111 protein-coding genes, 1 tRNA gene and 1 pseudogene (1 of these 113 cut by a window edge) are annotated in these 112,687 nt (G+C 66.6%); 61 read left to right on the top strand and 52 right to left on the bottom strand.

Annotated features, from left to right (window positions below; all coding sequences use genetic code 11):
* The 11 genes from FHU31_RS24115 to FHU31_RS24065 all read left to right on the top strand — a co-directional run.
* Positions 1-958: the 3' portion of a polysaccharide deacetylase family protein gene (locus FHU31_RS24115; protein WP_234901634.1), read on the top strand. Its footprint begins 104 nt before the window's first position; 958 of the gene's 1,062 nt are visible here — the last part of the coding sequence; the start codon falls outside the window, past its left edge; the stop codon is at positions 956-958.
* Complete coding sequence (locus tag FHU31_RS24110; protein WP_234901633.1) at positions 945-1,853, top strand: hypothetical protein; 909 nt, start codon at positions 945-947, stop codon at positions 1,851-1,853. The genes FHU31_RS24115 and FHU31_RS24110 overlap by 14 nt, the downstream gene beginning before the upstream one ends.
* A 3-nt stretch (positions 1,854-1,856) precedes the next feature.
* Entirely contained in the window at positions 1,857-3,425 is a 1,569-nt protein-coding gene (locus tag FHU31_RS24105; RefSeq protein WP_167163271.1) for an acyl-CoA ligase (AMP-forming), exosortase A system-associated, read from the top strand.
* Positions 3,422-4,648: a pyridoxal-dependent decarboxylase, exosortase A system-associated gene (locus FHU31_RS24100; RefSeq protein WP_167163270.1), complete on the top strand. Its 1,227-nt coding sequence runs from the start codon at positions 3,422-3,424 to the stop codon at positions 4,646-4,648. The genes FHU31_RS24105 and FHU31_RS24100 overlap by 4 nt, the downstream gene beginning before the upstream one ends.
* A 30-nt stretch (positions 4,649-4,678) precedes the next feature.
* Positions 4,679-4,972 carry an acyl carrier protein gene (locus FHU31_RS24095; RefSeq protein WP_167163269.1) on the top strand — a complete coding sequence of 98 codons (294 nt, stop codon included), beginning with the start codon at positions 4,679-4,681 and terminating at the stop codon, positions 4,970-4,972.
* A 6-nt stretch (positions 4,973-4,978) separates the two neighbouring features.
* On the top strand, positions 4,979-6,214 hold the full coding sequence (locus FHU31_RS24090; RefSeq protein ID WP_167163268.1) for a glycosyltransferase: 1,236 nt from the start codon (positions 4,979-4,981) through the stop codon (positions 6,212-6,214).
* Complete coding sequence (locus tag FHU31_RS24085) at positions 6,207-7,742, top strand: lipopolysaccharide biosynthesis protein (RefSeq protein ID WP_167163267.1); 1,536 nt, start codon at positions 6,207-6,209, stop codon at positions 7,740-7,742. Before FHU31_RS24090 ends, FHU31_RS24085 begins: the two co-directional genes overlap by 8 nt.
* Before the next feature lie 247 nt (positions 7,743-7,989).
* Positions 7,990-9,207 carry a hypothetical protein gene (locus FHU31_RS24080; protein ID WP_167163266.1) on the top strand — a complete coding sequence of 406 codons (1,218 nt, stop codon included), beginning with the start codon at positions 7,990-7,992 and terminating at the stop codon, positions 9,205-9,207.
* Between the two features lie 26 nt (positions 9,208-9,233).
* Entirely contained in the window at positions 9,234-10,028 is a 795-nt protein-coding gene (locus FHU31_RS24075; RefSeq protein WP_167163265.1) for a polysaccharide lyase family 20 protein, read from the top strand.
* Between the two features lie 61 nt (positions 10,029-10,089).
* On the top strand, positions 10,090-10,617 hold the full coding sequence (locus tag FHU31_RS24070) for a YdcF family protein (protein WP_167163264.1): 528 nt from the start codon (positions 10,090-10,092) through the stop codon (positions 10,615-10,617).
* A 9-nt stretch (positions 10,618-10,626) separates the two neighbouring features.
* Entirely contained in the window at positions 10,627-11,805 is a 1,179-nt protein-coding gene (locus tag FHU31_RS24065; protein WP_167163263.1) for a glycosyltransferase family 2 protein, read from the top strand.
* Between the two features lie 7 nt (positions 11,806-11,812).
* Here FHU31_RS24065 and asnB read toward each other — a convergent pair whose 3' ends face one another.
* The 4 genes from asnB to FHU31_RS24045 are packed head-to-tail and all read right to left on the bottom strand — an operon-like array spanning position 11,813 to position 18,063.
* Positions 11,813-13,672, bottom strand: a complete 1,860-nt coding sequence (gene asnB, locus FHU31_RS24060) for an asparagine synthase (glutamine-hydrolyzing) (protein WP_167163262.1) — start codon at positions 13,670-13,672, stop codon at positions 11,813-11,815.
* A gap of 18 nt (positions 13,673-13,690) precedes the next feature.
* Positions 13,691-15,211, bottom strand: a complete 1,521-nt coding sequence (locus FHU31_RS24055; RefSeq protein WP_167163261.1) for a hypothetical protein — start codon at positions 15,209-15,211, stop codon at positions 13,691-13,693.
* The gene (locus FHU31_RS24050; protein ID WP_167163260.1) at positions 15,186-16,586 is read right to left on the bottom strand and encodes an O-antigen ligase family protein; all 1,401 of its coding nucleotides are present in this window, start codon (positions 16,584-16,586) and stop codon (positions 15,186-15,188) included. The genes FHU31_RS24055 and FHU31_RS24050 overlap by 26 nt, the downstream gene beginning before the upstream one ends.
* A 13-nt stretch (positions 16,587-16,599) precedes the next feature.
* Positions 16,600-18,063, bottom strand: a complete 1,464-nt coding sequence (locus FHU31_RS24045) for a P-loop NTPase family protein (RefSeq protein ID WP_167163259.1) — start codon at positions 18,061-18,063, stop codon at positions 16,600-16,602.
* A gap of 625 nt (positions 18,064-18,688) precedes the next feature.
* Between FHU31_RS24045 and FHU31_RS24040 the strand changes: the two genes are divergently transcribed.
* Together FHU31_RS24040 and FHU31_RS24035 are read left to right on the top strand one after the other, a co-directional pair.
* The gene (locus FHU31_RS24040; RefSeq protein WP_167163258.1) at positions 18,689-19,786 is read left to right on the top strand and encodes a hypothetical protein; all 1,098 of its coding nucleotides are present in this window, start codon (positions 18,689-18,691) and stop codon (positions 19,784-19,786) included.
* A gap of 6 nt (positions 19,787-19,792) precedes the next feature.
* The gene (locus FHU31_RS24035; RefSeq protein ID WP_167163257.1) at positions 19,793-20,539 is read left to right on the top strand and encodes a hypothetical protein; all 747 of its coding nucleotides are present in this window, start codon (positions 19,793-19,795) and stop codon (positions 20,537-20,539) included.
* On the opposite strand, the gene FHU31_RS24030 is transcribed toward FHU31_RS24035, so the two are convergent.
* Complete coding sequence (locus tag FHU31_RS24030; protein WP_167163256.1) at positions 20,540-21,400, bottom strand: enoyl-CoA hydratase ChsH3; 861 nt, start codon at positions 21,398-21,400, stop codon at positions 20,540-20,542. It abuts the gene before it with no gap.
* Entirely contained in the window at positions 21,400-23,115 is a 1,716-nt protein-coding gene (kstD, locus tag FHU31_RS24025) for a 3-oxosteroid 1-dehydrogenase (protein WP_167163255.1), read from the bottom strand. The genes FHU31_RS24030 and kstD overlap by 1 nt, the downstream gene beginning before the upstream one ends.
* A gap of 95 nt (positions 23,116-23,210) precedes the next feature.
* On the opposite strand from kstD, the gene FHU31_RS24020 reads away from it, so the two are divergent.
* From FHU31_RS24020 to FHU31_RS24000, 6 genes are all read left to right on the top strand, one after another.
* A complete protein-coding gene (locus tag FHU31_RS24020; RefSeq protein ID WP_167163254.1) occupies positions 23,211-23,996 on the top strand; it encodes a 2-keto-4-pentenoate hydratase in 786 nt (261 codons plus the stop codon).
* Positions 23,997-24,010: 14 nt separating this feature from the next.
* Positions 24,011-24,928, top strand: coding sequence for an acetaldehyde dehydrogenase (acetylating) (locus tag FHU31_RS24015; protein WP_167163253.1), 918 nt, complete (start codon positions 24,011-24,013; stop codon positions 24,926-24,928).
* Positions 24,925-25,977 carry a 4-hydroxy-2-oxovalerate aldolase gene (gene dmpG, locus FHU31_RS24010; protein WP_167163252.1) on the top strand — a complete coding sequence of 351 codons (1,053 nt, stop codon included), beginning with the start codon at positions 24,925-24,927 and terminating at the stop codon, positions 25,975-25,977. Before FHU31_RS24015 ends, dmpG begins: the two co-directional genes overlap by 4 nt.
* Before the next feature lie 103 nt (positions 25,978-26,080).
* Positions 26,081-27,067, top strand: coding sequence for a permease (locus tag FHU31_RS24005; protein WP_167163251.1), 987 nt, complete (start codon positions 26,081-26,083; stop codon positions 27,065-27,067).
* A complete protein-coding gene (locus tag FHU31_RS31665) occupies positions 27,064-27,729 on the top strand; it encodes a TIGR03943 family putative permease subunit (protein ID WP_234901632.1) in 666 nt (221 codons plus the stop codon). Before FHU31_RS24005 ends, FHU31_RS31665 begins: the two co-directional genes overlap by 4 nt.
* Positions 27,686-29,788 carry a RecQ family ATP-dependent DNA helicase gene (locus FHU31_RS24000; protein WP_263987963.1) on the top strand — a complete coding sequence of 701 codons (2,103 nt, stop codon included), beginning with the start codon at positions 27,686-27,688 and terminating at the stop codon, positions 29,786-29,788. The genes FHU31_RS31665 and FHU31_RS24000 overlap by 44 nt, the downstream gene beginning before the upstream one ends.
* Here FHU31_RS24000 and FHU31_RS23995 read toward each other — a convergent pair.
* On the bottom strand, positions 29,750-30,427 hold the full coding sequence (locus tag FHU31_RS23995; protein WP_167163249.1) for a GNAT family N-acetyltransferase: 678 nt from the start codon (positions 30,425-30,427) through the stop codon (positions 29,750-29,752). The two genes, FHU31_RS24000 and FHU31_RS23995, sit on opposite strands and share 39 nt — an antisense overlap.
* 135 nt (positions 30,428-30,562) lie before the next feature.
* On the opposite strand from FHU31_RS23995, the gene FHU31_RS23990 reads away from it, so the two are divergent.
* Entirely contained in the window at positions 30,563-30,997 is a 435-nt protein-coding gene (locus tag FHU31_RS23990; RefSeq protein WP_167163248.1) for a hemophore-related protein, read from the top strand.
* Here the strand turns inward: FHU31_RS23990 and FHU31_RS23985 are convergent.
* Positions 30,994-31,905, bottom strand: coding sequence for an IclR family transcriptional regulator (locus tag FHU31_RS23985; protein WP_167163247.1), 912 nt, complete (start codon positions 31,903-31,905; stop codon positions 30,994-30,996). The two genes, FHU31_RS23990 and FHU31_RS23985, sit on opposite strands and share 4 nt — an antisense overlap.
* A 104-nt stretch (positions 31,906-32,009) precedes the next feature.
* Between FHU31_RS23985 and FHU31_RS23980 the strand changes: the two genes are divergently transcribed.
* Genes FHU31_RS23980 through FHU31_RS23970 form a run of 3 tightly spaced genes read left to right on the top strand, consistent with a single transcriptional unit; the run spans position 32,010 to position 35,076 of the window.
* Complete coding sequence (locus tag FHU31_RS23980) at positions 32,010-33,137, top strand: hypothetical protein (protein ID WP_167163619.1); 1,128 nt, start codon at positions 32,010-32,012, stop codon at positions 33,135-33,137.
* Between the two features lie 2 nt (positions 33,138-33,139).
* Positions 33,140-33,934 carry an SDR family oxidoreductase gene (locus FHU31_RS23975; protein ID WP_167163246.1) on the top strand — a complete coding sequence of 265 codons (795 nt, stop codon included), beginning with the start codon at positions 33,140-33,142 and terminating at the stop codon, positions 33,932-33,934.
* On the top strand, positions 33,934-35,076 hold the full coding sequence (locus tag FHU31_RS23970) for a sulfotransferase family protein (protein WP_208411351.1): 1,143 nt from the start codon (positions 33,934-33,936) through the stop codon (positions 35,074-35,076). Before FHU31_RS23975 ends, FHU31_RS23970 begins: the two co-directional genes overlap by 1 nt.
* Before the next feature lie 2 nt (positions 35,077-35,078).
* Here FHU31_RS23970 and FHU31_RS23965 read toward each other — a convergent pair whose 3' ends face one another.
* Positions 35,079-35,489, bottom strand: a complete 411-nt coding sequence (locus FHU31_RS23965) for a RidA family protein (protein WP_167163617.1) — start codon at positions 35,487-35,489, stop codon at positions 35,079-35,081.
* Between the two features lie 82 nt (positions 35,490-35,571).
* Between FHU31_RS23965 and FHU31_RS23960 the strand changes: the two genes are divergently transcribed.
* On the top strand, positions 35,572-35,940 hold the full coding sequence (locus FHU31_RS23960; protein ID WP_167163245.1) for a winged helix-turn-helix transcriptional regulator: 369 nt from the start codon (positions 35,572-35,574) through the stop codon (positions 35,938-35,940).
* Between the two features lie 2 nt (positions 35,941-35,942).
* Here the strand turns inward: FHU31_RS23960 and FHU31_RS23955 are convergent, their stop codons facing one another.
* The 3 genes from FHU31_RS23955 to FHU31_RS23945 are packed head-to-tail and all read right to left on the bottom strand — an operon-like array spanning position 35,943 to position 38,222.
* Complete coding sequence (locus tag FHU31_RS23955) at positions 35,943-36,539, bottom strand: sensor domain-containing protein (RefSeq protein WP_234901631.1); 597 nt, start codon at positions 36,537-36,539, stop codon at positions 35,943-35,945.
* A gap of 43 nt (positions 36,540-36,582) precedes the next feature.
* Complete coding sequence (locus FHU31_RS23950) at positions 36,583-37,053, bottom strand: hypothetical protein (protein ID WP_167163243.1); 471 nt, start codon at positions 37,051-37,053, stop codon at positions 36,583-36,585.
* Positions 37,053-38,222 (bottom strand): 3-ketosteroid-9-alpha-monooxygenase, oxygenase component, encoded by a 1,170-nt coding sequence (locus FHU31_RS23945; RefSeq protein WP_167163242.1) that lies wholly within the window; start codon positions 38,220-38,222, stop codon positions 37,053-37,055. The genes FHU31_RS23950 and FHU31_RS23945 overlap by 1 nt, the downstream gene beginning before the upstream one ends.
* Before the next feature lie 97 nt (positions 38,223-38,319).
* Here FHU31_RS23945 and FHU31_RS23940 point away from each other — a divergent pair, with 97 nt between their 5' ends.
* Positions 38,320-38,844 (top strand): gamma carbonic anhydrase family protein, encoded by a 525-nt coding sequence (locus FHU31_RS23940; protein ID WP_167163241.1) that lies wholly within the window; start codon positions 38,320-38,322, stop codon positions 38,842-38,844.
* On the opposite strand, the gene FHU31_RS23935 is transcribed toward FHU31_RS23940, so the two are convergent.
* Genes FHU31_RS23935 through FHU31_RS23915 form a run of 5 tightly spaced genes read right to left on the bottom strand, consistent with a single transcriptional unit; the run spans position 38,831 to position 43,202 of the window.
* The gene (locus FHU31_RS23935; RefSeq protein WP_208411350.1) at positions 38,831-39,466 is read right to left on the bottom strand and encodes a hypothetical protein; all 636 of its coding nucleotides are present in this window, start codon (positions 39,464-39,466) and stop codon (positions 38,831-38,833) included. The two genes, FHU31_RS23940 and FHU31_RS23935, sit on opposite strands and share 14 nt — an antisense overlap.
* A 59-nt stretch (positions 39,467-39,525) precedes the next feature.
* Positions 39,526-39,927, bottom strand: a complete 402-nt coding sequence (locus tag FHU31_RS23930; protein WP_167163240.1) for a nuclear transport factor 2 family protein — start codon at positions 39,925-39,927, stop codon at positions 39,526-39,528.
* Positions 39,927-41,120, bottom strand: a complete 1,194-nt coding sequence (locus tag FHU31_RS23925) for a thiolase family protein (RefSeq protein ID WP_167163239.1) — start codon at positions 41,118-41,120, stop codon at positions 39,927-39,929. The genes FHU31_RS23930 and FHU31_RS23925 overlap by 1 nt, the downstream gene beginning before the upstream one ends.
* On the bottom strand, positions 41,120-42,178 hold the full coding sequence (locus tag FHU31_RS23920) for a thiolase family protein (RefSeq protein ID WP_167163238.1): 1,059 nt from the start codon (positions 42,176-42,178) through the stop codon (positions 41,120-41,122). The genes FHU31_RS23925 and FHU31_RS23920 overlap by 1 nt, the downstream gene beginning before the upstream one ends.
* Positions 42,179-42,191: 13 nt before the next feature.
* On the bottom strand, positions 42,192-43,202 hold the full coding sequence (locus FHU31_RS23915) for a Zn-ribbon domain-containing OB-fold protein (RefSeq protein ID WP_167163237.1): 1,011 nt from the start codon (positions 43,200-43,202) through the stop codon (positions 42,192-42,194).
* Between the two features lie 59 nt (positions 43,203-43,261).
* Here FHU31_RS23915 and FHU31_RS23910 point away from each other — a divergent pair, with 59 nt between their 5' ends.
* From FHU31_RS23910 to FHU31_RS23895, 4 genes are all read left to right on the top strand, one after another.
* Positions 43,262-44,293, top strand: a complete 1,032-nt coding sequence (locus FHU31_RS23910) for an LLM class F420-dependent oxidoreductase (RefSeq protein ID WP_167163236.1) — start codon at positions 43,262-43,264, stop codon at positions 44,291-44,293.
* A 43-nt stretch (positions 44,294-44,336) separates the two neighbouring features.
* A complete protein-coding gene (locus tag FHU31_RS23905) occupies positions 44,337-45,053 on the top strand; it encodes an acetoacetate decarboxylase family protein (RefSeq protein WP_167163235.1) in 717 nt (238 codons plus the stop codon).
* Entirely contained in the window at positions 45,050-46,258 is a 1,209-nt protein-coding gene (locus FHU31_RS23900; protein WP_167163234.1) for a cytochrome P450, read from the top strand. Before FHU31_RS23905 ends, FHU31_RS23900 begins: the two co-directional genes overlap by 4 nt.
* A gap of 73 nt (positions 46,259-46,331) precedes the next feature.
* A complete protein-coding gene (locus tag FHU31_RS23895; RefSeq protein WP_167163233.1) occupies positions 46,332-47,678 on the top strand; it encodes an MFS transporter in 1,347 nt (448 codons plus the stop codon).
* Here the strand turns inward: FHU31_RS23895 and FHU31_RS23890 are convergent.
* Positions 47,665-48,465, bottom strand: coding sequence for a crotonase/enoyl-CoA hydratase family protein (locus FHU31_RS23890; RefSeq protein WP_090354341.1), 801 nt, complete (start codon positions 48,463-48,465; stop codon positions 47,665-47,667). The two genes, FHU31_RS23895 and FHU31_RS23890, sit on opposite strands and share 14 nt — an antisense overlap.
* A gap of 69 nt (positions 48,466-48,534) precedes the next feature.
* Between FHU31_RS23890 and FHU31_RS23885 the strand changes: the two genes are divergently transcribed.
* Entirely contained in the window at positions 48,535-50,193 is a 1,659-nt protein-coding gene (locus FHU31_RS23885) for a medium/long-chain-fatty-acid--CoA/3-oxocholest-4-en-26-oate--CoA ligase (protein ID WP_167163232.1), read from the top strand.
* The gene (locus FHU31_RS23880; RefSeq protein ID WP_167163231.1) at positions 50,190-51,311 is read left to right on the top strand and encodes an NAD(P)H-dependent flavin oxidoreductase; all 1,122 of its coding nucleotides are present in this window, start codon (positions 50,190-50,192) and stop codon (positions 51,309-51,311) included. Before FHU31_RS23885 ends, FHU31_RS23880 begins: the two co-directional genes overlap by 4 nt.
* A gap of 73 nt (positions 51,312-51,384) precedes the next feature.
* Here FHU31_RS23880 and FHU31_RS23875 read toward each other — a convergent pair whose 3' ends face one another.
* The 6 genes from FHU31_RS23875 to FHU31_RS23850 form a co-directional block, all read right to left on the bottom strand.
* Positions 51,385-52,938 (bottom strand): succinic semialdehyde dehydrogenase, encoded by a 1,554-nt coding sequence (locus FHU31_RS23875; protein WP_167163230.1) that lies wholly within the window; start codon positions 52,936-52,938, stop codon positions 51,385-51,387.
* 183 nt (positions 52,939-53,121) lie between these two features.
* Positions 53,122-53,847, bottom strand: coding sequence for an envelope biogenesis lipoprotein LpqN (gene lpqN / locus FHU31_RS23870; RefSeq protein WP_167163229.1), 726 nt, complete (start codon positions 53,845-53,847; stop codon positions 53,122-53,124).
* Positions 53,848-54,027: 180 nt separating this feature from the next.
* Positions 54,028-54,834: an SDR family NAD(P)-dependent oxidoreductase gene (locus FHU31_RS23865; protein WP_167163228.1), complete on the bottom strand. Its 807-nt coding sequence runs from the start codon at positions 54,832-54,834 to the stop codon at positions 54,028-54,030.
* 9 nt (positions 54,835-54,843) lie between these two features.
* Positions 54,844-56,355 carry a long-chain-fatty-acid--CoA ligase FadD17 gene (gene fadD17 / locus FHU31_RS23860; protein WP_167163227.1) on the bottom strand — a complete coding sequence of 504 codons (1,512 nt, stop codon included), beginning with the start codon at positions 56,353-56,355 and terminating at the stop codon, positions 54,844-54,846.
* Complete coding sequence (locus FHU31_RS23855) at positions 56,356-57,453, bottom strand: acyl-CoA dehydrogenase family protein (protein ID WP_167163226.1); 1,098 nt, start codon at positions 57,451-57,453, stop codon at positions 56,356-56,358.
* Positions 57,454-57,461: 8 nt separating this feature from the next.
* Positions 57,462-58,643, bottom strand: coding sequence for an acyl-CoA dehydrogenase family protein (locus FHU31_RS23850; protein WP_167163225.1), 1,182 nt, complete (start codon positions 58,641-58,643; stop codon positions 57,462-57,464).
* Between the two features lie 179 nt (positions 58,644-58,822).
* Between FHU31_RS23850 and FHU31_RS23845 the strand changes: the two genes are divergently transcribed.
* The 12 genes and pseudogenes from FHU31_RS23845 (at position 58,823) to FHU31_RS23790 (ending at position 70,636) form a co-directional block, all read left to right on the top strand.
* Entirely contained in the window at positions 58,823-59,014 is a 192-nt protein-coding gene (locus tag FHU31_RS23845) for a ferredoxin (protein WP_167163223.1), read from the top strand.
* Positions 59,015-59,027: 13 nt separating this feature from the next.
* Positions 59,028-59,966: a 3-oxoacyl-ACP reductase gene (locus FHU31_RS23840; protein WP_208411347.1), complete on the top strand. Its 939-nt coding sequence runs from the start codon at positions 59,028-59,030 to the stop codon at positions 59,964-59,966.
* A gap of 275 nt (positions 59,967-60,241) precedes the next feature.
* The gene (locus FHU31_RS23835; RefSeq protein ID WP_167163221.1) at positions 60,242-61,006 is read left to right on the top strand and encodes an MlaE family ABC transporter permease; all 765 of its coding nucleotides are present in this window, start codon (positions 60,242-60,244) and stop codon (positions 61,004-61,006) included.
* A 12-nt stretch (positions 61,007-61,018) separates the two neighbouring features.
* Positions 61,019-61,869 (top strand): annotated as a pseudogene (locus FHU31_RS23830) (MlaE family ABC transporter permease).
* A gap of 7 nt (positions 61,870-61,876) precedes the next feature.
* Positions 61,877-63,079 carry an MCE family protein gene (locus FHU31_RS23825; RefSeq protein WP_167163219.1) on the top strand — a complete coding sequence of 401 codons (1,203 nt, stop codon included), beginning with the start codon at positions 61,877-61,879 and terminating at the stop codon, positions 63,077-63,079.
* The gene (locus FHU31_RS23820; protein ID WP_167163217.1) at positions 63,079-64,116 is read left to right on the top strand and encodes an MCE family protein; all 1,038 of its coding nucleotides are present in this window, start codon (positions 63,079-63,081) and stop codon (positions 64,114-64,116) included. The genes FHU31_RS23825 and FHU31_RS23820 overlap by 1 nt, the downstream gene beginning before the upstream one ends.
* Positions 64,109-65,167, top strand: a complete 1,059-nt coding sequence (locus tag FHU31_RS23815) for an MCE family protein (protein WP_167163215.1) — start codon at positions 64,109-64,111, stop codon at positions 65,165-65,167. Before FHU31_RS23820 ends, FHU31_RS23815 begins: the two co-directional genes overlap by 8 nt.
* Positions 65,164-66,588: an MCE family protein gene (locus FHU31_RS23810; protein ID WP_167163213.1), complete on the top strand. Its 1,425-nt coding sequence runs from the start codon at positions 65,164-65,166 to the stop codon at positions 66,586-66,588. Before FHU31_RS23815 ends, FHU31_RS23810 begins: the two co-directional genes overlap by 4 nt.
* Positions 66,585-67,748 (top strand): MCE family protein, encoded by a 1,164-nt coding sequence (locus tag FHU31_RS23805; RefSeq protein WP_208411346.1) that lies wholly within the window; start codon positions 66,585-66,587, stop codon positions 67,746-67,748. The genes FHU31_RS23810 and FHU31_RS23805 overlap by 4 nt, the downstream gene beginning before the upstream one ends.
* Positions 67,748-69,460 carry an MCE family protein gene (locus tag FHU31_RS23800; RefSeq protein WP_167163211.1) on the top strand — a complete coding sequence of 571 codons (1,713 nt, stop codon included), beginning with the start codon at positions 67,748-67,750 and terminating at the stop codon, positions 69,458-69,460. Before FHU31_RS23805 ends, FHU31_RS23800 begins: the two co-directional genes overlap by 1 nt.
* A gap of 13 nt (positions 69,461-69,473) precedes the next feature.
* Complete coding sequence (locus FHU31_RS23795) at positions 69,474-70,151, top strand: Rv1363c family protein (protein WP_167163209.1); 678 nt, start codon at positions 69,474-69,476, stop codon at positions 70,149-70,151.
* Complete coding sequence (locus FHU31_RS23790; RefSeq protein ID WP_167163207.1) at positions 70,151-70,636, top strand: nuclear transport factor 2 family protein; 486 nt, start codon at positions 70,151-70,153, stop codon at positions 70,634-70,636. The genes FHU31_RS23795 and FHU31_RS23790 overlap by 1 nt, the downstream gene beginning before the upstream one ends.
* A gap of 6 nt (positions 70,637-70,642) precedes the next feature.
* Here the strand turns inward: FHU31_RS23790 and FHU31_RS23785 are convergent, their stop codons facing one another.
* From FHU31_RS23785 to FHU31_RS23770, 4 genes are all read right to left on the bottom strand, one after another.
* Positions 70,643-72,085, bottom strand: coding sequence for an alpha,alpha-trehalose-phosphate synthase (UDP-forming) (locus tag FHU31_RS23785; protein WP_208411345.1), 1,443 nt, complete (start codon positions 72,083-72,085; stop codon positions 70,643-70,645).
* Between the two features lie 21 nt (positions 72,086-72,106).
* On the bottom strand, positions 72,107-72,271 hold the full coding sequence (locus FHU31_RS23780; protein WP_090354369.1) for a hypothetical protein: 165 nt from the start codon (positions 72,269-72,271) through the stop codon (positions 72,107-72,109).
* A 57-nt stretch (positions 72,272-72,328) separates the two neighbouring features.
* Entirely contained in the window at positions 72,329-72,676 is a 348-nt protein-coding gene (locus tag FHU31_RS23775) for an intersectin-EH binding protein Ibp1 (RefSeq protein ID WP_090354371.1), read from the bottom strand.
* Between the two features lie 189 nt (positions 72,677-72,865).
* Complete coding sequence (locus FHU31_RS23770) at positions 72,866-73,213, bottom strand: intersectin-EH binding protein Ibp1 (protein ID WP_167163203.1); 348 nt, start codon at positions 73,211-73,213, stop codon at positions 72,866-72,868.
* 261 nt (positions 73,214-73,474) lie between these two features.
* Between FHU31_RS23770 and FHU31_RS23765 the strand changes: the two genes are divergently transcribed.
* Positions 73,475-74,308, top strand: coding sequence for an SDR family oxidoreductase (locus FHU31_RS23765; protein ID WP_167163201.1), 834 nt, complete (start codon positions 73,475-73,477; stop codon positions 74,306-74,308).
* On the opposite strand, the gene FHU31_RS23760 is transcribed toward FHU31_RS23765, so the two are convergent.
* The 4 genes from FHU31_RS23760 to FHU31_RS23745 all read right to left on the bottom strand — a co-directional run bounded on the left by FHU31_RS23760 (position 74,309) and on the right by FHU31_RS23745 (position 78,517).
* Positions 74,309-75,490 carry an XdhC family protein gene (locus FHU31_RS23760; protein WP_167163198.1) on the bottom strand — a complete coding sequence of 394 codons (1,182 nt, stop codon included), beginning with the start codon at positions 75,488-75,490 and terminating at the stop codon, positions 74,309-74,311.
* Positions 75,491-75,551: 61 nt separating this feature from the next.
* Positions 75,552-76,025, bottom strand: a complete 474-nt coding sequence (locus tag FHU31_RS23755) for a hypothetical protein (protein ID WP_167163196.1) — start codon at positions 76,023-76,025, stop codon at positions 75,552-75,554.
* A 2-nt stretch (positions 76,026-76,027) separates the two neighbouring features.
* On the bottom strand, positions 76,028-78,061 hold the full coding sequence (locus FHU31_RS23750; RefSeq protein WP_167163194.1) for a glycoside hydrolase family 183 protein: 2,034 nt from the start codon (positions 78,059-78,061) through the stop codon (positions 76,028-76,030).
* Between the two features lie 90 nt (positions 78,062-78,151).
* Positions 78,152-78,517 (bottom strand): hypothetical protein, encoded by a 366-nt coding sequence (locus FHU31_RS23745; protein ID WP_167163192.1) that lies wholly within the window; start codon positions 78,515-78,517, stop codon positions 78,152-78,154.
* Between the two features lie 84 nt (positions 78,518-78,601).
* Between FHU31_RS23745 and FHU31_RS23740 the strand changes: the two genes are divergently transcribed.
* Positions 78,602-78,901 carry a type VII secretion target gene (locus FHU31_RS23740; protein ID WP_167163191.1) on the top strand — a complete coding sequence of 100 codons (300 nt, stop codon included), beginning with the start codon at positions 78,602-78,604 and terminating at the stop codon, positions 78,899-78,901.
* 100 nt (positions 78,902-79,001) lie between these two features.
* Entirely contained in the window at positions 79,002-80,063 is a 1,062-nt protein-coding gene (gene adhP, locus FHU31_RS23735) for an alcohol dehydrogenase AdhP (RefSeq protein WP_167163189.1), read from the top strand.
* On the opposite strand, the gene FHU31_RS23730 is transcribed toward adhP, so the two are convergent.
* From FHU31_RS23730 to FHU31_RS23720, 3 genes are all read right to left on the bottom strand, one after another.
* A complete protein-coding gene (locus tag FHU31_RS23730; protein ID WP_167163187.1) occupies positions 80,060-80,464 on the bottom strand; it encodes an HNH endonuclease in 405 nt (134 codons plus the stop codon). The genes adhP and FHU31_RS23730 overlap by 4 nt on opposite strands.
* Positions 80,465-80,506: 42 nt before the next feature.
* A tRNA-Thr gene (locus FHU31_RS23725) sits at positions 80,507-80,581 on the bottom strand.
* A gap of 25 nt (positions 80,582-80,606) precedes the next feature.
* On the bottom strand, positions 80,607-81,632 hold the full coding sequence (locus FHU31_RS23720) for a hypothetical protein (RefSeq protein ID WP_167163185.1): 1,026 nt from the start codon (positions 81,630-81,632) through the stop codon (positions 80,607-80,609).
* Between the two features lie 135 nt (positions 81,633-81,767).
* On the opposite strand from FHU31_RS23720, the gene FHU31_RS23715 reads away from it, so the two are divergent.
* Both FHU31_RS23715 and FHU31_RS23710 read left to right on the top strand, forming a co-directional pair.
* Positions 81,768-82,487, top strand: coding sequence for a response regulator transcription factor (locus FHU31_RS23715; protein ID WP_024453738.1), 720 nt, complete (start codon positions 81,768-81,770; stop codon positions 82,485-82,487).
* A gap of 47 nt (positions 82,488-82,534) precedes the next feature.
* The gene (locus FHU31_RS23710) at positions 82,535-84,019 is read left to right on the top strand and encodes a sensor histidine kinase (protein WP_167163183.1); all 1,485 of its coding nucleotides are present in this window, start codon (positions 82,535-82,537) and stop codon (positions 84,017-84,019) included.
* Here the strand turns inward: FHU31_RS23710 and FHU31_RS23705 are convergent.
* Positions 84,007-84,411, bottom strand: a complete 405-nt coding sequence (locus tag FHU31_RS23705; RefSeq protein WP_167163181.1) for an HIT family protein — start codon at positions 84,409-84,411, stop codon at positions 84,007-84,009. The two genes, FHU31_RS23710 and FHU31_RS23705, sit on opposite strands and share 13 nt — an antisense overlap.
* 82 nt (positions 84,412-84,493) lie before the next feature.
* On the opposite strand from FHU31_RS23705, the gene FHU31_RS23700 reads away from it, so the two are divergent.
* Complete coding sequence (locus FHU31_RS23700; RefSeq protein WP_167163179.1) at positions 84,494-85,717, top strand: bifunctional glycosyltransferase family 2/GtrA family protein; 1,224 nt, start codon at positions 84,494-84,496, stop codon at positions 85,715-85,717.
* Positions 85,718-85,722: 5 nt separating this feature from the next.
* Here the strand turns inward: FHU31_RS23700 and FHU31_RS23695 are convergent, their stop codons facing one another.
* Complete coding sequence (locus FHU31_RS23695; protein ID WP_167163177.1) at positions 85,723-86,568, bottom strand: LLM class flavin-dependent oxidoreductase; 846 nt, start codon at positions 86,566-86,568, stop codon at positions 85,723-85,725.
* A 157-nt stretch (positions 86,569-86,725) separates the two neighbouring features.
* On the opposite strand from FHU31_RS23695, the gene FHU31_RS23690 reads away from it, so the two are divergent.
* The gene (locus FHU31_RS23690; RefSeq protein ID WP_167163175.1) at positions 86,726-87,706 is read left to right on the top strand and encodes an Lrp/AsnC family transcriptional regulator; all 981 of its coding nucleotides are present in this window, start codon (positions 86,726-86,728) and stop codon (positions 87,704-87,706) included.
* Here FHU31_RS23690 and FHU31_RS23685 read toward each other — a convergent pair.
* The 9 genes from FHU31_RS23685 to FHU31_RS23645 all read right to left on the bottom strand — a co-directional run bounded on the left by FHU31_RS23685 (position 87,703) and on the right by FHU31_RS23645 (position 95,056).
* Entirely contained in the window at positions 87,703-88,590 is an 888-nt protein-coding gene (locus tag FHU31_RS23685) for an SDR family NAD(P)-dependent oxidoreductase (RefSeq protein ID WP_167163173.1), read from the bottom strand. The two genes, FHU31_RS23690 and FHU31_RS23685, sit on opposite strands and share 4 nt — an antisense overlap.
* A complete protein-coding gene (locus tag FHU31_RS23680) occupies positions 88,553-88,972 on the bottom strand; it encodes a nuclear transport factor 2 family protein (protein ID WP_167163171.1) in 420 nt (139 codons plus the stop codon). Before FHU31_RS23680 ends, FHU31_RS23685 begins: the two co-directional genes overlap by 38 nt.
* Before the next feature lie 67 nt (positions 88,973-89,039).
* A complete protein-coding gene (locus FHU31_RS23675) occupies positions 89,040-90,173 on the bottom strand; it encodes an NDMA-dependent alcohol dehydrogenase (RefSeq protein WP_167163169.1) in 1,134 nt (377 codons plus the stop codon).
* Positions 90,174-90,264: 91 nt separating this feature from the next.
* Positions 90,265-90,804 carry a nuclear transport factor 2 family protein gene (locus FHU31_RS23670; RefSeq protein ID WP_167163167.1) on the bottom strand — a complete coding sequence of 180 codons (540 nt, stop codon included), beginning with the start codon at positions 90,802-90,804 and terminating at the stop codon, positions 90,265-90,267.
* A 12-nt stretch (positions 90,805-90,816) separates the two neighbouring features.
* Positions 90,817-91,023 carry a ferredoxin gene (locus FHU31_RS23665; protein WP_167163165.1) on the bottom strand — a complete coding sequence of 69 codons (207 nt, stop codon included), beginning with the start codon at positions 91,021-91,023 and terminating at the stop codon, positions 90,817-90,819.
* A 6-nt stretch (positions 91,024-91,029) separates the two neighbouring features.
* A complete protein-coding gene (locus FHU31_RS23660) occupies positions 91,030-92,388 on the bottom strand; it encodes a lanosterol 14-alpha demethylase (protein ID WP_167163163.1) in 1,359 nt (452 codons plus the stop codon).
* A complete protein-coding gene (locus tag FHU31_RS23655; RefSeq protein WP_167163161.1) occupies positions 92,385-93,248 on the bottom strand; it encodes an SDR family oxidoreductase in 864 nt (287 codons plus the stop codon). The genes FHU31_RS23660 and FHU31_RS23655 overlap by 4 nt, the downstream gene beginning before the upstream one ends.
* Positions 93,249-93,260: 12 nt before the next feature.
* The gene (locus tag FHU31_RS23650; RefSeq protein ID WP_167163159.1) at positions 93,261-94,463 is read right to left on the bottom strand and encodes a cytochrome P450; all 1,203 of its coding nucleotides are present in this window, start codon (positions 94,461-94,463) and stop codon (positions 93,261-93,263) included.
* Positions 94,460-95,056, bottom strand: coding sequence for a TetR family transcriptional regulator (locus FHU31_RS23645; protein WP_167163157.1), 597 nt, complete (start codon positions 95,054-95,056; stop codon positions 94,460-94,462). Before FHU31_RS23645 ends, FHU31_RS23650 begins: the two co-directional genes overlap by 4 nt.
* A gap of 202 nt (positions 95,057-95,258) precedes the next feature.
* Between FHU31_RS23645 and FHU31_RS23640 the strand changes: the two genes are divergently transcribed.
* Genes FHU31_RS23640 through FHU31_RS23620 form a run of 5 tightly spaced genes read left to right on the top strand, consistent with a single transcriptional unit; the run spans position 95,259 to position 100,047 of the window.
* A complete protein-coding gene (locus FHU31_RS23640) occupies positions 95,259-96,728 on the top strand; it encodes an aldehyde dehydrogenase (RefSeq protein WP_167163155.1) in 1,470 nt (489 codons plus the stop codon).
* A gap of 51 nt (positions 96,729-96,779) precedes the next feature.
* A complete protein-coding gene (locus FHU31_RS23635) occupies positions 96,780-97,532 on the top strand; it encodes an SDR family oxidoreductase (RefSeq protein WP_167163153.1) in 753 nt (250 codons plus the stop codon).
* The gene (locus tag FHU31_RS23630; RefSeq protein ID WP_167163151.1) at positions 97,529-98,377 is read left to right on the top strand and encodes an NAD(P)-dependent oxidoreductase; all 849 of its coding nucleotides are present in this window, start codon (positions 97,529-97,531) and stop codon (positions 98,375-98,377) included. The genes FHU31_RS23635 and FHU31_RS23630 overlap by 4 nt, the downstream gene beginning before the upstream one ends.
* Before the next feature lie 43 nt (positions 98,378-98,420).
* Positions 98,421-98,831, top strand: coding sequence for a carboxymuconolactone decarboxylase family protein (locus FHU31_RS23625; RefSeq protein WP_090354410.1), 411 nt, complete (start codon positions 98,421-98,423; stop codon positions 98,829-98,831).
* Positions 98,821-100,047: a PDZ domain-containing protein gene (locus FHU31_RS23620; RefSeq protein WP_167163149.1), complete on the top strand. Its 1,227-nt coding sequence runs from the start codon at positions 98,821-98,823 to the stop codon at positions 100,045-100,047. The genes FHU31_RS23625 and FHU31_RS23620 overlap by 11 nt, the downstream gene beginning before the upstream one ends.
* A 91-nt stretch (positions 100,048-100,138) precedes the next feature.
* Here FHU31_RS23620 and FHU31_RS23615 read toward each other — a convergent pair whose 3' ends face one another.
* Together FHU31_RS23615 and FHU31_RS23610 are read right to left on the bottom strand one after the other, a co-directional pair.
* Positions 100,139-100,735, bottom strand: coding sequence for a TetR/AcrR family transcriptional regulator (locus FHU31_RS23615; protein WP_167163147.1), 597 nt, complete (start codon positions 100,733-100,735; stop codon positions 100,139-100,141).
* A gap of 17 nt (positions 100,736-100,752) precedes the next feature.
* Positions 100,753-101,997, bottom strand: coding sequence for a cytochrome P450 (locus FHU31_RS23610; protein ID WP_167163145.1), 1,245 nt, complete (start codon positions 101,995-101,997; stop codon positions 100,753-100,755).
* A 116-nt stretch (positions 101,998-102,113) separates the two neighbouring features.
* Here FHU31_RS23610 and purD point away from each other — a divergent pair, with 116 nt between their 5' ends.
* Positions 102,114-103,388: a phosphoribosylamine--glycine ligase gene (purD, locus tag FHU31_RS23605; protein WP_167163143.1), complete on the top strand. Its 1,275-nt coding sequence runs from the start codon at positions 102,114-102,116 to the stop codon at positions 103,386-103,388.
* A gap of 14 nt (positions 103,389-103,402) precedes the next feature.
* On the opposite strand, the gene FHU31_RS23600 is transcribed toward purD, so the two are convergent.
* Positions 103,403-104,296: an alpha/beta hydrolase gene (locus FHU31_RS23600; protein WP_167163141.1), complete on the bottom strand. Its 894-nt coding sequence runs from the start codon at positions 104,294-104,296 to the stop codon at positions 103,403-103,405.
* Between the two features lie 81 nt (positions 104,297-104,377).
* On the opposite strand from FHU31_RS23600, the gene FHU31_RS23595 reads away from it, so the two are divergent.
* From FHU31_RS23595 to FHU31_RS23585, 3 genes are read left to right on the top strand one after another with little or no spacing between them, the layout of a single operon-like run.
* Entirely contained in the window at positions 104,378-104,986 is a 609-nt protein-coding gene (locus FHU31_RS23595) for a TetR/AcrR family transcriptional regulator (RefSeq protein WP_167163139.1), read from the top strand.
* A gap of 18 nt (positions 104,987-105,004) precedes the next feature.
* Entirely contained in the window at positions 105,005-106,423 is a 1,419-nt protein-coding gene (gene purB / locus FHU31_RS23590) for an adenylosuccinate lyase (RefSeq protein ID WP_167163137.1), read from the top strand.
* On the top strand, positions 106,420-107,634 hold the full coding sequence (locus FHU31_RS23585) for a cytochrome P450 (protein ID WP_167163135.1): 1,215 nt from the start codon (positions 106,420-106,422) through the stop codon (positions 107,632-107,634). The genes purB and FHU31_RS23585 overlap by 4 nt, the downstream gene beginning before the upstream one ends.
* 30 nt (positions 107,635-107,664) lie before the next feature.
* Here FHU31_RS23585 and FHU31_RS23580 read toward each other — a convergent pair whose 3' ends face one another.
* Positions 107,665-108,534 (bottom strand): type IV toxin-antitoxin system AbiEi family antitoxin domain-containing protein, encoded by an 870-nt coding sequence (locus tag FHU31_RS23580; RefSeq protein ID WP_167163133.1) that lies wholly within the window; start codon positions 108,532-108,534, stop codon positions 107,665-107,667.
* Positions 108,535-108,642: 108 nt separating this feature from the next.
* Complete coding sequence (locus FHU31_RS23575; RefSeq protein ID WP_167163131.1) at positions 108,643-109,260, bottom strand: hypothetical protein; 618 nt, start codon at positions 109,258-109,260, stop codon at positions 108,643-108,645.
* Positions 109,261-109,290: 30 nt separating this feature from the next.
* Between FHU31_RS23575 and FHU31_RS23570 the strand changes: the two genes are divergently transcribed.
* Complete coding sequence (locus FHU31_RS23570) at positions 109,291-110,178, top strand: phosphoribosylaminoimidazolesuccinocarboxamide synthase (protein WP_167163129.1); 888 nt, start codon at positions 109,291-109,293, stop codon at positions 110,176-110,178.
* Entirely contained in the window at positions 110,175-112,316 is a 2,142-nt protein-coding gene (locus FHU31_RS23565) for a S9 family peptidase (RefSeq protein ID WP_167163127.1), read from the top strand. Before FHU31_RS23570 ends, FHU31_RS23565 begins: the two co-directional genes overlap by 4 nt.
* Here FHU31_RS23565 and FHU31_RS23560 read toward each other — a convergent pair.
* Positions 112,242-112,673, bottom strand: coding sequence for a DoxX family protein (locus tag FHU31_RS23560; RefSeq protein WP_167163125.1), 432 nt, complete (start codon positions 112,671-112,673; stop codon positions 112,242-112,244). The genes FHU31_RS23565 and FHU31_RS23560 overlap by 75 nt on opposite strands.
* Positions 112,674-112,687: the final 14 nt, after the last annotated feature.

Raw genomic sequence — 112,687 nt, 5'->3', positions numbered from 1 at the left:
CGGGGTGCAGGACGAGCCGCTGTGGCCGCCCTGCGACTGGGTGATCGACACTGCGGCGCTGCGCCGTCACCTGGGTTACGTTCGCCGGCACTTCACTGTTCTCCCGCTGGAGGAGGCGTTGGAGCGACTGCGGGACGGGACGCTGCCCCACCGGGCGGCGGCGGTGACCTTCGACGACGGCACACGTAACCTGCTGACCAACGCCGCGCCGGTGTTGCGTGATCTCGAGTTGCCCGCGGCGGTGTTTCTGGCGACCGGTCCGATGGGGACGGCCGAACTGCTGTGGCCGGACCGGCTGTGGCACGCCTTTGCGCAGACGGCCAGGACGGAGATCGACCTGACGGCGCAGGGGCTGGGCATTCGATCGCTGCGCACCGACGGCGACCGCACCCGGACTCGTGAGGAGATCACCCAGCGTGTGAAAGAGGTGTCCGATGCCCGACGCCTGGTGGAGGTGGAGTCTCTGGTCGCCGCCCTGGGAGAGGAACCCGATGGCTACGGCGGGCCGTTCGAGCTGCTCTCCTGGAACGAGGCGCGTGCGTTGACAAGTGACGCGCCGGTCACTCTGTACCCGCACTCCGTAACCCACCCGATCCTGTCACGCTGCGATGACGCCAAGGTGGATCAGGAGATCTCGGAATCGTGCCGGGCGGTCGAGATCAACTCCGGCCGGGCGCCGAGGATCTTCGCCTACCCCAACGGCCGGACGCAGGACTTCGACGACCGCGCGAAAGCGGCGCTGCGCCGCAACGGTATCCAATGGGCGTTGGCGACCACCGACGGATTCGCCGATGCCGATTCGGACCCGTTGGCGCTGCCCCGCATGGGGTTTGCGGCACATCAGTCGTTCGCGGTGTTCAAGCTGAAGGTGTCCGGCTTCGCGCCGCGACCGCGCCGGCGCAGTTCTGTCGGTGCGCGACCGCCGCAGGACAAGGTGAGTACCGATGTCGGCGTCTGACGGTCACGGGTCGGCACTGCGCATGGGCGCAGAGGTCGAGCCCACCGTGGAACTGGGGCCGATCACCGTCGCGGATCTGCCGGAGGTGGCCCAGTTCCTGCATGATCAGCTCGACCCGCGGGTACCCGTGGAGTGCTGGTCCGCGCAGATCATTCCGACGTGGGCGGTGGACCAGCCCAACCACGGTTTCCTGCTTCGGTGCGGCGCCGAGGTGGTCGGCGCCCATCTGGCCTTCTACTCCGACCGGCGGATCGACGGCAGAACAGAGCGTTTCTGCAATCTGGCGGCATGGTGTGTGGCGCAGCCGTACCGATCGCACGGTGTGCGTCTGCTGCGCGCACTGCTGCGCCAGCAGGGGTATCACTTCACCGACCTGTCCCCGTCAATCGATGTGCAGGCGCTGAACACCCGGCTCGGTTTCGTTGCGCTGGACACGTCCACGGTGATGGTGCCCAACGTGCCGTGGCCCGTCCGCTCGGACGGTGTCCGGGTGTTGTCGCACTTCCAAGACATCAAGAAGAGCCTTCGCGCAGAGGATCTCTCGGTGTATCTCGACCATGCCGGCGCGGCCGCCGTGGAGCATGCCGTCATCGTGCGCGGAGCGCAGACCTGTCACGTGATGTTCCGGCGTGTCCGGCGGAAGAACCTGCCGTTGTTCGCGGCACTCGTTCATGTCGGCAACCAGAGGTTGTTCCGGGAAACCGGCCGCCACCTGTTCGGCCATCTCCTCCTGCACCATGGCCTACCGGCAACGCTCATCGAATCGCATGTCGTCGATGCGCGCTTCACCGGGTCGGTGCAGGTGTCGCCCAGGGCGAAGATGTACCGCAGCGACACCCTGCGGGCGGACCAAATCGATTATCTCTACAGCGAACTCACGAGTATGCGGTGGTGACTGATGCGAACCAATGTGCACCATCTGATCGAACACCGTGCCCGATCACATCCCGCGGCGCCGGCGCTGACGGTCAAGAATCAGACCATCGGCTACGGCGAGTTGTGGACCTCGATCCGAGGTGCGGCCGCCGGATTGTCATCCCTCGGTGTGACTGCCGAGCAACGGGTGGCCGTCTATCTCGACAAGCGAGTCGAGACCGTGGCTGCGGTGTTCGGGGCGTCCGCGGCGGGTGGCGTGTTCGTACCGGTGAATCCGCTGCTGCGATCCGCGCAAGTGCGGCACATCCTGGTCGACTGCGCTGTCACGGTGCTGGTGACCTCACCGGAACGGTGGGCGCTGCTTCGGGGCGACCTGGAGACATGCCCGGACCTGGAGCACGTCGTGGTGGTCGGTGCGCTGCCGGACGACCCGCCGCCCTGCCGGTATGCGGTGCACCCGTGGGAGGGCCTGTGCACACCGCGGGGCGGCCTACCGCGCGCCGCGGCGATCGATCTCGACATGGCCGCGATCTTCTACACGTCGGGGAGTACCGGAAGGCCGAAAGGTGTGGTGCTGAGCCATCGCAACCTGATCGCCGGTGCCGAGAGCGTCGCACAATACCTGGGCAATTCGGCCGATGACGTGATTCTCGCCGTGTTGCCGTTGAGTTTCGACGCCGGCTTCAGCCAGTTGACGACCGCATTCAGTGCGGGCGCCCACGTCGTGTTGATGGACTACCTGCTCCCCGGCGATGTGCCGCGGTTGTGTGCGCAGCACGGCGTCACCGGGCTCACCTGTGTCCCGCCGCTGTGGGTACAGATCGCCGAGCAGAAGTGGCCGCCGCACGCCGTCCGCTCCCTGCGGTACTTCGCCAACACCGGCGGCCGGCTGCCCAAGCCCACCCTGGATACGCTGCGCGCGGTCTTCCCCGATGCGCGGCCCTACCTCATGTACGGCCTGACCGAGGCGTTCCGGTCGACGTACCTCGATCCGGCCGAACTGGATCGGCGGCCCGGCTCCATCGGTAAAGCCATCCCCGGTGCGCAGATACTGGTTGTCCGGCCGGACGGCTCGTTGTGCGACCCGGGCGAGGAAGGTGAGCTGGTGCACCGGGGTGCACTCGTCGCACTCGGTTACTGGAACGACCCGGCGCGCTCCGCGGAACGGTTCCGTCCGGTACCACGGCAGGAAATGCCCTGGCGGGCACCAGAGCTGGCGGTGTGGTCGGGGGACAACGTGATCGCCGACGAGGACGGCTTCCTGTATTTCGTCGGGCGCCGGGACGAGATGATCAAGACGTCCGGCTATCGTGTGAGTCCGACCGAGATCGAAGATGTCGTGTATGAGACGGGCCGGGTCCGGGACGCCGTCGCCCTCGGTGTCGACGATGAGGACCTGGGCCAGCGGATCCAGCTGGTGGTGACCCCGGCGACGGCCGGCCGGTTCGATACGGGTGCGCTGATCGGCGAATTGAGCAAGCGGGTTCCGCGATACATGGTGCCCTCGTCGGTCTCGGTGCGGGCGGAGATCCCGCGCTCACCCAACGGCAAGTTCGACCGTGCGCGACTGCGTGAGGAACTCGGGCCGTGACCGAGCACCCGACCATCGCCACCTTCGGCACCGCCGACGGTCAGTTGAGCCTCGGCGGAATGACGTTGCAGCGATTGGCCGCCCGAGTGGGAACCACGCCGTTCTTCGCCTATGACCGGGCCCTGCTCACCGCGCGGGTCGAGCGGCTGCGCGCGGCGCTACCGAAGGCGATCCACCTGAGTTACGCCGTCAAGGCCAACCCGATGCCCGCCGTCGTCCAGCACCTGGCCGGCCTGGTGGACGCGATGGACGTGGCGTCGACGGGGGAGATGGCGACGGTCCTGGATACCGTCCTGCCGGCGGAACGGGTGAGCTTCGCCGGGCCCGGCAAGACCGAGGCCGAGATCGAGAAGGCGGTCGCCGCCGGCGTCACCATCGAGATGGAGTCGGCGACCGAAGTCGATCGGGTGGTGAAAATCGGTGACCGACTGGGCTTTCGCCCGAGGGTCGCATTGCGGGTCAATCCGGACTTCCGGGTGAAGGGATCGGGTATGCGCATGGGTGGCGGCCCGCAGCAGTTCGGTGTCGACGTGGAACAGGTGCCGCACCTGCTGGCCCGCCTGGTCGCGGCCGATGTGGACTTCCTCGGCTTCCACGTCTTCGCCGGATCCCAGAACCTCGACGCGGCGATTCTGGGTGAGGCCCAGCGCCGGACCGTCGATCTCATCGTGGCGCTGGCCGAGCGGCTTCCCTCGCCCATCCGCTACGTCAACCTCGGCGGCGGTTTCGGTATCCCGTACTTCGCCAAGGACATCCCCGTCGACCTGGACGCAATCGGAGCGAATCTGGCCGAACTGATGGCAACCCGGATCGCCGCGTGCCTGCCGGAGGCAGCGGTCGTGGTCGAGCTCGGCCGCTACCTCGTCGGAGAATGCGGGGTCTACGTGACCCGCGTGGTCGACCGCAAGCATTCGCGTGGACGCGACTACCTGGTGGTGGACGGTGGGATGCACCACCAGTTGGCGGCATCGGGAAATTTCGGTCAGGTGATCCGCAGGAACTACCCGATCGCCGTCGGTAACCGGATGGACGAGCCGGCAGCGGGCCCCGTCACCGTCGTCGGCTGCCTGTGTACCCCGTTGGACCTGCTCGGCGACGAGGTCGCGCTCCCACCTGCCGATATCGGCGACCTGATCGTGCTGTTCCAGGCCGGAGCGTATGGCCTGACCGCAAGTCCGACAGCGTTTCTCGGCCACCCGCATCCGGCTGAGGTGCTCGTCTAGCCACCACAGAGCGATGAAAAGGAGAACAGGATGGAGTACAGCTCGGCGACCCTCGACAGCGTCACCGCGGTCATCGTCAGCACACTGGGCATCCAGGACCGGGCCGACACGCTGACGGCGTCCACGCCGCTGTTCGGCGGTATGCCCGAACTCGATTCGATGGCCGTGGTCGCGTTGGCCGTTGCGCTGGAACGGGAGTTCGGGTTCGAGATCGACGACGAGGACTTCAGGGGTGAGGTGTTCGAGACGATCGGCACGCTCGCCGGCTTCGTCGAGGAACAGGCCCGGAACCCCGCGCAGCTGCCCTCGGCGGGAGCGAGGTAGGTCGTCGTGACAACCCTGGTGCTTGCCTCGACGCGGGTGGACACGCTGCACAGCGGCTACGACCTGCGGGTGGCACAGCTGTGCGCGCTGGTTCCCGACGAGCGGCACCTGGTGGTCGCACCGCATTACCCGCTGCCGGCCCGCACACCCACGATGGACAACTCGGCATTGTTCGCCAGCGTGACCGAGTGCCCGCCGATTCTCACCGGGTCGCAGGCTCTGCGCAGGCACCTGCGGCTGGACAATCAGCGCTACCTACGCATGAGCAGGCCGCGCGAGGCCGCCGCTACGCGCCGCCTGCTGTCGGCCGTGGTGGCCGAACGCGACGTCCGCCGGGTGATCGTATTCGGCGAGAGCCTCGTCGAACTGGTGCGCGATATTCCGTCCTGCTCGATGGTGCTCGACGTCTGTGACAGCACCGCGCTGACACAGAGCCGTGCCTTCGCACACGCGGGTGGCTTTCGTGGTGGCCGCAACTGGCGAGACGCCCTCGACCTGTACCGGGCCCGTCGCACCGAAGCCCGGCTGCCCGCGCTGTTCGACGCGGTGACCACGGTGGGTGACGTGGACACCGCCGAGATCGTCAAGCGCAGCGGTACCGCAGCCAACGTGTTCACGGTGCCCAACGGTGTCGACGACGCCTTCCTCGCACCCATGCCCCCACCGGCGCAGCGGCGGGGGGTGGTGTTCTGGGGCAACCTGGATTTCGAGCCGAACGCACACGCGCTGAGCTACTTCTTCGACGAGGTGTGGTTTCCCGCGCTGCGAGCCGCCGGGGTGGAGGTCGCGGTGATGGGCCGAAACGCGCCGGCGTGGCTGGCCGCGCTGGCCGAACGGGAGCCACTGGTCCGGGTGACGGGTTTCGTGGCCGATCTGCGCGCGGAAGCGTCCCGGTATCCGGTGATGGTCAATCCGATGCAGACCGGGAGTGGGCTCAAGAACAAGGTGCTGGAGGCATTCGGGCTGGGGATCGCGGTCGTGTCGACGGCACGTGGCGTCGAAGCGCTGCCCGGTGTGCGCCACCGCGAACACCTGGTCGTCGCGGACGGCGGTGCCGAGTTCGTGACCGCGGTGCTGGGTCTGCTCGATGATCCGACCCGACGGCTGAGGTTGCGCGCGAATGCCAACGCATTGCTGCACGAGCACTATCCCTGGCACGTCACCGGTCGTCCGTGGCAGGCCCTGTTCGGGGAGCCCGAGGCAAGCACGACAGTCGTTGCCGGACAGGGGGAGAGTGCCTAGCCCGGCCGGCGCGGACACCGGCGCACCCGTGGCGGGCGTGCCGGGCTCATCGGTGGGTCCACTGTCGGGCACACTGCGTCGCGGAGCCGCCATCGCGACCGGGATGCTGGTCTTCACCCAGTTGGTATCGCTGGTGCAGACCCTGGTGCTGGCGCGACTGCTCGCACCGGCCGAGGTCGGGTGGTTCGCCGCCGGCACGGTGCTGTCAGGCTTCCTCACCACGTTCGCCGAGGCCGGTATGTCCAACGCGCTGGTGCAGCGCGAAGGCCGGATCGCCGATGTCGCCACCACCGTCTTCTGGGCGACGCTGCTCGCCGGCGTGGGTTGGGCGGCGGTGGCCTTGGCGAGTGCCCCTCTGATCGCGTGGATCTTCTCCAGTGACATCGTGGGGGCGATCGCCGCGGTGTCGGCGGGAACGATCGTCCTGCACGCGCTCACCTATGTGCCGGACGCGCTCATGCAGCGCCGCTTCGACTTCCGGGAACGGCTGATCGTCCGTCCCGTCGTGGCGCTGACTTTCGCCGGCACGTCGATCATTCTGTGCATCAACGGTTTCGGGGTGTGGGGGCTGGTCATCGGAACCTACTGCTCGACGGTGGCGTGGCTGGTCACCGCGTGGACGCTGGCCGGCTGGCGCCCAGGTGCGGACGGCGGTAAGCCGTCGTTCGCGCTGTGGCGGGAACTGGCCAGGTTCTCCCTGCCCCTGGTGGTCTGGACCGTCGTCAATCGGGCCCGCGACCTGTTGGAGACGGCGGTGGTCGGCGGCGCGCTGAGCGCTACCGCGCTCGGGTACTACCGCTACGGCCGGCGACTCGGATCGCTGCCGGAGACGGCCGTCATCGACGCCGGCTCATATGTGTTGTTCCCGGCCTTCTCCCGGTTGGCCGGAGATCCCGAGCGGTTCCGGTCGGCGTTCCTGCGTGCCCTCGGGCTGTTGTGGGGCCTGATGGTCCCGGTGGCGGGTTTCGTCATCGCTGCGGGTGAACCGGGGGTGACGGTGCTGCTCGGCGAGAAGTGGCGAGGGGCGGGCGTGATGCTGGTGGCCCTCGCGGGAATCGGGCCGGGGGTGGCGCTGATGGCCGTCGGAATGGAGTCGATCAAGGGGACGGGCCGGACCCACCTACTCAACTGGGTGACGCTGTTCACCAGCGTACTGGGGATCTGCCTGCTGTTCGCGCTGTTGCCCCTCGGGCTGACAGGAGTCGGTCTGGCGCTGTCGTTGTCGTCCGTGGTCGCCGGCGTGCTCAGCCTGCTGCTCGCCCGGCCTCTGGCTGGGGTGACCTTCGGTGAGTTGACCAGCCGACTGGGGCCGCCGGTCCTGGTGGCAGCGCCTGCGGCCATCGCGCTCGGCCTTCTCGAGCACCTGGTGAGCCACTCCGATCAACGGGGCTTCCTGGCGGGTGTGGCGGTTCTGTTGGGCGAGGGTGTCGGGTACCTGATGCTCTACGCGGCCGGCCTGGCGTTGTTCGCACCCGCGGCGTGGCGTGAACTATCGGCCGTGGTGCGGCAGGTGCGCCATGCCGGGTGAACCGTGCGCACAGCCTGGGGGCGGAGGTGCACTTCAGTTGGGATGACAAAAGGCGATGCCACGGAACGATATTCATCGAGCGGATCCGTTCGGATGTCTCTTCTTGGTGCCGCTATTCTGTGAATAGCATTGGTGTCGTGGGGAATTCGTCCGTACTCAGCGTCAGCGGGATTCATTGACACCGGCGTCTACTGAGAACTAGCCTGAATAGATAAGCAATTCAGGCGATTCCGAGGGGTGATCGCATATGCAAGCCAGAAGAGAACTCATTCGTTCGCGCTCGGCGGGTCGCAGGGAGATCGCGGGGTTGCTCGTCTTCGGTGTCGGGGTCTCGACGTGGGCGCTGTTTCCTTCGACGGTCGAGTCCGGGCTCGCGATCCAGCTCCCCGATCGTTCGGCATCACCCGCCGGTATCACCACGATGCGCGGGGTGGTCCTCGAGGACACGTTCGATGCCTCGCGGACAGGCGAATTCAGGTTGATGAATGCCGGGTTGTCGTCGTGGCAGCCGGCCGCGGACGAATCGGAGGCGCAGTCCTATCCGAGTGCGGTGGTCGATGTCGGACCCCTTCCGGTGCGGGCGAAGCTGCAAGCCCTGCTGGTGCTGTTGAGTTTCCACTCGGCCGATGCGGAACAAGCGCTGCTGGAGACGAAACTCCAAGCCCTGTTGGCCATGCCGGACTCCGTGCTGGAGCAGGTGATGGGCCACCCGGATTTGGCGGACCTGAACAGGATGCTCGACGGCGTGTTCGTGGGCACCTCGGACCTCTCCGACGTCACGACGGAGTTGGACAAGATCGTCGTGACCCCGGTGCCGGCGCCGTCGGGGAAGGTCGAGGTGATCGAAATCAACGGTGCCGCCGCATTCGTCGTGCACACGACCGCCGCGCGGATGCGCACCCAGGACGGTCTTGATCCGCCGGCCCCCGAGGCCGCGCCGTCGGCCGCTGCGGTGACGGTGGTGGTGTTGGCCCCGGTGCCGCAACCTCCGACAGCCCCGGTCATGTCAGCCTTCATGGCAGCACCCGCGATCCCACCCCTCCCGGCACCCGCGCCACCGGAGCCCATCACCCCCACGATCTCCGCCATGGAGATGGTATTGCCGACCAGTGAAATGACGCCGTCACCGCAGGTTTCGGAGCAGGTGCCGGCACTCACGGCGGCGACGGTGGCCCCGGAGCCGCCGTCGGTCGCACCGACCAGCGCGACACAGCCAGCACAGAACGTCATGTCGACGGGCAACAAGTTCGAACCGGGCGATACGGTGGCCGGCTCGTCGAGTGCCGGCGGTTCCGCGACCGAGCAGGACCAGCCTTCGGCCACTGCCACTGCGGCGCCCGAGCCGAGCGCAACCCAAACCGGTGGGGCGACCAGCACGCAAGGACCGGCAGACCCGGTCGGCCAGCCGTCTACTGCCCAGGTGGACAACGACGGCACCGGGTCCTCGGGGGAGACAAGCCCCTGACTCATCCATCGACCCACGGAGGCGTCATGCGCTTATTCGTTTCGTCCGTTGTCCTCGGGCTGGCACTGTGGTCGGCGCCGGATGCACTCGCGGCGGGGCCGCTGTTTACCGGCGACTACGCCACCGGGGACTTCGCCCAGTGGCCCACGGTGCAGGTGCGCGGTTACAACGGTCCCGGAAAAGACTACATACCAGGGTATTCGGCGCGCATCGTCGACGATCCCACCAAGGGGAGGGTGGCTCGCTTCGAGGTCCGTCCCGGGGACGTACCCCCGTTCGGCGGTGGAGAACGCGCCGAGGTGCAGGGCGATACCCCCGATGCCGGCGGTTCGGAAGGGCAGACCCGCTGGTATCGATTCTCGACCAAGTTCGACCAGACGTTCCCGATGAATCACGGCGACCTTGGCTGGGGGGTGACCAATCAGTGGCACCAAGACGGTGGTGCGGGCAGCCCGCCGATCAGTTGGACGGTGGACTCGCGGAACGGCTTCTGGTCGCTGACGATCGAGGATCAATCCGCGCCGGGCGTCTGGTTGGGCACGTTCTCGATCTTCGACACCCCGCTCGACGTCGGGCAGTGGCATGACGTGACGATGCAGATAAATTGGTCGGCATCGGATGACAAAGGCTGGATCAGGTTATGGCACAACGGAATAAGGGAGACGTTCGTCAACGGTGCCGATACCTATTTCGTCCGCACGCTGATACCTGGTGACGCCGCCGTGTATTACAAGGAGGGGATGTATCGCAAGCCCACCACCTCCACCGATATCGTCTACCACACCGGCTTCCGGGCGGCCGACAGTGCAGACGGCCTGTAGCGGCGCGGCCCGGGCTGCCGCCTCGCCGCAGCTGGTACCGCGGCGCCGCCGGTGGCGCGGCATGGCCCGGGCCCTCCCCGCGCTGGCGTATCTGCCGGCGGCGATCGTCGTCGCCGGACTGCCGGTATACGTGCACCCGCAGATCGATCGATTGCGCACCGCGGATGCGATTCTCGTGCTGGGCGGGTATGGGGCGCAGCGGTATGCCTACGGCCGTGAGCTTCAGGCACAAGGATGGGCACCGACCCTGGTGGTGTCCAGCCCGGATGATGCCGATGACGACACGATGCATCGCTGCGGGGCCGCGATCGAGGGACCGAGGGTGTTGTGCTTCGATCCGGATCCGGGCACCACCAAGGGCGAAGGGCGGGAGCTGCGCCGGTTGGCAGCGCAATACGGTTGGCACACCGTCATCGTGGTGACCTTCCGCCCCCACATCTCGCGGGCCCGGTTCATTCTCGAGCAGTGCTTCGGCGGTGACCTCGTGATGGTGGACAGCCCGGCCCGGCTCTCCGTGCCGAGGTGGGCATTCGAGTACGCCTACCAGAGCGCGGGATACGCCCGCGCGGTCCTGCAGCCTGGTTGTTGAGCAGGCGACGTGCGGGACAAGGTGTTCAGGCGGGTCGCCCGATCGACCAGATCGGAGCTCGCCGCGACATTCGCCGCGGATGCGTACGAGACACTGCTCTCCGCCGGATTCGCCGCCAAGAAGTTCATGCGGGGATCGGGGGACGCCGGAGCCGTCCTCGATCCGGAGAGCTGCATTTCGACAGTCCGCCCTCGTGCGGTACCGAGGTGCCACCCTGACCTGGTACCGGGACCCGACGACCTGGATGCGTCGATCATCGTCCCCGCGTACAACGCCGAATCGCACGTGAAGGAATGCCTGGACTCCGCCGTGGCTCAAGCCACGAACTATCGTTACGAGATTCTGGTGGTCGACGACGGCTCCGGGGACGGCACCCCCGCAATCGTGGATGGCTATCGGGATCACAAAGATGTCACCGTCATTCGCACGGTGAACGCAGGGGTGGCAACCGCCAGAAACCATGCCATCGCCGTGGCCCGGGGCAAGTACCTGTTGTTCCTCGACAGTGACGATCGGCTCGCGACGAACAGTGTCGAGCTACTCGTGGGCGCGGCGGAACGCGAGCAGGCCGATATCGTCCAGGGTGGTTACGACGTCATCGACACCGCTGGAGGCGTGATCGAACACGTTCGGTACGAAGCCTGCAGCCAGCCGAGACTCGACGAACGTACGACGCGTACCTCGGGTTACCCGTGGGGTAAGGCGATCCGGAGAACTCTGTTCGAGAAGGTTCGGTTTCCAGACGGCATGGACTTCGAGGACACGATCTTCGCGCTGGTGATCTTTCCGCTGTGCGGACGCTATGTGGCGCTGAGCGAGTCTGTGTACGACTATCGCGACAATCCGTGCGGAATCACGCGGAAACTCGTGGGCCGACAATCTGCGCTGGATGCGTACTGGCTTGTTCCCCTCCTGCTCGAACAACGTGAACGTCTGGCGATGCCGGTCGACGCGAACCTGTTCAACAAAGTGCAGAACCAGTTCGGGCAACTGCTCTGGGCACGATTGTCGGGCCAGGATTCCCGAATCAAACAGGCGACGTTTCTTGCGGCATGTGCCGTCGTCAACGACTTGAGAAGCCGGGTCGAGATGACCTCGGAGGCGCTGGAGTACCCGAATCTCGATTTCATCTTTCGTGAGTACCGCTATGACCTGTGGTCATACGCGGGGAGGTGTGGGTTGCAGTAGGACCGGGTCACCGATCGAACGTGAGGCTCGCGGGTTCGGCGCCGTCGAGAAATAGCCTTGCCCAGACATCGAGCGTGAGCACGCTCCACAGTTCTTTCCCGAAGTCGTAGTGACCGGACCGGTGCAGGGCGAGAGCACGCCGAACCCGCTCTGGATCCACCAGTGGGTCGGGTCGCGCTTGCGGGCCGAAAGTCAATCGCTGCAGTGCGTCTCCGAGACTCCCTCGGAACCACGGTGCCACCGGGACCGCGAAGCCGATCTTCTTGCGGGACAGAAGTGTCGCGGGAAGCCGCCGGCGGGCGATCTCACGGATGACGATCTTGGTACTTCTCGGCGTGACCTTGAGAGCGGCAGGTAGCCGGGCCGCGTACTCGGCCAGCTGGTGATCGAGGAGCGGCATCCGGCCTTCGACCGATGCCGCCATCGTCATCTTGTCCCCGCGAATGAGCAGATTGTCGGCCAGATAGGTGTGGACGTCGAGCGCGAGCATCCGGTCCAAAGGGCCCAGCCCGGTGTCGATTTCGGACAAAGTCGAGTCGAGTGGTCGCAGGTCCGCTGAGTGCAGGCCGGCCGAGGGGTCGGCGCCGAACCAGGCTGGCCAGCGCTGCGCAGGCGCCGCAGTTGCCAGGGCTTGGATGCCCAATCTGGTCCGTCGAGGCAGCCGGTGCCAGCCGGCCAGACGGTGCAGCTGCCGCGCACCTATGACTGCGCGTGCGGGTCGACCGGCCCGGTCCAGGAGTGCGTCGACCCGGTACTTCGGATACCCACCGAACAACTCGTCGCCGCCCTCCCCCGAGAGCACCACCGTGACGTGTTCGCGTGCCATCCGCGACAGCGCCATCAGGGGGATCTCCGAAGGCTCGGCGAGCGGTTCGTCACGGTGCCAGACCGCCGCAGGCAGGAGCCGGAGGAACTCATCGGGGCCGAGACGGGTCTCGTGATGAACGGTGTGGAAGGCATGTGCCGTGGCGCGGGCGGCCGCCAGTTCATCGCCGGCCCAGCTCTCGTCGAATCCGACGGAGAAGGTGCGCACGGGTTCATTCGAGAGCTCGGACATGAACGACAGCACGGTGGACGAGTCGAGGCCGCCGGACAGGAAACAGCCCAGGGGCACGTCACTCACGAGGCGTCGCGCGACGGCGGTGCGCATCAGGCCTTCGACCTCGTCGGCTGCTTGGACAAGGGTGATCGCCGGCTTGGGCTCATAGCGCAACTGCCACCAGCGCTCGATGGCGAATCCGTCATCGCCGACGACGAACTTGTGCCCCGGGGGGAGCTGGCGGACCGACCGAAAGAGGGTGCGGGGGGCCGGGACATAGCGCAGGGCCAGGTAGTCCTGCAGGGCGGCGTCGTCGACATCCGCCGAGACGCCCGCGGCCAGCAGCGCCTTGATCTCAGATCCGAACACCACCTCGCCTGCCTCGCGTGAGTAGTAGAGCGGCTTCTTGCCGAAGCGATCCCGGGCGACCAGCAGCCGGCGGCGGTTCTCGTCCCAGAGTGCCAAGGCGAACATGCCGACGAGGCGGTGCAGGACTCCGTCGCCCCATTGTTCGTAGCCGTGCACGAGCACCTCGGTGTCGCAACGGGTGGCGAAATGATGTCCGTGGCGTTCCAGCTCGGCGCGCAGCTCGCGGAAGTTGTAGATCTCGCCGTTGAACACGACCGCAACCGAGCCGTCCTCGTTGAAGATCGGTTGGTCACCGCCGGCGAGGTCGATGACGGCCAGTCGTCGCATCCCGAGTACGAGTCCCGGCCGCTGCAGGCGGCCTTCGCCGTCGGGGCCGCGGTGCACGATCGCATCCAGCATCCGGTCCAGGCGTGCGGACGCCCGATCGGAGGTACTGCTGATGCCGCAGATGCCGCACATCACCGCACCGTTCCGGCATCACGTGACATCGTGATTCCTGTTCTCCGGCAGTACCACCCGTGCCACGCCGGCGTGTGCGCTCGGCACCGTCAGCAGCACGGTGCCTGGCGGCATCGCGTCGCCGCCGAATCCCACCAGGACGATCTTGTCCTTCGCCGGCGGCGGCGCGGAGGAGCCGCGCAGCGCGCGCATGTACATGGCCAGATCCTCGTCGGTGGTGGGCGGCCGGAACGTCCGGTCGACGGAGTCGGAGGCGTCCTTGGGGTTGCGCACCGCACGAACGAACCGCAGTGTGTACCCGGAGTAGTCCGATGACGCCAGCCATTGGGCGATCTGCTCCATTTGGAAGGTCTTCTCCTGCTCGGCGATCAAGGGCTGTGCCAGGTGTGTCGCGACCGGTAGGTCCACCCCGACACGCAGAAGCACCAGCAGTGCCGTGGCGACGGCAACGGCGGCGACCGCTGCCCTTCGGGCCGGCATACGAAGCCGTTCTTCCCACGCTGAGTTCCCGTAGGGAAGAATGGCCGTGCAGATCATCAGGGCGAAGATCGCATAGGTGGGCGAGCCCGTGGCGGTCGGCGCGGGAAACAAGGTGGCGCAGCCCAATACGAGGGCCATCCACCATTTCCGCATCAGCAGTGTCTTGGCGAGGCAGACGGCGATCCAGATCAGGAGCACGGGTAGGCCCGCATGGATGAACAACAATCCCGCGATGCCTGACCCGATGGCCACGATCCTGCGCGGTCTGACACCGACAGGCAGGCTCAACGCGGTGACGATGGCAAGACACAGGGCGACCAGCGAGGCGATCAGGTTGATCTCGGCAAATCGGTACGAGGCGAGCAATCCGTCGAGCATCTCACCGGCGGTGAGGACGTTCTTGTTGGACTGGGTGGCGAGCAGTGCCACGAACAGCAGTACCGCCGCCGCGAGGCCGGCGACCATGGCCCTGCGACCGGCCAGGGTTCGCCATCGCTCGACCGCCATGCCGCCGACGCCGGCGAGATAGACCAGCAGCGAATAGGGATGGAACAACGCGGCCACGAGTGTGCAGAGGGTGAGGGCGACGAAACGGTTGCGGGTGAAGTCCCGGTCCAGCCAGAACAGCATCGCCGTCACGAACAGCAGTGGGCTGTAGAACACCCCGTGCAGGTGAAAGAGGTAGATGTACCCGGTGAAGAACACCCCGCCGGTGATCAATGCCGTGACCGCAAACAGCTTCCGTTCCCGGGAGGACATGAACAGGAGTACCCAGGCGGCCACGGCGACAACATAATTGAAGATCTCGACGGGGTAGATCGCGCCCGCGGACCGATAGCCGAGCCAGGCGAGCGCCTGGCCGAGAGGCCGGTAGTTCGCCACGGGCTCGACGACGCTGGTGAGCGCGCGCATCATCCCGATCTCTTTGAGCTGTGCGACGATCGCGAAGGACTCGTTGTGGTTGGCGTACGGAAAACCGAGCAGGAACCAGAAGGAGAATCCGGCGAGCGTCAGTGTGGCGAAGACGGTCTCATCACGGGTGGGCAGCCGAGACGGCATGGGTCACCGCCTTGTCCCGGCTCGCCGCTTGCCCCCGCTTGTGCCGGTCGCACCACCCGACGGCGATTCCGACGAGCAAGAAGACTGCGGCGGTGGGGAAGTCGAGGAACCGGAGATCCACGGTGGATCCGGTGCACAGCAGCGTCGCCAATGCGATGATCCCGATCACGGCAAGAGGTTTGCCGCAGATATCGCCGTCGGGCAGCGTTCGGTAGGCGTCCCACAACCGGTGGGCGATGAGTGCCAGCACGCCGATCCAGAGAGCCAGCCCGATCAGCCCCAGTTCGGCAAGGATGCCGAGTTCATTCATGTGCGAGGGCATTCCGTAGCCGTTGCGCCACGGCACCTCTGGCGCCCATTGCTGGTGGTGGAAGGTGTTGACCGCTCTGAACCGGTTGATTCCCCAGCCTTCGATGGGCTTTTGGCCGAAAGCCCACAGCGCGGTGCGGATCATGTTGAGCCGGTCCCACACCTCGCTTTGTGAGCCCACCCCGCCGGCCGCCCGGTCGGAGCTGATGAACACCGACCAGTTGAGTGCGACGACTGCGGCGATGAGTCCGAGTGCCGCGGTGAATCCGGAACGGTAGCCCTTGGCCAGCAGTGCCCCGAGGACGAGCATGACCAGGCCGCTGAGCCAGGCGGCCCTGGTGTGCGTCAGGTAGAGCCCGTATCCGCATGCCACCGCGACCACGAGCAGCAGGCACCGGCGCCACATCGGCTCGCCGTGCCGGCTCATCAACGTGATGGCGATGGCGAAGCCCAAGATCAGGATCAAACCGTTGACCACCGGCTGATTGACGACACCCACCGCGCGGCCGACCCAGGTCTGATCGGCGGGTAGTGACCCGTCGACGATGGAACGGGGCCACACCCAACTCGCCGGGCCGGTGAACTCGAGGATGCTCACCCAGGCCGAGTACGCCGCCAACGCCAGGACGGTCCACAGCGCCAGCCGGACCGCCGCCGGCCGGTCGAAAGCGTAGCGACCCACGACGTACATGAGGAACGGGATCACCGTGCCGGTCATGATGAACCGGGCGGGCGGGTAGTCCAAGCCGTCCAGCGGTACCACCGTCGAGTACTCGTGTGGAGCGATCACCGAGTAGGCGTTCCACATCAGGTACAGCGCCATCGCCCATTCCACCGCTCCGACACCGCGCAACCTGGTGGGCGATACGTCCATCCACAACACGGTGGCGCCGATGACCAGAGCTATCAGTATCGCGAAGGTGTTGCCGGGGAGGTCGTCCGCGAGCGGCGAATGCAGAAACGTCGCCACCAGGAGCAGCAGGGCGGCGAGGATCGGGGCGGTCGTCCACGCCGTGTGCCGGCCGTCCCCGAGTCGGTGTCCCGCCTGGTGCGGCGAACCGGTCATCAGAGGCGTCGATTCACGCGTGATCTTGTTCGGGCACCGACCACGAATGTGGTCTGATATCGGCGGTGTGCACCGGCGAGCGGTGGTCATGGGCCGGCCGCTGTCCCAACCCGATCACGTCCGACCGGTCCACGGCCGCTGAGTGCATGGAGATCTGGGTGGCGTCGATCAGCACCGCCCCGAGGACGGCCGCGTGTGCGCGTTCCAGTGCCTCGGCGGCCGCGCTGATATCACCGGCGCGCGACCCCACAGCGACGACGAGAATCGCGGCATCTGCTGCGGCACAGAGCAGCGACGCGTCACCTCCGTCTGATATCGCCGGGGCGGCGACGAGGACGATGTCGCCGTGCGAGCGGAGTTCGTCAAGGACGGCGAGGATTCTCGCGCGGGTCGCCAGCGGGTACCGATCGGCGAGATGCGCACCCACAGCGAGGACTTTCAGCGAGGGGATGTCGCCGTCCCTCAACAGATCGGGTATCCGGCTCGGGTCGGCGAGTGCCTCGTTGAAACCGGCCTCACCGCGGGCCTGCGCCGGTTCGTTGTCCGCGTAGACCAGCACGGCCCGTTCGCCTCGTCGGGCCGACAGCTCGGCGAGCTCGGCGGCGATGTTCCGGGATCCCCAGGTGCCGTGGCCGGCGGTCAGTGCGATGACGGTCGGCTTGGGAAGATCCTCAAGGCTGATGAGATTGGTCAAGGCGCGCAACCGATCTCGGCGCACTCCGGGCGACTCACCGGACCGGGGGCCGGGCAGTTCCACCAACGGCTCGACCCCGGTCTTCTCCCGCAGGTCGTCCTCGCTGGACACGCGTGACGACAGGGCCGCCAGACCCAACGCGGCGAGGATGCCGAGAACCAGACCTCCGATCGCGGCCCGGCCGAGGGCCGACGTGATGTTGGGTGCGACCTTGGCGACGCCCGCCTCGGGCTGCAGGGCGGTCAGCTGGTCGGCCAGGTTGGCCCGGGCCGCATCGATGCGTTCCTGCAGCGACGCGTAGTACGGGTTCGTCGCACCGTTGGGATCCACCCGGGGTATCTGTCCCAGCTGACGCTCCAGGTCGGTGACGTTGTCCTGGATGCCTTCCTTCTGGACCGCGTTGATGTCATCGCTGAACGCCACCCCCATGGCCGTGGCCGCGCTCTGCGCGGTCCCGGGGTCGCTTGCGGTCGCTTCGATGGTCAGAATCGGACTCGCTGCGACGGTCTGGGCGTCGAAGGTGACATCGGCGGGGATGGACGTCCCGGCGCGCAACCGGGGGATCGTCGCCGGCTCCCGGAAGATGGTCAGGTAGCCCACCATCATCACCGCGTCCTGTTCGGGGGTGCGCCCCGACAACACCAGCGTCGACTTCCCCACATAGGTGGTGGGTGTGGTCAACGCAGATAACGCCCCGCCGGCCAGGGCGAGCACGGTGACCGCGGCAACGACCCACCACCGCCTCCGAACCTGCTCGATGCGGCGCTTCCATGTGGAATTCATCTGCCCTCCCCGCTCAGACGTGCACGTCGAACCGTTCCGGTCGATACCGGTACCGGTCACCCTCGTGTTCGGGTGCAGTCGGGCGGGAAGGGGCATGATCCGCTGCCGCGTCAACGGCTCGTCGAAGCTCAGCCCTCTCGTCCACGCCCGTCCGCTCCCGTCCCCGTTGCGGGGCGGCGCCCGTCTCCGTACGCGAATCTGCGAGGCCGAAAGATCGCTGAAATTGGTTCCCCCGAACCTGAACGGAATGAACTCCAGCTCTTCGCGGCGTCGCATATCCCCTATCGAGGGCCCCCCACTTGCGATCACTGCTGCGTCAATTTTAGGAGAGAGTGCCGGGTTTCGTCGCGAAATCGCACCGAATCATCCCTTCGGCGGACGCGGGCCGACCGGCAGCGCGCGCGGCAATGCCGAGTACTGGCGGTCCTGGCTCGATTATTTGCTGTTATCGGATACCGGCGACAGGTATGAGTGGCTGCGAGGCTCAGCCCACGGGACGCGGCGGTCCGACCGCCACTGGGACGTGCAGCCGTTCAGGCGTCTCGTCCGACAAGTGTTCGGCCGCCTGCCCGGCGCACGGTAACCTCGAGACTGCTGTTCATATGCGCTCGAGGGGGGCCTTGGCATGGGCATACAGCCCGATATGAGCCCGTTTGGTTCGCAGACGGTCACCGGACCGGGCTGGCCGAACGTCGATGAGGACGCGCTTGGTGCCGCGGCCGCACAGTACGAGGCACTGGCGGCCAAGATCACCGGCACCGTGGTGCCTCGGCAATCAGGTCAGCTGATGAAGCTCGCCGACGTGTGGCAGGGTGGCTCGGCGGTCGCCGCGGCAGGCGAGGCCACCACGATCATCGGCGGTCATGAGTCCAACGGTGCCCAGGCCGCCGCCATCGCCGCGAAGCTGCGCAGCATGGAGGCCGCCGTCGTGGCCACCAAGACGCTGGTCAACACGATGGCCGAAGAGACGAACGCGGAGTGCATGGCACTGCAGTCCATGCCTTACAGCAACGCCCAGGAGCTGGTGCAGGCCCGGATCAAACTGGGGTTGTCGCAGAACACCGCGACCGTGACCGCCAATGCCACCGAGCTGGCCAACACCATCGGGGCGCCGCCCAGTGTGCCGGCCTCGGGTCCGCCCGCGGTGGGCCCGCAGCAGTTGGCCGGTCAGGACCCACAGCAGGCGATGCAGATGCTCAGCCAGATGGGATCCATGCTCACCCAACTGCCACAGCAGCTCGGCCAGGCGCTCGGGCAGGCCCCCCAGCAGCTGATGCAGCCATTGCAGCAGATGACCCAGCCGCTGCAGCAGCTCACCTCGATGCTCGGTAAGGGCGGCTCGCCCAGCGGTGCCGGGATGGGGCCCTCGCCGTTCTCGGCGTTCTCCAACCATCCGCTGGCGGGTGGCTCCGGCGCGGGTGGCGGCGCGGGCATGGTGCGTGCAGCGGGGCTGCCGGGCGCCGGTGGTGGGTCGCCGCAGACCCCGTTGATGGCGAGCCTGGTCGGCAAGACGCTGCCCGTCTCGGTGGCGCCGGCCGAGGCCGCAGCCGGTGCAGTCGTCGGTGGCGTCGCGCCCGTCGCGGCTGGTGGCGGCGGCATGGGTGGCATGGGTGGCGGGATGATGGGCCACCGCGGAACCGAGGGTGTCGGCACTAAACAGGGTCTGGCGCTACCGCCATCCCTGGACTACGGGGAGGACGAGGTCGATGACGATGAATGGTGACCGCCGATGACGAGTCCGCTGGAGAAACCCGAAGGACTCACCTGGGATGCCGCGTCGGTCGAACTGCCGCCGATGCCGACGATCCCGCCCGGCGCCGACGCGATGAGTATGACCATCGCGTCGGTACTGCCCGCCCTGGAAGCATCCCTGACGGCCAATGTCACCGCGTTGTCGGCGAAAGAGAACCAGTTCTCCGGCAAGGTCGGCGCGGCGCAGTCGGCCTATCAGAACGCCGATGAGCAGGGTGGCCAGTCCGTCGGGCAGCTGGGCGGCATGCTCGGCCAGATGGGGCAGATGATGCAGGCGCCGATGCAGGCGGCCGGCGGCCTGGGCGGGCAGACCGGCAGCTTCGGCTCGATGATGCAGCAGGCCATGGGAAGTGCCGGCCAGGGCGGTGGCTCGGGTTCGGGCGCTGGGGGCGGCGCGGGCGGGCTGGGTTCGCTCGGGTCGCTCGGCTCGCAGCTGGCCGGACAGATACCCACGGACCAGGGCCGCCCGGACGATCGTCAGCAGCAGGACGAGCGTGAGCAGCAGCAGAACGAGCGCCAGACTCAGCAGGATCAGCGCCAGGCCGAACAAGACCACCGCGAACACCGGCAGGACCAGCGGCAGGCCGCTCAGGACGCACGCGATGCGGCGGCGCCGCAGCACGGTGCGGCGGGCCCGGCGCCGGGCACGGCGGCGCCGGCTCCGGTCTCACCGCACGAACACGGCAGGCCTACCGCCGGAGACGACGCGGCCCGCCGCGTGTGATCAAGCGGGGATGAGTTCCACTCCGGACAGTACGACCGCGTTGTCCCGGCTCGGTGCGGTCAGCACACCGAGGAACTTGCCGTCCTGCTTCCAGATATTGGCCTGCAACGTCTCACCCGGGATGACGGTGCCGGCGAACCGGGCACCGTAGGAAGCCACCTGCGACACATCGCTGTCGAGGAAGTGATCGACGATGGCCTTGGCGCCGATACCGTAGGTGCACAACCCGTGCAGGATCGGCCGATCGAACCCGGCGGCCTTGGCGAACGCCGGATCCGAATGCAGCGGATTGCGGTCACCGCACAACCGGTACAGCAGCGCCTGCTGCGGCAGCGTCGGCAGGGCGATCTCGGCGTCGGGGGCCCGGTCGGGCAGCTCCGCCGACGTCGACGGTCCACGCTCCCCGCCGAATCCGCCCTCGCCGCGGGCGAAGATGGAGCGCCTCGTGGTCCACAGCACCGCGCCGGATTCGTCGGTCACGGTCGACTCGCTGACGATGACGGCGGCCTTGCCCTTGTCCCAGATCTCGGTGAAGCGCTGCTTGGACCAGGCCTTACCGCTGGTGGGGATGGGACCCGGCACCGTGACGCCCTCGCTGGCGTGCAACACCTTGGACAGCTCGATGTCGATCCCCGGGAACTGCACCGTCGGGGCCTCGGTCATGTGAAAGCTGACCGCGACATTGCCGAAGGTGGGCAGCACCTGCGGGGTGTTGTCCGTCAGGTAGCGCAGCTCGCGCTCGTCCATCGGGTCCGCACCCGCACCGAGTCCCAGGTGATACAGCTGGATATCGCTACTGGTCCAGGAGAATTCGATGGGCTCCAGGTCGGCGGCGAGCGCCTTTTCGACATCGATGGGCATTAACCAACCCTTCCTGACTCTGATGTCGCCGCCGGGGCGGCTCCGGCTACGGCGAGGGCGGCCAGGTATCCGAAGGTCATGGCGGGTCCGATGGTCCCACCCGGGCCGGGATAGGTGTGGCCCATCACCGGTGAGCTGGCATTGCCTGCGGCGTAGAGCCCCTCGATGATCGAGCCGTCGTCGCGCAAGGCCCGGCCGTGCACATCGGTGCGGATGCCGCCCTTGGTGCCGAGGTCACCCGGCACCATCTTGGCCGCGTAGAACGGGCCGTTCTTGATCTCACCCAGGTTCGGATTGGGCTTGTTGGTCGGATCCCCGTAGTAGCGGTCGTACGCGCTCTCGCCGCGATGGAAATCCTCATCCACACCGGTCCGGGCGAACCCGTTGAAGCGCTCGACGGTGGCGGCCAAGGCCTCGCCGGAAAGGCCGGTCTTCTCGGCCAGCTCGGCCAGTGTGTCGGCCTTGACGACCACGCCGGACTCCAGCCACTTCTTCGGAATCCGTTGTCCCGGCTGAAGTCCCGCGAAGATGTAGCGGTCCCGGTACTGCTGGTCGAAGATCAGCCAGGCCGGCACGTTCTCGCCCGGGCCCGAACCCTGACCGTACTGACCGCCGTACATGTGATGGCAGGCCTCGACGTAGGGCATGGACTCGTTCATGAACCTCTGGGCCTTGAGGTTGACGATGATCGACCCGGGAGAGTTGCGTTCGGACAGGGCGAACCACGGCGCGTCGACCAGCGGGACCGTCGGGCCCCACCACGAGTCCTCCATGAGTTCCAATGCCGCACCGAGCTTCTCGGCGGCCAGAATGCCGTCGCCGGTATTGGCCTTGGCGCCGACCGTCCACTCGGTGGTGATGGGTGCGCGCTGGTACTTCACCCGCATCTGCTCGTTGTGCTCGAAGCCTCCGGAGCCCAGGATGACCCCCTTGCGGGCCCGGATCAGTTGCGGCTCAGCAGATTCCGGTGCGCCGTCGGCCCGTACGTAGATCCCGCGGACCACGCCGTCCTCGACGTAGAGATCGGTCAGCGCGGTGTTCAGCAACACCGGAACCCCGGCGTTGCGCAGGCCGATACGCAGCGGTGCGATGAGTGCGCGGCCCATGCCGACGAGGTTCTTGCCGGTCGCGTTGGCCCAGACCGAACGCACGCCCACCTTGATGCTGCGCAGCACACCACGCGGGTGGCGCTTGAGCTGGTTGAGTCGGACGTAGTCCTGCTGCAGCACCACCATGTTCAGCGGCACCTTGCCGTACGGCGGCTCCAGGCCGGACTCGTCGGGCCCGAGCTTCTTGGCGTTGAACGGCTTGGGCTCCACCGACCGTCCAGTGGCCTTGCCGCCTGCGGTCTCCGGGTAGTAGTCGGAGTACCCCGGCACCCAGCACAGCTTCAGCGGGGAGTTCGCGAGGACGAACGACAGCATCTCCGGACCGCGGTCCAGGTAGGTGTCGATCTTCTCCGCGGGCACCACGTCGCCGATGATCGTGTGCAGGTATTTCCGGGCCGCCTCGGCGGTGTCTTTGACCCCGTCACGCTTGAGGATCTCGTTGTTCGGGATCCACACGCCGCCGCCTGACCGCGCAGTGGAACCACCGTAGTGCGGAGCCTTCTCAACGACTACTGTCGAGAGGCCCTGGTGAGCAGCGGTAAGTGCGGCGACCATGCCGGCAGCCCCGCTGCCGACCACGACAACGTCGTACTCCTGTCCAGTCATGTAGAACACGTTATAGAATTGCAGCGCCTTTCGACAACAGGCCCGTAACTGTGCCGGTCGAGGGCTTAACGAGGTTATGAGGGGAATTCACCTAGATGCTGAGTGCGCAGGTACGCGATGAACTCGCGGCGGATCTCGCCCAGGCTGAGCGCAGCCGGACGCCCACCACTCCGTTGACCGACCGTTACGCCGATATCGACGTCGTGGACGCGTATGAGATCCAGCTGATCAACATCCGGCAGCGGGTTGCCGAAGGCGCCCGGGTGATCGGGCACAAGGTGGGTCTGTCGTCGGAGGCCATGCAGAAGATGATGGGCGTGGATGAGCCCGATTACGGTCATCTGCTGGCCGATATGGAGGTCTTCGAGGACCGCCCGGTCCAGACGGCGAAGTACCTCTATCCGCGAGTCGAGGTCGAGGTGGGCTTCATCCTGGCCGACGATCTGCCGGGGGCCGGTTGCACCGAGGACGATGTGCTGGCCGCGACGGCGGCGTTCGCCCCGTCGATCGAGTTGATCGACACGCGTATCACCGACTGGAAGATCAAGTTGTGTGACACCATCGCCGACAACGCGTCGTCGGCCGGTTGGGTGCTGGGGCCGGAACGGGTGTCGCCCAAGGATATTGACATTAAGAACATCAGCGCCGTGCTTAAACGCAACGGTGAGGTGGTGGCGGAGGGCCGCAGCGACGCCGTGCTGGGCAATCCCGTCACGTCGGTGGCCTGGCTGGCCCGCAAGGTCGACCAGTTCGGGGTGCGGTTGAAGGCCGGCGACATCGTGCTGCCGGGGGCGTGCATGCGTGCGATAGATGCACGTCCGGGTGACGATTTCGTAGCAGATTTCGACGGACTAGGTTCAGTCCGACTGAGTTTCGAATAGGGAGAGCCGTTCTTATGGCTGATAAGGCGTCAGTGGCGATTGTCGGGTCGGGCAATATCAGTACCGATCTGCTGTACAAGTTGTTGCGGTCGGAGTGGTTGGAACCACGCTGGATGATCGGGATCGACCCGGAGTCTGAGGGTTTGGCCCGGGCCCGCAAACTGGGCCTGGAAACCAGTCATGAGGGTGTGGATTGGCTTCTGGGGCGCAGTGAATTGCCGGATCTGGTGTTCGAGGCGACCAGTGCGTATGTGCATCGTGCTGCCGCGCCGCGGTATGAGGCGGCCGGGATCCGGGCGATCGATCTGACCCCGGCGGCGGTCGGGCCCGGGGTGATCCCACCGGCGAATCTGCGTGCGCATCTGGATGCGCCGAACGTGAACATGGTGACCTGCGGTGGGCAGGCGACCATCCCGATGGTGTACGCCGTGTCCCGGGTGGTGGATGTGCCCTATGCCGAGATCGTGGCGTCGGTGTCCTCGGCGTCGGCCGGTCCCGGGACGCGGGCCAATATCGATGAGTTCACCAAGACCACCAGCGCCGGGGTGCGTGATATCGGTGGGGCCGCCAAGGGGAAGGCGATCATCATCTTGAACCCGGCCGAGCCGCCGATGATCATGCGGGACACCATTTTCTGTGCCATTCCCGAGGACGCTGATCAGGCGGCGATCACCGCGTCGATCAAGGAGGTCGTGGCGCAGGTGCAGACCTATGTGCCCGGGTATCGGTTGCTCAACGAACCGCAGTTCGACGAGCCGTCGGTGGTCAACGGCGGCAACCATGTGGTGACCGTGTTCGTCGAAGTCGAAGGTGCCGGGGATTATCTTCCGCCCTACGCGGGAAATCTGGACATCATGACCGCCGCGGCCACCAAGGTCGGCGAGGAAATCGCCAAGGAACGCGTCGCGGCTACCGCTGGAGGTCAGGCATGAGCACCGCCGATATTTTCTTCAACCCGATCTGGGATGTCCGGATGACCGACACGTCGCTGCGCGACGGGTCCCATCACAAGCGCCATCAGTTCACCACAGACGAAGTGCAGGCGATCGTCGCCGCACTCGACAACGCGGGCGTCCCGGTCATCGAGGTCACCCACGGTGACGGGCTGGGCGGCTCGTCGTTCAATTACGGGTTCTCCAAAACCCCGGAGCAGGAGTTGATCAAACTCGCCGCCCAGACCGCCAAAGAGGCCAAGATCGCGTTCCTGATGCTGCCCGGGGTGGGCACCAAGGAAGACATCAAGGAGGCGCAGAACAACGGTGGGTCGATCTGCCGGATCGCCACCCACTGCACCGAGGCCGACGTCTCGATCCAGCATTTCGGGCTGGCCCGTGAACTCGGGTTGGAGACGGTCGGGTTCTTGATGATGAGCCACACCATCGCCCCGGAGAAACTGGCCGCCCAAGCCCGCATCATGGCCGATGCCGGCTGCCAGTGCGTCTACGTCGTCGATTCCGCCGGTGCGCTGGTGCTCGATCAGGTCGCCGACCGGGTCGCGGCGCTGGTCGCCGAACTCGGCGATGACGCGCAGGTCGGATTTCACGGTCATGAGAACCTCGGCCTCGGCGTCGCCAACTCGGTCGAGGCCGTGCGCGCCGGCGCCAAACAGATCGACGGGTCGTGTCGCCGGTTCGGCGCCGGTGCCGGTAACGCGCCGGTGGAGGCGCTGGTCGGGGTGTTCGACAAGATCGGCGTCAAGACCGGTATCGACTTCTTCGATATCGCCGACGCCGCCGAAGAGGTCGTCGCGCCGGCGATGCCCGCTGAGTGCCTGCTCGACCGCAACGCACTGATCATGGGCTACGCCGGGGTGTACTCCAGCTTCCTCAAGCACGCAGTTCGCCAGGGCGAACGTTATGGCGTGCCCGCCCATGAGTTGTTGCTCCGGGTCGGCCAGCGCAAGCTGATCGGTGGCCAGGAGGATCAGCTCATCGACATCGCGCTGGAGATCAAACGCGAGCAGGAAGCCTCCAACGCCTGACCCCCTATCCGCCCAATTGATCACACGGGCGGGAAAGGTCGAGAAGAACCGGCCAAAACGTCGATCTGGGTAACTGTCAGGAGGCCCGGGCAAGATAGGGGCCATGGCCACCACTGCGACAACGCGCCGCAGGGCGGGCTCGCTGGAGTTCCTGCTGGTCGGTCTCATCGTGCTGGCGCTGTCGGCGGGGACGGTCAGCGGCGTGTTGTCCACCCACCCGCGGCTGGCGGCCGCCGCCACCATCTTCTGCGGGGTGTTCGTTCAGGCGCTGCCCTTCCTGGTGCTGGGCGTCATCGTCAGCGGGCTGGTCGCCGCCTTTGTGACCGCTGAGCGGCTGCAGCGCTGGCTGCCGCGGCGCCCGGTGCTCGCGGTGGCCGCCGCCGGGGTGGGGGGAGCTGCCCTGCCGGGCTGTGAATGCGGCTCGGTCCCGGTGGCGCGCCGGTTGTTCAGCCCCGACACCGGCGGTGCCGCGCTGACGTTCATGCTCTCGGCGCCGGCCATCAACCCGGTGGTACTGGTCGCGACCGCGGTCGCGTTCCCCGGTCAGCCGCAGATGGTGGTGGCCCGTTGCGCCGCATCGCTTCTCACCGCGGTGACCATGGGTCTGCTGTGGCAACGCTGGGGCTGCGCCGCGTGGGTGACCCGCACCCTGCCGACCCCGCACGATGATTCGGCCCCGCGCTGGGCGGTGTTCACCGGTGCGGCCCGGCACGACTTCCTGCAGTCCGCCGGCTTCCTGGTGATCGGCGCGGCGGCGGTGGCACTGCTGCGGGCGTTCGTGCCCACATGGGTGTTCGAGCACGTGGCCGGAAATCTGGTGTTCGGCATCCTCGCGATGGCGATCTTGGCGGTGGTGCTGGCCCTCTGTTCGGAAGCCGACGCCTTCGTCGCGGCCGGATTCACCATGCTGCCGTTGTTGCCCCGGCTGGTGTTCCTGGTGGTCGGCCCGGCCATCGACGTGAAGTTGTTCGCCATGCAGGTCGGGATGTTCGGCCGGGCGTTCGCGGTCCGGTTCGCGCCGCTCACCCTGCTGGTGGCCACCACCATTGCCACCGCGGTCGGACTGTTGGTGCTGGGGACCGCGTCATGAGCCGGGTCGTGCAGAACACGCTGGTGCTGCTGATCGGGCTGAGTGCCGGATTGCTGGTGGTGAAAGGCACCTACCTCAACTTCGTCAAACCGGGTCTACTGCCGTGGCTGATCGCGGCCGCGGTGCTGCTGGTGGTGCTGGGGCTGGCCGGATTCCTGGCCGACGCGCGCCACGGTGCGGCCGAGCACCACCACCACGGCGGTACGGCCTGGCTGCTGCTGATCCCGGTGGCGCTCACCGCATTCGTGGCGGTACCGGCCATGGGCGTGGTCGGTGCGACTCCGGAGTCGCCGGCGGCCGCGCAGCCGCATCTGCGGCCGTTCCCGCCGCTACCTGCGGATGGCACGGTCTCCCTGCCCGAACTGCTGATGCGCGCTGCCGCCGACTCGACGAAGAGCCTGGACAACCAATCGATCAGCACCACCGGCTTCGTCATGGGCGATGACCTGGCCCGGGTGGTGATCATCTGCTGCGCCGCGGATGCGCAGCTTGCCCGGGTCCATCTGTCCGGCAACGTCTCCGGTCATCCCGATGACACCTGGCTACGCATCGAAGGGCGTGTCATCCCGGGGTCCTCGAATCCTTCCACCCATTTCATCCCGACCCTGGAGGTCACCCGTGCCACCCCGATCCCCAAGCCTGCCAACACCTACGCGTACTGACGCGCAGGCCATCCTGGAACAGCTCGCAGGCCAGGAGGCGGTACTGCGCGATGATCAATGGACGGCCATCGAAGCGTTGGTCGTCGGGCGCAGACGTGCGCTGGTGGTGCAACGCACCGGCTGGGGCAAATCGGCGGTGTACTTCATCGCCGCCAAGCTGCTTCGGGCCGCCGGGCGCGGGCCGACGGTCATCGTGTCGCCGCTGCTGGCGCTGATGCGCAACCAGGTGGCGGCGGCGCAGCGGGCCGGGGTGGCGGCGGCGACGATCAACTCCAGCAATGTGACCGAATGGCAGGACGTGCATCGACGGGTCACCGCGGGTGAACTCGATGTGTTGCTGGTCAGCCCGGAGCGGTTGAACAATCCGGACTTCCGGGACGCCGTGCTGCCCGCGCTGGCCGCCGACGCGGGGTTGGTGGTGGTCGACGAAGCGCACTGCGTCTCGGACTGGGGCCACGATTTCCGCCCCGACTACCGCCGGATCCGGACGCTGATCGCCGAATTGGGGTCCGATATACCCGTTCTGGCGACCACGGCAACAGCCAACGACCGAGTGGTCGACGATGTCGCCGCCCAGTTGGGCGTCGGGGGAGCGGACACCCTGGTGCTGCGCGGCGGACTGGACCGGGAGTCGTTGCGGTTGTCGGTGGTGCAGGCCGGGGGACCGGCTCAACGCGCGGCATGGGTTGCTGCGCAACTGGATTCGCTACCCGGGTCGGGGATCATCTACACGCTGACGGTGTCACAGGCCCACGATATCGCCGCGCTGCTGCGGGAACGCGGATTCCCGGTAGCGGCCTATACCGGGTCGACGGAGGCCGCCGAACGCGAGCAGTTGGAGGCCGACCTGCTGGCCAACCGGGTCAAGGCGCTGATCGCCACCTCGGCGCTGGGGATGGGTTTCGACAAACCCGATCTCGGGTTCGTCGTGCATCTGGGTGCGCCGTCCTCGCCGATCGCCTATTACCAACAGGTGGGCCGCGCCGGTCGTGCCACCGCCAGCGCAGAGGTGATCCTGCTACCCGGTCGCGAGGACGCCGACGTGTGGCGGTATTTCTCCTCGGTGGCGTTCCCGTCGGAAGCGATGGTGCGCAACGTGATCGGCGCGCTCGAGCCGGACCGGGCGCTGTCCACTGCCGCGCTGGAACCGCTGGTCGACCTCAACCGGTCGCGTCTGGAGATGGTGCTCAAGGTGCTCGACGTCGACGGCGCGGTGCGCCGGGTCAAGGGCGGCTGGATCAGCACCGGCCAGCCATGGGGCTACGACGAACCGCGGTACCGAAAGCTGGCGGAGGCCCGGCAGCGCGAGCAGCAGGCCATGCTCGACTACCAGTCGACATCCGGGTGCCGGATGGCATTCCTGCGGGGTCAGCTCGACGACCCCGACCTGGCGGCCGATCATCGGTGCGAGCGCTGTGACAACTGTGTCGGCTCCCGCTATCCGAACGCGGTCGACGTGTCGGCGGCCGAATCGGCCCGCGAGCAGCTGATGCGCCCCGGGGTGGAGATCGCCCCACGCCGCCAATGGCCCACCGGGCTGGCATCCCTGGGTGTCGACCTGTCGGGCCGCATCGGGGACGGCCCGGAACCTGGCCGGGTGATCGGACGGCTCACCGACCTGGGCTGGGGCACCCGGCTGCGGCGACTGCTGGACGAGCCCGACGGTGAGGTCCCCGATGACCTGGTGCAGGCCGCCATAGCGGTGCTCAAGGCGTGGGACTGGAAGACCAGGCCCACCGCGGTGCTGGCGCTGGACTCGGCGACCAGACCGCAGCTGATCCGCTCGACCGCGGCCCGGCTGGCCCAGCTCGGCAGGCTCACCGATCTCGGGGTGCTGAGGTACACACCCCAGCACCGGCCTGTCACCGCGGCGAACTCGGCTTACCGGGTGGCGGGACTGCGGGATGCGTGGGAGGTGCCGGTCCACGTGGATGCGGGACCGGTACTGCTCATCGACGATGTCACCGATACCGGGTGGACGCTGACCATGGCGGCACGGGTGGTGCGGGCGGCCGGTGCGTCAGCCGTCCTCCCGTTCGCGCTCGCCGGCGTGCGGTGAGAAGCCCAGCTGCGCGGCGACGGCCGGCACACCGGTCAGGTGAATATCGTTGCGGCGAATCGGGTTCCATGCGGCACGGCGCATCGTGAAGGCGAGCATGGTGTCGGTCCGGTCGCGGCGTTGTTCCTGCGCGGTGCCGGTCTGCGCGTAGGGCAGCGAGTGCGTGACACCCAGCGATGCGGCGTTGTCGTGCCACGCGCGGGTGGTGGCTTCGCCGGCGCCGAAGCCCGCGAAGATCAGATGCAAGGCGGCCTGGCGCATCTCCCGCCCGAGGCCGCGGCCCTGATGTGCGCGGCCCAGCCACGACCCCGTCGTCACCGATCGGCGGGCCGGGAACTGCTCGGCGTGCACCGTGCACACCCCGACGGGCCGCCCGCCGGCGAGCACGGCGAGCGGCAGGTCCCAGTGTTCGGGGGTCACCTCGGCGCGGCAGCGCCAGAAGTACTGCAGGCTGTTGCGTTCCAACTGGGGTGAGGGCACGTCGGTCCACGGCTCCGAGAACGGCATGGTGGCGGGATCGTGAATACCCCTGGCCGCCAGGCGCGCGAGATCGGTGGCCAGCTCGTCGGTGATGTAGCGCAGGCCCAGGGTCGGAGTGGTCACTTCCAAGTCCGCCAACGGCCAGATCGGGTCCGTCATGACTGCCATCGCAACACATCGCGCCGTGCGGACAGAAGTGAATTTCCGCCACGTGTGTAACAGCCGTGTTTGCCGAGGCGACGTGCTCTACAGGGCCGGGATGCCCCGGCCGATCCGCTGCAAAGGAGTACACACATGGCTCGTATCGCCACCTTCCGGCGCGCCACCTTCGGTCTCATCGCTGCCGGTGCCGCCGGCGCCATGCTGGGCATGCCGACCTCCTGGGCTGATCCGGAGGGCTCGGACAGCACGCCTGCCCCGGCGACTCCGACGACGTCGGCGCCTGCAGCCGGCGACTGCAACGCGGCTGGGCTGGCCGACACCATCAGTTCGGTCACCAAGGAGCTGTCGGCGTACTTCGCCGCGCATCCCGACGTGAACGCGGCGCTCATCGACTTCACCCGGCAGCCGGCATTCGTCGCGGTCGGTCAGTTCGACGGCTACTTCAAGGATCATCCGCAAGAGGCCGATGAGCTGCGTGCCATCCAGGCGCCGCTGACCGCCTACAAGGACCGATGCGGGTTGCAGGTGGCGCCGACCGACGCACTCGCGGTGCTGGCCGAGGTCTAGTTCTGGTCCGGTCTCGACCCGCCGAGCTGAGCGGTCAGCGCGGCCGCGCTGGCCATCACCTCGCGGGCTCGTTCGGTGATCTCGCTGTCGGTCAGGGCATGCCCGATCTGCAGTGAGACCACCATGACCTGGCGTCGGTGATGGTCGAAGACCGGCGCGGCGATGACGCTGATGTCGTGCCGGGTCCGTGTCCCCGACTCGCCACCGTCGGGCAGGTAGACGCGTTCGCCGATATCGGAGACCAATTCGCCCAGCAGCGCGCGTAATTCGTCGGGCAACGTGCTCGACATCCCGGCCATCAGGGCATAGAGCCGGCGGCCACCGGGAGTCAGCCGCTCCGCGAGGTAACCCGCGGCACGGCATTCGGCGATCACCCGGGCCAGGCGAGCGCTGTCGGTGCGCAGCGGGATGGTGGGTTCCTTGGCCAGCCACTCCCGGACGGCTCGTTCATCCCAGAGCACGAACATCAGACCGACCGGTGGGGCGAACGGATAGCTCTGGCCGACCCGCACCGCCGGCGGCGTACCCGTTGGGGCCACCAGTTCCAGCAGGGTGATGCGGTCGTCGACGACGCCCGAGAGTGCCGCGGTGGCATCGAACTTCTCACTGAGGCGTCCCAGCTCGGTACGCGCGGCCGGGCTGACCCGCATCGACTCCTGGGCGGTATGGCCGAGCGTGATCAGCGCCGGGCCCAGCCGGTAGGTCTTGTCCGAAGATTCGCGCACCAGGTAGCCGCTCTCGGCCAGGGTGGTGACGATCCCCAGGCAGGTGGGCTTGCTCAGCCCGACCCGGCGGGCCAGTTCGGACAGGCCGAACCGATCGTGCGGATGGCGTGCCAGGAAGTCCAGGATCGCGACCACGCGGGCGGTGGGTGGTGAGGCGCGCCCGGCCGGTTCCGCGAGTGTCATCGCTACTGACCCCCGATCGTTGACGCGAACTAGAACCCGTTCTAGTCTCAGGTCGGAAACTCTACCACTGCGGTCCAATATTGGAACGCGAAGAACGGATGAGGATGTACGCACAACCTTTTCTGGACGCCGTCGCCGAGGCCGAACGTCTCGTCACCGAAGCTCCGTTCATCGAATCCGAAGCCGATCTGCTCGAAGGGCTGCAGTATCTGGCCGGTTGCATCGCGGCCTGCACGCACGTTGCCTTCGATTACGACCGCGACCACCCGTTCCTGCACAGCGGAACCGGTCCGTTCACCAAGATGGGCCTCGACAATCCGGACACCATGTACTTCGGTACCCGGGTGCAGCCCGGCCATGAATATGTGGTGACCGGACGGCGCGGCACCACCACCGATGTCAGCTTCCAGTTGCTGGGCGGCGAGTACACCGAGGAGGTCGTGCCCGACAGTGAGACGGCCTTCGACGACCGCAAGCTCGACATTGCCGCCGACGGCACCTTCGAATGGCGCTTCACCCCGGACAAGCCGGCCCAATTGGTGATCCGCGAGGTCTACAACGACTGGGCGGCCCAGCGTGGCACGTTCGCCATCGCGCGGACCGACACCGCCGGCACCGCCCCGGCCGCGCTCACCAGGGAATTGGTGGAGAAGCGCTATGCGGTGGCGGGCAAGCAGCTCGTGCAGCGGGTGAAGACCTGGTTGCAGTTCCCGAAATGGTTCTACGACAACCTTCCGGTGAACACGCTGACCGCACCGCGGCTGACCCCGGGCGGGCTGGCCACCCAGTACTCCTCGGTGGGGCACTACGATCTTGCGCCGGATCAGGCCGTTGTCATCACGCTGCCGGTCACCGATGCGCCGTACGTGGGCTTCCAGCTGGGCAGCCTGTGGTACATCTCGCTGGACTACATCAACCATCAGACGTCGCTGAACGGCACTCAGGCGCAGGCGGATCCGGACGGCAAGGTCCGCATCGTGGTCTCCGATGCGAACCCCGGCGTGACGAACTGGTGTGAAACCCTGGGGCACGGCAAGGGATATCTACAGTTCCGCTGGCAGCGGGTGTCGCGTCAGCTGACCGAAGCGGACGGCCCGAGCGTGCAGATCGTCGACCTGGCCGACGTGGCGGGGGTGCTGCCGTACTACGACTCGAACAAGATCTCAGACGAGGACTGGCGGGCGCGGATCGCGCTGCGCCAGAAGCTGATCGGCGAAAGAATGGTGGGTTGACGATGGCTGGCGCGTTGGGTGGACTGCTGAAGGACAAGGTCGTGGTGATCAGCGGCGTCGGGCCCGCACTCGGCACCACGCTGGCGCGGAGATGTGCCGAGGAGGGGGCCGATCTGGTGCTGGCCGCCCGCACCGTCGAGCGGTTGGAAAGCGTCGCGAAAGAGGTGACCGGGCTGGGACGTCGGGCCGTCGCGATCGGCACCGACATCACCGATGACGCGCAGGTCGCCAATCTGGTCGACGAGTCGCTGCAGGCGTACGGCAAGATCGACGTGTTGATCAACAACGCCTTCCGGGTACCGTCGATGAAACCGTTCGCCGACACCACTTTCGAGCACATCCGGGAGACCATCGAGCTCACGGTGCTGGGCGCGCTGCGTCTGATCCAGGGGTTCACCCCGGCGCTGGCCGAGGCCAAGGGGTCGGTGGTCAACGTCAACTCGATGGTGGTCCGGCACTCCGATCCCAAGCAGGGCGCCTACAAGCTGGCCAAGTCGGCGCTGCTGGCCATGTCCCAGTCGCTGGCAAGTGAGTTGGGTGGCAGCGGTATTCGGGTGAACTCGGTACTTCCCGGCTATATCTGGGGCGGAACCCTGCAGGGTTACTTCGAACACCAGGCCGGCAAGTACGGCACCACCGTGGACGAGATCTACAAGGCGGCCGCGGCCAACAGCGATCTGAAGAAGCTGCCGACCGAGGACGAGGTCGCCTCGGCCATCCTGTTCATGGCCAGCGACCTGTCCAGCGGTATCACCGGGCAGACGTTGGATGTCAACTGCGGGGAGTACAAGTACTGATGACGCGCACCAATGTGGGGACCGTCGAGGATCTGCACGCCTCGGCCGTGAAGGCCTGCGGGCTGGATGATTTCGGCCCCGATGACGATAACTACAAAGAGGCGCTCGGCGTGCTGCTGGAGGCCTATCAACGCGATGCCGATCTCACCGAGCTCGGCAGCAAGATGCAGCGCTTCTTCGTGCGGAATGCCCTTGTCGCCCGTCTGGTCTCGGAGGCGGCGTTCAAGCAGTACCCGCAGCACACCGACGTGCCGATCGAGCGGCCGATCTTCGTGACCGGCCTGCCGCGCACCGGCACCACGGTGATCCATCGGCTGCTCACCGCGGACCCGCGGCACCAGGGTCTGGAACTGTGGCTCGCCGAGTTCCCGCAACCCCGCCCACCACGCGAAACCTGGTCGCAGAACCCGGTATTCGCCCAACTCGACGCGCAGTTCACCAAGGCGCACGAGGAGAACCCGGACTATACCGGCCTGCATTACATGACCGCTGACGAGGTCGAGGAGTGCTGGCAGCTGCTGCGTCAGTCGCTGCACTCGGTGTCCTACGAGACGCTGGCCCACATCCCGACCTACTCCCGGTGGCTGGCGCGGCAGGACTGGACCAAGTCCTATCAGCGGCACCGCCGTAATCTGCAGCTGATCGGGCTCAACGAACCGGAGAAGCGCTGGGTGCTCAAGAATCCCAGTCACCTGTTTGCGCTCGACGCCCTGTTCGCGACCTACCCTGACGCGCTGGTGGTGCAGTGCCACCGGCCCGCCGAGACCATCATGGCCTCGATGTGTTCACTGGCCCAGCACACCACCGAGGGGTGGTCGGACACGTTCCGCGGCGAGGTCATCGGTGCCGATTCGATGGAGACCTGGTCGCGCGGCCTGGAGCTCTTCGATGCCGAACGCGCCAAACATGATCCAGCTCAGTTCTGCGATGTGGACTACTTCGAGTTCATCAAGGATCCGATCGGCGCGGTGGAGGGTATCTACCGGACGTTCGGCATCGACTTCACCGATGCCGCTCGCCAGGCCATGGTCGACTCCCACGAGGCGAGCAAGAAGGGCCCGCGCGCACCCAAGCACACCTACTCGCTGAGTGATTACGGGCTCACCGCCGAGCAGGTCAAGGAGCGGTTCCAGGGACTCTAGGATCAGGGCAGGATCGCGGTGGCCTCCACCTCGACCAGCACGTCCGGTTCGAAGAGCGCCTCGACGCCGATGAGTGAGGCGGGCGGTATGGGCGAGGGCAGTCCGATATCGGTGGCCACCAGATTGACGCCGGCCATGAAGGCGTCCATCCGCTCCGGAACCCACTGGGTGACATAGAAGGTCAGTCGGACGACATCGCCGAAGCCGGCGCCTGCACCGGCCAGGGCGGTCGCGGTGTTTCGTAGTGCCTGGGCGACTTGGCCGGCGAGGTCGCCGGGAGCCACCGGGGTTCCGTCGGCGAGTCTGGCTATCTGACCGCTGACGTGGACGTGCCGGGTACCGGTTCCCACCGCAACATGGTGATAGGGGACGGGCTGCAGCAGGCCCTGCGGGCTGAACATGTGCACGGACATCGAATTCTCCTGCCGATCGGTGATGACGTGGTGCAGCATTGATACTTGGTATACGCAGGACACTTCAACGAGACCAGGTTTCATGACCGATACCGCACCCGATTTCGTGATCAGCGCTCAGCACCGCGAACTGCTGGATCAGGTGCTGGACAAATGGTCGTTGAGCGTCCTCAACGAGCTCTGCGAACGGCCTTGCCGTTTCAACGACCTCCGCCGCGCCCTCCCCGCCGTCACGCAGAAGTCGCTGACGGCGACGCTGCGCAAGCTGGAACGCAACGGCATTGTCGAGCGTGAATTGCTGAGCACACGACCGGTCGCCGTCCAATACCGGATCACACCGCTCGGTAAGACCCTGCGCCCACCTGTCGAGGTGCTGCTGGCCTGGGCCGCCACACACACGTCAGAGATCGAAAAGGCGCGCCGGCGCTTCGATACTGACGAGCCGCGGTAACCCTAGGCCTTCGTATTTGCCAGCGAATCGATGAGTGTGAGCGCATCACGGGCCAAGGCGCTCACGTCGTAGCCGCCGACCGATCCGCACGTGGTGATCTCGATCGCGGCGTTGTGGGCCGCGACGAAGGCGTTGTCGCATGCCCAGTCGGCGGCGCGGAACGACCAGATCACCGAATGCGGCGAACCCCGGCCGGCAACACCCATGCTGAAGTGGTACTCCCGGCCCTTCATATCGGTGACGGTGAACGGGGTGCGGCACGCCTCCAACGCGCTGCGGGCGCCGGTGATCGCCGACCGGGCGTCGAAATCAGCGGCGTACACCGCAACGATCTCCTCGACGTACACCGGCTGAGCCTCGGCGGCCACCCAGTGGCCACCGTCGGTGGCCTCGGGATGATGGTCGACGATGAACGGCGCATCCTTCTCCCGGGCCGCACCGGCGCAGGAATCTGGCACCACGGTGACGAACCGGTTGCCGTCCTTGTCGTCCTGGGCCCGCTTGCTGAGCAGATCACCCACCTGATCGGCGAGGATGGGACCGACCCGGGGGGCCGGGTGCGGGGTCGCGGTGTCGATGATCCGGGCGCAGCCACTCACCGCGAGACCGCCGGCAAGGGCGAGAACAAGGGCAACGGCGACGTCAGCCGTCGCCGGGCGGCGGCGCGCTCGACACCTCTTCCAGACAGCCTTCCGCGACGGCATGCCTGATGCTATCTGTCAGCTTCGGACAGGACCGCGCACGGGCGGGATCCCCGCCGGTGGCCCGAATCTCACTGAACACCGCGCACCGCTGCGTTGCCCCGCTACTCCATTGCACCGAGGTCTGTTCCGGGCCTAGCTTTTTGACCTGCACCGTGACATGGCAGAACCGGCAGTCCACCGACACCAGACCCGAGGTCAGATAACGCTCCCGGTCCCGCGCGGTGGCCTCCCGGATGGCAGCGGCGCGGTGTGGATCGCCGGCGAAATCCGGTGCCTTCGACCAAGATCCGGGTGCAGCAGAGTCTCGGGCCGGATGATCGTGCTCGTCATCGTGACCGAGCAACTCCAGCATCGACCGGGCCAGACGATCAACGTCCGGCGTCTGGGCCCGCTCGTCGTGGGTGGTCATCAGCTCGGCTGAACTGTTTCTTTCTGGGCCTTCTGACTTTCCTGGGCCTTGAGGTTCTCCGCCACCTCGACATGCCACTTCTCGTTGGCGGCCGTGGTGTCGACCTCCATCTCGAAACGGTCGGTCATGTCCGCGGTGACATCGGCGACGTCGACGTAGAACTGCTGGTACCAGCGGCGCATCTGGTAGACGGCACCGTCCTCCTCGACCAGCAGCGGATTGTCGATCCGGGTCTTGTGCTTCCAGATCTCGACATCCTGCAGAAAGCCCTTGCTGACGCCCTCGGTGAACACCCGAGCGAGCTTGTCGGTCGTCGCCTCGTCCAGGCCCTTGGGCTTTTCCACGATGACGCCCCACTGCAGCACGAACGAGTCCTGGCTGACGGGGTAGTGGCAGTTGATCAGGATCGACTCGGCCTTGAAGCCGCCGTAGTTGTTGTGCAGCCAGTTGATCATGAACGACGGGCCGAAGTACGACGCCTCGGAATCCAGCTGAGCCTCACCGTATGAGGTTCCCAGATCGTTCACGTCGGGTCTGCCCACGTTGTGCAGATACTGGGAGGCGATATGGCCCTCGAAAACGTTCTTGAAGTATGTCGGCAGACCGAAGTGGATGTAGAAGAAGTGCGCCATGTCGGTGACGTTGTCGATGATCTCGCGGCAGTTGGAGCCCTCGATGAGCATCGTGTTCCAGCGCCACTCGGTCCACTGGTCGTCGGCGGCCTCGGGGATCTCCGGGATGCGGACCTCGGGTGGCGGCGGATTGCCCTCCGCGTCGTGCCAGACGAACAGCAGGCCGCCGCGGACGTCGGTCTCCCAGGCGCGGGTGCGGGCCAGGCGCGGTGTGCGCTTGGCGTAGGGCACCAGCTTGCATTTGCCGTCCCCGCCCCAGCGCCAGTCGTGGAACGGGCACGCCACGGTGTCGCCCTTGATCTGGCCCTGCGCCAAGTTGCCGCCCATGTGGCGGCAGTAGCCATCGAGGATCTTGACCTCGCCGTTCGAGTCGGCGAACACGACGAGCATGGTGCCGAAGATCTCGACGCCGTGCGGTTTACCGTCGAGGAAATCCTTGACCGGACCAAGGCAATGCCAGCCGCGTGCGTAGCGGTCCGGCAGCGCTCCGGTGTCGATCTCCCTGACACCGACAGTGCCGGTGGATTCAGTAGTCACGGTGGGCCTCCCGTATCGGTCTTCTAACTAGAACACGTTACAGTTTTGGTCCTCGTTCGCGCAACGCATGCACGCCTACCTGCGGTATATGTGAACCATGCCTCTTTATGAATTCGAGGGCCGAACTCCCGTGGTGGACCCGACAGCGTTCGTCGCTCCGACCGCCACCCTCATCGGGGACGTGCACGTCGCGGCGGGTGCATCGGTCTGGTTCAACGCGGTGCTGAGGGCCGACTACGCGCCCGTCATCATCCGCGAGGGGGCGAACGTGCAGGACGGATCGGTTCTGCACGCACCGCCGGGGATTCCGGTGGACATCGGCCCGGGAGCCACCATCGCCCACGGCTGCGTCATTCACGGTGCCCACATCGGCAGCCACGCCCTCATCGCCAATCATGCGACGGTGCTCGACGGGGCGGTCATCGGTGCGCGGACTCTGGTCGCCGCCCACGCGCTGGTGGTCGGTGGCACCAAGATTCCCGACGAGGTACTCGTCACCGGGGTGCCGGCCAAGGTCAGGGGGCCGATCGCCGGTACCGGCGCGCAGGTCTGGATCGACACCAACGCCCAGGCCTACCAGGATCTGGCCCGCCGCTACCGCGAGGGCCTCAAGGCTGTGTAGCCAGGCCGGTCCGCAGGGCGATCGCCTGCATCTTGCCGACATTGGTGATGAATTGGTCGGTGGTGACGTCCCCGATCGCGCTCTGGAATTCCAGCCGTACCAGGGCCCGGTCCACCGTGAAGAACATCAGGGTGACCGATTTGTCCTCTGCGGGCTTGGCGCCTTTCACGACGACGCCGCCGTTGCCCACCGCGATGGGTTGCGGGGTGCCCCCGGCCACCAGCGAGGGCAGCGTCGCCTCCGCCTGCTTCAAGGTCGCCGCGGCGGTGGCAGCGTCCGGGTAGATCAACACCACGGTGCTGATCGCGCGGTCGTCCTTGTCGTTGACGAAGAACGCGCTGGCGCCGGGTTGGCCGTCGGGCTGTGACTGCGCGGACTGCTGGTGGAAAGTGTCCTGTTCGTCACTGAGGTCGTCGGCGGTGATCAACAGGCGCTCGTACTGCGGTGCGACCTTGCTCTTCGAGGAGGGCGTGGTGGTCGACGACGAGGGCTGTGCGGGAAAGCCGGGGAGACTGGTCGCAGCGGGTGTGCTGCCGTCGGTACCGGCGCAACCGCTGATCAGGAAGGCGGTGAGGGCTGAAAGGACGGTGGGGACGACGGTGGGGACAATGAAGCGGCGCAAGGTGGTCTGTTGACTCTTGGGAACTGGACGATGAATGTTCCCAACGGTACGCGAACCACTCAGATCTTGCGTGCGCCCGCGGTGGCCGCCGCCACCTCCCAGAAGGCGCGGAGCGCCGCGATCTTGCCGTCGGTGTTCACCCGGTAGGTGAACACCCCTTCGGCCTGCACGCGGTACCCGCCCGCGACGATCACGATGTGACCGACGTTGGCCTCCTCGTTGCCGCAGACATAGGTCTTCTCGAAGTGGAATTCCAGCTGGCTCGGGGCGATCGCCTTGTCGAAGAACGCGGCGATCGCGGCTTTGCCGCGATGACCCGTGCCCTCGGGGTCGAAATGCGACGGACCGATCGGGTCCTCGACGATCGCGTCATCGGCGAACAGCGCGAGCCAAGCCTCCTTGTCGCGGGCGACGGCCGCTTCCCGCGACCGCCGCCCGGCAAGGGTCACCGGGGCCGTCATCAGGACTTACCCGCCGGTTTGTCGCTGGAGACCACCCACATGGAGAAGTACTGCGCACCGCCGCCGTAGGCGTGGCCGAGCGCCTTGCGCGCACCGGGCACCTGGTGGTCACCGGCCTTGCCCATCACCTGGATCGCGGACTCGGCGAACCGGATCATGCCCGAGGCGCCGATCGGGTTGGAGGACAGCACACCGCCGGAGGCATTGAACGGGATGCGGCCGCCGATCGCGGTCTCGCCGGCCTCGGTGAGTTTCCAGCCCTCGCCCTCGGGTGCGAAACCGAGACTCTCCAGCCACATCGGCTCGTACCAGGAGAACGGGACGTAGACCTCGGCGGCGTCGATCTCGTCGATGGGTGAGGTGATCCCGGCGTCACGCCACAGTGCGGCGGCGGCATCCCGGCTGGCCTGCGGGTTGACCTGATCGCGCCCGGCGTAGGCCAGCGGTTCGGTCCGCAGCGCGGTCGCGTGGATCCAGGCGACGGGATTCCCCTTGGCGAGATGGGCCTCGGCTGCTTCTTCGTTGCCGATCACCATGGCCGCCGCGCCGTCGGACGACGGGCAGGTCTCGTCGTAGCGGATCGGATCCCACAACATCGGGGAGGACATCACCTTCTCGACGGTGATATCCGGCTGGTGCAGATGCGCCAACGGATTCTTCGCGCCGTTGAGCCGGTCCTTGACCGCCACGATGGCACCGATGTGATTGGGGGCGCCGGAGCGCCGGATGTACGCGCGGATGTGGGGAGCGAAGTACCCGCCCGCGCCGGCGCCGACCGGTTTGGTGAACGGCACCGGAATGCTCAACGCCCACATGGCATTCGATTCCGACTGCTTCTCCCACGCCATGGTCAGCACGCGCTTGTACTTGCCGGATTGCACCAGGCTGGCCGCGACGATGGCGGTGGAGCCGCCCACCGAACCGGCGGTGTGTACCCGGATCAGCGGTTTGTTCGTCGCACCCGTGGCATCGGCCATGAACAGCTCGGGCATCATGACGCCCTCGAAGAAGTCGGGCGCCTTGCCGACCACCACGGCGTCGATATCGTCGAACGTCGATCCGGCGTCTGCCAGCGCCCGGTCGATGGCCTCACGCACCAGGCCGTTCATCGACACGTCGTGACGCTTGGCGACGTACTTCGTCTGCCCGGTCCCCAGAACCGCGGCGAGTTTCTTACCTGATTTCGGAGCCATCAGGCTTCTCCCTCCAGAACGGCAACCAGATTCTGTTGCAGCGCAGGGCCACTCGTGGCGTGCGCCAGTACGCGCTGCGCGGAACCGTTGAAGATGTGCTGCGCGGCGAAACCGATGCGCTCCAGCCCGGCCGAGAACATCGGGTTGGCCGCCAGCGCCCCACCCGAGGGGTTGATCTTGGTCGAGGCCGGTAGCCCGATCGCCTCGGTGAGGATCAGCTGCTGATGAGTGAACGGGGCGTAGATCTCGGCGATCTCGATCGAACCGGTATCACCACCGGTCGCCGCCCTCGCGGACGCCGCCGTGGACGGTGAGGTGGTCAGGTCACGGGCACCCAGGATCGGTGTCTCGATGCGGTGCTCGAAACCGGTGATCCAGGCCGGGTTTTCGCGCAGCTCGCGGGCCCGATCACCCGCGGCGAGCACGATCGCCGACGCACCGTCGGTGATCGGTGCGATGTCGTGGCGGCGCAGCGGGTCGGCGAAGTACGGCCGGGACAGCAGGTCGTCAATGCTGCCGGTGACCTCTTCTCTGTCGGTACGGCCCGCGGCGGCATAGGAATCGAGTGCCACCTGGGCCATCTGCTCGGCGGTCCATTTGCCGGCATCCAGGCCCGCCCGGGCCTGCAGTCCCGCCAGCGACACCGAATCCGGCCACAGCGGCGCGACCGTGTACGGGTCGGTCTGCAGCGACAGGACGCGCCGCAAGGTTCCGGCCGAGGACTTGCCGAAGCCGTACACCAGCGCGGTCTCCACCTGCCCGGTCAGCAGTTTGATGTAGGCCTCGTACAGCGCCCACGCCGCGTCCATCTCGACATGCGACTCGTTGATCGGCGGGATGGCGCCGATGGAGTCGATCGCGGAGATGAACGAGAAAGCGCGGCCGGCAAGGTAATCCGAGGATCCGGAGCACCAGAAGCCGATATCGGTCTGCTGGAGGCCGAGTTCCTCGTAGAGCTGGTGGAAGCACGGCATCAGCATCTCGACGCCGTTGGTGGTGCCGTCGGTGCGGCGGACGTGGGGCGCGTGTGCGAAGCCCACCACTGCGATTTCGGTCATCAGTTCGGGCCCTTTACAGGTGGTGCTTGTAGGAGTCGTAATCGGCATCCGGCTCGCCGGTGGGCTTGAAGTAGTCGATGTTGTCGATACCCAGACCCCATTCCTCGCGCGGCTTCCACACGGCCTGCACCCGCATGCCCATCCGGACATCCGCCGGGTCGATCTCCACGACCAGGTGCAGGAACGGGATATCGGCGCCGTCGAGCAGCACGTAGGCGGCCACGTAGGGCGGTTTGATCCGCTGCCCCGGGAACGGGATGTTGATGATCGCGAAGGTGGTGACGGTGCCCCGGTCCGGGAGCTCGATGAACTCGTCGAGCTCCAGACCCGTCGCGGGATCGGCTTCCTTCGGCGGGAAGTAGACCTTGCCCGGCTGTCCGTCCCGGCCGTGCCTGGTCCGGGCGCCGAGCAGCTTGCCTTCTTCGAGCGCCTTGAGGAACGTGGTCTCGGGCAGCGAGGCGGTGTGCTGGATCTCGATGAAGCTGGGTGTCACCTGCACGGTGACGGGGTCCCTGGGATCCTGCGCGTCGGGCGCGCCGTTGGGCTCGGAATCCTCGCCGGGCACGAAGTAGGCGATGTCGGTGATCGCGCCGACCGGCTCGTCGATCCAGTGCGCGTGCACCCGGTCGCCGCTCTTCAGGGTGCCCTCGGGGGCATCCACCGCGTGCAACAGGGCAGTGTCCGCGCCGTCGAGCTTGATCAGCGCCCAGGCGAACGGCCGGTCCAGCGGCTGCCCCGCCAACGGGGTCGACTGCCAGGTCCAGGACTGCACCGTGCCCACACTGCTGACGGGCACCACCTCGGTCAGGGCCGCGTAGGTGACCGGGTCATACTCAGCGGGCGGTACGTGTACCCGGCCATCCGACCCGCGAACGCCGACGATGCGTCGTCCGCGCAGGGCGGTGAAGAACTGGGACAGGAGTGGTCCGACTGAACGGGTGTAGTCGAATGCGAGCTTCAACGGCGCCGAGAGAGGCTGCTCATGCTTGTCGATCTGCACCGGGCTGCTTTGGCCTGTGGTCACGGCATCGAGTAGAACAGGTTCTAAGAATGGTTTCAACCATGGGTCGGAAGGTGGGCTAAATGAAACTGGGTTTGCAGCTTGGTTACTGGGGTGCGCAGCCGCCGACCAACCACGCCGAACTCGTCGCGGCGGCCGAGGAGGCGGACTTCGACACCGTCTTCACCGCCGAGGCGTGGGGCTCGGACGCCTACACGCCGCTGGCCTGGTGGGGACGTGAGACGACGAAGCTGCGGCTGGGCACCTCGGTGATCCAGCTGTCCGCGCGCACCCCGACGGCGTGCGCGATGGCCGCGCTGACGCTGGATCACCTCTCCGGTGGCCGGCACATCCTGGGTCTCGGCGTGTCCGGGCCGCAGGTGGTCGAGGGCTGGTACGGCGCGAAATTCCCCAAGCCGCTTGCCCGCACCCGCGAATACATCGACATCCTGCGCCAGGTGTGGGCGCGGCAGGCGCCCGTGCACAGCGACGGCCCGCACTACCCGCTGCCGCTGACCGGTGCGGGCACCACCGGGCTGGGCAAGAACCTCAAGCCGATCACCCACCCGCTGCGCGCCGACATCCCGGTGATGCTGGGCGCCGAAGGACCCAAGAACGTGGCACTGGCCGCCGAGATCGCCGATGGCTGGCTGCCGATCTTCTACTCGCCGCGGATCGCGGGTATGTACAACGAATGGCTCGACGAGGGCTTCGCCCGTCCCGGCGCGCGCCGGACCCGTGAGACGTTCGAGATCTGCGCGACCGCGCAGGTCGTCGTGACCGACGACCGCCCGGCCATCATGGAGCTGATGAAGCCGCATCTGGCGCTTTACATGGGCGGAATGGGCGCCGAGGACACCAACTTCCACGCCGACGTCTACCGCCGGATGGGCTATGCCGAGGTCGTCGACGACGTCACCAAACTGTTCCGCAACGATCGCAAGGACGAGGCGGCCAAGGCCATCCCGGACGAACTCGTCGACGATTCGGCGATCGTGGGCAACCTCGACTACGTCAAGGAGCAGATCAAGGCCTGGGAAGCGTCCGGCGTCACGATGATGGTGGTCGGCGCCCGGTCGGTCGAGCAGATCCGTGATCTCGCGGCACTGGTGTAGACACTTTCTTGCAGTTGTCTAGAACGCGTTCTAGATTTGGCGTGTGACGCAACACACCATCGCCGGCACCGTCCTGACGATGCCGGTGCGGGTACGCACCGCGCAGCAGCACATGGCCATGTTCTCGGTGAATGCCGATGCCGCCCAGCGGATGATCGACTACAGCGGCCTGCAGGTCTGCCGCCACCGGCCCGGCAAGGCCGTCGTCGTGCTGATGCTGATGCACTACCTCGACACCGACCTGGGCCAGTACCACGAGTACGGCACCAACGTGATGGTCAATCCGCCGGGGCAGCAGGCCTCGGGGTGGAAGGCGTTGCGGTCGGCCGGGGCGTTTATTCACCACCTGCCCGTCGATCAGGCCTTCACGCTGGAGGCCGGCCGGACCATCTGGGGTTACCCGAAGGTGATGGCGGACTTCAACATTGTCGACGGGAGGTCGTTCTCCTTCGACGTCAGCATCGACGGCACCCATGCCGTCGGCATGGATTTCAGCCCGGGACTGCCCGTGCCCGCGATGTTCACCTCGCGCACCCAGGTCCACCCCACGTACTCGCATCTGGACGGCGTCACCCGCGAGACCTCCGGCGAGATGCGGATGACGGGTGTGCGCTACCGGCCGGGCGGGGCGCGGGTGCGTCTCGGTGACCATCCCTACGCTCGGGAACTCGCCGAACTCGGCTTCCCCAAAGGGGCGATGTTCTCGGGATCCGTGCGGAACGTGGACATGACCTTCGGTGACGCCAAGGAGATCGCATGACGACCGTCGTCGCCAAACCCGATGTGGACCTGGCCGACGGCCGCTTCTACGCCGACGGACCCGCGGCACGCGAGGCCTACCGCTGGATGCGGGCCCACCAACCGGTGTTCCGGGATCGCAACGGGCTGGCCGCCGCCGCCAGCTATCAGGCGGTGCTCGACGCCGAACGCAACCCGGAACTGTTCTCCAGCGCCGGCGGCATCCGGCCCGACCAGCCGGGTATGCCGTACATGATCGATATGGACGATCCGGCGCATCTGGTGCGGCGCAAGCTCGTCAACGCCGGCTTCACCCGCAAACGGGTGATGGACAAATTGCCGGCCATCGAGCGGCTGTGCGACACCCTGATCGACGGTGTGTGCGAGCGCGGTGCGGCCGACTTCGTCCGCGAGATCGCGGCTCCGCTGCCGATGGCGGTCATCGGGGACATGCTCGGCGTGCTGCCGACCGAACGCGAGATGTTGCTGCAGTGGTCCGATGACCTGGTGTGCGGGTTGTCTTCGCATGTCGACGAATCGGCCGTCCAGAAGTTGATGGAGACCTTCGCCGCATACACGGCGTTCACCATGGACGTCATCGCCAAGCGGCGCGCCGATCCGACCGAGGATCTGTTCTCCGTGCTGGTGCACTCCGAGGTGGAGGGGCAGCGGATGAGCGACGACGAGATCGTCTTCGAGACGCTGCTGATCCTCATCGGAGGTGACGAGACCACCCGGCACACCCTGTCCGGCGGTACCGAGCAACTGCTGCGGCACCGGGACCAGTGGGAGGCACTGGTCGCCGATGAGTCGTTGCTCCCCGGCGCCATCGAGGAGATGCTGCGCTGGACCTCGCCGGTGAAGAACATGTGCCGCACGGTCACAGCGGACACCGCGTTCCACGGCACCGAGCTCAAAGCCGGCGAGAAGATCATGCTCATGTTCGAGTCCGCCAACTTCGACGAATCGGCGTTCGAGAACGCGCACGAGTTCCACATCGACCGAAACCCGAACAGCCACCTGGCCTTCGGCTTCGGCAGCCACTTCTGCCTGGGCAATCAGCTGGCCCGTCTGGAGCTCAAACTGATGACCCAGCGGGTGCTGCGCCGGCTACCGGATCTGCGGCTGGCCGACGGCGCCGAGGTTCCGCTGCGGCCGGCCAACTTCGTCAGCGGCCCCGAGGCCATGCCGGTGGTGTTCACCCCGACCCCGCGGATTCTGGACTAGATACCGGAAAGAACTCGGCGGCAAATCCGGCAGAGCCGGCACTGCGGGCACGTGCGACCGCTGAAGATGGGGTATGACCACATCGAGGGCGGACACCCGCCGCGCCGTCTGGAACACCATCAGGGGATCGTCGGGAAACCTGGTCGAGTGGTACGACGTCTACGTCTACACCGTCTTCGCGACGTACTTCGAGAAGCAGTTCTTCGATCCGGCAGACCAGAATTCGACGATCTACGTCTACGCGATCTTCGCGGTCACATTCCTGACCAGGCCGCTGGGCTCGTGGTTCTTCGGCAGGTTCGCCGACCGGCGGGGCCGGCGCGCCGCGCTGACCATCAGCGTCTCGCTGATGGCCCTGTGCTCACTGGTGATCGCGGTGGTGCCCGGCCGGGAGACCATCGGTGTCGCCGCTCCCATCGTGCTGATCCTGTGCCGGCTGGTACAGGGTTTCGCCACCGGTGGCGAGTACGGCACCTCGGCGACCTACATGTCGGAGGCCGCGACGCGGGAGCGGCGCGGCTTCTTCTCGTCCTTCCAGTACGTCACGCTGGTGGGCGGTCATGTGCTCGCCCAGTTCACCCTGCTGATCATCCTGACCACGTTGAGCACCGAGCAGGTGCACGAATTCGGTTGGCGCATCGGGTTCGCCGTCGGCGGTGCGGCCGCGATCGTGGTGTTCTGGCTGCGGCGCACCATGGATGAATCCCTGTCCGCCGAGCAACTGGCGGCGATCAGGGAGGGCAAGGACACGGGTGCGGGGTCCATCCGGGTACTGCTCACGCGCTACTGGCGGCCGCTGCTGCTGTGCTTCCTGATCACCCTCGGCGGCACCGTGGCGTTCTACGCCTACAGCGTGAATGCTCCGGCCATCGTCAAGGCCACCTACAAGAACGAGGCGATGACGGCCACCTGGATCAACCTGATCGGTCTGATCTTCCTGATGCTGCTGCAGCCGGTCGGCGGCATCATCAGCGACAGGGTGGGACGCAAGCCGCTGCTGCTGTTCTTCGGCTTCGGCGGGGTCGTGTACACCTACGTGCTGTACACCTATCTGCCGCAGACGCATTCACCGCTGCTGTCGTTTCTGCTGGTCGCCGTCGGCTACGTGATCCTCACCGGCTACACGTCGATCAACGCCCTGGTGAAATCCGAACTGTTCCCCGCCCACGTGCGGGCACTCGGCGTGGGAGTCGGATATGCACTGGCGAATTCGGCTTTCGGCGGCACCGCGCCGCTGATCTATCAGGCGCTCAAGGCCCGCGACCAGGTTCCCCTGTTCATCGGCTACGTCACGGTCTGCATCGCGTTGTCGCTGACGGTGTACCTGTTCTTCCTCAAGAACAAGGCCACCACCTACCTCGACCGGGAGCAGGGGGACGCGTTCCTGCCGGCAACCGCGGACCGGGTCAGCGCATCTTGAACTGAGGTGCCCGCTTCTCCTTGAACGCCAGCGGACCTTCCTTGGCGTCCTCGGACAGGAACACCGGGATGCCGTTGGCGGTATCGGGTTTGAAGGCATCCAGTTCGTGCATGCCCTCGGTGTCGCGGATCGTCTTGAGGATGGCCTGCACGGCCAGCGGCCCGTTGTTGTTGATCACCTCGGCGATCTCCAGGGCCTTGTCGAGTGCGGTGCCGTCGGGCACCACGTAACCGATCAGTCCGTAGTCCAGCGCCTGTTGGGCGGTGATGTGCCGTCCGGTCAACAGCATGTCGCACGCGATGGTGTACGGGATCTGGCGTACCAGGCGCACCGCCGAACCGCCCATCGGGTAGAGGCTCCACTTGGCCTCCGAGATCCCGAACTTGGCGCTCTCGCCGGCGACGCGGATATCGGTGCCCTGCAGAATCTCGGTGCCGCCCGCGATGGCTGGTCCTTCGACGGCGGCGATCAGCGGCTTGGTGAGCCGGCGGCCCTTGAGCAGACCGTCGATACGCGAGGGGTCGTAGCTGCCGTCCTTGAACGAGTCACCCGGCGGCTTCTTGGTGGCGCCTTTGAGGTCCATACCCGCGCAGAAGTAACCGCCCGCACCGGTCAGGATGCACGTGCGGATCTCCGGATCGCTGTCGACGCGGTCCCACGCCTCGACCATGATCGAGAGCATCTCGCCAGAAAGTGCATTGCGCGCCTCCGGGCGGTTGAGCGTCACGATCAAGGTGTGTCCGCGCTGCTCAATGAGGGCGTCAGGCCCCTTTTCGCTCTCCGTCACCCGTCCCAGCCTCTCTGCTCGACAACCCCAGACTTGTCACGAAATGTAACACGTTCTAGTTTAGGTTCCGTGGCCCTGAATATCGCCGATCTTGCCGAGCACGCCATCGACGCTGTGCCGGACCGTGTCGCCCTCATCAGTGCGGACGATCAACTCACCTACGCCCAGCTGGAGGAGAAGGCGAACCGCTTCGCCCACTACCTCCAGTCGCAGGGCATCCAGAAGGACGACAAGGTCGGCCTGTACTGCCGCAATCGCATCGAGATCGTCATCGCGATGCTCGGCATCGTCAAGGCCGGCGCGATCCTGGTGAACGTGAACTTCCGCTATGTCGAGGGTGAGCTGAAGTATCTGTTCGACAACTCCGACATGGTCGCGCTGGTACACGAGCGGCGCTACGCCGACCGGGTCGCCAACGTGCTCCCGGAGACACCGAACATCAAGACCGTGCTCGTCGTGGAAGATGGCACAGAAGGTCCAGCTGAGGACTTCCTCAGATATGGCGGTGTCGAGTTCTACTCCGCCATCGCCGAGCACTCCCCGGAGCGCGACTTCGGACCGCGCAGCGCGGACGACATCTACCTGCTCTACACCGGCGGCACCACCGGCTTCCCCAAGGGCGTGATGTGGCGCCACGAGGACATCTACCGAGTGCTGCTGGGCGGCACCGACTTCGCCACCGGTGAGCCCCTGGCCGACGAATACGACCTGTCCAAGCAGGCCGCCACCAGCGGTCCCATGGTGCGTTACCCGATTCCGCCGATGATCCACGGCGCCACCCAGTCCGCCACCTGGATGGCGCTGTTCTCCGGCGGCACCGTACTGCTGGTGCCGGAGTTCGACGCCGACGAGGTGTGGCGCGCCATCCACGAGCACAAGGTGAACCTGCTGTTCTTCACCGGTGACGCGATGGCGCGGCCGCTGCTGGATTCGCTGCTGGCGCACCAGGAGAAAGGCAACGAATTCGACCTGTCGAGTCTGTTCCTGTTGGCCAGCACCGCGGCCCTGTTCTCCACCAGCCTCAAGGAGAAGTTCCTGGAGCTGCTGCCCAACCGCGTCATCACCGACTCGATCGGCTCTTCGGAGACCGGCTTCGGCGGCACCAGCGTGGTGGCCAAGGGACAGTCTCACACCGGTGGACCGCGGGTCACCATCGACAAGAACACCGCGGTGCTCGACGAGGACGGCAACCCGGTGGTCCCCGGATCCGGGGTGCGCGGCATCCTCGCCAAGCGCGGTCACATCCCGGTCGGCTACTTCAAGGACGAGAAGAAGACCGCCGAGACGTTCCGGACCATCAACGGTGTGCGGTACGCGATCCCGGGTGACTACGCCACCGTCGAGGCCGACGGCAGCGTGACCATGCTGGGTCGCGGCTCGGTGTCGATCAACAGTGGTGGCGAGAAGATCTACCCCGAAGAGGTGGAGGCCGCGCTCAAGGGTCATCCGGATGTGTTCGACGCGCTGGTGGTCGGGGTGCCCGACGAGCGCTTCGGCAATCACGTGGCGGCCGTGGTGCAGCCGCGCGAGGGGACCCGGCCGACGCTGGCCTCGCTGGATGAGTTCGTCCGCAGTGAGATCGCGGGATACAAAGTGCCGCGCAGTCTTTGGCTGGTCGACGAGGTGAAGCGGTCCCCGGCGGGTAAGCCCGACTACCGGTGGGCCAAGGACACGACCGAAGAGCGCCCGGCCGACGAGGTGCACGCCAAACACGTAGGAGCGAAATGAGAACCGAACTCTGCGACAAGTTCGGGATCGAATACCCGATCTTCGTATTCACCCCGTCGGAGAAGGTGGCCGCGGCGGTCAGCAAGGCCGGCGGCCTGGGCGTGCTGGGCTGCGTGCGGTTCAACGACGCCGACGATCTCGAAGAAGTCCTGCAGTGGATGGACGCCAATACCGATGGCAAGCCGTACGGCGTGGACATCGTGATGCCGGCCAAGATCCCCACCGAGGGCACTGCCGTCGACATCAACAAGCTGATCCCGCAGAGCCACCGCGACTTCGTCGCGAAAACCCTTGCCGATCTGGGTGTTCCGCCGCTGCCCGAGGACGAGGAGAAGAACGAGGGTGTGCTGGGCTGGCTGCATTCGGTGGCGCGTAGCCATGTCGACGTGGCGCTCAAGCATCCGATCAAGCTGATCGCCAATGCGCTGGGCTCGCCACCCGTCGACGTCATCGAGCAGGCGCACGCGGCCGGCGTGCCGGTGGCCGCACTGGCCGGCAGCGCCAAGCACGCGTTGCGTCATGTCGAGAACGGTGTCGACATCGTCGTCGCGCAGGGGCACGAGGCCGGCGGGCATACCGGTGAGATCGGTTCGGTCGTGCTCTGGCCGGAAATCGTGGACGCACTCGACGGCAAGGCGCCGGTCCTGGCCGCCGGCGGTATCGGCACCGGCCGCCAGGTGGCGGCCGCGCTGGCGCTCGGCGCCCAGGGCGTGTGGATGGGCTCGGCCTTCCTGACTGCGGCCGAATACGACTTGGGTCACCGGTTGCCCGGCGGCACATCGACCATCCAGGACGCGCTGCTGCGCGCGACCACCGCTGACACGGTGCGCCGCAAGATCTACACGGGCAAGCCGGCCCGGTTGCTGAAGACCAAGTGGACCGATGCCTGGGATGCGCCGGACGCTCCGGAGCCGCTGCCGATGCCGCTGCAGAACATCCTGGTCAGCGAGGCACACCAGCGGATGAACGAGTCGGACAATCCGGACACGGTGTCCATGCCGGTGGGTCAGATCGTGGGCCGGATGAACGAGATCCGCCCCGTCGCCGACATCATCGCCGAGTTGGTGGCGGGATTCGAGCAGGCCACGAAGCGACTCGACGATATCGCAGGGTCCTGACCGCCGAGATCGACGCAATGGCCTGATCTACCCGCACTTCCGCGCCCAAACGTGCGTTTGGGCGCGGAAGGGGTCACCGGCCGGGCAGCTTCTGCACCGCCTGGATCATCGGGGTGAGTGCCCTCTGCCACCACGTCGACGGAATGCCCAGCGGCGGATCGAGATTGATCACCCGGGCGGTGGACACCGTTTGGGACTCGGTGTATTTGAGAATGCCGTCGGCGCCGTGCCTGCGCCCCACCCCGGAGGCCTTCATCCCGCCCATCGGCGCAGCGGTGCTGCCGAAGGCCAGGGCATAGCCCTCGTCGACGTTCACGGTGCCGGCCTGCAGCCGGGCCGCGATCGCCTCACCCTCGGCCTTGCTGCCCGCCCACACACTGGCATTCAGCCCGTATTCGGTGTCGTTGGCCTTGGCGATCGCCTCATCGACCGAGTCGACGGGGTAGATGGACACCAAGGGCCCGAAGGTCTCGTTGCGGCCGCACTCCATCTCGTCGTTGACATCGGTGAGCACGGTCGGCTCGAAGAACAGCGGGCCGATGTCGGGGCGGGCGTTGCCACCGGCGATCACCTTGGCGCCCTTGGCCAACGCGTCATCGACGTGTCCGGACACCGTCTTGATCTGGTCCTCCGAGATCAGGCTGCCCATATCTGCGCTGAAATCGTAGGCGGTGGAGAGCTTCATCGCCTTGACCTGCTTGGCGAACTTGGCGGCGAACTCGTCGGCGACGGATCGTTCGACATAGATCCGTTCGATCGAGATGCACAGCTGCCCGGCGTTGGAGAAACACGCCCGGGTGGCGGCCTTGGCGGCGACGTCGAGGTTGGCGCCCTTGGTCACGATCATCGGGTTCTTGCCGCCGAGCTCGGCGGAGAAGCCGATGAGCCGGCTGCCACACTGTTCGGCCAGCGTCCGGCCGGTGGAGGTGGAACCGGTGAACATCAGGTAGTCGCAGTGGGCCACGATCGCGGTGCCGACCACCGACCCGGGCCCGGGCACCACGGCGAACAGGTCGCGCGGTAGCCCGGCCTGGTACAGCAGTTCGGCGTTGGCCAGCGTGCAGTAGGGAGTCTGGCTGTCGGGTTTGACCACCACGGCGTTGCCCGCCAGCAACGCGGGGATCGAGTCGGAGATGGACAGTGCCATCGGGTAGTTCCACGGCGAGATGACGCCGATGACGCCCTTGGGGTGGTGGTTGACCACAGTTTTGACGAGGCCGGGCAACAGGCCCTGCACCCGCTTGGTGCCCAGCAGCTTGACCGCCTCCCGCGCGTAGTAACGCGCGTTGAGGATCATGTCGACGATCTCTTCCTGAGCGGCCGAGCGGGCCTTTCCGGTTTCGGCCTGCGCGACATCCATCAGGAAATCGCGGTTGGCGATCACCAGGTCGCGGAACCGTTCGATGACCGCGGACCGCTCAGCAACCGGGCGCTGGGCCCATTTGGCCTGCGCGGCACGGGCTTTGACGAACGCGGCGGCGACGTCGTCGGCATTGCCGACCGGGATGGTGGTGAGTTCCCTGCCGGTGAACACCTCGTCGATCGGCTTGGACGGGCGCGCGTCAACATCGTCGATGGCGACCAGCGTGCGCAGACGAGCGAAGTCCGCGGCGGATGGAGCGGGCATGGTCGACTCTCCCTTACTGGTGAGTAACTGAACGGCTAGGGCAAACCTACCCGGTACCTGCGGTATCGACCAGGGTGCCCGTCCGATTTGTTCACGATGCCGCCGCGGGGCATTCTGACCTGCGGCGATGAACATGACAACGCCTCCACGGGCGTACCCGTGGAGGCGTTCTCGTCGTTCAGGTCAGGGCGTGATGGTGGTTCCCGAGTCGATGGCGTCGGTCGCCGCGCCCACGATGTCCACCTGGTCCTCCAGACCGTCGGCATTGAGCTGCAGCACATAGAGGCCGTCGCTGCCGGGGATGACGACCGTCTTCTGCGCGACGATCTTCTTCTGGCCGTCCTGGACCCAGGTGCCGCCCAGCTGGAAGGCAGGGTATTCGCCGAGGGTGCTGGCCGCGCCCTCGTTGAGTGGCTCGTAACCGGCGAGGTTCTGCAGTTCGCCCGGAGCCAGATCGAGGATCTTCTGGGGATCGACGTTGCCCGTCAGCTTCGACACGATCGCGACGACGCTCGGGGTGTACTCGGCCGCCTCGGGGCCGGTGTAGACGATCGCTCCGTAGGCCCAGTCCGGGGTGTCGGTGCCGGCGGATTTCCAACCTTCGGGCAGCGGCAGGTCGATGGTCGGCGAGCCGGGATCGCCCCGGTGCACGGGGGTCTCCTGGATGTTGTTCGCCTTGATATAGCCGGCGATGGTCTCGTTCGGCCCGGTCGCGTCCTCGTCGCGCGGCGCCACCTTCGGCTTCTTGGTCGGGGTCTCGGACTTACTGGTCGACGTCTTCTCCGACGACGACGCGGTGGTCTTCTCGCTACTGCTCGTGGCGGTCTTGGTGTCGGAGCCGCAGCCGGAAAGGACCACGGCCAGGGCGGTGGCCGCGGCCGCCAAACCGGTGAGCGCAGATGCTCTCATGACATAACTCCTCGGAGGTCGAAGTCTTCCGGTGCAATTACGGCAAAGGTCGCCGCCATGCATTTCCGATCGGAAGCGTAGCTCAGCGCGGAGTTCGCCGTGCTGAGTAGAACTACTCGAATTCGAGGTGGAGAAAGTCCTCCCGCGGCCAGCAAATCCTCATACGATCATTGCCCGCAGTCAGCCCGGACCCAGCGTGTACGAACCGGTTTCAGGGTGCCGATACCAGCCACCGGCGGCGTGGGTGCCGCCGTCGACATGAATGGTCTGCCCCGTCACGTAGCTCGACAGTTCAGACGCCAGAAATACCGCGGCTCCAGCCATTTCGTCGACACTGCCGGGGCGCCCCAAAGGGACCATCCGTTCGGCATTTTCCAGGCGTTCCGGCGAAGCCATTCTGGCCAATCCTTCGGTCATGGTGAAATCAGGGGCCAGGGCATTGATCCGTATCCCGTGTTCGGCCAATTCCAGTGCCGCGGTCTGGGTGTACTTGATGACCCCTGCCTTCGCCGCGGCGTACGCGGCGTAGCCCGGAGCTGCGCGCACCCCCTCGATGGAGGTGATGGTGATGATGCTGCCGCCTTGGCCTGCGGCAGCCATCGCCCGGGCGACGCGTTGCGTGCACAACAACACATGGCGCAAATTGGCCCGGTACAGCGCGTCCCAGCCGTTCTCGGAGGTCTCCAGCAGCGGCGACGGGAAGGTACCCCCTGCGTTGTTCACCAGGATTCGGACGGGGCCGAGTTCATCGATCGTGCGGCGCAACGCCGCGTCGACGGCATCGCTGTCCCGCACGTCGACGACCAGACCCAGCGCCCCGATATCGGCAGCGGTGTCCGCGCACGTCTGCGGGTTGCGTTCCCAGATCGCCACCTTGGCGCCGAAGGCGCTCAGTCCCGCCGCGATGCCGCGGCCGATGCCCTCACCGGCGCCGGTGACCACTGCGACCCGATCGTGCAGCGACACGGTGGACGGGTCGATGGCCATGGCTGCACCCTAGCCGCGCAGCGCCGGCCGTTCGACGGTGTGCACCGGATCGGCGCAGTCGGTGGCCTCGGCCGAGAGTTCGCGCTTGAGCACCTTGAACGTCTCGGTACGCGGCAGCGCGGTGCTGACCCTGACGAAAGACGGCCATTGTTTGGGGCCGAGATCGGGTTGTTCGGCCAGGAACGTCGCGAACCCTTCGACATCGAACGCAGCGCCGGGGACCGGCACCACCGCGGCCATCACCTGGTCGCCCACCGTGGGGTCGGGGATCGGATAGACGGCCGCCTCGGCGATATCGGGGTGGCGCAGCAGGATCTGTTCGATCGGCGCGGTGCCCAGGTTCTCACCGTCCACTCGCATCCAATCGCCCAGGCGCCCCGCGAAGTACACGAAGTTCGCCTCGTCCCGGTAGGCGAGGTCCCCGGAGTGGTAGACCCCGCCCGCCATCCGTTCGGCCTGGGCCTCGGGTGAGTTGTAGTAGCCGCGAAACCAACCGGCACCAGTCGGATTCACGATTTCCCCGACCACTCCGGGCGAGCAGGGTTGCCCGGTTTCCACGTCGACGATGGCCACCTCATCGGTGAGCGGGCCCAGGGATCCGTCGGGGGTCTCCGGGGTGCGCGCGATCGCCACACCGCCTTCGGTGGAGCCGAATCCGTCGACCACCCGCACGCCGAACCGATCGGCGAAGCGCACCAGATCCCGCGGCGCACCCTCATTGCCGTACAGGAACTTCAGCGGATTGTCGGCATCGTCAGGCTGCGGTGGGGTGGTGAGGATATAGGACAGGGGCTTGCCGACGTAGTTGGCGTAGGTGGCGCCGTACCGACGGACATCAGGGAGGAACTGAGAGGCGGAGAACTTGCGCCGCAACGCGATCGAAGCCCCCGCCGCCACGGCGACCGACCAGCCGGCCATGATCGCGTTGGAATGGAACAACGGCATGGACAGGTAGCACGTGTCGGCGGGTCCCAGCCCGAACCGCTGTGCCAGCATCCTTCCGGGGAAAGCCACCTTGTCCTGGGTGACTCGAACGGCCTTGGGGTCACCGCTGGTCCCCGAGGTGAAGATCAGCATGAACAGGTCGTCCGGGGACAGCTCGGCGAAGGTCACCGCGGCGCCGGCGTGGCCGGCGAGTTCGGCGGCCCACTGCGCGGATTCGACGTCGATGAACTCGACCCCGTCCGGCACCTCGGCGCCCGAGTCGGCGAGCACCAGCTGACAGTCCGCGCGGGCGATGTCGCCGGCCAGTGCCGCCCCGCGCCGGGTCGGGTTGAGCCCGACCGGCACCAGCCCGGACAGCGCCGCCGCCACCAGCACACTGGAGAAGAACGGCGTATTGCCCAGCAGCACACCGATATGCGGCGGCCGGTCCGGGTCCAGTCGGGCCCGCAACGCGGCCGCCAGCGCAGCCCCGGCGCTGATGTGGTCCCGCCAGCTGGTGAACTCGTCGCCGTAGTGCACGCCGCGGTCGGTGACTCCGACCAATGGCGCCAATAAGGCGCCAACGGTGTCGGCCATCTAGACCGGGGTGTCGGCGAGTTCGCGGCCGATCCGCAGCAGCTGCCCGGTCGCGCCGCCGAGCGCGAACTCGGTCTGCTTGGCGGCCAGGAAGTAGCGGTGGATCGGGTGATCCATGTCGATGCCGACACCACCGTGCACGTGCACCGTGGTGTGTGCGACCCGGTGTCCCGCGTCGGCGGCCCAGAAGGCGGCGCTGGCCACGTCGATATCTGCGGGGAGGTCCTCGGAGAGCCGCCACGCGGCCTGGGTCAGCGTGGACCGCAGCGCCTTGACGTCGATGTAGCCGTCGGCCAACCGCGCGGACACGGCCTGGAAGCTGCCGATCGGCCGGTCGAACTGCTCACGTTCGCGCGCATAGACGGCGGTGAGCTCCAGTGCGCGCTCCAGCACCCCGAGCTGGAACGCGGCGCGGCCCAGCGCAGTGTGCACGGTCAGCCAGTCGAGGACCTCTCGGCCGCCGATGACACGGGAGACATCCACACCCGTGCCGTCGAGTTCCAGATGGCCCACGGCGCCGTGACCGGTGGTGTCCAATGTGCTCACCGTGACGCCGGGATCGGTGGCGGTGATCAGGAAGACCCCTACCCCGGAAGGCGTTTCAGCGGGCACCAGAAAGGCGTCGGCCACCGGGCCGTAGCTCACCTGGGTGCGCGTTCCGGTCAGCCGGAATCCGGGTCCGTCAGAGGTGGCCTGCACCGGGCCCTGCCCCATCTCACCGTCGAGGGCGACGGTGACGATCTTGGCGCCGTTGATGGCGGGTACCGACCAATCCTGTTGCAGCGTCTCGGACCCGAATCTGGCCAACGCACCCCCGGCGAGCACCGAGGATTCCAGATAGGGCACCGCTGCCAGTTGGCGGCCGAGCGCGGTCAGCACGGCGGTCTGTTCCAGCACACCGAATCCGCCGCCGCCCACCGACTCCGGCGCAGCGGTGGAGAGGATGTCGGCGTCGATCAGCTTGGCCCACAGGTCGCGGTCGAACCGCTGGTCGAGTCCGTCGAGGACTCGCTGGTGTTCGGGCGTGCACACCGATTCGGTGATGGTGCGGACCAGGCCACCCAGGTCGAGTGACGCCTCAGTAGGTGTGAAATCCATGTTCTTCCTTATCGATTCACTCGTGGGAGGCCGAGTGCGACCATGCCGATGATGTCGCGCTGGATCTCGTTGGTGCCACCGCCGAAGGTCAGGATGAGGCAGGAGCGGTGCAGCCGCTCCACCCGCCCGCGCAGTAGCGCCCCCGATGATCCGGTCCGCAGCGTCGCCGAGGTGCCGAGCACCTCCATGAGCAGCCGGTAGGCTTCGGTGGCCAGCTCGGTGCCGTACACCTTGGCCGCCGAGGCGTCGGCGGGGGAGGGGGCGACATCATCGGCGGAAGCGAGCTCCCAGTTGATCAGCTTGAGCACCTCGGCCTTGGCGTGCACGCGGGCCAGGTTCAGCTGCACCCACTCCGAGTCGATCAGCCGCTTGCCGTGCACATCTTTGGTGTTCTGCGCCCACTCGCGAACGCCGTTGAGCGCCACAAAGATCGGCTGCGCCGATACCAGGGCGACGCGTTCGTGGTTGAGCTGGTTGGTGACGAGCTTCCAGCCGGCGTTCTCCTCGCCGACGAGCGCCGTCTTGGGAACGCGGACGTCCTGGTAGTAGGTGGCGCTGGTGTCGACACCGGACATCGTGTGTACCGGTGTCCAGGAGAAGCCCTCGGCGGTGGTGGGGACGATCAGCATCGAGATCCCGCGGTGCTTCTTCGCCTCGGGGTTGGTGCGCACGGCCAGCCACACATAGTCGGCGTAGGCGATGAGGCTGGTCCACATCTTCTGGCCGTTGATGACGTAGTCGTCGCCGTCGTGCACGGCCGTGGTGCGCAGGGACGCCAGGTCGGTGCCCGCGCCCGGCTCGGAGTAGCCGATGGAGAAGTGCAGATCACCGGCGGCGATCTTGGGCAGGAAGAACTTCTTCTGCTCCTCGGTACCGAAGTGCATGATCGTCGGGGCGACGCTGTTGATGGTGAGGAACGGGACCGGGACATTGGCGATGGCGGCCTCGTCGTTGAAGATGAGGCTCTCCATCGGTGTCCGTGCCTGGCCCCCGTACTCCTTGGGCCAGTTCAGCGTCAGCCAGCCGTCCTTGCCCATCTGGGACACGGTTTCGCGATAGACGTTGCCGCGGCCCATCTCGCCGTCGCTGGCAGCCAGCGCCTCGGCTCGCTCGGGTGTCATCAGTTTGGTGAAGTACGACCGCAGTTCGCGGCGCAACTCCTCCTGCTCGGCGGTGTAACCGATCCGCATCTTGACATCCTCACTATCGGGCGGCGCTGGCATGCCGTGTTGTATCGAAGGTGCTCAACGGCACCTTTTTCCCAACCGGTTGTAACACGTTCTAGTCTCGAGGTCCAGGGCGGTATGGTTAGCCGGCACATTGGCGAAGTTGAGCCGAGCATGGATATGAAGAGCCCGAGGAGGTTGTCATGCGTGTGGAAGTCGACCGCGATCGTTGTGAAGGCAACGCGGTTTGCGTCGGTATCGCCCCCGACCTGTTTGATCTGGATGAGGACGACTATGCGGTGATCAAGGCCGACCCGGTGCCGGCCGACCAGGAGGACCTGGCCGAACAAGCCGTCGCCGAGTGCCCGCGCGCAGCCCTGATCCGAAAAGACTAGAGGTATTCATAAATTGGCCGAAACATCTTCGATATCCGCTGACAACACCGCCGCGCTCGACCTGTCCGGAAAGGTCGCCGTCGTGACCGGTGCCGCGGCCGGTCTGGGCCGCGCGGAAGCCGTGGGTCTGGCCCGTGCGGGCGCCACTGTCGTGGTCAACGACATCGCCGCCGCGCTGGACAAATCGGATGTGCTCGACGAGATCGCCGCGGCCGGCGCCAAGGGCGTGGCCGTTGCCGGTGACATCAGTGCCCGCAGCACCGCCGACGAACTGGTGTCGACTGCGGACGGCCTCGGCGGCTTGAGCATCGTCGTGAACAACGCCGGTATCACCCGGGACAAGATGCTGTTCAACATGTCCGACGAAGACTGGGACGCGGTGATCGCCGTGCACCTGCGCGGACACTTCCTGCTGACCCGGAACGCGGCCACGTACTGGCGGGCCAAGGCCAAGGACTCGGCGGACGGCCGGGTGTACGGGCGGATCGTCAACACCTCGTCAGAGGCCGGGCTGGCGGGCCCGGTGGGACAGGCCAACTACGGGGCCGCCAAGGCCGGCATCACGGCGCTGACCCTCACCGCCGCGCGTGGCCTGGGTCGCTATGGAGTGCGGGCCAACGCCATCGCGCCGCGGGCCCGGACGGCGATGACCGCCGATGTGTTCGGCGATGCTCCCGAGCTGTCCGACGGTCAGGTCGACGCGCTGTCGCCCGAGCACGTGGTGACGCTGGTGACCTATCTGTCCTCGCCGGCGTCCGATGCGGTGAACGGACAGCTGTTCATCGTCTACGGCCCGACGGTCACGTTGGTGGCCGCACCGACGGTCGCGCAGCGCTTCCAGGCCGACGGTGATGCCTGGGACCCGGCCGCGCTGAGCTCGGCGCTCGGTGGTTTCTTTGCTGAGAGGGATCCGGAAACGGGATTCTCGGCAACTGCACTAATGGGTTCTTGAATTCGAGAACACCATACTCATGGGGCCTGTGGGGATTAGAACACGTTCTAAAATGATCTCGGTCACACCGTCCTTGAACTGCGTAAATAAGAAGTTTTGGTGAAGATCGCGATTCTTTGACACTGTGAACGTGTTCTAGTTACTACGAGCCCGCTCACTAAGCCAAGCGTGCAGACCAGGGGTGGAAAGGCCGCCGGAGCGAACAGATTCCCGTTATATTCGGGCTCTTCGCCAACGCGGGTGTTTCTCGCCCCCCACCGAGAACGGAGCCGAGGTTGATCGAACAGCTTGCGGCTCCGGCGCGGGCCGTGGGTGGATTCTTCGAGATGACCATCGACACCTTCGTCAAGATGTTTCAGCGGCCGTTTCAGTTCCGCGAGTTCCTCGACCAGACCTGGATGATCGCTCGCGTCTCGCTCGTCCCGACGTTGTTGGTATCCATCCCGTTCACCGTGCTGGTGGCCTTCACGCTCAACATCCTGTTGCGTGAGATCGGCGCGGCCGATCTGTCCGGAGCCGGCACGGCGTTCGGCACCATCACCCAGCTCGGCCCGGTGGTGACGGTGCTCGTCGTCGCCGGTGCCGGCGCCACCGCGATCTGCGCAGATCTCGGTGCGCGCACCATCCGTGAAGAGATCGACGCCATGCGAGTGCTCGGTATCGATCCGATCCAGCGGCTGGTGGTCCCGCGGGTGCTGGCCTCCACCTTCGTGGCCTTGCTGCTCAACGGTCTGGTTTGCGCGATCGGCCTCGCGGGTGGCTACGTCTTCTCGGTATTCCTGCAGGGCGTGAATCCAGGAGCCTTCATCAACGGACTGACGATCCTGACCGGATTGGGTGAGTTGGTGCTCGCCATGTTCAAGGCCGTCCTGTTCGGTCTGATGGCCGGTCTGGTGGGCTGCTACCGCGGGCTCACCGTGCAGGGCGGACCCAAGGGTGTCGGCATCGCCGTCAACGAGACGGTCGTCTACGCCTTCATCTGCCTCTTTGTCATCAATGTCATCCTGACCGCCGTGGGCGTCCGGGTCCTGGAGCGGTGAGGCGGCCCACCGATGAGTTATGACGTGACCTTGCGCGTGCGCCGGTTCTTCCGCGGCGTGCCCAGAACTGTCGACAACATCGGCGAGCAGGCGTTGTTCTACGGCGAGACGATGCGTTACATCCCCAACGCACTGACCCGCTACCGCAAAGAGACCATCCGACTGGTCGCCGAGATGACCATGGGCGCAGGCGCTCTGGTGATGATCGGCGGCACCGTCGGCGTCGCGGCGTCGCGGCGTTCCTGACCCTGGCCTCCGGCGGCGTCATCGCCGTGCAGGGTTACTCCTCGCTGGGCAATATCGGTATCGAGGCGCTCACCGGCTTCCTGTCGGCCTTCCTGAATGTACGCATCGTGGCGCCGGTGATCGCCGGTATCGTCCTGGCCGCCACGATCGGCGCCGGCAGCACCGCGCAGTTGGGCGCGATGCGCGTCGCCGAGGAGATCGATGCGGTGGAAGCCATGGCGGTGCATGCCGTTTCGTATCTGGTGTCCACTCGGTTGATCGCCGGACTCATCGCCATTATCCCGTTGTATTCGCTGTCGGTGCTCGCCGCGTTCTTCGCCGCACGGTTCACCACGGTGTTCATCAACGGTCAGTCCGCGGGTCTGTACGACCACTACTTCAACACGTTCCTGATCCCGACCGACCTGCTGTGGTCCTTCCTGCAGGCGATCGTCATGTCGATCGCCGTGATGCTGGTGCACACGTACTACGGGTACAACGCCTCCGGTGGTCCGGTCGGTGTGGGTATCGCGGTGGGCCAGGCCGTGCGCACGTCGCTGATCGTCGTCGTGACCATCACCCTGTTCATCTCACTCGCCGTCTACGGCGCGTCCGGCAACTTCAACCTCTCCGGGTAGGCCGCCAGTGTCCTCCGGAAGTGCCAAGCGCAGTCATGTCAGGATCGCCGCTGCGATCCTCGCCGCGATCGTGGTCGCCGCGGTGGTGTTCACCTATCTCTCCTACACCGCCGCCTTCACCAAGACCGACACCGTCACCGTGACGTCACAGCGCGCCGGCCTGGTGATGGAGAACGACGCCAAGGTCAAGTATCGCGGCATTCAGATCGGTAAGGTCACCAATATCGCCTTCACCGGCGAGCAGGCCAAGCTGACCCTGGACATCGACCGCAACCAGATGCGTTTCATCCCGTCCAACGCGTTGGTGAAGATCGGCGGGACAACGGTTTTCGGTGCGAAGTCGGTCGAATTCCTGCCCCCGCAGGATCCGAAGAAGACGACCTTGCAGCCGGGTGCGAACATCGAGGCCAGCAGCGTGCAGCTGGAAGTCAAAACGCTGTTCCAGACCCTGACCGACCTGCTGCACAAGATCGACCCGATCAACCTGAACGCCACGCTGACAGCGCTGGGCGAGGGTCTGCGCGGCCATGGTGATGACCTGGGGGCCACCATGGCCGGGCTGAACTCCTATCTGGGGCAGATCAATCCGAAACTGCCGACGCTGCAGTCCGATATCGCCAAGGCGGGCGTGGTCGCCAACATCTACGGCGACACCGGCGCCGATCTGGCCACGGTCCTGGACAACGCGCCGAAGCTGTCCAAGACGATCGTCGACGAGAAGGACAATCTCAACGCCGCGCTGCTGGCCGCCACCGGATTCGCGGAAAACGGCACCGCAACGCTGGCACCGGCCGCCGACGACTACATCGCCGCCATCAACCGGTTGCGGGCGCCGCTCAAGGTACTCGGCGACTACTCACCCGAGTTCGGTTGCATGCTGCAAGGCATCGCGATCGACGTGGACCGGTTCGCCCCGATCATCGGCGGTATCCGGCCCGGGCTGTTTGTGTCGTCGAGCTTCCTGCCCGGCGCACCGGCCTACACCTACCCGGAGAGCCTGCCGATGGTGAACGCCTCCGGCGGGCCGAACTGCCGCGGACTGCCGGACCTGCCCATCAAGCAGTTCGGCGGATCGTGGTACCGCTCGCCGTTCTTGGTGACCGACAACGCCTATGTGCCGTACCAGCCGAACACCGAACTGCAATGGAATGCGCCGTCGACGCTGCAATTCCTGTTCAACGGTGCGTACGCGGAACGGGATGACTTCTGATGGGTAGTCAACGACGAACGTTGATCAACGTCATCGTGTTCACGGTGGCGATGGTGTTGGTCGCTGCCGGTCTGGTGGTGGTCTTCGGCCAATTCCGGTTCGCGTCCAGCAGTCCGTATCACGCCAACTTCGCCGAGGCCTCCCGGCTGAAGGCGGGCCAGGACGTCCGGATCTCCGGGGTGCCGGTGGGCAGCGTCAGTTCGGTGAAGCTCAACCCCGACAACAGCGTCGACGTGGCCTTCGAGGTCAACAAGCGATATCAGCTCTACACCTCGACCAGGGCCGTGGTGCGCTACGAGAACCTGGTCGGCGACCGCTATCTGGAGATCGCGTCAGGTCCCGGTGAACTGCGCAAGCTCCCGCCCGGAAGCACCATCGCGCGCGAGAACACCCAGCCAGCCCTGGATCTGGACGCGCTGTTGGGTGGACTGAAACCGGTGCTCAAGGGTCTCGACGGGACGAAGGTCAACGAGATCAGCAGTGCCGTCCTGGAACTGCTACAGGGCCAGGGCGGTGCCATCCAGAATCTGCTGGCCAACACCAGTTCGTTCAGCCAGAACCTGGCCAACCGGGACCAGCTCATCGGCGACGTGATCAACAATCTCAACACCGTGTTGGGAACCGTCGATGCGAAGGGTACCCAGTTCAACGCCAGTGTCGACGAACTTCAAAAGCTCATCTCCGGACTCGCCGAGGGCCGCGATCCCATCGCCGGTGCGATCGGACCGCTCGCCTCTGCCGAGAACGACTTGACCGAGATGCTGCAGGCGTCGAGGCGGCCGCTGCAGGGTGTCATCGAGAACTCGCGGCCGTTCCTGCAACGGATGGATGAGCGCAAGGCTGACGTCAATAAGGTGATCGAGCCACTGGCCGAGAACTACCTACGCCTGAACGCGCTCGGTGCGTACGGCGCGTACTTCAACATCTACTACTGCTCGATCAGGCTGAAGATCAACGGACCGGCCGGCAGCGACATCCTGATCCCATTCGGCGGTCCCGCCGATCCCACCAAGGGGAGGTGCTCGGACAATGGCTAGCCCCAAGGGCGATAACCCCTTACGGACCGGCATCCTCGGTATCTTCGTGGTGGCGTGTCTGGTGCTGATCTCCTTCGGGTACACCGGCCTGCCGTGGTGGCCGCAGGGTCGCAATTACGAGGCCTATTTCACCGACGCCGGTGGAATCTCGCCCGGCAACGACGTGGCGGTGTCCGGAATCAAGGTCGGCAAGGTCACCTCGGTGGCGCTGGCCGGTGACCAGGCGAAGGTCGGGTTCACCGTGGACCGCAACATCAAGGTCGGCAACCAGACCCTGGTCGCCATCAAAACCGATACCGTGCTCGGTCAGAAGTCCCTGTCGGTGACGCCCAAAGGCGGCGGTGATTCGACGGTGATCCCGGTGGGGCGCACCACGACTCCCTACACCTTGAACACCGCGCTGCAGGATCTCGGTGGCAATGTCAGTGCCCTCGACAAGCCGAAGTTCGAACAGGCGCTGCAGACGTTGACCGACACGCTGCACGACGCGACTCCGCAATTGCGCGGTGCCCTGGACGGGGTGGCGAGCCTGAGCCGCAGCCTGAACAAACGCGACGAGGCACTCGAAGAGTTACTGCGGCATGCGAAGAACGTGTCCGACACGCTGGCCCAGCGCGCCGATCAGGTGAACAAGTTGGTCACCGATGGCAACCTGCTGTTCGCCGCGCTCGATGAGCGTCGGCAGGCGCTGAGCTCCCTGATCGCCGGCATCGACGATGTCTCGCACCAGCTTTCGGGCCTCGTCGCCGACAACAAGCGTGAGTTCGAGCCGTTGCTGCGGCGGCTGAATGCAGTGATGGACAACCTGCTTGAGCGGCGCGAGCATATCGGTGAAGCGCTCAAGCGGCTGCCGCCCTATGCGACGGCGCTCGGCGAAGTGGTCGGAAACGGATCGGGCTTCAACATCAACCTGTACGGCCTGCCGCCGGCGACCATCTCCGAAGTGCTGCTGGACACGTACTTCCAGCCCGGCAAGCTGCCGGACAGCCTGGCCGACTACTTGCGTGGCCTGATCTCTGAGCGTCTGTTGGTGAGGCCCAAGTCGTCATGACCCAACCCGATTCGAAATCACGCCGCGAGAAGTGGCTGCGTGGCGGACTTGCCGTCACGCTGGTGGTGCTGCTCGCCGTAGGTGTGTATCTGGTCTGGCCGAACCGCGGCGGACAGAAGATCGTCGCCTACTTCACCACTGCTGTCGGCTTGTATCCCGGCGACGAGGTCCGCGTGGTGGGGGTGCCGATCGGCCGGATCGACTCGATCGAGCCGCGCGCCACCGATGTGAAGATCACCATGACGCTCGACGACGGCATCAAGGTGCCGACCGACGCGCGTGCCCTGATCATCGCGCCGAACCTGGTGTCCGCCAGGTTCATTCAGCTGACACCGGCCTACACCGGCGGCGATGCGCTCGCCGACAACGCCCAGATCGGGCTCGATCGCACCGGCGTTCCCGTCGAGTGGGACGAGGTCAAAGAGCAGCTCACCCAGCTGTCTGCCCAGTTGGGTCCCAAACAGGGCGGTGTGCAGGGACCGCTGGTGGCCGCGGTCAACCAGGCCGCCGACACGTTCGACGGCAACGGCGACTCGTTCCGGCAGGCACTGCGCGAACTGTCGCAGACCGCGGGCCGGCTCGGTGACTCGCGGACCGACCTGTTCGGCACGGTGCGTAATCTGCAGGTGCTGGTGAACGCGCTGGCCAACAGCAACGAGCAGATCGTGCAGTTCACGAATCATGTGGCCTCGGTGTCTCAGGTGCTGGCGGCCAGTTCTGCCGATCTGGACGCCACGCTCGGCGCGCTGAATCAGGCCCTCGGGGATGTCAAAGGGCTTCTGCATGATTCGAACAAGTCGCTGATCGACTCGGTGAGCAAATTGGCCGACTTCACCCAGATCCTCACGGATCACAGCGATGACATAGAGCAGATTCTGCACGTCACGCCGAATGGTCTGGCCAACTTCTATAACATCTACAACCCCGCCCAGGGCACCGTCGGTGGCCTGTTGTCCCTGCCGAACTTCGCCAACCCGGTCCAGTTCATCTGCGGCGGCACCTTCGATATCGGCGCGAACCCGGACAACTACAAGCGCGCCGAGATCTGCAGGCAGCGAATGGGACCGGTGCTCAAGCGTATCACGATGAACTACCCGCCCGTGCTGTTCCATCCGATCGACAGCATCACCGCGTACAAGGGACAGATCATCTACGACACTCCGGAGACCGAGGCCAAGGCCCAGACCCCGGTGCCGTATCTCCAGTGGCAGCCGGCACCCGGCGTCACACCGCCCGTCGTGGCGCCCGACGGCAGCCTGAGCGATCTGATCCTGCCGCCGCCGGCGGTCACCGGTCAGATCTCACCGGCAGGCCCGGTTCCCCCGCCGCCGCCGATGGGTGCGGGTCCGCTGCCCGGGCCGCCGCCCGCGACTCCGGCCGCTGCGACGCCGCCACTTCCCGCGGAAGGATCGGGTGGATGAGGCGGATCATGTTGCGGGGCATCTCACTCGGGTCAGGCGCGCTGCTACTGGCCGGCTGCCAGTTCGGCGGCCTGAACTCGCTGGACATGCCGGGCACCGCGGGGCACGGTTCCGGGTCCTACACCATCACCGTCGAACTGCCCGATGTCGCGACGTTGCCCCAGAACTCACCGGTGATGGTGGATGACGTCACCGTCGGCAGCGTGTCCGGTATCGAGGCCGTGCAGCGCCCGGACGGCACTTTCTTCGCCGCGGTGAAGCTCTCGCTGGACGGTGATGTCAACCTGCCGGCCAACTCGACGGCCACCGTGGCACAGACCTCTCTGCTCGGCTCGCAGCATGTGCAGCTGACCGCCCCGGAGGGTAAGGGCGTCGGAAAACTGAAGCAGGGCTCGAACATTCCGCTCGGCAGTATCGGCCGATACCCGACCACCGAGGAAGTGCTGTCCTCGCTCGGCGTGGTGGTCAACAAGGGTAATCTCGGTGCGCTGCAAGATATCACCGATGAGGCCTACGCAGCGGTGGCCGGCCGCGCGGGCAGCTTCGCCGAACTGCTACCACGTCTGGCCGAACTGACGGCTTCGCTGGATCAGCAGACCAACGACATCATCTCGGCAGCCGAGGGACTGAACCGGTTCGCGTCGATGCTGGCGCGCAGCAAGGACAACTTGGGCCGAACGCTGGACAGCCTGCCGGCTGCGCTCAAGGTGCTCAACGACAACCGGTCCAATATCGTCGACGCGTTCGGGGCGCTGCAGAAGTTCGCGGCGATCGGTTCGCGGGTGTTGTCCGAGACCAAGGCCGACTTCACCGCGGACATGAAGGATCTGTTCCCCGTCATCAAGGCGTTCAACGACAACGCCGACGATTTCATCAAGGATCTGGAACTCCTGCCGACCTTCCCGTTCCACTACAAGTATCTGCGTAACGCGGTCCGCGGTGACTACCTGAATGTGTTTGTGACATTCGACCTCACCGTGCGGCGGTTCGGTGAATCACTGTTCACCACGTCGTTTTTCGATCCAAACATGAAACGGTTGAACGAGGTGATCAATCCGCCGGACTTCCTCACCGGCGCGATGTCGAATCTGTCCGGTCAGGCGGCGGATCCGTTCAAGATCCCGCCGGGTACCGCCACCCAGCACGGAGGTACGCCGTAATGCTGGACCGGTTGACCCGACTTCAGTTGTCGATCTTCGCCGTCGTCACCGTGCTCACTGTGACTGCGATCTCTGCGTTCTATCTGCACGTGCCGGCGGCTCTCGGAATCGGCACCTACAACATCACCGCGAACTTCGTGGCCGGCGGCGGCCTTTATCAGAACGCCAACGTCACCTACCGGGGCGTCACCATCGGCCGGGTGGAAGAGGTCGGGTTGACCAATGACGGCGTCATCGCCCACATGCGCCTCAACACCGATACCGAGGTCCCGGAGAACGTGACCGCGACGGTCAAGAGCGTGTCGGCGATCGGTGAGCAGTACATCGATTTGGTTCCGCCCGGCAACGGTGAGGCCCCGGCCACGAAGCTCCTGCGGGACGGTTCCAATATCGGCGTCGCGCACACCGCGATCGGTCAGGACATCGCGGGTCTGCTCAAGCAGGCTGACGACCTGGTCAGCAGCGTCGGTGACAGCCGCATCCAGGATCTGCTCAAAGAGACCTTCAAGGCGTTCAACGGATCCGGGCCCGAGCTGTCCCGGCTCATCCAGTCCTCTCGTCAGCTGGTGGACGAGGCCAATGCCAACTACGGGCAAACCACCCAGCTGATCGACCAAGCGGGGCCATTCCTGGACGCCCAGATCCGTGCCGGCGACGACATCAAATCGAGTGTCGACGGTCTGGCCCGGTTCACCACCGAGCTGAGCAAGGCCGATCCGCAGCTGCGTTCGGTGCTGCGTTCGGTGCCAGGAGCCGTCGCCGAAGCCAACACCACCTTCGCCGGCATCCGGCCGACGTTTCCGCAGCTTGCAGCGAATCTGGCCAACTTCGGCCGGATCGGCGTGATCTATCACAAGTCCATCGAACAGGCTCTGGTGATCTTCCCGGCCCTGTTCGCGGCGCTGAACACCGCCGCTGGGGGTGTGCCCGCCGACGAGGGCGCCAAGCTGGACTTCAAGGTCGACCTTGGCGATCCGCCGCCCTGTGCGACGGGATTCCTGCCGCCGACTCAGGTCAGGACACCGGCCGATACGACTGTGCGTGATCTGCCCACCGATCTGTATTGCAAGACCGCGCAGAACGATCCGTCGGTGGTGCGTGGCGCGCGCAACTACCCCTGCCAGGAGTTCCCCGGCAAGCGTGCGCCGACGATCCAGCTGTGCCGCGATCCGCGTGGTTATGTGCCGTTGGGCAGCAACCCGTGGCGCGGGCCCCCGGTGCCTTACGGCACCCCGGTCGAGGACCCCCGCAATATCCTGCCGCCCAACAAGTTCCCGAACATTCCGCCCAGCGCGGATTACGACCCGGGACCGCCGGTGGTGCAATTGCCGCCGGGAGTGCAGCCAGGGCCAGGCCCGGCTCCGAACGCGCCGTTCCCGCTGCCGGTGCCGCCGAATGACAACCCCCCGGCGCCGCCGGGGACGTTCTACGCGCCGCCGGATCAGGTGGTGCCGCCGTATGGGCGCGTTCCACCGCCCCCGGCCGGTGCGCCCGCGCCCGCCGACGTACCCCCGCCACCGCTCCCTGCCGAGGCACCTCCTGCGGATGCTTCGCAACCCCAGGCCAGTGCTCCGGCGAGCACCACCTACGATCCGAGGACCGGTGTGTTCGCGGACCCTGCGGGCGGCACCGGGGTGTTCGCCTCCGGAGCCGAGAAGTTCTCACCGGCGGAGAACTGGGTGGATTTGATGATGGCGCCGAAGCAGGTTTAGGCAGGTTTGGTAGATGGTTGAGGACGGCACGAAGCCGGTCCGTCGGCGTGCTTCGCGTCCGGCCGGCCCGGCGGGTAGCGAGCCCGGGCCGGCGCCCGGGCCGGTGGTCATGAGCGTTCCCGCTGGCGTGCCCACAGGGAAGCCGAAGGCGGCGGTGCCGCTGGCGCGGCGGCAGCCCAACCGCGGTCGGGTGGCCCTGGTGTCGGCCGTCGCGGCAGTCGTCGCGGCGGCCGTCCTCGTGACGGTGGTCCTCGTACTGCTCACGCAGTACCGCCAAGCAGAAGCGGCGACGGCCCGGCAGCAGCAGTTCGTCGACACGGCCGAGCAGACCGTACTGAACATGTTCAGCTATGACCAGAACAACATCGACGACAGCGTGAACCGATTCGTGAATGGGATCAGTGGGCCGCTTCGCGACATGATGAGCCAGAACAACAATGTCGACAACCTCAAGGCCATCTTCCGCGACACCAATGCGACTTCGGAAGCCGTCATCAGCGGCGCGGCGCTGGAGAAGATCGACGAGGTCGGCAGTAATGCCGCAGTGCTGGTGGCCGTGCGCGTCACCGTCACCGATATCGACGGCGTCAACAAACCGTCAGAGGCCTACCGGATGCGGGTCATCGTGCACGAGGATGACAACGGCCACATGACCGGATACGACCTGAAGTACCCCGAGGGTGGAAACTGATGCGCGGCAAGCTCATTGCCCTGGTGGTTCTGGTATTCGCGGTCGGTCTGGTCGGACTGTCCGCGGTGGGCGGAGCTCTCTACTGGGACCGGGTGCAGACCCGCGCCATGCAGGAGGCCAGCGCAGACCTGCCGTTGCGGACCACCGAGGAGATCCCCAAAATCTTCGGCTACGACTACCAGACGGTCGAACGGAGTCTGACGGACGCTGCGACGCTGCTCACCCCCGATTACCGGCGGGAGTTCGAGGAGCGGGCCGCAAAGGACATCATCCCCCAGGCGCGCGCCCGTCAGGTGGTCAGCCAGGCACATGTCGTCGGCGCGGGAATGCTGAGCGCGCAACGGGATTCCGCCTCGGTGCTGGTGTTCATGAACCGCACCGTCACCGACAAGTCCAAACAGCCCGTCTACGACGGCAGCCGGCTTCGCGTCGATTACCAGAAGATCGACGGCAGGTGGCTGATCAAGTACATCCAGCCGGTGTAGAACCGGTCAGCTGTCGCGCGCCCCGGCCAGCGCGTCCAGGAACGAACGGGCCCAGCGGTCCACGTCATGGGCGAGCACCTGGCGGCGCATGGCCCGCATCCGTCGCTTGCCCTCTTCGGGCGACTGGGTCAGCGCGTGCTCGATGGCTTCTTTCACCCCGTCGGTGTGGTGCGGATTGCACAGGTACGCCTGACGCAGTTCCGCTGCGGCACCGGTGAATTCGGACAGCACCAGCGCTCCGCCCAGGTCGCTGCGGCAGGCCACGTACTCCTTGGCGACGAGGTTCATCCCGTCGCGCAGCGGGGTGACGAGCATGATGTCGGCGGCGACGAAGAAGGCGATGAGGTCATCGCGGGGGATCGGGCGGTGCAGGTAGTGCACCACGGGGCGGCCGACCTCGCCGTACTCGCCGTTGATGTGGCCGACCTGGCGTTCGATGTCCTCGCGCATCTCGATGTAGCTCTCCACGCGTTCCCGGCTGGGGGTGGCCAACTGCACCAGCACGGTGTCGGTGCGGTCGGCACGCTTCTCGGCGAGCAACGCGGAGAACGCCTTGAGCCGGACGTCGATGCCCTTGGTGTAATCCAATCTGTCGACACCGAGCATGATCTTGCGCGGATTGCCGAGTTCGGCGCGAATTTCCTTGGCGCGCTGCCTGATCGACCGTTCGCGCGCTTTGCTGTCCAGTTCGGCCGAGTCGATGGAGATCGGGAACGCACCGACCTTCACGGTGCGGAAACCGACCTGGACCTCACCGAACCGGGACCGTACGCCCACCGTCGCGCGCGAGGTGTTCGCCCCCACCAGCCGACGGGCCAGGATGAGGAAGTTCTGTGCTCCGCCGGGCAGGTGGAAGCCCACCAGGTCGGCGCCCAGGAGGCCGTCGATGATCTCGGTGCGCCAGGGCATCTGCATGAACAGCTCGACCGGAGGGAAGGGGATGTGCAGGAAGAACCCGATGGTGAGGTCGGGCCGCAGCATGCGCAGCATCTTCGGCACCAGTTGCAGCTGGTAGTCCTGCACCCAGACAGTCGCTCCCGGTGCCGCGGCTTTGGACGTGGCTTCGGCGAAGCGCCGGTTCACATCGACATACCGCTCCCACCATTCGCGGCGGTAGATGGGTTTGACGATGACGTCGTGATAGAGCGGCCACAACGTGGCGTTGGAGAAACCCTCGTAGTACTCGGCGACGTCCTCTGCGGACAGCCGCACCGGGAAGAGCTTCAGGCCCTCCTGGACGATGGGCTCCTGGTCGCTGTCGGGTACTCCCGGCCACCCGATCCAGGCGCCGCGCTGTTTACGGAGCAGCGGCTCCAGTGCGGTCACCAGACCGCCTGGGCTGCGCTTCCAGGTGGTGGTGCCGTCGGGCAGGCGCACCTGGTCGATCGGCAGCCGATTGGCGACCACGACGAAGTCGGAGGCGCCCTCGGCGGGGACGGAGTCGGTCAATTTCCCGTCTCCGGGCGCCACTTAGGCCTCTTGCTTCGCCGGACCGATACCAAGCATGGACAGGAAGGTCCGACATTCGTCGGCGTCGGTCGCGTAGGCGGCCACCACTCGACGGGCCTGGCTGGCGGTGTCGTCGGCGACCGGCTCGACTTCGCCGATTTCGGCGGTCTCAGATTTTGCAGGCATCTACCCACTCTAGGCGACCCCGCGAAACGCGAGGTCACCAGGCGCTACTTCGGATGGTTACGGGCTTGAGCTGACGCTGGTCTGCGGCTGTTGGAACTGCGTCGCGTCCTCGGACAGGCCGATGCACTGCCCCGAGTTGTGGCCGGTGCAGGGGATGCCGTTGATGGCGGGCAGGTCGGGGTTGCCGGGAATGGAACTGAACGGCGACGCCGGCGAATTGGGCACGGTGTGCGGCAGGCACTCGCTGGTGTAGAGGTCTTCTTCTTCGCCGGATGGGCAGGCCGAGACCGTGGTGCCGGCGGGGCCGACCGTGGTGAGGAGGGCGACCACCGGGGCGGCGGCCGCTGCGACCACGAATCCGCCGGCAAGGGCCAGTCGTGGAACGAATAACTCAAAGCTCGCCATCGTCACGCTTTCTGTAGTTATTGACCGACACGTCGGACCGAGTCTAAGGAAGCTGAGAGGAATCTGCATGAGTTCCATGAGTTGTCTGGGAGCCGGAATCTGCGCAGGTCCTCGCGGGGTGGACCGCGCGGGCGCAAGAAAACAGCCGGGACGCCCGCAGGGCGCCCCGGCTGTCGCGACACGCTCGTGCTAGGGGCTGGAGCTCACGCTGGTGTGCGGCTCGACGAACTGCGGCTGGTCCTCGGACAGGCCGATGCACTGACCGGAGTTGCCGCCGGTGCAGGGGATGCCGTCCACGGACGGGAGGCCACCGCCACCCGTCGAGGTGCTACCGAACTCGGGGGAGTTGGGCACCAGTTCCGGAGTGCACGCGCCGGTGAACGTGTCCTCGGATTCACCCGACGGGCACGACGCAAGGGCGGGGCCCGGTGCGGGTGCGTCGACGGCGAACGCCGCGAGGGCAGGGGCCGCGATGACCGCTGCGGCGAATCCGCCGGCAAGGATCATTCGTCGGGCAGGGAACGCGAAGGTCGCCATGAGCGTCACGCTTTCTGTGAGGTGCCGGCCGGATCTATCGGGCTGATCCAGTCCGGAGGGATGTGACTCCTGGGGGTCAGAATACGCTGACGGGGGCGAAAAACCCTGGCGAGAGCGGGAAAATTGGTGCGCTGGTGCCAATTCTGGGAAAGCTCTGGACGATCGCTGTGTCAGTGCTGGACGGCGAATTCCTGTACGCCGGTGGTGCGGCGTGGTTCTATGGCGAGAACGTGTTGCAGTTTTGGCGTTGAAGGGATCGCGGTGCAGCTCTCCTTGGCGGGTCGGACGGTTCTGGTGACCGGCGGTGGCAGTGGTATCGGCAAGGGCGTCGCGCAGGCGGTGGTCGCCAGCGGTGGTAACGCAATGCTGGTGGGCCGCAACGCGGATCGCCTCTCGGCGGTGGTCGACGAGATCGAGGCCGCCGGCCCCTCCGGGCGCGTACGTTACGAACCTGCCGATGTCACCGACGAGGACGAGGTGGCCCGCGTCGTCGACGCCGCCGCGGCCTGGAACGGACACCTGCACGGTGTCGTGCACTGTGCGGGCGGATCGCTGACGATCGGCCCACTGACCCAGGTGGATTCCGAGCTGTGGCGCCAAACCGTCGACCTCAACGTCAACGGCACCATGTACGTGCTCAAGCACAGCGCCCGCGCGATGGTGCGCGGCGGCGGCGGATCGTTCGTCGGTATCTCGTCCATCGCGTCGAGCAACACCCACCGATGGTTCGCCGCCTACGGACCGAGCAAGGCCGCGCTCGACCATCTGCTCCAACTGGCCGCCGACGAGCTCGGCCCGTCGTGGGTCAGGGTGAACGGCATTCGCCCCGGGTTGATCAAGACCGAAATGGTGGCACCGATCCTGGAGTCGCCGGAGATCAGCGCCGACTACGCCAGTTGCACGCCGCTGCCGCGGCCCGGCGAGGTCTCCGATGTCGCCGACGCGGCGATCTTCCTGCTCAGCGACGCCGCCGCGTGGATCACCGGTCAGCTGATCAATGTCGACGGCGGGCACTGCCTGCGCCGTGGGCCGGACATGTCCTCGATGCTGGGCCCGGTGTTCGGCGAGGCTGCGCTGCGCGGCGTCGTGGACTGATCATCCCGCGCCGTCGGCGCTGGCGACCGAAGATCGTTCGACCAGCTCGTGGTGGATTCGCCCGTCGACGGCGGCCAGCGGGCGGCCGCCGCCGCCCCAGCGTCGGGCGATGATCTCGGCGACGATCGACACCGCCGTCTCCTCGGGCGTGCGGGCGCCCAGATCCAGGCCGATGGGGCTGGACAACCGGACCAGATCCGTGTCGGTGAGTCCGGCGGCGGTCAACCGGTCGAGACGGTCGAGATGAGTTCGCCGCGAGCCCATGGCCCCGACGTAGCCGACCGAAGGCAGGCGAAGGGCGACCTCGAGTGCGGGCACATCGAACTTGGGATCGTGGGTGAGCACGCAGATCGCGGTGCGGCCGTCGATCGCGCCGAGATCCCGCTGGCCACGCAGATAGCGATCGGGCCAATCGACGACCACCTCGTCGGCCGACGGGAACCTCGCCGGTGTGGCGAACACCGGCCGGGCATCGCAGACGGTCACCCGGTAGCCGAGGAAGGTTGCCTGCTGGGACAGCGCGGCAGCGAAGTCGATGGCACCGATGATCAGCATGCGGGGCCGCGGCGCGTAACTGGCGACGAACACCTCCATGCCGGTGTCGGTCTCGCCGGAGCTTTCGTCCACGCGTTGCCCGTCGGGCCCGTACGACAGCACCGCGGTGCTCCCGGCCAGCAGCAGACCGCGGGCGTCGTCGGCGACGGCGTCATCGGCGCGTGCGGATCCCAGCGATCCGGTGCAGCGCTCGGAGTCGACGATCAGCCTGCGGCCCAGCCAGGACGGGTCCGGATGGGCGATCACCGTGGCCACCGCGATCGGATGGTGTGCACCGATGGCGTCGGCCACCTCGTCCAGTTGCGGAAAAGTCTTCTGTGACACCGGCTCGACGAAGACATCGAGAATTCCGCCGCAGGTCAGGCCGACGGCGAAGGCGTCGTCATCGCTGATTCCGTAGCGCTGCAGCTCGGGCCTGCCGGTGGCGGCCACTTCGGTCGCCAGCTCGTAGACCGCACCCTCGACGCAACCGCCGGAGACTGAGCCCGCCACCGCGCCGTCCGGATCGACCACCAGGGCGGCCCCGGCCGGCCGGGGTGCGGACCTGATCGTGCGCACGACAGTGGCCAGACCGGCGGTGCCGCCGGCCCGCCACGTCGTCATCAGCTCGTCGAGAACCTCACGCACAAGGCCGAGTCTAGGTGCGCGACGGCGGTGATGCGCAGATCGGCGACGTCGGCTTGTGTCGCTAGCCGGTATGCGTCCACAGGCAGTACCCGGCCATCGAGATGTCGAACAGGCTGGGCAGCACCTGAAGTGAAAGCGGCTGTCCGGGTGAGCCTTCCGCGGTCACCGGGGGGCCGACGACGCCCGCGCTCACGACGGCGTGCTGGGTGGCGGCGCACCGGGCATCGGGTTCCAGAGGTGTCGCCGTCCAGGCGCCGGAGGCCAGGTTCGGGTTGCGCAGGCCTTCGCCATGCAGGGCCATGGCGGGACCGAAGCTGACCCAGCGGTCGCTGGGATCTCCGGGCGCGGTGACGGCCTGCCACCGTTGCCCCTGGCACACCAGCGGCAGAGATTGTCCGGGCAGCATCGTGGTGGCGCCGGTGAACTCGGACGGACACGGCAAATCCGGTTGCGGTGCAACGGGATCGGCCGACGCGACCGGTGGGAGAGCCAGCGCGGCGACGAGCAGGGCGCAGAGCGCGACGAGTCGGGACATCGCTACAGCTTGGTGAGGTCGGTCTTCATCAGCATGACGTTGTACTGGCTCCACAGCGACAGGTTCCAGTACAGGTCGGTGCCGGTGCCGGCGGTGGACGGCGACCAAGGGTGCAGCATGGGGGCGTAGATGCCGCCGTTCTGCTGGGTCATCAGCACCGTCGGCGCCGACCAGGTGCCCTCCGGGCTGTCCGACGTGCGCAGGATGATGTTGTTGAACTGGTCGGCGTGCAGCACCACGTACTTGCCGAGCGTCTGGTTGTACTGCACCGACATCTCACTGACCTGGTTGCCCGGCTTGCCGATTCCGCAGGCGCCCTTCTCCTGGCCGAAGACCGGGGTGGCCTTGGACGGATCGTTCTTGTACCAGCCGGCCTTGTAGGCGCCGATGCCGAAGATCCCGCCCTTGCTGCCCTTGCTGTAGAACTCGTACTTGCTGGCGTCGAGGATGTCCTTCTCCGCCACCCGGGACACATAGGCCGAACCCTGCCTGCCGTTCGGGGTGCCGTACGAGTAGACGTACCCGTCGCCGGGTCGGATCAGCGCGGCCTGCTGGAATTTCGCGTTGCCACCGAAGTTCGTCCGCACGCTCTTGGGTGAGATGTACCAGTTCTCGCCGTTGTCTTCGGAGTAGGCGATCGCCGAGTAGTTGGTGGTCCACTGCCCGGCCGCGCCCCAATGCTTGACCGACATGAAGCTCAGGTATTGCGTGGCACCGTATTTGGTGCCGGGGGTGGGTACGGAGATGCCCGCGGTGGGGATCAGTGTCACGCCGGTGGGCAGGCCGGACGGCAGCCGCTCGGGCAGGATGATCTGGCGCGCGTAGGTCTCACCCCACAGCGGCGAGCCGCCGAACATGTTGCCGTTGAGCCATTGTCCGGCCGGAATGGTCATGCCGTCGGACAGGTTGGTGTCGGAGCTGCGGAACAGGGTGTTGAGCCGCCACGTGCCCGTCATGTTGGGGCCGCCGAAGGTGTCGCCGAAGGCGATGAGAACCTGGTGCTCGTTGATCGGGGTGGTCGGATCGTCGGGGATTCCGTTGTCCCACATGGTGCCGACGTCGGTGCCCCAGATGCCGAACCGGTTGTAGGTGTCGTTCGGGGCGAAATTGCCGGTGACCCAGTCGACGAAGCTGGTCGACGGGCTCAATTGTTGTCCCGGATAGGGGAAGCCGGGTCGCGGGTTCACAGCGGTCGCGGCCAGCGCAAGGCTGGAGGTGTCGGCGGCGACACCACCGGTGGCCGCCGCGCTGCGTGGGTTGATGGCCGTCAGAAGGTGGTCGACCTCGCGGCGCGCGAACGCGAGCAGCGTCCAGCTCAGTACCGGCTGGACCGGGGAATTCGCGGTGTTGTTCAGCGCCCAGTCGAGCGCACCCGCGACCGCCTTCAGGACGGCCGTCACGGGCTTGCGCAGTACGGCGGGCACCGGCACCGGGGCGGTCGTGGTCGGGGCTGCCGTCTGCGAGGCCATGGTCAGGGCATTGGCGAAGACGGCGACCGAGGCCGCGGGTTGCACCGTCGAGGACACGGCCGAGGTGGTGGCTGCGGCCTTCGTCTCGCTCGGCGCCGGATCGGCCGGGGCGGTCGCGGTGGCGGTTTTCGCCGTCTTGGTGGTTGTGGTCGCAGCGGCGCGCGCGGTCTTCTTCGGCTTGGCCGGCTTCTCGGGCTCGGCTGTCTTCTCGGGTGTCTTGGTGGCTGTGCTTGAGCCGGTGTTGGTCTGGGCGCTGACCACCACGCCGTCAGCGGGCTGGGTGGTGGTGCCGGTCTTGAGGTCGGTGTCCTTGGAACCGGCGGGTTCGGTGCCTTTGGAACCGGCGGGTTCGGTCTCGGTCGACTCCGTGGTCTCGGCAGTCTTGGGGTCGGTACCGGTCTTGGGATCGGTCTTGTCGGCGGTCTTCGTGTCAGAGGTGGCGGTCTGGGTGCCTGCGGTGCTCGTGTCGTCGGCCGCCGCGATGCCGTGACCTGTGGCGATCGCCGTGCCCACACCCAAGGCCATGGCCAGGCCGCCGATCCGGCCGATATACGCCGCTGCGCCCATGCCTGCGTCCTCCGTCAATCGACTGGGGCACTCGTCAGTGCAACCCGCTCCATTTTCGCAGCGGAGACCACATTTGTTACACGAATCCCATCAGTCACTCAGACCGGCTTCGCGCAGTGCGTCCTCGTACAGGCTGATCGCCTCGTCGATGCCGGTGTCCACCCAGGCGTCCACGGCCGCGACCCGATCGGCGACCAGCTGGACCTGGTTGACCCACGTTTCGAAGCCCGAATCACGGCGCAGCGCGTCGAGCTGCGCCGTGCTGCCCTGAATCAGGAAGAAGCCCCCGAGTTCCACACTCTGCGGGCGCAGGATCACCGTGTCGAACCGCTCGATCCGCCCGTCACGGGCCGCCGCCTGCAGATAGTCGCGGGATTTCCGCAGCACATCCAGGGCGTTGGTCTCGCGACCCCGCGCCGGCAGCCCCCACGCCACCCAGAATCCGGCCTCGGCCATGACGGTTCCTCCCTGTCGGATGTCGACGAAGCTACACACGATCGATGCGCAGCGAGGTTCGGCAGCGACCTTAGACTCGAATGTATGACCGCACCGTTGTCCGTCGATCCTGCGGCCGTGCGGGCCGCGTCGGCGGCGCAGGCGCACCTCGCGTCGACGGTGGCCGGCCTCGATATCGGCGGTGCTATGGCCGCTGCCGCCGAAGGTGTGGCGAATCTGTCCTCCGGCGCGGCGTGCCGGCTCGCGGGGGAATCGTTCGCGGCGCAGGCGCAGCACATGACCGATGAGATGTCCGGCTACGCCACCAAGTTGGCGGCCGCCGCGTCCACCTACGAGCAGGCCGACGAGCAACTCGGCGGCCGACTGGGTGAGACCTTCCGCTGAATCACTGAGGGGCCTACGTCCGTCGCGGAAGGCCTTCGGGTTCTTCGGCCAAGGCCCAAAGACCCTACGCAGCGCGTCCGTTCCGGACTGGAATCACTACATGACCAGAACACTGAGCAGTCCTGCGACCGGTGCAGCCACCGGCTTGATGCGCGCCGCCGTCGTCACCGCCTTCGGTGAGCCGCTGGAGGTGCAGAGTCTCGAGCTGCCGACACCGGGTCCCGGTGAGGTGTTGGTCAAACTCGAAACCTCCGGCGTCTGTCACACGGATTTGCATGCCGCGCACGGTGATTGGCCCGTCAAGCCGCAGCCCCCGTTCGTTCCCGGGCATGAGGGATGCGGCACCGTCGTGGCGATCGGCGACGGCGTCGAGGATCTGAAAGTCGGCGACAAGGTCGGAAATGCCTGGCTTTGGTCGGCATGCGGGCACTGCGACTACTGCCGTACCGGGTGGGAAACGCTGTGCGAAGGTCAGCGCAACGGTGGCTACAGCGTCAACGGCAGCTTCGGCTCCTACATGCTGGTCAACGCCGCCTACGCGGCACGACTCCCGGAGGGCGCGGACCCGCTGGAATTGGCGCCGATCCTGTGTGCGGGCGTCACCGTGTACAAGGGTTTGAAAGTCACCGACACCCGGCCCGGTCAATGGGTGGCCATCTCGGGGATCGGCGGCCTGGGCCACATCGCCGTGCAATACGCCCGCGCGATGGGTCTGCGGGTGGTGGCGGTGGACATCGACGACACCAAGCTTGACTTGGCCACCCGCCTCGGTGCCGAGGTCGCCGTCAATGCCCGCACCTGCGATGTGGTGGCCGAAGTCCAGAAGGCCACCGGCGGGGTCCACGGAGTGTTGGTCACCGCGGTGCACCCGCAAGCGTTCGGTCAGGCGATCGGTCTGGCGCGCCGTGGCGGCACCATCGTGTTCAACGGGCTGCCTCCGGGCGAGTTCCCGGCCCCGATATTCGACATTGTGCTCAAGGGTCTGACCATCCGCGGATCCATCGTGGGAACCCGCCAGGACATGGTGGAGGCGTTGGACTTCTACGCGCGCGGGCTCATCCATCCGACCGTGCACAGCGCGCGCCTGGAGGACATCAACGAGATCTTCGCCCGGATGGAGTCCGGTCAGATCGACGGCCGGGTGGTCATCGACTACCGCTAGTACGACAGCCCGTCGGCGTAGCGCTTCCTGCGGTAACTGCGGCCGTTGCCGCGATTGCGGCTCTTGTACGTCGGCAGCTGAGAGTCGCAGTTCGGGCAGATGAGTCGCAGGTTCTCGCGGCGATTGTTGGTGGGGTTCCCGTCGATGTGGTCCAGGATCAAGACCAGCGGGAGGTCCCGCCACGTGCTTGCCCTGCCGCAGATTGCGCACCGGCCCGATTGGGCTTCGGCGAGATATGCGCGGATGTAGTGACCGCGACGACTGTCGACCCAAGCTTCGCCCGATTCGAGCCATACCTTTGTGTTCGCGTCACGCCGAACCAGTGCCTGACAGGCATTGCCGCAGTACATCTTCTGGCTGCGTTTGGAAAGCTCTGTGCCACAGCCGATGCAGTGCCGCATGGAGTCAAGCTACGGGCGGGCACCGACAAGTTGATGGCGAAGTGGAGCCCCCTATCGGGATTGAACCGATGACCTACATATTACAAGTATGTTGCTCTACCACTGAGCTAAGGAGGCGTTGGTACCGGGACAGCTTAGCGGGTCAGTCTTCGTGATCGATGACGCGCTGCGAGGTGACCGGACGAGGCGCGCCGCGCCGGTTGCGCTGTCGCGGCAACGGGATGCGGCCGGCGATATTGCTGAGCGGATTGACCACCTGGCTCAGCGTGATGACCGCCTCGTGCAGCGCATCGATGGTGGGTGCGAGGGCTTCCAGCCCGGGGGTCAACCGATTCAGGGTGTCGGCGACATCGGCCAGTTTGAGCAGCGGGCCGTCCGGGTCAGTGAGGGTGTCCAGAAGGCCACCCTCGGCGAGCAGTCGGTCGGCAACCCCTTCTTCGCGCAGTACCCGTTCGATCAGCCCGTCGTCGGCCAGCAGCTGATCCGCCAGGCCCCCGGGTGCGATCAGCCGTGACAACGCGCCGCTGTCGGTGGTGAGCCGGTCGATCAGGCCGCCCTCGGCGGTCACCTGTTCGACCAGGCCGCCGGGGGCCAGCGCCCGTCCGACCGGGCCGTTCTCGGACAGCAGCTGATCGGCGACGCCGTCCTGGCGCAGGGCCCGCTCGACCACACCGTCCTGCGCGAGCAACCGGTCCGCCAGACCGCCTGGCTCGATGACCCGGGACACCACGCCACCGCTGGCGGTGAGCCGGTCCATCAGGCCGCCCTCCGCGGTGAGCTGATCGATCAGCCCGTCCTTGGCCAGCGCGCGCGCCACCGGCCCGTTCTCGGCGGTCAGCCGGTCCATGAGCCCGCCCGGGGCGGTGAGCTGGTCGACCAGTCCGCCCTGGCGCAGCAGCTGATTGACCGGGCCCTCAGGGGCCAGTGCACGACCGAGCGGGGCGTCGTCATCCATCAGCCTGGCCAGCCGATTGGCCCGGTTGACGGCTTCGTCGAGGCCGAGCATGGCGGCGAACGAGGTGGCGCCGCTCATCTGATTCGGGTCGTTCAGCGAACGTTGGACAGTCTTGAGTGTCCCGCCGGCAATGCTCAATCCCAGGTCGGCAATGGCGAGTCCGAGCCGGACCGGAGCCGTGGCAAACTGCACGACGGTGTTGCCGAGGTTCATGGCGCCAGTCTAGGTGCGTGCGCACGGACCGCGCGGCCGGTCGAGGGGGTTATCCTCACATGGGACTCCCAGGTTCACAGGAATCTCACAGTGGGTATGCAGGATGAGTCCAAACGGCGGGTGGACAGTAGTTGTATGGCTATGGCGGCGGTACCTGAAAGCATTCCCGAAGCGCGGATCCTCGTGGTGGACGACGAGGTGAACATCGTCGAGCTGCTCTCGGTGAGCCTGAAGTTCCAAGGTTTCGAGGTGCACACCGCATCCAACGGACCGGCCGCGCTGGACAAGGCGCGCGAGGTCAAGCCCGACGCGGTGATCCTCGACGTGATGATGCCGGGGATGGACGGCTTCGGCGTGCTGCGTCGGCTGCGAGCCGACGGTATCGACGCCCCGGCCCTGTTCCTCACCGCCCGCGACACCTTGCAGGACAAGATCGCCGGGCTCACGCTCGGTGGCGACGACTACGTCACCAAGCCGTTCAGCCTGGAAGAGGTGGTGGCCCGGCTGCGGGTCATCCTGCGCCGCACCGGCCGCGGTATCGAGGAACCCCGCAATGCCCGGCTGACGTTCGCCGATATCGAACTCGACGAGGACACCCACGAGGTGTGGAAGGCCGGTGAGCCCGTCTCGTTGTCGCCGACGGAATTCACGCTGCTCCGCTACTTCATCATCAACGCCGGCACGGTGCTGTCCAAGCCCAAGATCCTCGACCATGTGTGGCGTTACGACTTCGGCGGCGACGTCAACGTCGTCGAGTCCTATGTGTCCTACCTGCGCCGCAAGATCGACACCGGTGAGAAGCGCCTGCTGCACACCCTGCGCGGTGTGGGTTACGTGCTGCGCGAGCCCCGCTGATTCTCCAACGCCCGGACGGCCGGGCCATCCCGGCCAACAATGAGTACATGACCGAACAACGCCGCCGCGGTGTACCGCTGCGGGTGGGCCTGGTCGCCGCCACCCTGGTGCTGGTGGCGTTCGGCCTGCTCGCCTCGGGGATCGCGGTCACCTCGATCATGTCGCACACCGAGGTCGACCGGATCGACCAGACCCTGTTGGATGCCTCGCGCAGCTGGGCGCAGGCGCCCCGGCGGATGCCCAACCAGCCCACGCTGACACCCGAAGATCCGAATCCGGGCCGGCCGCCGTCGAACTTCTATGTCCGGGGTATCGGCCCGGACGGCCGCATCTGGATGGCGGTCAACGACCGCGACGCCGAACCGGATCTGCCCGACGACAACAACGTCGGCCCGGTACCGGTCACGGTCGGCTCGGTCGACGGATCCAGGGTGGAATGGCGCGCCATGACGGTGCGCGGTCCGCACGGCGAGCTCACCACCGTCGCCATCGACCTCTCCGAGGTGCAGTCGACGGTTCGCGCTCTGATCTACGCCCAGGTGGGCATCGGCCTGGCGGTGCTGCTGGTGCTCGGTGTGGCCGGTTTCGCGGTGGTACATCGCAGCCTGCGGCCGCTGGTCGAGGTTGAGCAGACTGCGGCGGCCATCGCCGCGGGTGAATTGGAACGGCGTGTGCCGCAACGTGATCCGCGTACCGAGGTCGGCCGGCTCTCGCTCGCGCTGAATGGCATGCTCGCGCAGATCCAGCGTGCGGTGGCTTCATCGGACTCCTCCGCGGAAGCTGCCCGCGGTTCCGAGGAACGGATGCGGCGCTTCATCACCGATGCCAGCCACGAGTTACGGACGCCGCTGACCACCATTCGCGGCTATGCCGAGCTGTACCGGCAGGGCGCCGCACGAGATGTGGACATGCTGATGGGCCGTATCGAGAGCGAGGCCCGACGGATGGGTCTGCTCGTCGAGGATCTGCTGCTGCTGGCCCGTCTGGATGTGCAGCGCCCGCTCGAACAGAACCGGGTCGACCTGTTGGCCCTGGCCAGCGACGCCGTGCACGACGCCCAATCGGTGGCGCCCGCCCGCCATATCCGGATGGAAGTGTTCGACGGACCGGGCACACCCGAGGTGCTCGGTGACGAAGCCCGGCTGCGCCAGGTGCTGAGCAATCTGGTGGCCAACGCCCTGCAGCACACCCCGGAATCCGCGGGCATCACGGTGCGCGTGGGCACCGACGAGCAACACGCGGTGCTCGAGGTCTGCGACGAAGGGCCGGGGATGAGCAGCGAGGACGCCCAACGGGTCTTCGAGCGGTTCTACCGCGCCGACTCGTCGCGTACGCGCGCCAGTGGCGGCACCGGGCTGGGCCTGTCGATTGTCGACTCGCTGGTACACGCCCACGGCGGCACGGTGTCGGTGCGCACCGCCCCGGGCCACGGCTGCCAGTTCCGGGTGAACCTGCCGCGCATCGCGGAGGCGGCCGGAGCCGCGCCGGCGGTGACCGCCACGACCGGCGCGGATACCGTTCAGGCCAGCTGAGCCAGGGCGGCCTTGATCTTGGCCTGAGCCTCGTCGAGCGACTCCGCGGACGGATTGCGGTCGACGCCGGCGAAGCCGAAATCACTGAGATTGCGGGCGGGGAACACGTGCACGTGCAGATGCGGCACCTCAAGCCCGGCGATGATGAGGCCGGCGCGTTCGGCGTCGAACGCCGTGGTGACCGCCCTACCGATGAGCTGCGCCACCGACATCACCTTGTTGAACACCGCGGGATCCAGTTCCTGCCAGTTGTCCACCTCGGCCCGCGGCACCACCAGTGTGTGCCCCTGCGTCATCGGTTCGATGGTCAGGAACGCGACCACCTCGTCGTCCTCGTAGACGAAACGGCCGGGCAGATCCCCGTTGATGATCATGGTGAAGACGGTCGCCATGAGTACCGAGCATAGTCAGGGCGCAGCAAGCTCCCAGGCCGGCGGCAGTGTCGTGGCAGCTCGTCACGGGAGTGTGAACGATATGACCGAGCTGGCTCGCGCCCAGGCGGACGGGGGCTTGTTCCAGCCTGCGCGGGAAACCCCGGTTCTGGACATCGTCATCCCGGTGTACAACGAGGAACACGATCTGCCCGCCTGCGTGACCCAGCTGCATCGCTACCTCGCTGAGCAGGTGCCTTACGCCACCCGGATCACCGTCGCGGACAACGCAAGTACCGATTCGACCCTTGAGGTCGCGCGCCGGTTGGCGGCTGAACTGCCCGGTGTCGACGTGATCCATCTGGACCGCAAGGGCCGAGGCGGCGCCCTGTACACCGCGTGGATGGCCTCCCCGGCCACCGTGGTGGCTTATATGGACGTCGACCTCTCGACCGACCTCTCGGCGCTGATGCCGTTGGTCGCGCCGTTGATCTCGGGGCATTCGGATGTGGCGATCGGATCCAGATTGGCCGCGTCGGCGCGGGTGGTGCGCGGCCCGAAGCGTGAATTCATCTCGCGCTCCTACAACTTCATCCTGCGCGGCGCCCTCGGTGCACGGTTCTCGGACGCGCAGTGCGGGTTCAAGGCGGTGCGCGCCGACGTGGCCCGCCAGCTGCTGCCCTTGGTGGCAGACACCGGATGGTTCTTCGACACCGAGATGTTGGTGATCGCCGAGCGGGCCGGGCTGCGTATCCACGAGGTCCCGGTCGACTGGGTCGACGATCCCGACTCCCGCGTCGACATCCTTGCGACCACGATCGACGATCTCAAGGGCTGCTGGCGGGTGGGACGAGCGCTGGCCACCGGTGCCCTGCCGCTGCGCGAACTGCAGGCCAGTCTCGGGCGCGAGCCCCTGGTACCCGGCGTGCCGCCCGGCATGGTCGGCCAACTGGCCCGGTTCTGCATCGTCGGCGTGATCAGCACGGTCGCCTACGCCCTGCTGTTCATGGCGCTGCACGCGGCGATGGGCGCTCAGGCCGCCAACCTGACGGCCTTGCTGCTCACCGCGATCGGGAACACGACGGCCAACCGGGCGTTCACCTTCGGCATCCGTGGCCGCGCCGGCGTGGCCCGCCACCAGGCCGGCGGCCTGCTGGTCTTCCTCTTCGGGTTGGCGATCACCAGTGGGTCACTGCTGGTGTTGCACCACTTCGGTCTCACCAAGGACAAGGCGGTCGAACTGTCCGTGTTGGTGGTGGCGAACCTGGTGGCCACCCTGGTGCGCTTCGTCGCGCTGCGCCGGGCGTTCGGGGTGCATCGGCGCTAGCCGGGCTAGAGGATCGCGTCGGCGAGACGGTCGAGCTGCTCGACCCCGGCGGTCGTCGGATGGAACAGCAGTCGGTCGAACCCGAGAGCCCGATACCGTCGGACCGTGTCACGAGCCTCATCGGGCGAGCTGACCATATCGTCGACGTTCACCTGCGCGTACTCCGGGCTGAACCCGTAATACCTTGCCAGGTGGTCCTTTCCGGCGGCGATCGCCTGCTCGGGTCCGAGCCCGAAGTTCACCGACGCCTGCAGATACGGGTGGCCCCTACGGCCGGCGGCCGCCCAGCCGGAGCGAATGCGCTGGACCAGTTCGGCCTGGACGTCATAGTGGCGGACAGCGCCGGCGGCCCAGCCGTCGCCGACGGTCGTCACCCGCCGGACCGTGGCCGCCGACCGTCCGCCGAACAGCAAGGGAACCGATACGGGTGCGCACAACGGCGCATCGCCGGCGCCGGTCCAGAGCCGGCGCATCCGCTCGACCTGCTCGTCGAGGATCTTCCCTCGGCGGTCGAAGTCCGTTCCGGTGCTTGCATAGTCGTCGGGTCGGTTGCCCACACCCAGACCGACGACAAGTCGTCCGCCGGATATCTGCGCCACGCCGGCGATCTGCTTGGCCAGCGGCACCATCGGATACACCGGGGCGAGAAGGACATTCGTCACCAGCGTCACGTCGGTGGTGGCGCCGGCCGCGGCGGCCAGTGAGATGAGCGAGTCGAGACCCGGGTAGCACAGCCGGTCGATCGTGGTGACGGATTCGAACCCGCGTTCTTCGGCGCGGCGCGCCCACTCCGTGATGCCTGTACCCGCCACCCCGGCAATGTGGTTCGGCAACCCGATTCCCAGTTTCACAGCGCGTCCTTCGTTTCGGTCGTGTTGAGCGCGGCGGCATTGCCGGTCAGATTCATGGTGTTCAGCATTGGTCGGTTGCGCGAATCCAGCCAGGGATTCGCATCGAAACGGCAAAAATAGGCGACAAAGACCTCACGGGCGTAGTGTTATCGACACCATGGAGCGTCTCGACGGTCAAATTCTGCACGCTCTGCAGATCGCTCCTCGGGCGCCCTTCCGGCGGATCGCCGAGGTCATCGGCGCCGGCGAGCAGACGGTCGCCCGGCGCTATCGGGCGCTGCGCCGCGACGGCGTACTCAGGGTGATCGGAGTGGTGAACCCGAGGGTCTACGGCGAGTGCCAGTGGATCGTGCGGGTGCGCGCCAAACCGGACAACGTACCCAAGCTGGCGGAGGCGTTGGTTCGTTGGCCCGAGGTGACGCACGCCAATGTGCTGTCCGGCGGTACCGAGCTGATCTGCGTTGTCCGTGCGCCGATCGGTGATACCGGCGACGGCTTGCTGCACCGGCTACCCCGCACGTCTGCGGTTCTCGATGTCCGAGTGAACTTGGTGCTCAAGGTGTTCGGGCAGGCATCCAGTGGTCACTGGACCGGCCACGGCCGCCCGCTCAGTGCGGCGCAGATCGCCGCGTTGCAACCGTCGGAGGCCGCACACCCGAATCGACCTGGCCCACCGTCCCCCGATGACCAGCGGCTGATCGACGCGTTGGCCGATGACGGGCGTATCTCTGACAGTGCGTTGGCCGCACTCACCGGGTGGTCACCGGCGCGGGTCAAGCGCCGGTTGGCGGCACTACAGGACTCCGACACCCTGTCCTACGACCTCGATGTGCTACCCGAACTACTCGGATACACGCTCAACGCGACCATGTGGATCTCGACCTCACCACGACATCTCACCACGACGGCCGAACAGATCGTGGTGCACGACGAAGTGGCCTCGGTCGTCGCGATCAGTGGCTCGGCCAACCTGATGGTCGTGGTGATATGTCGCGACGTCGAGCACTTCTATCGCTACCTGGCCGAGCGACTGGCCACCGTCGACCACATCCTGGCCTATGACGTCAGCATCCGCAGCAAGCGGCTCAAACAGGTCGGCTCGCTGATCGCGCACGGCCGGTTGATCCGTGCGAACTAACCGCCGATCAACGCGTGCACGTCCTCGATCGCATACGGCGGCGTGTCCTTGTGATCCCGGTAGCCGATGAATCCTGTTTCGGGCCGGGCGAACTCACCGACGAATCCGCCGGCGGCGATGAAGATCCGGCCGGTGATGTGCTCGGCGAGGTCACTGACCAGATAGCCGTAGGTGGGGGCGACGTACTCGGGCGGGGCGGCATCCAGCGCACCCTGGGCGCTGACGTCGTCGAGCAGTCCCCGCCGGTTCAGCTCGGCGATGTGTTGCTCGTAATCCGAGCCTTCGGACAGCCGGGTACGTGCACCCGGGCAGACCGCATTCGCCCGCACCCCGTGCTCTTTGAGTTCGGCTGCGAGGGCCAGCGTCAGGCTGTTGACCCCGCCCTTGCCGGCCGGATATCCCGTACCGCCGTAGTCGCCGAGGAAGGCGAACGAACTGGTGTTCACGATGGCGCCGGAGCCCTGCCGGACCATCTGCGGTGCGGCGGCGCGGCAGGTCTCGAATGCCGTCAGCAGGTGTGCGTCGAGTAGGTCGCGGAACTGTGCCGAGGTGACGTTCAGGATGGATGATCCGGTGGGCTCTGGGGTGCCCGCGCAGTTGACCAGGATATCGATGCGCCCGTACGCAGCCACGCACGCGTCGATCAGGCCGTCGGCGACGTCCGGGTCGGCCGGCGATCCTGCGACGCCGAGACCCGAGACACGCTGTGCCGCGTCGTCGGTGGCTTCCCGGTGGCGGCCGTTGACCACCACCGACGCACCCTGGGATGCCAGTAGCTCGGCGACGGCCAGGCCGATCCCGCGGGTCCCGCCGACCACGACGGCAGCGCGGCCGGCCAGCAGATCGCTAATCGGCGTGCTCCGCCTCGGTGAACTCCATGGCATCCATGTTCCAGTAGCCGCGCAGATTGGTGATCAGGCCGGCGTCATTCACCCGGTAGGTGAATACGCCGCGCACACTGGCGACGAAGCCGTTCGGAAACTCGGTGCGCAGCACCAGGATGTAGGCGATCTCGGCCGGCGAGCTGGACGGGAACGTTGCCTCGCGGGTGACGGTCAGCTTGTTGGGCCCGATATTGGTGTCGTAGAACGCTGCCAGCGCTTCTTTGCCGCGCACCCCGGTGCCGCTCGGATTGGTGACCGCCTCCCCGATCGGGTCCTCGACCAGGATGTCGTCGGCCATCAGAGCCAGCCAGCCTTCGCGGTCGCCGGACTGCACGCAACGCCAGGACGCCTCGGATGCGATGACGACGGGTGACTCGGTCATGGTGTCCTTTCAGCGATTTCGGCGCGCCTACCCGCGGTCCTCGCAGGTAAGCGCGCCGAAATCACACTCAGCGATCGGCGTCCGTGTAGCGGATGACACCGCGGATGTTGCGGCCCTCCAGCATGTCGGCGTAGCCGTCGTTGATCTGCTCCAGCTTGTATTGGCGGGTGACCATGTCGTCGAGGTTGAGCCGGCCGGCCTTGTACATCGACAGCAGCTGCGGGATGTCGTGATGCGGGTTGCCGCCACCGAATATGGTGCCCTGTAGGCGCTTCTGCAGCAGGGTCAACATCGACAGGTTCAACTTCACATCGTTGCTGGCCATGTTCGCGACGGCGGTGGCCACGACGGTGCCGCCCTTGGCGGTGATGTTCATGTAGTGGTCGATGTCCTCGCCCTTGAGCTCACCGACCGTGACGATGGTCTTGTGCGCCATCCGGCCCTGCGTGACCTCGGCGACGCCGGCCATCGCGCTGAAGATGTCGGGGTAGGCGTGCGTCGCGCCGAACTTGAGTGCGTTGTCGCGTTTGAACTCAACCGGGTCCACCGCGAAGACGTTGCGCGCGCCGGCGTTGAGCGCACCCTGCAGGGCGCCGGTGCCGACACCGCCGACACCGACGATGACGACATCGTCACCGGGGCGCACGTCACCGCTGCGGACCGCGGAGCCGTAGCCGGTGGTCACACCGCAGCCGACCAGGCAGGCGACCTCGAAGGGGATGGACGGGTCGATCTTCACCACCGAGCTCTTGTGCACCACCATGTAGGGGCTGAAGGTGCCCAGCAGGGTCATCGGAATGACCGGCTGGCCGTTCTTGACGGCGTGGATGCGATACGTGCCGTCCGACACCGCGGTGCCGGCGAGTAGTCCCGCGCCCAGGTCGCACAGGTTGCGCAGGCCTTCCTGACATGCGGGACATTCACCGCAGGAGGGGATGAACGACAGCACGACGTGGTCACCGGGTGCGATGTGGTCGACTCCGGGGCCGACCTCGGTGACGATGCCGGCGCCCTCGTGGCCGCCGAGCACCGGGAATCCCGCCATCGGGATATCGCCGGTGACCAGGTGATGGTCCGAATGGCACATGCCCGAAGCTTCCATCTGGATCTTGACCTCGTCCTTGACGGGGTCACCGATCTCGATTTCCTCGATCGACCACGGCTGGTTGAATTCCCAGATCAGAGCGCCTTTGGTCTTCATATCTCCTGCTTTCGACGAGAGCCTCGAACTCCAGACTAGAGCCTCTAGTTAGCCACATCACACTGCCCCCAAGCAACTGCTTGGTGGTGATTCACCAGAGCGGAACGGGCGCCTCGCCGAGGGGGTAGTAGCCGGGCAACTTCTCGCCGGCCAGCGAGCGCTCGATGCGCTTCTGCATGGTCGGGGTGAGATCACCCGAGGTGATCAGGTCCATGAACGCCTTCTGCACGTGCCCGAAGTCGAAGAAGTCGCGCTGCCATTCGATGAGCAGCTGGTCGTTGAGCCGGAACCAGCTGCCGCCGATGCCGTAGATCTCGTCGGTGCTGCCGTCGGACTTGTTGGCGATCTGCTTCCAGAAGCCGACGATCTCGTTCTGCTTCTCGTCGATGAGCACCTTCTGGTACTCGTAGACCCAGTTCTCCAGGCCTTCCATCTCCAGACCGAGCGCGACATCGCGGATCTCGTCCCGGCCGATGCACATGACGTCTTCTTTGGGGCCGATGTTCCAGCCGTAGGTGGCGTCCTCGGTATAGAAGTCCGCCAACGGTTTCCAGTCGCCGGCCTGCTCGGCGTCCTGGTTCGCCTTGAGCCAGCGCTCGGTCCAGTCCTCTAGTTGTTCACGTGACGCCATTGTCGTTGTCTCCTAGTCTTTTTCGATCAGGGTAAGAGCTCGGGTGGGGCACATGTCGACGGCCATCTCGACGGCCTCGCGCAGCTCATCTGCGGGTTCGGAGTCGAGGATCTCGACGACACCGCGCTTGGGCACCCGGAAGACATCCGGCGCCTCCAGTTCGCACATGGCGTGCCCCTGGCACAGATCCTCGTCGAGTTCCACGCGGTAGCAACCCATCGGGACCTACTCCTTGACGCGCTTGCGGTAGCGCACCTTCGCCGGCCGGGCCAGCTGCACCACCATCTTGGAGTGGTCGTTGCGGTAGCTCTCCGGAGGCTGCGCCATCTCGAACTCGTACTCGCGCAACAGCACCGAGAAGATCGCCTTGATCTGCATCTGCGCGAACGCCGCACCCACGCACCGGTGCCGGCCGGCACCGAAGGGGATCCAGGTCCACCGGTTGATCAGGTCTTCCTGGCGCGGCTTGTTGTAGCGGTCCGGGTCGAAGGCATCCGGGTTGGGGAAGTCCTCGGGGATGCGATTGGAGATCGCCGGCGAGGCGGCCACCATCTGGCCCTTGTGGATCGGGTGTCCCGCGACCTCGAACTCGTCCTGGGCGACCCGCATCAGGATGATCAGCGGCGGATGCAGGCGCAGGGTCTCCTTGAGCGCGTTGTCGATGTTCGGAATCTGGCGCAGCGCATGGAAACTCACCTCCTGGCCGTCGGCATACAGCTCGTCGAGCTCGTTCTGGACCTTGGTGTAGAAGTCGGGGTTGCGCAGCAGCTCGATCAGCGTCCAGCTCGACGTGCCCGAGCTGGTGTGGTGCCCGGCGAACATCAACGAGATGAACATCCCGGTGACCTCATTGGCGGTGAAGCGCGGATTGCCGTCCTCATCCTTGATCGAGACCAGCACGTCCAGCAGATCGCGATCGCTCTTGTCGGTAGGCGGGTTCGCGATTCGGCCGTTCATGACCTCCTGCACCAACTCCACCAGGCTGGCGCGGGCCTCGTCGCGAATGCGGAAGCTCTCGATAGGCAGGTAGGGGTCGACATAGCAGAGCGGATCGGTACCGCGCTCGAGCAGGTGGTAATAGTTCGCGAACCGCGAGTCCAGCTGGTTGCGGAACTTCTGGCCGATCAGGCAGGCCGTCGAGGTGTAGATGGTCAGCTCGGCGAAGAACTCCAGGAGATCTATCTCGCCGCTCTCGCCCCATCCTTGGATCATCTTGCGGACTTCGTTCTCGATGGTGGCCGCGTGGCCCTTCATCTGCTCACCGCGCAGGGCGGTGTTGTGCAGCATCTCGGCCCGGCGCTCTGGGTCGGCATCGAACACCACACCCTCGCCGAAGATCGGCGTCATGAACGGGTAGGCCTCGGCCTGATTGAGCTCGCTGTCGGTGGACCGGAAGAAGAACTCATTAGCTTCCGCGCCGGACAGCAGCACCACCTGCTTGTCGGCAAGCTGGAACCAGCCGGCGTCACCGCACTCCTCGCGGATCCGCCACATCAGCCCGATGGGGTCGGTGCGGAACTCCTCCAGGTGGCCGTGCTCCTCCTCGCCACCGGAAACGCGTTCCACCTCTTTGAGATCACTCACAGTGCTGAACCCCCTGTCGCTTCGCTCCCGCCCGCCGAAGCAGGCATCCCTTCTTCACCGAGCGCGAGCTTCTGGCGGTCCTTGACGTCGGCCAGCGGAGCCTCGGGCTGGAGTTCCATGTTCGCGATGAAGCCGCCGCGCGGCGTCTCGGCGACGAACGTGATGGCCCGCGCGAGATCGTCTGCGCGCAGGAAATAGTCGTGACGCGCCTGACCCCACTTGGCCCAGTCCTCCAGCGCGGGTCCGATCAACTCGGCGGGCAGGCTCCAGCCCATCGACGTCTTGGTCGGTCCGGGATGCACGATCGAGGCGCGCACGCCCGTGCCTTCCAGCTCCATCTGGTAGTTGGTCACCATCGCGACCAGGGCGGCCTTGGCGGCCCCGTAGGCACCCATGTGCGGCCGCTGACGCAGTGCCACATCGGATCCGACGAAGATGAGGTCACCGCGCCGGCGTTCGATCATGCCGGGCAGCACCGCGGTGGCGAGCCGGTTGGCGCCGACCAGGTGAATCTGGATCTGGGACTCGAACTGTTCGGTGCTGATCGAGTCGAGCTTGCCGAAGTAGGTGTCGCCGGCGCCGGCCACCAGCACCTCGATCTCGCCGAGGTCGGAGGTGGTCTGCTCGACGGCGGCCTTCACCGAATCCGGGTCGGTGACATCGAGGTGCACGGCGATGGCCTCGCCGCCGTCGGCGCGGATCTTGCCGACGATCTCGTCGAGCTTCTCCACTCGGCGGGCACCGAGTGCCACCGGAAAACCGTTGCGGGCGAGCCTGATCGCGGTCGCCTCGCCGATACCGGAGGAGGCGCCGGCGACCAGTGCCGGACGACGGGCGGGCAGGGGATCGAAACGAGGCATTCAGCGGGCCTTTCAGCGGGGCTGGACGGTCATGGGTAGGTGAGCGAATCCGCGGACGCTGCTGGAGTGGACGCGGACGGCGTTGGCCTCGTCCACCTCGTACCCACGGATTCGCTTGAACAACTCGGTCAGTGCCACCCGGGCCTCCATGCGCGCCAGGTGTGCGCCGAGGCAGAAGTGGGCGCCGCTGCCGAAACTCACCAGCTTCGGACCGATCTCACGGTCGATGCGGTATTCGTCGGGGTTCTCGAAGACGCGTTCGTCGCGGTTGGCGGAGCCGATCAGCAGGACCAGCACATCGCCCGCCGGAACGGTGGTGTCGTAGAAGGTGAGGTCCTCGCTGACCAGACGGGCCAGGATCTGGCTGGAGGCGTCATAGCGCAGTGTCTCTTCGACCCACGGGGTGACCAGGTCGTGGTTGTCGAACACCGGGGCCAGTTGGTCGGGGAACTTGGCACCCCAATATGCGGCATTGGCAAGCAATTTGGTGGTCGTCTCGTTACCGGCAACCACCATGAGGAACAGAAACGCCATGATCTCGTCATCGGTGAGCCGGTCGCCGTCGATCTCGGCCTCGACCAGTGCCGAGGTCAGATCGTCGGAGATGTTCTTGCGGCGCTGCTTGACCATGTCGGCGTAGTAGACCAGCAGTTCGCCGGAGGCCTCGATGGCTGAAGCGGGTACATCCGGCATCCCGTCCTCCCGGTGCATCACGCCGTCGGCGAGCGCGCGGATCCGCACCCGGTCCTCGTCCGGCACTCCCATCAGCTCGGAGATGACGTCCATCGGCAACTTGCCCGCGAAATCGTCGACATAGTCGAATGTGGTGCTCTGCAGCGCAGCGTCCAGATGCTGGTGGGCGATCTCGGTGACCCGGCCCTCCAGTTCGCGGATGCGCCGCGGCGTGAAGCCTTTGGACACCAGCGTGCGCAGCCGGAGATGCCCGGGATCGTCAAGTGCCAGAAAGGACATCACGCGGTGGGCTTCCTCATTGCGTGAGATCGGATCCAGGGACACGCCATGGCGGTTGGACAGGGTGACGCTGTTGCGAAAACCCGCCAGCACGTCGCTGTGCCGCGACAGCGCCCAGAAGTTGCGTTGTTCGTTGTGGTACAGCGGGGCTTCATCGCGCAACCGCTTGTAATACGGGTACGGGTCCTCGTGGAAGTCGTAATCGTAGGGGTCGAGGATCGGCTCGACGGTGTTGAGGCTCATGTGTCATCTCCGAGGAGGAGGCCGACCACATAGCTCAGGCGATCGGCGATCTGGTGGTAGGTGAAGGCGCCGCTGCCGGCATTGACCAACGCGCCGAAGTACGTCATCTCGAGGGCGGAGACGACGCGGGGGTCTGCTTCCGGTCCGACGGCCGACCGGATACGCCGGTGGATCTCGGAGCCGATCCGATCACGCACTTTGCGTACTGTGGGGTCGCCACCGGTCAGCAGGGCCGCGGTGCACGCCGCGGCGACCTCGGGTTCGTCGGCGACCACCAGGGCCAGACTGCGCAGCGCCTGTTGTACCCGGCTGGTCAGGCTGTCGTTGACGTCGGTGAAATAGGGCACCTGCTTGACGAGGTCGAGGTAGACCTCGGCGATCAGATGGTTCTTCGACGAGAAGTAGGTGTAGGCCGTGGCCGGGGCGACCTTGGCGCGGGCGGCGACGGCACGCACCGTCAGATCCGAGTAGGACGACTCGCGCAGCATCTCCATCCCGGCAGTCAGGACCTTGCGGAAGGTCTCCTCCTGGCGGCGGTTACGCGGCGTCTCCGCTGTTTCGCTTGTGGCGGCTACCACGGCATCGCTGGACACATGTCCAAGTTATCGGATATTGCCGGTCTGCGGCAAGTCTCAGAGTCAAAGGTGCAGGAAAATAGTGCTATTCGCGATGTGGAAGTAATCCGGTCTTGCCACTGCGACTGGGCTGCGGTTATGGTTCGAAGGAGTGTTGCCGGACAGTTGTCCAGGAACGAACCGGCTGGGATGGCTGGATGGATGTAAGGGGAGAGTGCGGATGTCGCTGATCGCCGACCGCGAGAGCCGATTGCTCATCGACGGCAAGCTGGTCACCGGAAGTGCGGGCACGTTCGAGACCGTCAACCCCGCCACCGAGGAAGTTCTCGGGGTGGCGGCGAACGCTGATCACGCGGATATGTCGGCCGCGATCGGGGCAGCCCGGGCGGCCTTCGACGACAGCGATTGGTCCACCAACACCGAGCTGCGCGTGCGTTGCCTGCGCCAATTGCGCGAGGCTCTGCAGGCGAACGTAGAAGAACTGCGGGAACTGACGATCGCCGAGGTGGGTGCGCCGCGCATGCTGACCTCGGGTGCCCAGCTGGAAGGGCCGATCGATGACCTGGCGTTCTGCGCCGACACCGCGGAGAGCTACCAGTGGCGCACCGAGCTCGGCTATGCGACACCACAGGGAATCCCGACCAACCGCACCGTCGCCCGGGAGGCTGTCGGCGTCGTCGGTGCGATCACTCCCTGGAACTTCCCGCACCAGATCAATCTCGCCAAGGTGGGACCGGCGCTGGCGGCCGGCAACACCCTGATCCTCAAGCCGGCCCCGGATACCCCGTGGGCCGCCGCGGTGCTCGGCGAGATCGTCACCGAGCACACCGATTTCCCACCCGGGGTGTTCAACATCGTCACCTCCGATGACCACGGTGTCGGCGCGCTGCTGTCCAAAGACCCACGGGTGGACATCGTTTCGTTCACCGGATCGACCAACACCGGACGTGCCGTGATGGCCGATGCCGCGGTCACCATCAAGAAGGTGTTCCTCGAACTCGGCGGCAAGTCGGCGTTCCTGGTGCTCGACGACGCGGACCTGGGCGGCGCGTGCGCGATGGCGGCCTTCACCGTTGCCATGCACGCCGGACAGGGCTGCGCGATCACCACCCGGCTGGTCGTGCCGCGGGCCCAGTACGACGCCGCCGTCGAGGCGGCGGCGGCGACCCTCGGCGGTATCAAGCCGGGCGATCCGAACAGCAAACGCACCGTCTGTGGCCCGGTGATCTCGGCCCGGCAGCGCGATCGTATCCAGGGCTATCTGGACTCGGCGATCGCCGAGGGTGGCCGGTTCGCCTGTGGCGGCGGACGGCCGGCGGACCTGGACACCGGTTACTTCATCGAGCCGACCGTCATTGCCGGCCTGGACAATTCGGCCCGGGTATCCCGCGAAGAGATCTTCGGCCCGGTACTGACGGTCATCGCCCACGACGGTGATGACGATGCGGTACGCATCGCCAACGATTCGCCCTACGGCCTGTCGGGCACGGTGTTCTCCGGTGACGACGCTCGTGCGCAGGCGGTCGCCTCGCGGCTGCGCGTCGGCACGGTCAATGTCAACGGCGGCGTCTGGTATTCGGCCGATGCTCCATTCGGTGGCTACAAGCAGTCCGGAATCGGCCGCGAGATGGGCGTGGCCGGCTTCGAGGAATATCTGGAAACCAAGCTCATCGCGACCCTCGCGACCTAGAGCGAATACACACCAACATTGCCGGCCCCGCCGGCGTGGCGAGAGGAAATCATGGGGCAGTTCGACAATAAGGTGTCCATCGTCACCGGTGCCGGCGGCGGTATCGGCCAGGCCTACGCCGAGGCGCTGGCCCGGGAAGGCGCGGCGGTCGTCGTCGCCGATATCAACCTCGAGGGCGCCCAGAAGGTCGCCGACGGTATCAAAGGGGAGGGCGGGACCGCGCTCGCGCTGCCCGTCGACGTGTCGGATCCGGTGTCGGCCAAGGCGATGGCGGACCAGACGCTGGCCGAATTCGGTGGTATCGACCACCTGGTGAACAACGCCGCCATCTTCGGCGGAATGAAGCTGGACTTCCTGCTCACCGTCGACCCCGAGTACTACAAGAAGTTCATGAGCGTCAATCTCGACGGTGCGTTGTGGTGTACCCGGGCGGTCTACAAGAAGATGGCCAAGCGCGGTGGCGGGGCGATCGTCAACCAGTCCTCCACGGCGGCATGGCTTTACTCGAACTTCTACGGTTTGGCCAAGGTCGGTATCAACGGTCTCACCCAGCAGCTCTCCCGCGAGCTCGGCGGCCAGAACATCCGGATCAACGCCATCGCCCCGGGACCGATCGACACCGAAGCCAACCGCAGCACCACTCCGCAGGAGATGGTCGCGGATATCGTCAAGGCCATCCCGCTGTCGCGGATGGGGCAGCCCGAGGACCTGGTCGGCATGCTTCTGTTCCTGCTCTCCGATCAAGCCAACTGGATCACCGGCCAGATCTTCAACGTCGATGGCGGACAGATCTTCCGGGCATGAGCGAGCTGAGACTGGGGTACATCGGCCTGGGCAACCAGGGCGCACCGATGGCCAGAAGGCTGGTCGACTGGCCCGGCGGACTCACGGTGTTCGATGTGCGCACCGACGCGATGACACCCTTCGCCGAATCGGGCGCGACGGCGGCGGGCGACATCGCCGAGGTGGCCAAGGCTGATGTCATCAGTGTCACCGTGCTCACCGACGCGCAGGTGCGTGACGTCGTCGGCCGGCTGGCTCAGCACGCCACGCCGGGCACGGTGATCGCGATCCACTCCACGATCGAGCCGAACACCGCGGCTGAGCTTGCCGAGCAGTTGCGGTCCAAGGGCATCCATGTGGTCGACGCGCCGGTCAGTGGTGGCGCAGGTGCCGCCGACAAGGGCGAGTTGGCTGTCATGGTGGGCGCGAGCGACGAAGCCTACGAATTGGTCAAGCCGGTGTTCAAGAAATGGGCGTCGATGGTGGTGCGTGCCGGCGAGCCCGGCGCGGGTACCAGGATGAAGCTGGCTCGCAACATGCTCACGTTCATCGGGTTCGCGGCCGCATGTGAGGCGCAGCAACTGGCCGAGGCGTCCGGTATCGATCTGCAGAAGCTGGGCCGGGTGGTGCGCCACAGCGACGCACAGAGCGGCGGGCCCGGGGCCATCATGGTGCGCGATGACACCAGGCAGCTGACTCCCGACCACTGGATATATGACATGTTCATCCACACCCGCGGTCTGGCGGAGAAGGACCTGACGCTCGCACTCGGGCTGGGCGAGGTTGTGGGAGTGGATCTTCCGCTGGCCAAGGTGGCGCTGGACCGCCTGGCCGACGGCCTCGGCGTACCGCACACGAAGGAGTGACGCAGTGAGTTCTGACGATCGTCGCCAGCAGGGCCTGCAGAAGATGAACGAGGTCTACGGCTGGGAGATGCCCGATATCCAGGGCGACCCGTACTTCGACCTGACCGTCGAACACCTCTTCGGCACCATCTGGACCCGGCCGGGGTTGTCGATGCGGGACAAGCGCCTGCTGACGCTCGCCGCGGTGACGGCGGTGGGAAATTCGGATCTGGCCGAGATCCAGATCAACGCCGCACTGCACAACGGGGAGATCACCGCGGAGGAACTCAAAGAGGTGTCGGTGTTCCTGACCCACTACCTCGGGTTCCCGTTGGGTTCCAAGCTGGACGGCGCGGTGAGCAAGGTGGTGCGGCAGCGTAAGAAGGCGGCCGAGCGCGGTGCCGGCGAGGACAAGAAGGGCAATGTCAACGCCGCGGTGAAGATGCATTCCGGGGGCAGCGTCGATGAACAGTAGATATGCCGCGCTGACACGCGACGAGCTGGCGACCCTGGTCCCGGAGTTGCTGCTGATCGGCCAGTTGATCGACCGGTCCGGAATGGCATGGTGCATATCGTCGTTCGGCCGTGAGGAAATGCTGCAGATCGCCATCGAGGAGTGGGCGGCCTCCAGTCCGCTGTACACCAGGCGGATGCAGAAGGCGCTCAAGTACGAGGGCGTGGACATCTTCACGCTCTTCAAGGGCCTGCAGCTCGATATCGGCGCGCCGCCGCAGTTCATGGACTTCCGCTATATCGTGCACGACCGCTGGCACGGCGAGTTCTATCTGGACCACTGCGGTGCGCTGCTCGACGTCGAACCGATGGGCGACGATTACGTCAAAGGCATGTGCCACGACATCGAGGACCCCACCTTCGATGCCACCGCGCTGGCCACCAACCGCAAGGCGCAGGTCCGGCCCATCCACCGGCCGCCCAGGACGCCGTTGGACCAGCATCCGCACTGCCGCTGGACCGTCATCATCGACGAGTCCTACCCGCCAGCGCCGTTCATCCCGGCGATGGACATCGTGGGTGCCACCCATGCTCACTCGATCGAGCTGGATCCGATCGACCCGAACGACGAAGGTATGGCCGACTATTCGGGCGATCTGCTCGCCGACGTCGACTTCGGTGCGTTCTCCCACTCGGCGCTGGTCCGGATCGCCGATGAGGTCTGCATCCAGATGCACCTATTGGTCAAGTCGTTCACGATTGCCGTGGAGAAGCGCGCCAAGGACGATGTGGCCCTCGCGCGGTCGATCCGCACGAAGCAGTTGATCGGCATCGCCGGTGTGGCCGCCTCGCGAATTCACAAGGCGCTCAAGCTCAGCACGGACGTACGCGGCGCGTTGCGGGTGCTCGAACTGCACCCGCTGCTCAACCCGGCCGCCTATGTGTCCGCCGATGTCGACCCGGATTTCGTGCACGTGCGCCGCTCGCCGGCCTATGCGGACGGCTCATGGATCTCGCTGGTCTCACCGGTGGCCGACGCCCCGCTGCAGGCGATCGTGGCGGCGGTCGATCCCCATCTGCGTGCCGCGGTGTCCGGTACCGAGTCGGACTGGACCGTGCGCGTCATCGAGACCGACACCGCGGCCAAGAAGCATCCCGAGGTCGAGGTCTGCGAGTTCAGTGGCGGTGCGTCCTGGGTGTTCGAGGAGCGCAAGTCGCTGCCGTTGACCGTCGTGTGATCACCTGATCACAGAGTCACCGTCGCCACGCCGCCCGTGGGGAAAGCCGGCCGCGCCACTTTGCCGATGCCGATCCAGGTATTCGCGTCCCTCACACCGGCCTCAGCGCCGGAGCGACCCAGCGTCGCAGGTAGGCGCGCAACTCGGCCCCGGTGCGCGGGGGGCGACCCGGGTCGACGACGAACGACTGGATGATGCGCAGCAGGTACTCGGCGAGCTCGTCGAGATCGGCGTCGTCGAACCCGGCGGCCGCCCAATCCACGTCGAAACGTCGTACCACCGACTGTGCGAACTGCAGGGCGATATCCGAGGTCATCGATTCGGTGAGGGCAGGGGAGCGGCCGGGCGCCAGCAGCAACCCAATGTGCTTGTCCTTGGGTAGCCACTCCAATGCGGTCGCGATCGCCTCCACGGCGGCGTCCATCGGATCGGTCATGCCCTGGATGTGGGACGCGAGGCGCTCCAGGAAATCGGCGGCTGCGACCACACCGGCCTGCATCAGCAGCGCATCGGTGCTGGGAAAATACCGATAGACGGTCTGGCGGGTGACACCCAGCGTGCGCGCGACATCGGCGATCGAGAAGTCTGCGCCGCGTTCGTCGATGGCCTTGCCGGCGGCGGCCAGAATGCGCGCGACCGCCTCCTCATCGCTCGCCGGGGCGGCGCCGGACCAGCCGTGGGTTCGCACCCGGGAATCTTAAAGGACTATTTGTAGGAAACCTGCAGGTCCTTAACTCCGTTGATCCAGCCGGAGCGGAGGCGAAGTGGCTCGGCGAGTTTTGAGATATCGGGGATCTGGTCGGCGATCTCGTTGAACATCAGCTTGATCTCCATGCGGGCGAGGTTGGCGCCGATGCAGAAATGGGCGCCGTTGCCGCCGAAGGCCAGGTGTGGATTGGGGTTGCGCAGGATGTCGAAGGTGAACGGGTTCTCGAACACCTCTTCGTCATAGTTGGCCGAGCTGTAGAACAGCCCGGCGCGCTGGCCCTTGCGGATGGTCACCCCACCGATCTCGGTGTCGACGAGTGCGGTGCGCTGGAAGCAGTGCACCGGTGTGGCCCAGCGGATGATCTCCTCGATGGCGGTGTCGGGCCGCTCGCGCTTGAAAAGCTCCCACTGGTCCGGGTTTTCGAAGAAGGCGTTCATCCCGTGGGTCATGGCGTTGCGGGTGGTCTCGTTGCCGGCCACGGCCAGCAGGATCACGAAGAACGCGAACTCGACCTCCGTGATGCCGTCTCCACCGTCACCGTCGATATCGGCCTGCACCAGCCGGGTGACAATATCGTCGGCCGGGCATTTCCGGCGGGCCTCGGCCATGTTGTAGGCGTAGCCCATCAGCTCGGCGTTGGCCGTGGTGGGATCGGCGTCGAAATCCGGGTCGTCGGTGTTCATGATGCAGTTGGACCAGTGGAAGATCTTCTCCCGGTCTTCTTCCGGGACGCCGATCAGATCGGCGATGGCCAGCAGGGGCAGCGGCATCGCCACTTCGTCAACAAAGTTGCCGGAGTTTCGTTCCTTGGCGGCGGCCACGATCTCGCGCGCGGCCACTGCGAGCTTGTGCTCGAGCGCGGCCACCGAGCGCGGGGTGAACAACCGGGACACCAGCTTGCGCAATCGGGTGTGCTCGGGGGCGTCATGGTTGATCAGCAGGGCCTTGGTGAGGTCGAGCTGGTCGGCGGTGATGCCGTCGGGTAGGCGCATGACCGCGCCCTTGGCGTTGGTGGACCACACATCGCCGCCGTTGCGGGAGATGGCCTTGATGTCTTCGTGGCGGCTGATCACCCAGTAGCCGCCGTCGCCGAAGATCGACTCGCCCTGCTCGTTCCACCACACCGGCGCCGTCTTGCGCAGCTCGGCGAACTCGGTGACCGGGATGCCCCGCAGCAGCACGTCGGGATCGGTGAAGTCGTAACCCTCACCGAACGGGCAGGTGCTTTCCAGCGTCGTCATTGTGGCCTCCTGATGTGACGTACCGCACTCGTTGCATCGACCATACACTGCAATGTCAACTGTATGGCCATGGCTTTCGGGTCCGGCCCGGCAACGGGCCGATAAGGTGATCACTCGTGCGCGTCCTCGTAATCGGATCCGGTGCCCGTGAGCACGCCCTGCTGCTGGCGCTCAGCCGCGACCCCGGCGTCGACTATCTGGCCGTGGCGCCCGGTAACGCCGGGACGGCCGCGGTCGCCGAGCAGTACGACGTCGATGCGACGTCCGGCGAGTCGGTCGTCGCCCTGGCGCGGCGTCTGGACGCCGACCTGGTGGTCATCGGCCCGGAGGTGCCCCTGGTGCTGGGGGTCGCCGACGCCCTGCGCAAGGCCGGTATCGCCACGTTCGGCCCGTCCAAGGACGCCGCCCGGATCGAAGGATCCAAGGCGTTCGCCAAGGACGTGATGACGGTCGCCGGAGTGCGGACGGCCACCAGCGAGATCGTCGACAACCCCGCCCGCCTGGACGCGGCCCTGGACCGCTTCGGGCCACCCGCCGGTCAGCGGGCCTGGGTGGTCAAGGATGACGGCCTGGCCGCGGGCAAGGGCGTGGTGGTCAGCGCCGACCGTGAGGCCGCTCGTGCGCACGCGGCGGCACTGCTCGACTCCGGGCACCCGGTGCTGCTGGAGTCGTTCCTGGACGGCCCCGAGGTGTCGCTGTTCTGTGTCGTCGACGGCGAGACGGTGGTGCCGCTGTTGCCGGCCCAGGACTTCAAGCGCGTCGGTGACAACGACACCGGCCCCAACACCGGTGGGATGGGTGCCTACACCCCGCTGCCGTGGCTGCCCGACGAGGTTCTTGCGCAGATTGTCGACGATGTTGTCAAACCCGTTGCTGCCGAGCTTGTTTCGCGCGGGAGCTCATTCTCCGGCCTGCTGTACGCGGGCCTGGCCATCACCTCGAACGGGCCCGCCGTGGTCGAGTTCAACTGCCGCTTCGGCGATCCCGAGACCCAGGCCGTGCTCGCCCTGCTGGAATCACCGCTGGGGACGCTGCTGCACGCCGCCGCCACGGGGACGCTGGTGGACCATCCGCCGCTGCAGTGGCGGGACGGTTCGGCCGTCACCGTGGTGATCGCTGCGGAGAACTATCCGGGCCGGCCGCGCGTCGGTGACGTGATCACCGGTTCGGAAGCCGACGGTGTCCTGCACGCCGGCACCACCCGGCGGGACGACGGTGCCATCGTCTCCTCCGGCGGGCGGGTGCTGTCCGTGGTGGGTACCGGCGCCGACCTTTCCGCTGCGCGCGCCGATGCTTACCGGCGGATCGACTCAATCCGCCTGCCGGGCAGTCATTTCCGTACCGACATCGGATTGGCCGCGGCGCTGGGCCGGATCTCGCTTCTCGGCTGACCCCGGGGGGGGTATTACGCGACCAGCAGGGGGCCCATCCAGGCCGCCTCGGCCGGCAGTTGCGAGCTCCAGAACCCGGCGTCATGGCCGCCTGGGGAGAAGCCGCCCGACGGCGGTGTCGGCAGCTGGGCGATGAACTGCCGGGTCGCCGAGGCGAACGGATCGCTGTTGCCGATGTCGATGCGGATCGGGATGGACCCCAGCGCGGGCAGGCCCCACACGCTGTTGGCCGCGTAGTCGTCGGCGCCGTCGAATGCGCCCGGTGCGGTGGCCCCCGAGGACGTCCACAGTGCCGGGCTGACCGCGCAGATCGCCGCGGTGCGGGCCGGCCCCAGCCGCGCGCCCAGCAGCAGTGCGCCGTACCCACCCATCGACCAGCCCAGGAAACCCACCCGTGAGGTGTCCAGGCCCTGGTCGGCCAGCATCGGGATCAACTCGTCGAGGACCATCGCGCCGGCGTCGTCACCGTCGGCACGCTTGTGCCAGTACCCGCCGCCGCCATCGACCGCGACCACCGCGAACGGCGGGATTCCGGTGGCCACGGCCTGCGCCAGGCCGTCCTCGACACCGCCGGCCATTACCGTCGCCGCGTCACTGCCCTTCCCGTGGAGCGCGATCACCGCACGCAGCGGCGCCGTCTGGCCGGGCGGGCGGGCGATGGCCCAGTTGGTGGTGATCCCACCGCGGGCCGCCGAGACGAATGATCCGGTGACGTAGGTCGGGGCCGGTGCGGTCGGGGGAGGTGGCGCGAGCGGCGCGCCCACGCTCGTCATCGCCACCGGCGGAGTGATGGCCTGCGGGGCGGAGGGCAGCGAGCCCAGTGCGTAGGCGCCCGCCGCTCCGACGGCGGCGCCGACGCCCAGCCGTAGAACAGTCCGGCGAGTGACGTCTGGCATGCGGGCCATCATGCCATCGGCCCGGTGACATTCTTGTGCAGTGCCTTGGCGATTGCCGCAAAACCCCCATACAGCAGGCCATTTGCTGGCAGCATGCAAGGCGTGACGGCGGCAGTGACCCCCAAGGGTGAGCGGCGGCGGGGCGCTCTCGTCAGCGCCGCTGCCGATCTGCTGTGCGAGGGCGGGTTCGACGCGGTGCGCCACCGTGCGGTGGCGCGTCGGGCCGGTCTGCCGCTGGCGTCGACGACGTATTACTTCTCCTCCCTGGACGACCTCATCGCCAAAGCCGTCGAACACGTCGGAACCCGCGAGGCCGAACATCTCAAGACACAGGTCGCGACGCTGTCCCGGCGGCGCCGCGGCGCGGAGTCCACCGCCGACCTGCTGGTCGACCTTCTGGTCGGTGACGACCCGGGGTCCCGGGTCCCCGAACTGATCTCCCGCTACGAGCGCTATATCGCGTGCGCGCGGCAACCGGAATTGCGCAGTATCCAGCGCCGGATCCTGCGCGAACGCACCGATGCCGTCGTCGAGGTGGTCGAGCGCTCAGGACGGACGGTGCACACCGAACTGCTCACCGCGCTGGTCCGCGCCGTCGACGGTGCGGTGGTCGCCGCGCTCGTCGACGACGGCGATACGCCGCGTGAGACCGCCCGCGCGACCCTGATGGATGTGATCGACGTTCTCGCGCCGTTCGACTGACTCGTAAGCTGTGTGTTCGTGAGCATCCCGAATGTCCTGGCCAGCCGCTACGCAAGCGATGACATGGTGGCCATCTGGTCACCCGAAGCCAAGATCGTCGCCGAACGCCGATTGTGGCTGGCCGTCCTGCGTGCGCAGGCCGAGCTCGGGGTGGCGGTACCCGACGGCGTGGTGGCCGACTACGAGCGCGTACTGGAGCAGGTGGATCTGGCCTCCATCGCCGCGCGCGAACGCGTCACCCGGCACGACGTGAAGGCGCGCATCGAGGAGTTCAACGCGCTGGCCGGCCACGAGCATGTGCACAAGGGCATGACGAGCCGCGACCTGACCGAGAACGTCGAGCAGCTGCAGATCCGGCAGTCGCTTGAGCTGGTGTTCTCCCACGGGGTGGCCGTCGTCGCGCGGCTGGCCGAGCGGGCGGCGCTGTACCGCGAGCTGGTGATGGCGGGGCGTTCGCACAACGTCGCGGCGCAGGCCACCACGCTGGGCAAGCGGTTCGCCTCGGCGGCCGAGGAGACGCTGGTGGCGTTGCACCGGCTACGCGAGCTCATCGACCGGTACCCGCTGCGCGGGATCAAGGGGCCGATGGGCACCGCCCAGGACATGCTCGACCTGTTCGACGGGGACACCGATCGGCTGGCCGAACTGGAACGCCGGGTCGCCCAATTCCTCGGATTCACAGACGTTTTCACCAGCGTCGGGCAGGTGTATCCGCGGTCGCTGGACCACGATGTTCTCTCGGCGCTGGTGCAGTTGGGCGCGGGGCCCTCCTCGTTCGCGCACACCATCCGACTGATGGCCGGGCACGAGCTGGTCACCGAGGGATTCGCGCCCGGGCAGGTCGGGTCCTCGGCCATGCCGCACAAGATGAACACCCGCTCCTGTGAGCGGGTGAACGGTCTGCAGGTGGTGTTGCGGGGCTATGCGTCAATGGCCGCCGAGTTGGCCGGAGCCCAGTGGAATGAGGGCGATGTGTTCTGTTCGGTGGTGCGCCGGGTCGCGCTGCCGGACGCGTTCTTCGCCATCGACGGGCAGACCGAGACGTTCCTGACGGTGCTCGACGAGTTCGGTGCCTACCCCGCGGTGATCCAGCGCGAACTGGACCGCTATCTGCCGTTCCTGGCGACCACCCGGATCCTCATCGCCGCGGTACGTGCCGGGGTGGGACGCGAATCCGCCCACGAGGTGATCAAGGAACACGCGGTGGCCGTCGCGCTGGCGATGCGGGAAAAGGGTGCGGAACCAGACCTGTTGGATCGGTTGGCGGCCGACCCGCGGCTGCCGCTGGACCGGGTTGCCCTCGACGCGGCGCTGGCCGACCGTGCCGCCTTCAGCGGCGCGGCGTCGGCGCAGGTGGATGCGGTGGTCAGTGCGGTCGACGAACTGGTGAGCCGCTACCCGGAGGCGGCCAAGTACACCTCGGGTGCCATCTTGTGACGTCCGCAGATCTGACAGATCTGGGTAATTTCGCTCAGGGGTTCCCCCATGAGCTGTTCGCCGAGCATCGGCGTTGCGCACCCGTGTTCTGGCACGAGCCGACCGAACACACACCGGACGGCGAAGGCTTCTGGTCCGTCGCCACCCACGCGGAAACGCTTGCGGTGCTTCGTCATCCGGTGACGTTCTCGTCCGTCACCGGCGGTTCCCGGCCGTACGGCGGGACGCTGTTGCAGGACCTGTCCATCGCGGGTCAGGTGCTCAACATGATGGACGATCCGCGGCACGCGCAGATCCGCAGGTTGGTGTCCTCCGGGCTGACCCCGCGGATGATCAGCCGGGTCGAAACCGACCTGCGCGGGCGGGCCCGGAGTCTGCTGGACGCGGTGCAACCCGGTGTTGCGGTGGACTTCCTGGTCGAGGTGGCCGCCGAGTTGCCGATGCAGATGATCTGCATCCTGCTGGGAATCCCGGAATCGGAACGGCATTGGCTGTTTCATGCCATCGAGCCGCAGTTCGACTTCTCCGGGCGCAGTGCCGAGGTGGGGCAGCTGACGGCCGAGGAGGCCGGGTCGCGGATGTACACCTACGGCATGGAGCTGATCGCGGCCAAACGCTCGGCGCCGACGGATGACATGCTCTCGGTGGTGGCCAACGCCGGCGTGAATGACACCGACACCGAGTTGTCCGATCTCGAGCTGTATCTGTTCTTCAGCCTGTTGTTCAGCGCCGGTGCCGAGACCACGCGCAACGCCGTCGCCGGCGGGTTGCTGTCGCTGATCGAGCATCCCGCACAGTTCCAGGCATTGCGCGCGGATATGTCGTTGCTGCCCAACGCCATCGAGGAGATGGTGCGGTGGACGACGCCCTCGCCGTCGAAACGGCGCACCGCCACCCGGGAGGTGTCACTCGGCGGGGTGACGATCACCGCGGGGCAGAAGGTCCAGGTGTGGGAAGGGTCGGCCAACCGCGACGAGCTGGTCTTCACGGCTCCGGACACGTTCGACATCACCCGTAAGCCCAATCCGCACCTGGGATTCGGCTACGGCGTGCACTACTGCCTGGGCGCCAACCTGGCCCGCCTGGAATTGCGGGTGATGTTCGAGGAGCTGCTGACGCGGTTCTCCGGCGCCGAGTTGGCCGCCCCGGTGGAATGGACCCGCAGCAACCGGCACACCGGCATCCGCCACCTGTTCGTCGCCTTCCAGTGATTTGTGCACGTTTACCGGCGGGTGCCGCCGCTAAACGTGCACACGTTCGACGGCGCGCCGAATCTCGGCGATGACGCGCTCGGGGTACTCGGTGAGGTCCAGCCAGGTGAACCGCAGGACCTGCCAGTCGAGCAGCGCTATCTCGTTCTGTTTGACGCGGTCCCGGTGGAAATCGTCGGCCGCGGTGTGAAACGGAAGTCCATCGACTTCGACGACCACCCGCGCGGCGGCGAACAGAACGTCGACCTCCCAGCGCCCGAGGCGTTGATTGGCCTTCCATCCCGTGATGCCCGCATCGCGAAGTGCTCTGATGAGCAGCCGTTCCGCCTCGGAATGGGCTCCGCCGTCGGCGGCCTGCAACAGCCGGCGAGCTGCCGGGGAACCGTGGCGTCCTTTGTTCTGCAGATGTGCACGCCAGAGCTGTCGGAGTTCCACGAGGTGCAGTTGCATTGCGGTGTCGATGATCTTCATGCCGCCGCCACGCCGGGCTGCGGCCTCCACGATCGTCAGGGCAGGCTTGGTGACGCGCAGTCCTCGCCGCTCGACGATGTCAGTTGGCACGAGGTCACGACGACGAGACCGGATACCGGCGCGCTTCGGATGATTGCTCACCTTGGGCACTGTCACCTCGACGACAGCCGGCGCGTATTTGGTCAGCTCGAGCCACCACGCCGCGGCCAGGCCCGTCGCCGTCGCCGCGTCGCCATACGCCCAGACCGCGGCCCGTACCCGCGCTGCGTCAGTGAAAGGGCGGTCGTCGGCGAAGTAGACGCCGCGCGAACAGCGGCGCCAGTGACCCGATCGGACTCTGCGGTTGACGGCGTCCTGGCTCAGGCCCGCGAGTCGAGCGTGGGCGAGGGTGATGACCCCGTCGTGATCGCGCAGAAGGTCTTGGAGCACGTTCTCTTGGACGGCATGACCCCACGGTTGGTTCCGTTCCGGGCGATTTGTGCACGTTCACCGGCGGACATCGCCGGTGAACGTGCACAAATCGCTGAGGACGTGAGCTCAGGACTTGAGCCGGATGCCGGCCGCGTGCAGTTCCAGCAGGGCCAGGCCGCGGATGGCCATCCGATCGTCGCGGCGCCACGCGCCGATCGGGTCGGGATCGATCGCGGTGAGCTTGGCCAGCGGCCGGTTGGCCAGGGCCCGCATGGCCAGCAGTTCCTGGCCGGCGTGGCTGGAGGCCAGGGACAGCACCACCAGCTTGCGGCGGAAGAACCGCAGCCGAAGGAACAGCCAGGGCATCGTCACGGCCAGGATCGGCGTCGCGGCCACGGCCACCGCCAGCACCCACGCCAGCCAGCTCGCGGTGACATCCAGGCTGTGACCGGCGCTGGCGATCTCGCCCGCCGCCTTGCTGGCCGCCTTCAGCGGCCCCGCCAGGGTGCCGCCGATGAGCGGCACGTCATCGGTGCTGTCCCCGGCCGACGCCAGATTCCCGGACACCCCGTCGGCGCCGCTCTGCACCTGACGACCCACTTCGGAGATGGTGGCGACCGCCGAGTACACCGCCCCGCCGACCATCACCCAGATGACGATCCAGATGATCACCGCGATATCGCTGAGCAGCTGGGCCAGTAATCGGCCGGGTTTGGTGGCGTAGGGGAGGTACCGCGAACTCATGGCCCTGATCCCAGCACATAGGGTGGGCGGATGCGCCCCGCTCTGACCGACTACCGGCATCTGGCCAGCGGCAAAGTTCGCGAGCTGTACCGCATCGACGACGGCCACCTACTGTTTGTGGCCTCCGATCGCATCTCGGCCTTCGACTTCATCCTGGACACCGAGATACCCGACAAGGGCCGGATCCTGACCGCGATGAGCGTGTTCTTCTTCGACCACCTCGGCGTGCCCAACCACCTCGCGGGCCCGGCGGACGACGAACGCATCCCGGCCGAGGTGCTGGGCCGCGCGCTGGTGGTGCGCCAGCTGGAGATGCTGCCGGTCGAATGCGTGGCCCGTGGCTACCTGACCGGATCCGGGCTGATCGACTACCAGCAGACCGGGGCCGTGTGCGGGATCGAGCTACCCCCGGGTCTGGTCGAGGCCAGCAAGTTCGCCGAGCCGATCTTCACCCCGGCCACCAAGGCGGAACTCGGAGACCACGACGAGAACATCGCCTTCGACGCCGTCGTCAAGCTCGTCGGCGAAGACCGCGCCGCCCAGCTGCGCGACCGCACCCTGGCCATCTACTCGAAAGCCGCCGACCACGCCCTGAGCAAGGGGGTGATCGTCGCCGACACCAAGTTCGAGTTCGGGGTGGATGGCGACGGCGAGCTGGTGCTGGCCGACGAGGTCCTGACACCGGACTCGTCGCGGTACTGGCCCGCCGACAGCTACCAGCCGGGCGTGGTGCAGCCCAGCTACGACAAGCAGTTCGTCCGCAACTGGCTGACCGGTCCGGACTCCGGCTGGGACCGGCATGGAAACACCCCGCCACCGCCGCTGCCCGAGGAGATCGCCGCGGCGACCCGGGCGCGCTATATCGAAGCCTACGAACGTATTTCCGGGCTCAACTTCAACGATTGGATCGGCGCATGACAGGGGCTCCCGTCGCCAAGCGGGTGGCGAAACGCCGCGAACATCACGGCGATGTCTTCGTCGACCACTACGAGTGGTTGCGTGACAAGGAGAACCCCGAGGTCATCGCCCACCTCGAGGCGGAGAACGAATACGCGGAGAAGGCCACCGAACATCTGGCGCCGTTGCGGCAGAAGATCTTCGACGAGATCAAGGCCCGCACCAAGGAAACGGATCTGTCGATCCCGACCCGGCGCGGCGAATGGTGGTACTACGGGCGCAGTTTCGAGGGCAAGCAGTACGGCGTGCAGTGCCGGTGCCCGATCGCCGGTCCCGACGACTGGACGCCACCGGAACTCGACGAGAACACCGCGATCCCCGGTGAGCAGATCCTGCTCGACGAGAACGACGAGGCCCACGGGCACGACTTCTTCTCGCTCGGGGCCATCAGTGTCAGTATCGACGGGAACATCCTGGCGTACTCGGTGGATGTCAAGGGTGACGAGCGGTACACCCTGCGGTTCAAGGACTTACGGACCGGGCAACTGTACGAGGACACCATCACCGGGATCGGCTCCGGAGTCACCTGGGCCGCCGACAACCGCACCGTCTACTACGTGACGGTCGACGACGCCTGGCGCCCGGATACCGTGTGGCGGCACCGGCTGGCGGCAGGTCTGCCATCGCAGAAGGTGTTCCACGAACCCGACGAGCGCTTCTGGCTGGCCGTCGGGCGTACCCGAAGTAACAAATATGTGCTGATCGCGGCGGGCAGCGCGGTCACCACCGAAGTGCACTACGCCGACGCCGCGGACCCGGAGGCCGCGTTCACCGTCGTGCTGCCGCGCCGCGACCTGGTCGAGTATTCGGTGGAGCACGCCGTGGTCGGCGGCGAGGACCGCTTCCTGATCATGCACAACGACGGGGCGATGAACTTCACCCTGGTCGATGCTCCGGTGAGTGACCCGACCGCCTTCCGCACCCTGATCGAGGCTCGCGACGATGTCCGCCTCGACGGTGTCGACGCGTTCGAGAAGCACCTGGTGGTGAGCTATCGGCGCGAAGCGCTACCGCGAATCCAGTTGTGGCCCATCGGCGCCGACGGAACCTACGGCGCGCCCGAGGAGATCGCGTTCGAATCCGAGTTGATGTCGGCGGGCCTGTCCGGCAACCCGAACTGGTCGTCGCCCAAACTGCGGGTGGGGGCCACCTCGTTCGTCATCCCGGTGCGCATCTACGACCTGGACCTGACCACCGGTGAGCGCACCCTGTTGCGGGAGCAGCCGGTGCTCGGCGACTACCGGCCGCAGGACTACGTCGAGCGCCGGGACTGGGCCGTGGCCGAAGACGGTGCCCGGATCCCGATTTCGATCGTGCACCGGGCCGGGCTGGCCTTTCCCGCGCCTGCGTTGCTGTACGGCTACGGTGCCTACGAATCCTGCGAGGACCCCCGCTTCTCGATCGCGCGCCTGTCCCTGCTGGACCGCGGGATGGTGTTCGCGGTGGCGCATGTGCGCGGCGGCGGGGAGCTCGGCCGGCCTTGGTACGAGAACGGCAAGCTGTTGCAGAAGCGCAATACGTTCACCGATTTCATCGCTGTCGCTGCGCATCTGGTGGACGCCGACGTGACCCGGCCGCAGAATCTCGTCGCCCTCGGCGGCAGTGCGGGCGGGTTGCTGATCGGCGCGGTGACCAACCTCGCCCCGCAGGCGTTTGCGGGGGTGCTGGCCCAGGTGCCGTTCGTCGACCCCCTGACCACCATCCTGGACCCGTCCCTGCCGCTGACCGTCACCGAATGGGACGAGTGGGGAAACCCGTTGGAGGACAAGAGCGTCTACGAGTACATGAAGTCGTACTCACCGTATGAGAACGTCGAGGCCAAGGACTACCCGGCCATCCTGGCCATGACCTCACTCAACGACACCCGGGTGTACTACGTCGAACCCGCGAAATGGGTTGCCGCGCTGCGTCATGTCAAGACCGATGACCATCCGGTGCTGCTGAAGACCGAGATGGCCGCCGGGCACGGCGGTATCAGCGGACGTTACGAACGCTGGAAGGAAGCGGCGTTCCAGTACGCCTGGCTACTGGCCACCGCGGACCGCGACCACTATGGCAGCGGCCAGGTACACAGCCTCTTCGGCGGACCGCAGACCTAGGTTCGCCGTCATCGACGCCGGCGGGTCGGGCATGCGGGCGGCGTAGATGTTGGCCGGGAACATGGCCAGCATCAGCACGAACAGACACCCTGCCGCGTCGGCCCGCGTGGGTGGATAGACCACCCCGACCGCGCCCATCAATTCGAGCACGCCGGTGACGGTGACCAGCAGGGCCGGCGCCGGCAGCGGTGGCGGCACGATGGCGATCATGTCCCGGCGCATTCCCGGCACGAAATGCGCGATCCCGGTCAGGGTGAACATCAGGGCAAGCCCGCACGCGATGGCGGCCGGCCAGGTGTCGGCGAGTGTGGCGCGGGCCGCGAGGCTGCCGAGCACCAGCGTGAGGAAGACGGCCATCGCACCTCCCCTGA

Source organism: Mycolicibacterium fluoranthenivorans, from assembly GCF_011758805.1.
Classification (GTDB): Bacteria; Actinomycetota; Actinomycetes; order Mycobacteriales; family Mycobacteriaceae; genus Mycobacterium; species Mycobacterium fluoranthenivorans.
The sequence above is the reverse complement of the archived record's forward strand: the minus strand, read 5'-3'. Positions and strand labels throughout refer to the sequence as shown.

Excerpts from the sequence above, each read along its gene's own strand:
- FHU31_RS24110 (WP_234901633.1), top strand. The coding sequence starts at position 945 with ATGTCGGCGTCTGACGGTCACGGGTCGGCACTGCGCATGGGCGCAGAG.
- FHU31_RS24105 (WP_167163271.1), top strand. The coding sequence starts at position 1,857 with ATGCGAACCAATGTGCACCATCTGATCGAACACCGTGCCCGATCACAT.
- FHU31_RS24095 (WP_167163269.1), top strand. The coding sequence starts at position 4,679 with ATGGAGTACAGCTCGGCGACCCTCGACAGCGTCACCGCGGTCATCGTC.
- FHU31_RS24080 (WP_167163266.1), top strand. The coding sequence starts at position 7,990 with ATGCAAGCCAGAAGAGAACTCATTCGTTCGCGCTCGGCGGGTCGCAGG.
- FHU31_RS24075 (WP_167163265.1), top strand. The coding sequence starts at position 9,234 with ATGCGCTTATTCGTTTCGTCCGTTGTCCTCGGGCTGGCACTGTGGTCG.
- FHU31_RS24070 (WP_167163264.1), top strand. The coding sequence starts at position 10,090 with ATGGCCCGGGCCCTCCCCGCGCTGGCGTATCTGCCGGCGGCGATCGTC.
- asnB (WP_167163262.1), bottom strand. The coding sequence starts at position 13,672 with ATGTGCGGCATCTGCGGCATCAGCAGTACCTCCGATCGGGCGTCCGCA.
- FHU31_RS24055 (WP_167163261.1), bottom strand. The coding sequence starts at position 15,211 with ATGCCGTCTCGGCTGCCCACCCGTGATGAGACCGTCTTCGCCACACTG.
- FHU31_RS24050 (WP_167163260.1), bottom strand. The coding sequence starts at position 16,586 with ATGACCGGTTCGCCGCACCAGGCGGGACACCGACTCGGGGACGGCCGG.
- FHU31_RS24045 (WP_167163259.1), bottom strand. The coding sequence starts at position 18,063 with ATGAATTCCACATGGAAGCGCCGCATCGAGCAGGTTCGGAGGCGGTGG.
- FHU31_RS24040 (WP_167163258.1), top strand. The coding sequence starts at position 18,689 with ATGGGCATACAGCCCGATATGAGCCCGTTTGGTTCGCAGACGGTCACC.
- FHU31_RS24035 (WP_167163257.1), top strand. The coding sequence starts at position 19,793 with ATGACGAGTCCGCTGGAGAAACCCGAAGGACTCACCTGGGATGCCGCG.
- FHU31_RS24030 (WP_167163256.1), bottom strand. The coding sequence starts at position 21,400 with ATGCCCATCGATGTCGAAAAGGCGCTCGCCGCCGACCTGGAGCCCATC.
- kstD (WP_167163255.1), bottom strand. The coding sequence starts at position 23,115 with ATGACTGGACAGGAGTACGACGTTGTCGTGGTCGGCAGCGGGGCTGCC.
- FHU31_RS24020 (WP_167163254.1), top strand. The coding sequence starts at position 23,211 with ATGCTGAGTGCGCAGGTACGCGATGAACTCGCGGCGGATCTCGCCCAG.
- FHU31_RS24015 (WP_167163253.1), top strand. The coding sequence starts at position 24,011 with ATGGCTGATAAGGCGTCAGTGGCGATTGTCGGGTCGGGCAATATCAGT.
- dmpG (WP_167163252.1), top strand. The coding sequence starts at position 24,925 with ATGAGCACCGCCGATATTTTCTTCAACCCGATCTGGGATGTCCGGATG.
- FHU31_RS24005 (WP_167163251.1), top strand. The coding sequence starts at position 26,081 with ATGGCCACCACTGCGACAACGCGCCGCAGGGCGGGCTCGCTGGAGTTC.
- FHU31_RS31665 (WP_234901632.1), top strand. The coding sequence starts at position 27,064 with ATGAGCCGGGTCGTGCAGAACACGCTGGTGCTGCTGATCGGGCTGAGT.
- FHU31_RS23995 (WP_167163249.1), bottom strand. The coding sequence starts at position 30,427 with ATGACGGACCCGATCTGGCCGTTGGCGGACTTGGAAGTGACCACTCCG.
- FHU31_RS23990 (WP_167163248.1), top strand. The coding sequence starts at position 30,563 with ATGGCTCGTATCGCCACCTTCCGGCGCGCCACCTTCGGTCTCATCGCT.
- FHU31_RS23985 (WP_167163247.1), bottom strand. The coding sequence starts at position 31,905 with ATGACACTCGCGGAACCGGCCGGGCGCGCCTCACCACCCACCGCCCGC.
- FHU31_RS23980 (WP_167163619.1), top strand. The coding sequence starts at position 32,010 with ATGTACGCACAACCTTTTCTGGACGCCGTCGCCGAGGCCGAACGTCTC.
- FHU31_RS23975 (WP_167163246.1), top strand. The coding sequence starts at position 33,140 with ATGGCTGGCGCGTTGGGTGGACTGCTGAAGGACAAGGTCGTGGTGATC.
- FHU31_RS23970 (WP_208411351.1), top strand. The coding sequence starts at position 33,934 with ATGACGCGCACCAATGTGGGGACCGTCGAGGATCTGCACGCCTCGGCC.
- FHU31_RS23965 (WP_167163617.1), bottom strand. The coding sequence starts at position 35,489 with ATGTCCGTGCACATGTTCAGCCCGCAGGGCCTGCTGCAGCCCGTCCCC.
- FHU31_RS23960 (WP_167163245.1), top strand. The coding sequence starts at position 35,572 with ATGACCGATACCGCACCCGATTTCGTGATCAGCGCTCAGCACCGCGAA.
- FHU31_RS23950 (WP_167163243.1), bottom strand. The coding sequence starts at position 37,053 with ATGACCACCCACGACGAGCGGGCCCAGACGCCGGACGTTGATCGTCTG.
- FHU31_RS23940 (WP_167163241.1), top strand. The coding sequence starts at position 38,320 with ATGCCTCTTTATGAATTCGAGGGCCGAACTCCCGTGGTGGACCCGACA.
- FHU31_RS23930 (WP_167163240.1), bottom strand. The coding sequence starts at position 39,927 with ATGACGGCCCCGGTGACCCTTGCCGGGCGGCGGTCGCGGGAAGCGGCC.
- FHU31_RS23925 (WP_167163239.1), bottom strand. The coding sequence starts at position 41,120 with ATGGCTCCGAAATCAGGTAAGAAACTCGCCGCGGTTCTGGGGACCGGG.
- FHU31_RS23920 (WP_167163238.1), bottom strand. The coding sequence starts at position 42,178 with ATGACCGAAATCGCAGTGGTGGGCTTCGCACACGCGCCCCACGTCCGC.
- FHU31_RS23910 (WP_167163236.1), top strand. The coding sequence starts at position 43,262 with ATGAAACTGGGTTTGCAGCTTGGTTACTGGGGTGCGCAGCCGCCGACC.
- FHU31_RS23900 (WP_167163234.1), top strand. The coding sequence starts at position 45,050 with ATGACGACCGTCGTCGCCAAACCCGATGTGGACCTGGCCGACGGCCGC.
- FHU31_RS23895 (WP_167163233.1), top strand. The coding sequence starts at position 46,332 with ATGACCACATCGAGGGCGGACACCCGCCGCGCCGTCTGGAACACCATC.
- FHU31_RS23880 (WP_167163231.1), top strand. The coding sequence starts at position 50,190 with ATGAGAACCGAACTCTGCGACAAGTTCGGGATCGAATACCCGATCTTC.
- FHU31_RS23875 (WP_167163230.1), bottom strand. The coding sequence starts at position 52,938 with ATGCCCGCTCCATCCGCCGCGGACTTCGCTCGTCTGCGCACGCTGGTC.
- lpqN (WP_167163229.1), bottom strand. The coding sequence starts at position 53,847 with ATGAGAGCATCTGCGCTCACCGGTTTGGCGGCCGCGGCCACCGCCCTG.
- FHU31_RS23865 (WP_167163228.1), bottom strand. The coding sequence starts at position 54,834 with ATGGCCATCGACCCGTCCACCGTGTCGCTGCACGATCGGGTCGCAGTG.
- fadD17 (WP_167163227.1), bottom strand. The coding sequence starts at position 56,355 with ATGGCCGACACCGTTGGCGCCTTATTGGCGCCATTGGTCGGAGTCACC.
- FHU31_RS23855 (WP_167163226.1), bottom strand. The coding sequence starts at position 57,453 with ATGGATTTCACACCTACTGAGGCGTCACTCGACCTGGGTGGCCTGGTC.
- FHU31_RS23850 (WP_167163225.1), bottom strand. The coding sequence starts at position 58,643 with ATGCGGATCGGTTACACCGCCGAGCAGGAGGAGTTGCGCCGCGAACTG.
- FHU31_RS23845 (WP_167163223.1), top strand. The coding sequence starts at position 58,823 with ATGCGTGTGGAAGTCGACCGCGATCGTTGTGAAGGCAACGCGGTTTGC.
- FHU31_RS23820 (WP_167163217.1), top strand. The coding sequence starts at position 63,079 with ATGGGTAGTCAACGACGAACGTTGATCAACGTCATCGTGTTCACGGTG.
- FHU31_RS23815 (WP_167163215.1), top strand. The coding sequence starts at position 64,109 with ATGGCTAGCCCCAAGGGCGATAACCCCTTACGGACCGGCATCCTCGGT.
- FHU31_RS23810 (WP_167163213.1), top strand. The coding sequence starts at position 65,164 with ATGACCCAACCCGATTCGAAATCACGCCGCGAGAAGTGGCTGCGTGGC.
- FHU31_RS23805 (WP_208411346.1), top strand. The coding sequence starts at position 66,585 with ATGAGGCGGATCATGTTGCGGGGCATCTCACTCGGGTCAGGCGCGCTG.
- FHU31_RS23800 (WP_167163211.1), top strand. The coding sequence starts at position 67,748 with ATGCTGGACCGGTTGACCCGACTTCAGTTGTCGATCTTCGCCGTCGTC.
- FHU31_RS23795 (WP_167163209.1), top strand. The coding sequence starts at position 69,474 with ATGGTTGAGGACGGCACGAAGCCGGTCCGTCGGCGTGCTTCGCGTCCG.
- FHU31_RS23790 (WP_167163207.1), top strand. The coding sequence starts at position 70,151 with ATGCGCGGCAAGCTCATTGCCCTGGTGGTTCTGGTATTCGCGGTCGGT.
- FHU31_RS23780 (WP_090354369.1), bottom strand. The coding sequence starts at position 72,271 with ATGCCTGCAAAATCTGAGACCGCCGAAATCGGCGAAGTCGAGCCGGTC.
- FHU31_RS23775 (WP_090354371.1), bottom strand. The coding sequence starts at position 72,676 with ATGGCGAGCTTTGAGTTATTCGTTCCACGACTGGCCCTTGCCGGCGGA.
- FHU31_RS23770 (WP_167163203.1), bottom strand. The coding sequence starts at position 73,213 with ATGGCGACCTTCGCGTTCCCTGCCCGACGAATGATCCTTGCCGGCGGA.
- FHU31_RS23755 (WP_167163196.1), bottom strand. The coding sequence starts at position 76,025 with ATGTCCCGACTCGTCGCGCTCTGCGCCCTGCTCGTCGCCGCGCTGGCT.
- FHU31_RS23750 (WP_167163194.1), bottom strand. The coding sequence starts at position 78,061 with ATGGGCGCAGCGGCGTATATCGGCCGGATCGGCGGCCTGGCCATGGCC.
- FHU31_RS23745 (WP_167163192.1), bottom strand. The coding sequence starts at position 78,517 with ATGGCCGAGGCCGGATTCTGGGTGGCGTGGGGGCTGCCGGCGCGGGGT.
- FHU31_RS23740 (WP_167163191.1), top strand. The coding sequence starts at position 78,602 with ATGACCGCACCGTTGTCCGTCGATCCTGCGGCCGTGCGGGCCGCGTCG.
- adhP (WP_167163189.1), top strand. The coding sequence starts at position 79,002 with ATGACCAGAACACTGAGCAGTCCTGCGACCGGTGCAGCCACCGGCTTG.
- FHU31_RS23730 (WP_167163187.1), bottom strand. The coding sequence starts at position 80,464 with ATGCGGCACTGCATCGGCTGTGGCACAGAGCTTTCCAAACGCAGCCAG.
- FHU31_RS23720 (WP_167163185.1), bottom strand. The coding sequence starts at position 81,632 with ATGAACCTCGGCAACACCGTCGTGCAGTTTGCCACGGCTCCGGTCCGG.
- FHU31_RS23715 (WP_024453738.1), top strand. The coding sequence starts at position 81,768 with ATGGCTATGGCGGCGGTACCTGAAAGCATTCCCGAAGCGCGGATCCTC.
- FHU31_RS23710 (WP_167163183.1), top strand. The coding sequence starts at position 82,535 with ATGACCGAACAACGCCGCCGCGGTGTACCGCTGCGGGTGGGCCTGGTC.
- FHU31_RS23705 (WP_167163181.1), bottom strand. The coding sequence starts at position 84,411 with ATGGCGACCGTCTTCACCATGATCATCAACGGGGATCTGCCCGGCCGT.
- FHU31_RS23700 (WP_167163179.1), top strand. The coding sequence starts at position 84,494 with ATGACCGAGCTGGCTCGCGCCCAGGCGGACGGGGGCTTGTTCCAGCCT.
- FHU31_RS23690 (WP_167163175.1), top strand. The coding sequence starts at position 86,726 with ATGGAGCGTCTCGACGGTCAAATTCTGCACGCTCTGCAGATCGCTCCT.
- FHU31_RS23685 (WP_167163173.1), bottom strand. The coding sequence starts at position 88,590 with ATGCCATGGAGTTCACCGAGGCGGAGCACGCCGATTAGCGATCTGCTG.
- FHU31_RS23680 (WP_167163171.1), bottom strand. The coding sequence starts at position 88,972 with ATGACCGAGTCACCCGTCGTCATCGCATCCGAGGCGTCCTGGCGTTGC.
- FHU31_RS23675 (WP_167163169.1), bottom strand. The coding sequence starts at position 90,173 with ATGAAGACCAAAGGCGCTCTGATCTGGGAATTCAACCAGCCGTGGTCG.
- FHU31_RS23670 (WP_167163167.1), bottom strand. The coding sequence starts at position 90,804 with ATGGCGTCACGTGAACAACTAGAGGACTGGACCGAGCGCTGGCTCAAG.
- FHU31_RS23665 (WP_167163165.1), bottom strand. The coding sequence starts at position 91,023 with ATGGGTTGCTACCGCGTGGAACTCGACGAGGATCTGTGCCAGGGGCAC.
- FHU31_RS23655 (WP_167163161.1), bottom strand. The coding sequence starts at position 93,248 with ATGCCTCGTTTCGATCCCCTGCCCGCCCGTCGTCCGGCACTGGTCGCC.
- FHU31_RS23650 (WP_167163159.1), bottom strand. The coding sequence starts at position 94,463 with ATGAGCCTCAACACCGTCGAGCCGATCCTCGACCCCTACGATTACGAC.
- FHU31_RS23640 (WP_167163155.1), top strand. The coding sequence starts at position 95,259 with ATGTCGCTGATCGCCGACCGCGAGAGCCGATTGCTCATCGACGGCAAG.
- FHU31_RS23635 (WP_167163153.1), top strand. The coding sequence starts at position 96,780 with ATGGGGCAGTTCGACAATAAGGTGTCCATCGTCACCGGTGCCGGCGGC.
- FHU31_RS23630 (WP_167163151.1), top strand. The coding sequence starts at position 97,529 with ATGAGCGAGCTGAGACTGGGGTACATCGGCCTGGGCAACCAGGGCGCA.
- FHU31_RS23625 (WP_090354410.1), top strand. The coding sequence starts at position 98,421 with ATGAACGAGGTCTACGGCTGGGAGATGCCCGATATCCAGGGCGACCCG.
- FHU31_RS23620 (WP_167163149.1), top strand. The coding sequence starts at position 98,821 with ATGAACAGTAGATATGCCGCGCTGACACGCGACGAGCTGGCGACCCTG.
- FHU31_RS23610 (WP_167163145.1), bottom strand. The coding sequence starts at position 101,997 with ATGACGACGCTGGAAAGCACCTGCCCGTTCGGTGAGGGTTACGACTTC.
- FHU31_RS23600 (WP_167163141.1), bottom strand. The coding sequence starts at position 104,296 with ATGATGGCCCGCATGCCAGACGTCACTCGCCGGACTGTTCTACGGCTG.
- FHU31_RS23595 (WP_167163139.1), top strand. The coding sequence starts at position 104,378 with ATGCAAGGCGTGACGGCGGCAGTGACCCCCAAGGGTGAGCGGCGGCGG.
- FHU31_RS23575 (WP_167163131.1), bottom strand. The coding sequence starts at position 109,260 with ATGAGTTCGCGGTACCTCCCCTACGCCACCAAACCCGGCCGATTACTG.
- FHU31_RS23570 (WP_167163129.1), top strand. The coding sequence starts at position 109,291 with ATGCGCCCCGCTCTGACCGACTACCGGCATCTGGCCAGCGGCAAAGTT.
- FHU31_RS23565 (WP_167163127.1), top strand. The coding sequence starts at position 110,175 with ATGACAGGGGCTCCCGTCGCCAAGCGGGTGGCGAAACGCCGCGAACAT.
- FHU31_RS23560 (WP_167163125.1), bottom strand. The coding sequence starts at position 112,673 with ATGGCCGTCTTCCTCACGCTGGTGCTCGGCAGCCTCGCGGCCCGCGCC.